The organism is Actinospineispora acaciae DSM 45401 (assembly GCF_000620785.1).
Classification (GTDB): domain Bacteria; phylum Actinomycetota; class Actinomycetes; order Mycobacteriales; family Pseudonocardiaceae; genus Pseudonocardia; species Pseudonocardia acaciae.
In genome coordinates, this window is record NZ_JIAI01000011.1 from 115,344 (window position 1) to 227,072 (window position 111,729).

The 111,729-nt window shown below is 70.6% G+C and carries 109 protein-coding genes (2 of these 109 running past the window's edge); 54 read left to right on the forward strand and 55 right to left on the reverse strand.

What is annotated here, in order from left to right:
• The 4 genes from N912_RS0135830 to N912_RS56740 form a co-directional block, all read right to left on the reverse strand.
• Nucleotides 1–2,410 carry the 5' portion of a DUF6603 domain-containing protein gene (locus tag N912_RS0135830; RefSeq protein ID WP_028926217.1) on the reverse strand. Its footprint begins 2,273 nt before the window's first position, so only the first 2,410 of its 4,683 coding nucleotides appear in the window; its start codon is at nt 2,408–2,410; its stop codon lies beyond the left edge, outside the window.
• Entirely contained in the window at nt 2,403–4,943 is a 2,541-nt protein-coding gene (locus N912_RS0135835; protein ID WP_028926218.1) for a M64 family metallopeptidase, read from the reverse strand. The genes N912_RS0135830 and N912_RS0135835 overlap by 8 nt, the downstream gene beginning before the upstream one ends.
• A 184-nt stretch (nt 4,944–5,127) precedes the next feature.
• A complete protein-coding gene (locus N912_RS0135840; RefSeq protein ID WP_028926219.1) occupies nt 5,128–5,958 on the reverse strand; it encodes an NmrA family NAD(P)-binding protein in 831 nt (276 codons plus the stop codon).
• A 9-nt stretch (nt 5,959–5,967) separates the two neighbouring features.
• A complete protein-coding gene (locus N912_RS56740) occupies nt 5,968–7,176 on the reverse strand; it encodes a S1C family serine protease (RefSeq protein WP_169748015.1) in 1,209 nt (402 codons plus the stop codon).
• A 147-nt stretch (nt 7,177–7,323) separates the two neighbouring features.
• Between N912_RS56740 and N912_RS0135850 the strand changes: the two genes are divergently transcribed.
• Nucleotides 7,324–7,638, forward strand: a complete 315-nt coding sequence (locus N912_RS0135850) for an antibiotic biosynthesis monooxygenase family protein (RefSeq protein ID WP_028926220.1) — start codon at nt 7,324–7,326, stop codon at nt 7,636–7,638.
• Nucleotides 7,639–7,739: 101 nt separating this feature from the next.
• Here the strand turns inward: N912_RS0135850 and N912_RS0135855 are convergent, their stop codons facing one another.
• Nucleotides 7,740–8,246: a CGNR zinc finger domain-containing protein gene (locus N912_RS0135855; RefSeq protein WP_028926221.1), complete on the reverse strand. Its 507-nt coding sequence runs from the start codon at nt 8,244–8,246 to the stop codon at nt 7,740–7,742.
• A 96-nt stretch (nt 8,247–8,342) separates the two neighbouring features.
• Here N912_RS0135855 and N912_RS0135860 point away from each other — a divergent pair, with 96 nt between their 5' ends.
• On the forward strand, nt 8,343–9,227 hold the full coding sequence (locus N912_RS0135860; RefSeq protein ID WP_028926222.1) for an alpha/beta fold hydrolase: 885 nt from the start codon (nt 8,343–8,345) through the stop codon (nt 9,225–9,227).
• On the opposite strand, the gene N912_RS0135865 is transcribed toward N912_RS0135860, so the two are convergent.
• Nucleotides 9,208–9,678: a nuclear transport factor 2 family protein gene (locus N912_RS0135865; RefSeq protein ID WP_028926223.1), complete on the reverse strand. Its 471-nt coding sequence runs from the start codon at nt 9,676–9,678 to the stop codon at nt 9,208–9,210. The two genes, N912_RS0135860 and N912_RS0135865, sit on opposite strands and share 20 nt — an antisense overlap.
• Nucleotides 9,679–9,769: 91 nt before the next feature.
• On the opposite strand from N912_RS0135865, the gene N912_RS0135870 reads away from it, so the two are divergent.
• Complete coding sequence (locus N912_RS0135870; RefSeq protein ID WP_028926224.1) at nt 9,770–10,318, forward strand: TetR/AcrR family transcriptional regulator; 549 nt, start codon at nt 9,770–9,772, stop codon at nt 10,316–10,318.
• 3 nt (nt 10,319–10,321) lie between these two features.
• On the opposite strand, the gene N912_RS56745 is transcribed toward N912_RS0135870, so the two are convergent.
• Both N912_RS56745 and N912_RS0135880 read right to left on the reverse strand, forming a co-directional pair.
• The gene (locus tag N912_RS56745; RefSeq protein ID WP_037068359.1) at nt 10,322–11,017 is read right to left on the reverse strand and encodes an IclR family transcriptional regulator; all 696 of its coding nucleotides are present in this window, start codon (nt 11,015–11,017) and stop codon (nt 10,322–10,324) included.
• 2 nt (nt 11,018–11,019) lie between these two features.
• Nucleotides 11,020–11,379, reverse strand: a complete 360-nt coding sequence (locus N912_RS0135880; RefSeq protein ID WP_156994249.1) for a hypothetical protein — start codon at nt 11,377–11,379, stop codon at nt 11,020–11,022.
• 184 nt (nt 11,380–11,563) lie between these two features.
• Between N912_RS0135880 and N912_RS61025 the strand changes: the two genes are divergently transcribed.
• On the forward strand, nt 11,564–12,598 hold the full coding sequence (locus N912_RS61025; RefSeq protein WP_051581275.1) for a helix-turn-helix transcriptional regulator: 1,035 nt from the start codon (nt 11,564–11,566) through the stop codon (nt 12,596–12,598).
• On the opposite strand, the gene N912_RS0135890 is transcribed toward N912_RS61025, so the two are convergent.
• Genes N912_RS0135890 through N912_RS56755 form a run of 3 tightly spaced genes read right to left on the reverse strand, consistent with a single transcriptional unit; the run spans nt 12,595 to nt 16,283 of the window.
• Nucleotides 12,595–13,548 (reverse strand): MBL fold metallo-hydrolase, encoded by a 954-nt coding sequence (locus N912_RS0135890; RefSeq protein ID WP_028926226.1) that lies wholly within the window; start codon nt 13,546–13,548, stop codon nt 12,595–12,597. The two genes, N912_RS61025 and N912_RS0135890, sit on opposite strands and share 4 nt — an antisense overlap.
• A gap of 23 nt (nt 13,549–13,571) precedes the next feature.
• On the reverse strand, nt 13,572–14,651 hold the full coding sequence (locus N912_RS0135895) for a mandelate racemase/muconate lactonizing enzyme family protein (protein ID WP_051581276.1): 1,080 nt from the start codon (nt 14,649–14,651) through the stop codon (nt 13,572–13,574).
• Nucleotides 14,652–14,660: 9 nt separating this feature from the next.
• The gene (locus N912_RS56755) at nt 14,661–16,283 is read right to left on the reverse strand and encodes an FAD-dependent monooxygenase (RefSeq protein WP_037068363.1); all 1,623 of its coding nucleotides are present in this window, start codon (nt 16,281–16,283) and stop codon (nt 14,661–14,663) included.
• 271 nt (nt 16,284–16,554) lie between these two features.
• Between N912_RS56755 and N912_RS0135905 the strand changes: the two genes are divergently transcribed.
• The 6 genes from N912_RS0135905 to N912_RS0135930 all read left to right on the forward strand — a co-directional run bounded on the left by N912_RS0135905 (nt 16,555) and on the right by N912_RS0135930 (nt 23,083).
• On the forward strand, nt 16,555–17,733 hold the full coding sequence (locus tag N912_RS0135905) for a homogentisate 1,2-dioxygenase (RefSeq protein ID WP_028926228.1): 1,179 nt from the start codon (nt 16,555–16,557) through the stop codon (nt 17,731–17,733).
• A complete protein-coding gene (locus tag N912_RS0135910; protein WP_037068365.1) occupies nt 17,733–18,386 on the forward strand; it encodes a peroxiredoxin-like family protein in 654 nt (217 codons plus the stop codon). The genes N912_RS0135905 and N912_RS0135910 overlap by 1 nt, the downstream gene beginning before the upstream one ends.
• Nucleotides 18,379–19,521 carry an alpha/beta hydrolase gene (locus N912_RS0135915; RefSeq protein WP_028926230.1) on the forward strand — a complete coding sequence of 381 codons (1,143 nt, stop codon included), beginning with the start codon at nt 18,379–18,381 and terminating at the stop codon, nt 19,519–19,521. Before N912_RS0135910 ends, N912_RS0135915 begins: the two co-directional genes overlap by 8 nt.
• Nucleotides 19,521–21,158: a thiamine pyrophosphate-dependent enzyme gene (locus N912_RS56760; RefSeq protein ID WP_037068368.1), complete on the forward strand. Its 1,638-nt coding sequence runs from the start codon at nt 19,521–19,523 to the stop codon at nt 21,156–21,158. The genes N912_RS0135915 and N912_RS56760 overlap by 1 nt, the downstream gene beginning before the upstream one ends.
• 118 nt (nt 21,159–21,276) lie before the next feature.
• On the forward strand, nt 21,277–22,665 hold the full coding sequence (locus N912_RS0135925) for a DEAD/DEAH box helicase (RefSeq protein WP_028926231.1): 1,389 nt from the start codon (nt 21,277–21,279) through the stop codon (nt 22,663–22,665).
• Nucleotides 22,666–22,879: 214 nt separating this feature from the next.
• The gene (locus N912_RS0135930; RefSeq protein ID WP_028926232.1) at nt 22,880–23,083 is read left to right on the forward strand and encodes a cold-shock protein; all 204 of its coding nucleotides are present in this window, start codon (nt 22,880–22,882) and stop codon (nt 23,081–23,083) included.
• A 60-nt stretch (nt 23,084–23,143) separates the two neighbouring features.
• Here the strand turns inward: N912_RS0135930 and N912_RS64020 are convergent, their stop codons facing one another.
• From N912_RS64020 to N912_RS0135945, 3 genes are all read right to left on the reverse strand, one after another.
• Entirely contained in the window at nt 23,144–23,479 is a 336-nt protein-coding gene (locus N912_RS64020) for an RGCVC family protein (RefSeq protein WP_037068371.1), read from the reverse strand.
• Between the two features lie 50 nt (nt 23,480–23,529).
• On the reverse strand, nt 23,530–24,531 hold the full coding sequence (locus N912_RS56770) for a TerC/Alx family metal homeostasis membrane protein (protein WP_051581277.1): 1,002 nt from the start codon (nt 24,529–24,531) through the stop codon (nt 23,530–23,532).
• Nucleotides 24,532–24,661: 130 nt separating this feature from the next.
• Entirely contained in the window at nt 24,662–24,919 is a 258-nt protein-coding gene (locus tag N912_RS0135945) for a hypothetical protein (RefSeq protein ID WP_028926233.1), read from the reverse strand.
• 673 nt (nt 24,920–25,592) lie between these two features.
• Between N912_RS0135945 and N912_RS0135950 the strand changes: the two genes are divergently transcribed.
• Entirely contained in the window at nt 25,593–25,997 is a 405-nt protein-coding gene (locus N912_RS0135950) for a DUF5994 family protein (RefSeq protein WP_156994251.1), read from the forward strand.
• 195 nt (nt 25,998–26,192) lie between these two features.
• The gene (locus tag N912_RS0135955) at nt 26,193–27,131 is read left to right on the forward strand and encodes an acyl-CoA desaturase (RefSeq protein WP_028926235.1); all 939 of its coding nucleotides are present in this window, start codon (nt 26,193–26,195) and stop codon (nt 27,129–27,131) included.
• Here the strand turns inward: N912_RS0135955 and N912_RS0135960 are convergent, their stop codons facing one another.
• The 4 genes from N912_RS0135960 to N912_RS56775 form a co-directional block, all read right to left on the reverse strand.
• On the reverse strand, nt 27,132–27,929 hold the full coding sequence (locus N912_RS0135960; protein ID WP_028926236.1) for an SAM-dependent methyltransferase: 798 nt from the start codon (nt 27,927–27,929) through the stop codon (nt 27,132–27,134).
• Between the two features lie 38 nt (nt 27,930–27,967).
• Nucleotides 27,968–28,570, reverse strand: coding sequence for a maleylpyruvate isomerase family mycothiol-dependent enzyme (locus N912_RS0135965; RefSeq protein ID WP_028926237.1), 603 nt, complete (start codon nt 28,568–28,570; stop codon nt 27,968–27,970).
• A 206-nt stretch (nt 28,571–28,776) separates the two neighbouring features.
• Nucleotides 28,777–29,790, reverse strand: a complete 1,014-nt coding sequence (locus N912_RS0135970) for a DODA-type extradiol aromatic ring-opening family dioxygenase (RefSeq protein WP_028926238.1) — start codon at nt 29,788–29,790, stop codon at nt 28,777–28,779.
• Nucleotides 29,791–29,890: 100 nt separating this feature from the next.
• The gene (locus tag N912_RS56775) at nt 29,891–30,691 is read right to left on the reverse strand and encodes a matrixin family metalloprotease (protein ID WP_051581278.1); all 801 of its coding nucleotides are present in this window, start codon (nt 30,689–30,691) and stop codon (nt 29,891–29,893) included.
• A gap of 85 nt (nt 30,692–30,776) precedes the next feature.
• On the opposite strand from N912_RS56775, the gene N912_RS0135980 reads away from it, so the two are divergent.
• Nucleotides 30,777–31,628: a phosphotransferase gene (locus N912_RS0135980; RefSeq protein WP_028926239.1), complete on the forward strand. Its 852-nt coding sequence runs from the start codon at nt 30,777–30,779 to the stop codon at nt 31,626–31,628.
• Here the strand turns inward: N912_RS0135980 and N912_RS0135985 are convergent.
• Nucleotides 31,625–31,954, reverse strand: a complete 330-nt coding sequence (locus tag N912_RS0135985) for a cupin domain-containing protein (protein WP_028926240.1) — start codon at nt 31,952–31,954, stop codon at nt 31,625–31,627. The two genes, N912_RS0135980 and N912_RS0135985, sit on opposite strands and share 4 nt — an antisense overlap.
• Before the next feature lie 80 nt (nt 31,955–32,034).
• On the opposite strand from N912_RS0135985, the gene N912_RS56780 reads away from it, so the two are divergent.
• A complete protein-coding gene (locus tag N912_RS56780) occupies nt 32,035–33,042 on the forward strand; it encodes a helix-turn-helix domain-containing protein (protein ID WP_051581280.1) in 1,008 nt (335 codons plus the stop codon).
• On the opposite strand, the gene N912_RS56785 is transcribed toward N912_RS56780, so the two are convergent.
• Nucleotides 32,964–34,517 carry a 4-hydroxyphenylacetate 3-hydroxylase family protein gene (locus N912_RS56785; protein ID WP_037068387.1) on the reverse strand — a complete coding sequence of 518 codons (1,554 nt, stop codon included), beginning with the start codon at nt 34,515–34,517 and terminating at the stop codon, nt 32,964–32,966. The two genes, N912_RS56780 and N912_RS56785, sit on opposite strands and share 79 nt — an antisense overlap.
• Before the next feature lie 248 nt (nt 34,518–34,765).
• On the opposite strand from N912_RS56785, the gene add (N912_RS0136005) reads away from it, so the two are divergent.
• Nucleotides 34,766–35,794 carry an adenosine deaminase gene (gene add / locus N912_RS0136005; RefSeq protein ID WP_028926241.1) on the forward strand — a complete coding sequence of 343 codons (1,029 nt, stop codon included), beginning with the start codon at nt 34,766–34,768 and terminating at the stop codon, nt 35,792–35,794.
• Between the two features lie 57 nt (nt 35,795–35,851).
• Here add (N912_RS0136005) and N912_RS0136010 read toward each other — a convergent pair whose 3' ends face one another.
• The 3 genes from N912_RS0136010 to N912_RS0136020 all read right to left on the reverse strand — a co-directional run bounded on the left by N912_RS0136010 (nt 35,852) and on the right by N912_RS0136020 (nt 38,156).
• A complete protein-coding gene (locus tag N912_RS0136010) occupies nt 35,852–36,604 on the reverse strand; it encodes an SGNH/GDSL hydrolase family protein (protein WP_028926242.1) in 753 nt (250 codons plus the stop codon).
• Complete coding sequence (locus tag N912_RS0136015) at nt 36,601–37,386, reverse strand: HlyD family secretion protein (protein WP_084211511.1); 786 nt, start codon at nt 37,384–37,386, stop codon at nt 36,601–36,603. The genes N912_RS0136010 and N912_RS0136015 overlap by 4 nt, the downstream gene beginning before the upstream one ends.
• A 116-nt stretch (nt 37,387–37,502) precedes the next feature.
• The gene (locus tag N912_RS0136020; RefSeq protein WP_028926244.1) at nt 37,503–38,156 is read right to left on the reverse strand and encodes a TetR/AcrR family transcriptional regulator; all 654 of its coding nucleotides are present in this window, start codon (nt 38,154–38,156) and stop codon (nt 37,503–37,505) included.
• Nucleotides 38,157–38,286: 130 nt separating this feature from the next.
• Here N912_RS0136020 and N912_RS56790 point away from each other — a divergent pair, with 130 nt between their 5' ends.
• From N912_RS56790 to N912_RS0136035, 3 genes are all read left to right on the forward strand, one after another.
• Complete coding sequence (locus N912_RS56790; RefSeq protein ID WP_084211512.1) at nt 38,287–39,861, forward strand: DHA2 family efflux MFS transporter permease subunit; 1,575 nt, start codon at nt 38,287–38,289, stop codon at nt 39,859–39,861.
• Between the two features lie 97 nt (nt 39,862–39,958).
• Nucleotides 39,959–40,204 carry a hypothetical protein gene (locus N912_RS0136030; protein WP_028926245.1) on the forward strand — a complete coding sequence of 82 codons (246 nt, stop codon included), beginning with the start codon at nt 39,959–39,961 and terminating at the stop codon, nt 40,202–40,204.
• Between the two features lie 76 nt (nt 40,205–40,280).
• On the forward strand, nt 40,281–40,787 hold the full coding sequence (locus N912_RS0136035) for a GNAT family N-acetyltransferase (protein WP_037068529.1): 507 nt from the start codon (nt 40,281–40,283) through the stop codon (nt 40,785–40,787).
• A gap of 4 nt (nt 40,788–40,791) precedes the next feature.
• Here N912_RS0136035 and N912_RS61030 read toward each other — a convergent pair whose 3' ends face one another.
• Nucleotides 40,792–41,682 (reverse strand): DNA-processing protein DprA, encoded by an 891-nt coding sequence (locus N912_RS61030; RefSeq protein ID WP_051581282.1) that lies wholly within the window; start codon nt 41,680–41,682, stop codon nt 40,792–40,794.
• 83 nt (nt 41,683–41,765) lie between these two features.
• Nucleotides 41,766–42,335 carry a neutral zinc metallopeptidase gene (locus N912_RS61035; protein ID WP_028926247.1) on the reverse strand — a complete coding sequence of 190 codons (570 nt, stop codon included), beginning with the start codon at nt 42,333–42,335 and terminating at the stop codon, nt 41,766–41,768.
• 453 nt (nt 42,336–42,788) lie between these two features.
• Here N912_RS61035 and N912_RS0136050 point away from each other — a divergent pair, with 453 nt between their 5' ends.
• Nucleotides 42,789–43,379: a phosphoribosyltransferase gene (locus N912_RS0136050; protein ID WP_156994254.1), complete on the forward strand. Its 591-nt coding sequence runs from the start codon at nt 42,789–42,791 to the stop codon at nt 43,377–43,379.
• Here the strand turns inward: N912_RS0136050 and N912_RS0136055 are convergent.
• Both N912_RS0136055 and N912_RS61040 read right to left on the reverse strand, forming a co-directional pair.
• Complete coding sequence (locus tag N912_RS0136055) at nt 43,366–43,683, reverse strand: hypothetical protein (protein WP_037068390.1); 318 nt, start codon at nt 43,681–43,683, stop codon at nt 43,366–43,368. The two genes, N912_RS0136050 and N912_RS0136055, sit on opposite strands and share 14 nt — an antisense overlap.
• Nucleotides 43,684–43,766: 83 nt before the next feature.
• Nucleotides 43,767–44,411 (reverse strand): TetR/AcrR family transcriptional regulator, encoded by a 645-nt coding sequence (locus tag N912_RS61040; RefSeq protein ID WP_084211514.1) that lies wholly within the window; start codon nt 44,409–44,411, stop codon nt 43,767–43,769.
• Nucleotides 44,412–44,545: 134 nt separating this feature from the next.
• Between N912_RS61040 and N912_RS0136065 the strand changes: the two genes are divergently transcribed.
• From N912_RS0136065 to N912_RS0136075, 3 genes are read left to right on the forward strand one after another with little or no spacing between them, the layout of a single operon-like run.
• The gene (locus N912_RS0136065) at nt 44,546–46,309 is read left to right on the forward strand and encodes an ABC transporter ATP-binding protein (protein ID WP_051581284.1); all 1,764 of its coding nucleotides are present in this window, start codon (nt 44,546–44,548) and stop codon (nt 46,307–46,309) included.
• A gap of 5 nt (nt 46,310–46,314) precedes the next feature.
• A complete protein-coding gene (locus N912_RS56810) occupies nt 46,315–48,063 on the forward strand; it encodes an ABC transporter ATP-binding protein (protein WP_051581285.1) in 1,749 nt (582 codons plus the stop codon).
• A 9-nt stretch (nt 48,064–48,072) separates the two neighbouring features.
• Entirely contained in the window at nt 48,073–49,266 is a 1,194-nt protein-coding gene (locus N912_RS0136075; protein WP_028926251.1) for an MFS transporter, read from the forward strand.
• On the opposite strand, the gene N912_RS56815 is transcribed toward N912_RS0136075, so the two are convergent.
• The 5 genes from N912_RS56815 to N912_RS0136100 are packed head-to-tail and all read right to left on the reverse strand — an operon-like array spanning nt 49,250 to nt 52,530.
• Entirely contained in the window at nt 49,250–50,170 is a 921-nt protein-coding gene (locus tag N912_RS56815; RefSeq protein WP_064745489.1) for an NmrA family NAD(P)-binding protein, read from the reverse strand. The two genes, N912_RS0136075 and N912_RS56815, sit on opposite strands and share 17 nt — an antisense overlap.
• Before the next feature lie 58 nt (nt 50,171–50,228).
• Complete coding sequence (locus N912_RS0136085; protein ID WP_037068393.1) at nt 50,229–50,831, reverse strand: cation efflux transmembrane domain-containing protein; 603 nt, start codon at nt 50,829–50,831, stop codon at nt 50,229–50,231.
• On the reverse strand, nt 50,828–51,193 hold the full coding sequence (locus N912_RS0136090) for an ArsR/SmtB family transcription factor (RefSeq protein WP_028926253.1): 366 nt from the start codon (nt 51,191–51,193) through the stop codon (nt 50,828–50,830). Before N912_RS0136090 ends, N912_RS0136085 begins: the two co-directional genes overlap by 4 nt.
• Before the next feature lie 32 nt (nt 51,194–51,225).
• Nucleotides 51,226–51,849 carry a hypothetical protein gene (locus N912_RS0136095; protein WP_028926254.1) on the reverse strand — a complete coding sequence of 208 codons (624 nt, stop codon included), beginning with the start codon at nt 51,847–51,849 and terminating at the stop codon, nt 51,226–51,228.
• A gap of 57 nt (nt 51,850–51,906) precedes the next feature.
• A complete protein-coding gene (locus N912_RS0136100) occupies nt 51,907–52,530 on the reverse strand; it encodes a hypothetical protein (RefSeq protein ID WP_028926255.1) in 624 nt (207 codons plus the stop codon).
• Between the two features lie 1,086 nt (nt 52,531–53,616).
• Here N912_RS0136100 and N912_RS56820 point away from each other — a divergent pair.
• From N912_RS56820 to N912_RS64025, 5 genes are all read left to right on the forward strand, one after another.
• On the forward strand, nt 53,617–54,225 hold the full coding sequence (locus tag N912_RS56820; protein WP_156994255.1) for a L,D-transpeptidase: 609 nt from the start codon (nt 53,617–53,619) through the stop codon (nt 54,223–54,225).
• A gap of 581 nt (nt 54,226–54,806) precedes the next feature.
• Nucleotides 54,807–58,220, forward strand: a complete 3,414-nt coding sequence (locus N912_RS0136110; protein WP_028926256.1) for a helicase-related protein — start codon at nt 54,807–54,809, stop codon at nt 58,218–58,220.
• A 123-nt stretch (nt 58,221–58,343) separates the two neighbouring features.
• Nucleotides 58,344–61,112: a DUF1156 domain-containing protein gene (locus N912_RS62690; RefSeq protein WP_084211515.1), complete on the forward strand. Its 2,769-nt coding sequence runs from the start codon at nt 58,344–58,346 to the stop codon at nt 61,110–61,112.
• Nucleotides 61,113–61,146: 34 nt separating this feature from the next.
• Entirely contained in the window at nt 61,147–64,449 is a 3,303-nt protein-coding gene (locus N912_RS0136125) for a DUF499 domain-containing protein (RefSeq protein WP_211261518.1), read from the forward strand.
• Nucleotides 64,450–64,492: 43 nt separating this feature from the next.
• Entirely contained in the window at nt 64,493–65,176 is a 684-nt protein-coding gene (locus N912_RS64025; RefSeq protein ID WP_156994256.1) for a hypothetical protein, read from the forward strand.
• A 621-nt stretch (nt 65,177–65,797) separates the two neighbouring features.
• Here N912_RS64025 and N912_RS0136130 read toward each other — a convergent pair.
• From N912_RS0136130 to N912_RS0136140, 3 genes are all read right to left on the reverse strand, one after another.
• Nucleotides 65,798–66,001, reverse strand: coding sequence for a DUF397 domain-containing protein (locus tag N912_RS0136130; RefSeq protein ID WP_028926260.1), 204 nt, complete (start codon nt 65,999–66,001; stop codon nt 65,798–65,800).
• 6 nt (nt 66,002–66,007) lie between these two features.
• Nucleotides 66,008–66,919, reverse strand: a complete 912-nt coding sequence (locus N912_RS0136135) for a helix-turn-helix domain-containing protein (protein WP_245645669.1) — start codon at nt 66,917–66,919, stop codon at nt 66,008–66,010.
• Between the two features lie 651 nt (nt 66,920–67,570).
• Nucleotides 67,571–68,134: a TetR/AcrR family transcriptional regulator gene (locus N912_RS0136140; protein WP_028926262.1), complete on the reverse strand. Its 564-nt coding sequence runs from the start codon at nt 68,132–68,134 to the stop codon at nt 67,571–67,573.
• A 191-nt stretch (nt 68,135–68,325) separates the two neighbouring features.
• Here N912_RS0136140 and N912_RS0136145 point away from each other — a divergent pair, with 191 nt between their 5' ends.
• The 3 genes from N912_RS0136145 to N912_RS0136155 are packed head-to-tail and all read left to right on the forward strand — an operon-like array spanning nt 68,326 to nt 71,904.
• A complete protein-coding gene (locus N912_RS0136145; RefSeq protein ID WP_028926263.1) occupies nt 68,326–68,778 on the forward strand; it encodes a (2Fe-2S)-binding protein in 453 nt (150 codons plus the stop codon).
• A complete protein-coding gene (locus N912_RS0136150; protein WP_028926264.1) occupies nt 68,765–69,727 on the forward strand; it encodes an FAD binding domain-containing protein in 963 nt (320 codons plus the stop codon). The genes N912_RS0136145 and N912_RS0136150 overlap by 14 nt, the downstream gene beginning before the upstream one ends.
• A complete protein-coding gene (locus N912_RS0136155) occupies nt 69,727–71,904 on the forward strand; it encodes a xanthine dehydrogenase family protein molybdopterin-binding subunit (protein ID WP_028926265.1) in 2,178 nt (725 codons plus the stop codon). Before N912_RS0136150 ends, N912_RS0136155 begins: the two co-directional genes overlap by 1 nt.
• Here the strand turns inward: N912_RS0136155 and N912_RS65340 are convergent.
• Complete coding sequence (locus N912_RS65340; protein WP_211261519.1) at nt 71,876–72,442, reverse strand: GNAT family N-acetyltransferase; 567 nt, start codon at nt 72,440–72,442, stop codon at nt 71,876–71,878. The two genes, N912_RS0136155 and N912_RS65340, sit on opposite strands and share 29 nt — an antisense overlap.
• Before the next feature lie 235 nt (nt 72,443–72,677).
• On the opposite strand from N912_RS65340, the gene N912_RS0136165 reads away from it, so the two are divergent.
• From N912_RS0136165 to N912_RS0136175, 3 genes are read left to right on the forward strand one after another with little or no spacing between them, the layout of a single operon-like run.
• Nucleotides 72,678–73,703, forward strand: a complete 1,026-nt coding sequence (locus N912_RS0136165; protein WP_028926266.1) for a restriction endonuclease — start codon at nt 72,678–72,680, stop codon at nt 73,701–73,703.
• A gap of 15 nt (nt 73,704–73,718) precedes the next feature.
• Nucleotides 73,719–74,558, forward strand: a complete 840-nt coding sequence (locus N912_RS56830) for a hypothetical protein (protein ID WP_051581288.1) — start codon at nt 73,719–73,721, stop codon at nt 74,556–74,558.
• Nucleotides 74,559–74,575: 17 nt separating this feature from the next.
• Complete coding sequence (locus N912_RS0136175) at nt 74,576–77,848, forward strand: hypothetical protein (RefSeq protein ID WP_156994257.1); 3,273 nt, start codon at nt 74,576–74,578, stop codon at nt 77,846–77,848.
• Nucleotides 77,849–78,024: 176 nt separating this feature from the next.
• Here the strand turns inward: N912_RS0136175 and N912_RS0136180 are convergent, their stop codons facing one another.
• Both N912_RS0136180 and N912_RS0136185 read right to left on the reverse strand, forming a co-directional pair.
• Nucleotides 78,025–78,846 (reverse strand): TIGR03620 family F420-dependent LLM class oxidoreductase, encoded by an 822-nt coding sequence (locus N912_RS0136180; RefSeq protein WP_028926268.1) that lies wholly within the window; start codon nt 78,844–78,846, stop codon nt 78,025–78,027.
• A 34-nt stretch (nt 78,847–78,880) separates the two neighbouring features.
• The gene (locus tag N912_RS0136185) at nt 78,881–79,183 is read right to left on the reverse strand and encodes a cupin domain-containing protein (RefSeq protein WP_028926269.1); all 303 of its coding nucleotides are present in this window, start codon (nt 79,181–79,183) and stop codon (nt 78,881–78,883) included.
• Nucleotide 79,184: 1 nt separating this feature from the next.
• Between N912_RS0136185 and N912_RS66585 the strand changes: the two genes are divergently transcribed.
• From N912_RS66585 to pqqE, 9 genes are all read left to right on the forward strand, one after another.
• Nucleotides 79,185–79,307 carry a hypothetical protein gene (locus N912_RS66585; RefSeq protein ID WP_281176335.1) on the forward strand — a complete coding sequence of 41 codons (123 nt, stop codon included), beginning with the start codon at nt 79,185–79,187 and terminating at the stop codon, nt 79,305–79,307.
• A gap of 46 nt (nt 79,308–79,353) precedes the next feature.
• Complete coding sequence (locus tag N912_RS0136195; protein WP_028926270.1) at nt 79,354–80,751, forward strand: DNA-binding protein; 1,398 nt, start codon at nt 79,354–79,356, stop codon at nt 80,749–80,751.
• A gap of 3 nt (nt 80,752–80,754) precedes the next feature.
• Nucleotides 80,755–82,899, forward strand: a complete 2,145-nt coding sequence (gene katG, locus N912_RS56835) for a catalase/peroxidase HPI (protein ID WP_051581289.1) — start codon at nt 80,755–80,757, stop codon at nt 82,897–82,899.
• A 214-nt stretch (nt 82,900–83,113) separates the two neighbouring features.
• Nucleotides 83,114–83,578 carry an MSMEG_3727 family PQQ-associated protein gene (locus tag N912_RS0136205; protein ID WP_028926271.1) on the forward strand — a complete coding sequence of 155 codons (465 nt, stop codon included), beginning with the start codon at nt 83,114–83,116 and terminating at the stop codon, nt 83,576–83,578.
• 13 nt (nt 83,579–83,591) lie between these two features.
• The gene (locus tag N912_RS0136210; protein ID WP_028926272.1) at nt 83,592–85,280 is read left to right on the forward strand and encodes a PQQ-dependent dehydrogenase, methanol/ethanol family; all 1,689 of its coding nucleotides are present in this window, start codon (nt 83,592–83,594) and stop codon (nt 85,278–85,280) included.
• A 27-nt stretch (nt 85,281–85,307) separates the two neighbouring features.
• On the forward strand, nt 85,308–85,394 hold the full coding sequence (gene pqqA, locus N912_RS56840) for a pyrroloquinoline quinone precursor peptide PqqA (RefSeq protein ID WP_037068397.1): 87 nt from the start codon (nt 85,308–85,310) through the stop codon (nt 85,392–85,394).
• Nucleotides 85,395–85,572: 178 nt separating this feature from the next.
• A complete protein-coding gene (pqqC, locus tag N912_RS0136220) occupies nt 85,573–86,259 on the forward strand; it encodes a pyrroloquinoline-quinone synthase PqqC (RefSeq protein ID WP_028926273.1) in 687 nt (228 codons plus the stop codon).
• Entirely contained in the window at nt 86,243–86,515 is a 273-nt protein-coding gene (gene pqqD, locus N912_RS0136225) for a pyrroloquinoline quinone biosynthesis peptide chaperone PqqD (RefSeq protein ID WP_342670890.1), read from the forward strand. Before pqqC ends, pqqD begins: the two co-directional genes overlap by 17 nt.
• On the forward strand, nt 86,508–87,608 hold the full coding sequence (pqqE, locus tag N912_RS56845) for a pyrroloquinoline quinone biosynthesis protein PqqE (RefSeq protein WP_037068399.1): 1,101 nt from the start codon (nt 86,508–86,510) through the stop codon (nt 87,606–87,608). Before pqqD ends, pqqE begins: the two co-directional genes overlap by 8 nt.
• Here pqqE and N912_RS0136235 read toward each other — a convergent pair.
• The 4 genes from N912_RS0136235 to N912_RS56850 are packed head-to-tail and all read right to left on the reverse strand — an operon-like array spanning nt 87,568 to nt 89,497.
• The gene (locus N912_RS0136235) at nt 87,568–88,104 is read right to left on the reverse strand and encodes a manganese efflux pump MntP (RefSeq protein WP_028926275.1); all 537 of its coding nucleotides are present in this window, start codon (nt 88,102–88,104) and stop codon (nt 87,568–87,570) included. The two genes, pqqE and N912_RS0136235, sit on opposite strands and share 41 nt — an antisense overlap.
• A 48-nt stretch (nt 88,105–88,152) precedes the next feature.
• Entirely contained in the window at nt 88,153–88,425 is a 273-nt protein-coding gene (locus N912_RS0136240) for a DUF3817 domain-containing protein (protein ID WP_028926276.1), read from the reverse strand.
• 2 nt (nt 88,426–88,427) lie between these two features.
• The gene (locus N912_RS0136245) at nt 88,428–88,853 is read right to left on the reverse strand and encodes a hypothetical protein (protein ID WP_028926277.1); all 426 of its coding nucleotides are present in this window, start codon (nt 88,851–88,853) and stop codon (nt 88,428–88,430) included.
• Entirely contained in the window at nt 88,850–89,497 is a 648-nt protein-coding gene (locus N912_RS56850; RefSeq protein ID WP_037068402.1) for a DJ-1/PfpI family protein, read from the reverse strand. The genes N912_RS0136245 and N912_RS56850 overlap by 4 nt, the downstream gene beginning before the upstream one ends.
• A 172-nt stretch (nt 89,498–89,669) precedes the next feature.
• Here N912_RS56850 and N912_RS0136255 point away from each other — a divergent pair, with 172 nt between their 5' ends.
• Nucleotides 89,670–90,623 (forward strand): GlxA family transcriptional regulator, encoded by a 954-nt coding sequence (locus N912_RS0136255; protein ID WP_028926278.1) that lies wholly within the window; start codon nt 89,670–89,672, stop codon nt 90,621–90,623.
• 7 nt (nt 90,624–90,630) lie between these two features.
• On the opposite strand, the gene N912_RS0136260 is transcribed toward N912_RS0136255, so the two are convergent.
• Both N912_RS0136260 and N912_RS0136265 read right to left on the reverse strand, forming a co-directional pair.
• Nucleotides 90,631–91,086, reverse strand: a complete 456-nt coding sequence (locus N912_RS0136260) for a GNAT family N-acetyltransferase (protein ID WP_028926279.1) — start codon at nt 91,084–91,086, stop codon at nt 90,631–90,633.
• A 185-nt stretch (nt 91,087–91,271) separates the two neighbouring features.
• Nucleotides 91,272–92,006, reverse strand: a complete 735-nt coding sequence (locus tag N912_RS0136265) for an SDR family NAD(P)-dependent oxidoreductase (RefSeq protein ID WP_028926280.1) — start codon at nt 92,004–92,006, stop codon at nt 91,272–91,274.
• Between the two features lie 64 nt (nt 92,007–92,070).
• Between N912_RS0136265 and N912_RS61045 the strand changes: the two genes are divergently transcribed.
• Nucleotides 92,071–92,727, forward strand: coding sequence for a TetR/AcrR family transcriptional regulator (locus tag N912_RS61045; RefSeq protein WP_051581290.1), 657 nt, complete (start codon nt 92,071–92,073; stop codon nt 92,725–92,727).
• Nucleotides 92,714–93,217, forward strand: a complete 504-nt coding sequence (locus tag N912_RS0136275) for a mycothiol transferase (protein ID WP_028926281.1) — start codon at nt 92,714–92,716, stop codon at nt 93,215–93,217. Before N912_RS61045 ends, N912_RS0136275 begins: the two co-directional genes overlap by 14 nt.
• Here the strand turns inward: N912_RS0136275 and N912_RS61640 are convergent.
• Nucleotides 93,214–94,683, reverse strand: coding sequence for an ABC transporter permease (locus N912_RS61640; protein ID WP_064745490.1), 1,470 nt, complete (start codon nt 94,681–94,683; stop codon nt 93,214–93,216). The two genes, N912_RS0136275 and N912_RS61640, sit on opposite strands and share 4 nt — an antisense overlap.
• On the reverse strand, nt 94,680–95,426 hold the full coding sequence (locus N912_RS0136285; RefSeq protein ID WP_028926282.1) for an ABC transporter ATP-binding protein: 747 nt from the start codon (nt 95,424–95,426) through the stop codon (nt 94,680–94,682). The genes N912_RS61640 and N912_RS0136285 overlap by 4 nt, the downstream gene beginning before the upstream one ends.
• 177 nt (nt 95,427–95,603) lie before the next feature.
• Here N912_RS0136285 and N912_RS0136290 point away from each other — a divergent pair, with 177 nt between their 5' ends.
• From N912_RS0136290 to N912_RS0136310, 5 genes are all read left to right on the forward strand, one after another.
• Entirely contained in the window at nt 95,604–96,344 is a 741-nt protein-coding gene (locus tag N912_RS0136290; RefSeq protein WP_028926283.1) for an SDR family NAD(P)-dependent oxidoreductase, read from the forward strand.
• Nucleotides 96,345–96,428: 84 nt separating this feature from the next.
• Nucleotides 96,429–96,806: a hypothetical protein gene (locus N912_RS0136295; RefSeq protein ID WP_051581329.1), complete on the forward strand. Its 378-nt coding sequence runs from the start codon at nt 96,429–96,431 to the stop codon at nt 96,804–96,806.
• The gene (locus N912_RS65345) at nt 96,803–97,552 is read left to right on the forward strand and encodes a hypothetical protein (RefSeq protein ID WP_064745491.1); all 750 of its coding nucleotides are present in this window, start codon (nt 96,803–96,805) and stop codon (nt 97,550–97,552) included. Before N912_RS0136295 ends, N912_RS65345 begins: the two co-directional genes overlap by 4 nt.
• Complete coding sequence (locus tag N912_RS0136305) at nt 97,549–98,673, forward strand: sensor histidine kinase (RefSeq protein WP_028926285.1); 1,125 nt, start codon at nt 97,549–97,551, stop codon at nt 98,671–98,673. Before N912_RS65345 ends, N912_RS0136305 begins: the two co-directional genes overlap by 4 nt.
• On the forward strand, nt 98,673–99,329 hold the full coding sequence (locus N912_RS0136310; protein WP_028926286.1) for a response regulator: 657 nt from the start codon (nt 98,673–98,675) through the stop codon (nt 99,327–99,329). The genes N912_RS0136305 and N912_RS0136310 overlap by 1 nt, the downstream gene beginning before the upstream one ends.
• 57 nt (nt 99,330–99,386) lie before the next feature.
• Here N912_RS0136310 and add (N912_RS0136315) read toward each other — a convergent pair whose 3' ends face one another.
• From add (N912_RS0136315) to N912_RS0136330, 4 genes are all read right to left on the reverse strand, one after another.
• Complete coding sequence (add, locus tag N912_RS0136315) at nt 99,387–100,394, reverse strand: adenosine deaminase (RefSeq protein ID WP_028926287.1); 1,008 nt, start codon at nt 100,392–100,394, stop codon at nt 99,387–99,389.
• Between the two features lie 18 nt (nt 100,395–100,412).
• Nucleotides 100,413–102,167, reverse strand: a complete 1,755-nt coding sequence (locus tag N912_RS0136320; protein WP_028926288.1) for an adenine deaminase C-terminal domain-containing protein — start codon at nt 102,165–102,167, stop codon at nt 100,413–100,415.
• On the reverse strand, nt 102,164–103,537 hold the full coding sequence (locus N912_RS0136325; protein ID WP_028926289.1) for a purine-cytosine permease family protein: 1,374 nt from the start codon (nt 103,535–103,537) through the stop codon (nt 102,164–102,166). The genes N912_RS0136320 and N912_RS0136325 overlap by 4 nt, the downstream gene beginning before the upstream one ends.
• Before the next feature lie 79 nt (nt 103,538–103,616).
• On the reverse strand, nt 103,617–104,219 hold the full coding sequence (locus N912_RS0136330) for a TetR/AcrR family transcriptional regulator (RefSeq protein WP_051581291.1): 603 nt from the start codon (nt 104,217–104,219) through the stop codon (nt 103,617–103,619).
• Nucleotides 104,220–104,257: 38 nt separating this feature from the next.
• Between N912_RS0136330 and N912_RS0136335 the strand changes: the two genes are divergently transcribed.
• The 4 genes from N912_RS0136335 to N912_RS56875 are packed head-to-tail and all read left to right on the forward strand — an operon-like array spanning nt 104,258 to nt 107,590.
• The gene (locus N912_RS0136335; protein WP_064745492.1) at nt 104,258–105,400 is read left to right on the forward strand and encodes an alpha/beta hydrolase family protein; all 1,143 of its coding nucleotides are present in this window, start codon (nt 104,258–104,260) and stop codon (nt 105,398–105,400) included.
• Nucleotides 105,397–106,167 carry a class I SAM-dependent methyltransferase gene (locus tag N912_RS0136340; RefSeq protein WP_028926292.1) on the forward strand — a complete coding sequence of 257 codons (771 nt, stop codon included), beginning with the start codon at nt 105,397–105,399 and terminating at the stop codon, nt 106,165–106,167. The genes N912_RS0136335 and N912_RS0136340 overlap by 4 nt, the downstream gene beginning before the upstream one ends.
• A gap of 7 nt (nt 106,168–106,174) precedes the next feature.
• Entirely contained in the window at nt 106,175–107,194 is a 1,020-nt protein-coding gene (locus N912_RS56870) for a LacI family DNA-binding transcriptional regulator (RefSeq protein WP_051581293.1), read from the forward strand.
• Between the two features lie 18 nt (nt 107,195–107,212).
• On the forward strand, nt 107,213–107,590 hold the full coding sequence (locus N912_RS56875; protein ID WP_245645671.1) for a hypothetical protein: 378 nt from the start codon (nt 107,213–107,215) through the stop codon (nt 107,588–107,590).
• An 8-nt stretch (nt 107,591–107,598) separates the two neighbouring features.
• Here the strand turns inward: N912_RS56875 and N912_RS0136355 are convergent, their stop codons facing one another.
• From N912_RS0136355 to N912_RS0136380, 5 genes are all read right to left on the reverse strand, one after another.
• Nucleotides 107,599–108,384 carry a response regulator transcription factor gene (locus N912_RS0136355; protein WP_169748017.1) on the reverse strand — a complete coding sequence of 262 codons (786 nt, stop codon included), beginning with the start codon at nt 108,382–108,384 and terminating at the stop codon, nt 107,599–107,601.
• Between the two features lie 72 nt (nt 108,385–108,456).
• Nucleotides 108,457–109,446, reverse strand: coding sequence for a phosphotriesterase family protein (locus tag N912_RS61050; RefSeq protein WP_051581295.1), 990 nt, complete (start codon nt 109,444–109,446; stop codon nt 108,457–108,459).
• Nucleotides 109,443–110,336, reverse strand: a complete 894-nt coding sequence (locus tag N912_RS56885) for an SRPBCC family protein (RefSeq protein ID WP_051581296.1) — start codon at nt 110,334–110,336, stop codon at nt 109,443–109,445. The genes N912_RS61050 and N912_RS56885 overlap by 4 nt, the downstream gene beginning before the upstream one ends.
• Nucleotides 110,333–110,917, reverse strand: coding sequence for an ArsR/SmtB family transcription factor (locus tag N912_RS0136370; protein WP_028926295.1), 585 nt, complete (start codon nt 110,915–110,917; stop codon nt 110,333–110,335). The genes N912_RS56885 and N912_RS0136370 overlap by 4 nt, the downstream gene beginning before the upstream one ends.
• Nucleotides 110,918–111,451: 534 nt before the next feature.
• On the reverse strand, nt 111,452–111,729 hold the end of the coding sequence (locus N912_RS0136380) for a BTAD domain-containing putative transcriptional regulator (RefSeq protein ID WP_028926296.1). It continues 640 nt past the right edge of the window; the window shows 278 of its 918 coding nt (coding positions 641–918); its start codon lies beyond the right edge, outside the window — the gene reads right to left on this strand; its stop codon occupies nt 111,452–111,454.

A 111,729-nucleotide genomic window follows, 5' to 3' on the forward strand; every position in this document is an offset into this window, starting at 1 on the left:
GCCGGCCCGGCTGGTTCAGGATGTCGATCGACAGCCGGGGCGGCACCGGGAACGGCAGCGGCGGTGGCTTGAACGACGGGTGGAAGCCGCCCACCGTCAGCACCAGCTCCGGGTTGTCGCCCCAGGCCACCAGCAGCCCCATGCCGCCGCCGATGGTCATCATCAGGATGCGCGAGTCGAACAGCTCGGCGTAGAACCACAGCCGCTGCTTGGTCGGCTCCAGCGCGCCGACGAACGCGACCTGGATGACCAGCAGCGGCAGGTCCGAGCTGGGCAGGACGCAGCGCAGCACGCCGAGCACGGCGATGTTGCCCGGCGGGATCTCCACGATCACCCCGAGCGAGATGCTGACCAGCGTCGGCGTGCCCCAGCCGATCTTCGCCATCGGCCCGATCAGGAACGTGCCCTCCTCGGGCGGGAAGAACCGGCGCAGGTCGCTCAGGATCCTCGGCGCGTTCGCCACCACGTCCCTGGGGAACATCACCGAGTCGATCGAGCCGGCCCGCACGCCGCGCACCAGCTCCTCCAGGTTCATCCCCCGGTTCAGCCCGATCAGCCCGCCGACGGCGAGCAGGGTGAACCCGAACCCGAGCTGGATGCCACCGCCGCCGAACTCGGCGGTGATCACGATCAGCAGCGAGAACCCCTTGGACCCGTCCGGCATCCGGGTGCTGATCAGCCCGATCGCCTTCAGCTCGACGAGCCCGGCGAACTCCAGCTCCAGCACCCCGGCGTACTCGCCTCGGTCCGGGTCGAAGTAGAGGTACCCGCCGCCCGCGACCAGCCCGGCGTCCACCGACAGCCCGATGCCCTTCGGCGGCCTGAACCCGAGCGACAGGTCGACAGGACCCAGGTTGCCGTCGTTCCCGGACTTGAACGCGAGGTTCGCGGTCATGCCGATCTGTTCGACCACCGCCTTGATCGGCCCGAGCTCGGCCTTGAACGTCGCGCCCAGCCCGATCGGCAGCCCGTCGCCGGACGGCGTGACCGAGATCGTCAGCGCCTCCACCTCGACCGGCCCGAGCTTCGCGTGCACCGGAACCTGCAGCTCCAGGTTGGCGGCGCCCCGGAAGTAGAACCCGTTGCGGTGTGACACCCCCACCGCGAGGTCCGCGCCCATCGTGACCCCGCCGCCCGGGATGATCGACCCGATGAAGCCGTCCGCTCCGGACGGTTCGAACACGAACTCCAGGCCGATCAGCTCGACCTCGGCGAACGGGTCGGCGGCATCGCCCGCGACGCGGACCCCGGCCAGCCCGGCGATCGCGCGGTACTGCAGCCGGGTCCTGCCCGGCGAGCCGAGGATCACCGTCGGCTCGCCGCCGGGTTGGGTGCGTTCCACCCGCGCCTCGATCGACCCCTTGGCGTGCACGGGCGCGCTCCCGGACTCGAACCCGAGGACCATGTCGACCGGTTGCCCCGGCCGCACCCGCAGCGCCACCCCGCCCTGCAGGTCGACATCGCTGCTGATCGTCACGGCGATGTCGGGGCGGACCTGGAAGGTGATCGCCAGCGCGCCCTGGAACGCCGGCAGCACGGCCAGGCCGGGCGGACCGGTGCCGTCGCCTGGCACCCCCATCAGCCGGAGCACGGCCGCCAGCCGGGTCGTGTCCGGCCCGGTCCGCTGCACCCGCTCGAAGACGGTCCCCTCCACCGCGGTCGCCGGCGCGCCGCCCGGTGGGGGCGGTGTGCCCCGGACCGCCGTGGCCGTCGAGTCCGTGACCTCGACGATGTGGATGCCGACGCCGAAGCTCATGAGCAGGTTGTCGACCTGGGAGGCCAGCGCGTCGAAGTCGAAGTCCGGCTCACCCCACCGGTAGGCGTTCTTCAGCACCTGCGACGGACCGCCCAGCAGCCGGGGCAGCTCGTCGAGGTCGAGCGCGAGGTGCATGTAGGCGGGCCGGTTTCCGGCCGGCGGCGCGTAGCTCGACTTGATGATTCCGAGCGTGCGCAGCCCGAACCCGAGCGACGGATGGAACCGTTCCAGGTACGCGACGACCAGGTAGTCGACGAGCTGACCGGGGAAGATCTCCCGGAACCTGTCCACCCGCAGCGACTCCGGGATCGCCGAGTCGGGCGCACCGGCGATCCCTCTGATACCGCCGATGAGCCGTTGGACCGCGCCGAGCGCCCTTGCCACGTCGTCGGCGGAGAACTCGACGGACACGCCCCCACCCGGCCCGCCGCCCACGTTCAGCCCGCCGTCGCCGAGCAACCTGCGCAGGCTGTCGTACAAGGCCTCGACACCAGCCCCGAGATCGAGCAGCGGCCGAGGAATGTCGTCCGCGAGCCACCCCAGCTTCCGCAGCAGCCCGGAGAACGCATCCGCCGAACCGATCGCCTCGCGCAGCGGCAGAAACGCCTGTCCCACCTCGGCGAGCAGCGTCTCGAACGTGCCTGGCCTAGTCATTTTCCTGCCCCGGGTAGAACCTTCGGTTCAGCTCGGCGTGGAACGTCGGGTCGATGCGATTGACGATCAACCACATGCAGACGTAGCAGAACTGCCCTTCCGAGGGCGGGCGGTTCGAGCGCATCTTGCAGTCACCCGCTGGGCGGTAGTAGCCACCGGCGAAGGTCGCGGCTCCTTCGAAGATTCCGACCAGATTTCGCGGAAGGCAGGGAGAGAACAGGCCGCCGATGGGCTCGGGGTAATCGGCGTCCGGGTTGGCCTCGGTCGTGTCGGGCTCCAGGTTCAGCGGTTTGTGGGTCGTCGCGAGGTGAGCCAGTACCTCCCTCTGCACCACCGTCTCCACGCTGCCCGAGCCGCCATCCACCGGGATGAACAGCGCGGATCCCTTCGTGAACACCGGATACGGTCGTGCCGGGAGTCCCGGACCCGCCAGGACCAGCGTGCCCCGTGTCGCGTCGATCTGACCTATCCTCAGGTTCTTGAGATAGGGCGTCAGGGAGGCCGCCGGGAGCAGTTGCGCGCCGAGCGGGCCTGGCTTGAAGTTCCGGAGGTGGACCTGGACCTCGGCCGAGTCGGCCTTGGCCTTCGCCCAGTTCCCTATCTCTTGTGTGCCCACGCTCACCTGAATGCCGGTGGCCGGGGCCGCGTCCTTCGACGGTTCGAGCAGCCGCGCCGACAATCGCATGCGCGGCAGGGCGAACCATTTGACCTTGGCCGGATCAATGGCTCGGCCGGGGGCCGCCCCGAATCGGATGAACCCGAGCGCCGCCGCATTGTCGGTGGTGAGGTCGGCCGTCGACAGTTTGGCTCCCGGGTCGTCTCCCCGGGACACCTCGTACTCGTCGTCCAGGTTGAAGCTGTGGGCGAGCTCGTGGGTGAGGGTATCCGTGGCGGCGCCGACGTCGGCGGCGATCACGGCCGGCGGATCCCGCCACATCTTGCGGTTCCCCTCGCCATAGGCGAAGGCCACCGTTCGCTTGCGGTTGACCGCCGACATTGCCGTGATCGTTTCGTTCGTGCCACCGCCGAAGTCGTCGTTGGCGAGAACGACTATCAGCCCTCGGCTCGGCTTGTACTGCTTGTCGTCGGGGATCCATACCTTCCCGATCGGGAGAAACTCGCTCTTCCGGAGATACTTCAGGCCGCCGACATAACGCAGGATCGAGTCGGTCGGGCCGAGAAAGCCGGCGTACAGCTCGGGAGGGTGCCGGCGTGGGTCCGGGGCCAGGGACCGGCTCGGTGCGACGGTGTAGAACTCGTACAGGCGCGCGATGAACTTCGTCCTGTTGGCGGTCCCGGGGTTGTCGTTGGCGGGCCTGTCCACGGGGGAGACACCCGAACGCCGGTCGGCCAGTCGGCCGCCGCGAATTATGCCGAAGTAAGTGTCTCGGGCGTGAAGAATCCCGTCGGCCTGGTGGGCCTTCCACGCGTCGATGAGCTCGTCATCCACCCTGGACATCTCGAGGTCCGTGAGGTCCTGCCGGCTCCACAGATCCTTGAGGACCTGGTTCGACCTGTTCTCGCCCCTCCTGGGCAGCCCGACCCGAGAGACCAGCTCGCTCATCCGGTAGATGCCTTTCGTGGAATTGTTGACCTTTCCGTTGTAGGGGATGGGCGCCCCCGGATCTTTCAGCTCGTGCGTCCCGACGCCGTGGTCTGCGACGCGGAAGCCACAGGTGATCGCGTGCTGTTGGGAGTCCGCGTAGGACAGGAAGACGTTGAACCTCGACCTCAGCATTCCGAAGGGCTGATGTCGCGGCTTGTCGAACATCTCCTGCGTTATTCGGGTGGTCAGGTCCAGCAGCCTGGCCCGGTCCTCCGGGCGGAACCCCTCCGGGAGGACGACTATGTTGTGCATCTCGTCGACGTTCGTCACGTCGGAGATCTGGATCGGGTAGAGGTTGACGCGCTCCACGTCGTAGTCGACGACCCTGACGGGCAGCCGTTTGATGTCGTTGAGGAACGTGCCCTCGACGAGGACGGGGTTGTCGGTTGCGACCACGCCTCGGAGGCGGTCCCGGGAGCTGACGGTCACCTTCGAGATGTCGGTGGACGTCAGGGTGACGTACCCGTGGTTGGTGATGTCCCCGACGAGATCCGTACCTGCCGCCACGTCTCTCGGACTCTGACTGAACCTGGCGTATATCGACGGCTGCGCGTGGGCGATGAGCGGGTCTTTGGCCGTCGTGATGGAGTCGTTTCCAAACCACCATTCCTTGACTTCTTCGTGCACCTGGAGGCGGCCGACCAGGTACTTGGTGCCGACTCGCAGCTGGAACAGGTAGACGCCGGGTTCCGTCGCGCTGACGAAACCGCTACTGATCTTCGGCAGCGGTTCGTCGAGCCGGTGGCCCGGATCCCTGTTCGGGGCGAAGAAGTCGAACGCGTACCCGGTGGAAGGGACTTCGGTCAGAACGTAAGGACCGGGATTCGGTGGGTCGGTACGCTCGAAAACGCGGAGTTGGAGAGGCGGGGTGCCGGAGAGCGCCATGTGCAGGTCGCAGTGTGGGAAGAGCAGAAGGTCGGAGACCATGTGCGTCCCATCCTCGCGGAACCATCGGTTCGGTATGTCCTAGCTGCGCAACCCGAACCTCGTGTGCGCCGACCCCCGGCTGCGACAACCGTCTGCTTCGCGAGGCGAAGCCAAGAGAAGAGGGTGCCCGTGGCGGCTTGCGGTGAGCTTTCAGCCGGCTTTCAGCCGAGGGCGGGGCCGTCGTTCAGTCCCAGGCGCCGGCGGCGGCCGCCGCGTGGACGAAGGATTTGAACGAACGTGGTTCGCGGCCGAGAATTCGGGCGGCGTCGTCGAATGGTGTCGCGTAGAAGCCGTTTCGGACGCCGTCGGCCGCTTCCAGGGACCATTCCACGGCCTCGGGAGGGACGCCGGCGGCCAGGGCGTCGGCGGCCCATTGCGTCGGCTCTACCTCGACGACCTCGATGTCGCGGCCGGTGACCGAGGCGATCGTTGCCGCCGCCTCGGCGTAGGAGAGTGCGCGGGGGCCGGAGAGCTCGTAGGTCTTTCCGAGGTGGCCGTCGGTGGTCAGGGCGGTCGCGGCCACCTCGGCGACGTCGGCCACGTCGATGAAGTCGATCTTGGCGGCGCCGGTGGACACCTGGCGGATGACGCCGGAGCGGACGGAGTCGCGCAGGTTGCCCTCGCTGAAGTTCTGGTCGAAGACGCTGGGGCGCAGGATCGTCCAGTCAGCGTCGGAGTCGCGTACCGCCCGTTCCAGGGTGAGCATGCGCTTGCTGCCGGCGGTGGCGCTGCGGCCGGACAGCAGCACCACGCGGCGCACGCCGGCGTCCACGGCCGCCGAGACGAACGCGGTCGCCTGGGCGGCGGCCAGGTCGGGCACCGTCGGCGTGGCCAGGTACGCCGCGCCGACTCCCCGCAACACCACAGGCCAGGTATGAGGGTCGTCCCAGTCGAACGGGATCGCCGACGTCCGCGAGACCCCGCGCACCGGTACCCCGCGCCGTTCCAGTTCCGCGGCGACGCGGCCACCCGTCTTGCCGGTGACCCCAACCACGAGCACGGGTTGTCCAGTCACCTCACGAGACTAGGCGGGCGGGCCGGGCACGAGCGTGGCGGTGTCGTCGTGCTGTTCGCCGAGGCGGTCGACCCAGCGGATCGGGATCCGGTCGCCGGGGTGGTGGCGGCCGACGAGGGCGACGAGGTCGGTCGCCGAGCGGACGTCCCTGCCGTCCACCGAGACGATCACGTCGCCACGGGCCAGCCCGAGCTCGGCGGCGGGCGAGCCGGACGCGACGCCGGCCACCGTCGCGCCGGAGCCGGTGGCGCGCTCGTCCAGGTCGCGGCGGTACGGCGAGGAGCGGTCGACGGCGGACACGACGGTGACGCCGAGCATGCCGGTGGGGCCGACGTGGACGGTGTCGGATGCGGTGCCCGCGCTGATCTGGCGCGCGATGGCGGCGGCGGCGTTGATCGGGATCGCGTAGCCGGTGCCGCCCGGCGTCTGATAGCGGAAGTTGACGCTGGCGGCGGTGGTCACGCCCACGACCTGGCCGTTTGAGTTGATCAGTGGCCCGCCCGACTCGCCGGCCTCGACCTTGGCGGCGACCTCGATCAGGCCGGAGAGCCGCTCGGAGCTCCCGCTCAGCTCGTCGGTGGTGGTGATCGACCGGTTCAGCGCCGACACCGTGCCGGACGCGACGGTCGGTTGGCCGCTGCCGCCCGCGTTGCCGATCGCGGCGATCTGGTCGCCGATGGCCACCGAGTCGGAGTCGCCGAGCGTCGCCGGGCGCAGGTCGGGCGCGCCCTGGATGCGGAGCACGGCGATGTCGTGGGTGCGGTCGTAGCCGACCACGGTGGCCGGATAGCTCCCGCCGGTGGCGAGCGAGCGCACCTGGATCTGGGTCGCGCCGTTGATGACGTGGTTGTTGGTCAGGACATCGCCGGAGGAGTTGAGCACGATCCCGGTGCCCGCGCCCTCCGCCCCCTGGAAGCCCAGCCGGGTGTTGACGTTCACCAGGCTCCGCACGACCTCGCGGGAGACGTCCTCCAGCCGTGGCCCGCGCAGCGGCTGGCCGGCGCCCGGAGTGAGCAGGCCCGTCGACTCCCCGGCGGCGCTCGCCGCCGACCCGGCGAGCGACTGGATCGCGGCGATGCCCCGGCTCAGGCCACCGGTTGCCACGAAGGCGAGCGCGAACAGCACCACGAGCGCCAGCAACCAGCCGGACGACCGGCGCCGGCGCGGTGGCCGGGGAGGTTCGCTCGGATATCCGAATGGCGGACCGACGTGGGTCACCGGCCTCATCCTCCCTCACCCGATGCTCCCACGAGTACCGCGCGCGGATCTGAGATGCGCCTGAGACCTTCCCCGGATACGACTGTGAGTCTTCGCGCGAGCACAAATCTTCAAGCCGGCCGCCGCGCCACCGGAAAGACTCACGACATGATCTGCCGAATCTGGAGTGGCCGAGCCGGCTCTCACAACGCCGCCGATGCGTACGAACAGGTCTTCCGCGACGAGATGCTGTCCGAGCTGGGCGGTCTCCCCGGTTTCCGAGGCGGCTACCTGCTCCGCCGCGACACCGACCACCGCACCGAGTTCGTCACGCTGACCCTGTTCGACTCGCTCGACGACGTACGCGGGTTCGCCGGCCCCGACCACGAGCGCGCGAACGTCTCCACCGCCGGCCGCGCCGCGCTCGACGACATCGACGAAACCGCCCGTCACTACACCGTCGTTACGGCTCCTCACATCTGAACATCTGAGCTACCACTGGACGGTCTTGCTGGCCTGGTAGAGCTCGAAGCCGGGCTCGGTGTACCTAGATTAGACGAGACGTTGCGTCTAGAGTACAGCGTTCAGCGGGCGCGGGACCGGCGGTAGTGGCGCCTGGCCTTCATTCGGTTTCCGCAGGTGGCCATCGAGCACCAGCGGGCCCGGTTGGCGTTGCTGAGGTCGAGCAGGAACAGTCGGCACTCGTCGTTGCCGCACGGGCGTAGTCGTCCGGGCAGGTGCTCCTGGATGTGCGCCCAGGCGAGCACCAGCCGTGCCGCGAGCCGGGAGTCCGGGGGCGCGGACTGCTGCCAGGTCACGCCGTTCTCGTCCAGCTCGGGTACGCGGCTGACGCCGTCCAGCGCCTGCGCGAGCGACGCGGGTTCGGCGGCGCCGCGCACCACGTCCTGTAGTCGATCCCGGGTCAGGCGCAGCAGCTCGGCCTCTGGTGCGGACCCGCTGCCGCCGTGCGCGCGTGACCACTCGCGCAGCTCGCCGTCGTCGGCGAACCGGTCCCGTTCCACCCCGTCGAACACCGGGCGGCTGTTGAGCAGCTCCAACAGCAGCTCCTCGTCGGGTCCGGGCGCCTGCACGTCCTAACCATATCAAGGAGCTTGACAGGTTAACTACCGGCGTGCTTCGCTGTCGCCCGGTACTAACCAGACGAGCTGATTTGAAGGGTTAGAGACATGGTCGACGTCCATCACCGCACCGCGAAGATCGGCGAGCATTCGGTGTTCTACCGGGAGGCCGGGCCGGTCGGCGCGCCCGTCGTGCTGCTCCTGCACGGCTTTCCGACCAGCTCACACATGTTCCGCGAGCTGATCCCGAGGCTGGCGGACCGGTACCACGTGATCGCCCCGGACCACCTGGGGTTCGGCTACAGCGACGCGCCGCCGGTCGGTGAGTTCGACTACAGCTTCGACGCGCTGGCCGACGTCACCGAGGGCCTGCTGGAGCGGCTCGGGGTCGAGCGGTTCGCGATCTACGTGCAGGACTACGGCGCGCCCATCGGCTGGCGGCTGGCGCTGCGGCGGCCGGGCGCGATCACCGCGATCGTGACCCAGAACGGCAACGGCTACGCCGAAGGGCTGGTCGAGGAGTTCTGGGCGCCGCTGCGCGCGAACTGGGCCGCGCCAGGGCCGGCCACCGAGGAGCCGCTGCGCGCGGCCCTGACCCTGGACGCGATCCGGTGGCAGCACGTGCACGGCGTCCCCGACCCCAGCCTGGTCAGCCCGGACACCTGGACGCACGACCACGGGCGGGTCTCCCGCGAGGGCAACGACAGGGTCCAGCTCGCGCTGTTCCACGACTACGGCGGCAACCTGGAGCTGTACCCGAAGCTGCACGAGTACTTCCGGGCGTCGGGGGTGCCGCTGCTCGCGGTGTGGGGCGCCAACGACGAGATCTTCGCCGCGGCGGGTGCCACCGCGTTCGCCCGCGACCTGCCCGACGCCGAGGTGCACCTGATCGACGGCGGCCACTTCCTGCTGGAGAGCCACCTGGACACCGTGGCCGGCTACCTGCGCGGGTTCCTCGGCCGGGTGCTCGAGGTCAGCGCGGCGGTGCGCTGACGCGGTCGGCGCCGCGCAGGTGGCGGCTCACGTCGCCGATGAGGTCGGCGTGGATCCGCCGCCGCGCGAACCGCCACCGCCCGTCGTGGCGTTCGAAGCGGTCGTGGTACGTCCCGCTCACGATGGGCTGCAGGGGCAGCTCGGGCAGCGCCTGCAGCACGGTGAAGTACGAGCGCGCGACCGCCGTGCCGGCCGCGTCGTCGACATCGATGGCGAAGTTGGTCGTGAGGTGCCTGGTGCGGGGCGTGCCGTCGGCATGCACGATCAGGGAGTCGCGGAGCATTCGCTCGATGGCGTCCGGGCCGCTGGCCGATGTGGCGTCGCTGGTCACGGTGGCGTCCGCGAGCAGGGCGCCGACGGCCGCGAAGTCGCCGTCGTCCACCAGCGCCGCGTAGGTTGCGATCAGGTTCTCGATGGCTCGGTGTGCGGGGGCGGGGGTGGGCATGATCATGGCCTCCAAGCGTGGGGCGACGAATCGGAGCTTGCCTCCGTTTGACTATACGGAGGGATCCTCCGAATTGGTACCGGAAGGCGGCAGGGCGATGCGGGCGGACGCGCGGCGCAACTACGGCCGGTTGGTCGAATGCGCCAAGGCGGCCTTCCTCGAACGGGGCACCGGAGCCTCGTTGGAGGACATCGCCCGGCACGCCGGCGTCGGCATCGGCACCCTCTACCGCCACTTCCCATCCCGGGTCGCGCTCATCGACGCGGTCTTCCGGGAGGAGGCGAACACGCTGCTCGGGTTGGCCGACGGGCTCGTCGACGCGCCAGAACCGGTCGACGCGCTGCTGACCTGGTTGCGGGCCGTCATCGCCTACCACCGCGCGTACCACGGCCTGGCCGCCGTGCTCATGGCGTCCGGGTCGGACTCCGGCGCGCTGACCTCGTCCATCGGCCCGATACGGCGGGCCGGCGGCGCGCTGCTGGGGCGTGCGCAGCGGGCCGGGGCGATCCGCGCGGACGCCGACATCATGGACGTGCTGCGGCTGGCCAACGGCATCGGCCTGGCCGCCGAGAAGGCCCCGGACGACCCTGACCTCGCCGACCGCCTGTTGCGGCTGGCCATGGACGGGCTGCGGGTGCGTTCCTGAGCGTCAGCGCAGCGAGGCGTTGATCCGGCCGGCCAGGGCGACGACCTCGCGGGACAGCATGGCGTCGTCGTGCTCGTGCTCGGCGGGGACGATCAGGCCGATGCTCGCCTCGGCGCGGCCGTTGACGAACACGGGGGCCTCCACGCCGGTGAAGTTGGGCACCAGTTCGCCGGTGGTCACCACGTAGCCCCGGGCGCGGCCGGCGGTGACCTCGGGCCGCTCGCCAGGGACGGGTTCGCGCCCGGAGAGGATGGCCAGGCCGGAGGCGGCGACCCGCAGCGGGTGGCGGGTGCCCGGGCGGACGCCGAGGCGGAAGGTGGCGTTGCGCGGCTCGATGGAGGCCACCGCGACCGCCTCGTCCTGGTCGGCCACGTGCAGCACGACGGTCAGGCCGAGGCGTTCGGCGGCCTCGGACATCAGCGGCGTGGCCACCTGCAGCAGGTCACCGGCGACCTGGCGGGCCAGCGTGAGCAGCGCGGTGCCCAGCGCGTAGCGGCCGTCCCGGTCCCGGCTGACGTACGACCTGTTGACCAGGGTGGCCAGCAGCCGGGCCGCGATCGAGCGGTGGATGCCGAGCGCCTCGGCCACGTCCGTGGTGGTCATGCCGGTGCCGGCCTCGGCCAGCGCCTCCAGCACCCGCAGGCCGCGGTCGAGGGTCTGCGCGATCTCCCCGGGCTTCGTGTTGGTGCCCGCCGCCATGCTCACCTGTGCCGCCTTCGCTCGCCTGCCGATCGGTCACCGATTATCGCGCGCGACGCGCCACCATGCGGTCGCGGGGATGTGTGCGTGGTCCAGCCGTTCGCCGCGATCCTCCGGTCGTCGCTCAGGTGGGGAACCTGCTGGCGCATGCCGTGGACGAACAGGGCGACGGGCTTGCGTTCGCCTGGCGAGTTCAGCACGAACCGGGTCACGGCGCCGGCGATGACACCGGGATCGGTGGACAACGCCTGGGCGTACGACTCGGCGTCGCCGGCGGCTGTCCAGATGACCTCGGTGGCGCGGATCTCGCGGGGGCGGACGGTGTGCACGGCGTAGACGTGCATCGATACGCACTTGATCATGGGTGGGGCGTGGACCTGTTCGGCGCCGAGCGGGTTGGGGTTGCAGGGCATACGTATGGACGTGGAACGGCGCATAGGTCGGGAGATCAACCCAGGCGGTGAGACGGAGGTCACGTAGGCTGAGGTGGGAGTGCCTCGGGCGCCGTTGGCGCGATCGGGGCATGGCCGAGCGGTTGGAGTTGACGTGTCCGACGGTGCTCCGGAGTCGTTCGGCGAGACGCTGCGCCGCCTGCGGGAAGAAGCCGAGCTGTCTCAGCCGCGACTCGCCGAGAAGGTGCCGATCTCGCAGGCCAGCCTGAGCCGTTACGAGAACGGGAAGCAAATACCGGCCCGATCGGTGGCGGCAGGGCTCGATGAGCTGTTGGGGGCCGACGGGCACCTGTTGGCGGCCTTCGACGCCACACCGAGGGTGCGCCTGCCGGAGGGTCCTGACGGTGGGCGGCTCGGCTATGTCGCGTCGCGACCTGGTGCTGTCGACCGCACCTGTCTCGACACGCTCGCCGGGACGCTCGCGCACTGGCGGCGCCTCGACGACAGCCTTGGCGCGGAAGCCGTCCTGCCGTCCGTCATGACCACTTTGGCGCTGGTGGAGCACATAGTGCGTGACGCGCGCGGCGGGATTCGGCCGGCGGTGCTCGATGTCGGGGCGCAGTGGCTCCAGTTCGCGGGTTGGCTGAGTACCACCACGAAACGGCACGACAAGGCCCGCGCCGTCCAGGACCGGATGCTCGAATGGGCGATGGAGCTGGGCAGCCCCGACCTGGTGGCCTCCGCGCTCAGCACCAAGGGCCACCATGCGTGGACGCTCGGCGCCTACGGGCCGATGGTCGGCCTCTCCGAGGCAGCGCGCCGCGATCGACGAGCGTCCCCCGCGATCCTCGCGACCGCGGCGCAACAGCAGGCCCGAGGGCACAGCCTGCTCGGCCAGGCGGACGCCGCCGAGCGGCTGCTCGACCGGGCCGACGACCTGGCGGTCGCCGCCGCTCAGCGGCCAGACCTGTTGCCGCCGTGGCTGTACTTCCACAGCACGGACCTGCTCGTGCTGCAGCGCGGGCTGGCCTACAAGTATCTTGCGGAGAACGGCGTCCCAGGCTATCGGCGGAAGGCGGTCGAGACCCTCAACGCCGGCCTCAACGGGCTTGACCGGCGAACCAGGGCGTCGGAGTGGATCTCCTGGTACGTCCGCCAGCGCGACGAGACGGCACACGTGGCGAACTAGGTGAGCTGGTTCCAGATCTCGCGGTCGCGTTCGGCGGTCCAGATGGCCGGGGGTTCGCCGGCCAGTTCTTCCCAGACGCGCTGGGTGTCGAACACCACCGCGTGCTCGAACACGGGCATGCCGCCGTAGCCGGGCAGCAGCGCCTCGCGGGCCGCCCGGTAGGCCTCGCGGACGGTGCCGCCGGCGCGCCGGACCTTGTCCACGGACGTAACGAGCAGGTCCAGGAACTCCCTGGTCAGCTCGACGGCGCGGGCGCTGTCCGGTGCGGTGCGGGCGATCTCGCCCCGGCCGCCGACCAGGATCTCGGCGTTCAGGGACTTGATGTTGTCCAGGGTGGTGGTGCGCCAGTCCTGGTGGTAGGCGTCGCCGGTGTAGACGGCGGAGCCGTTCTCCACCAGGTCGCCGGCGAACAGGATCCGGGGGCGGGGCAGCCAGGCGTAGATGTCGCCGGAGGTGTGGCCGCGCCCGGCCCAGGCCAGTTCGAGCGTGCCCCGGTCGCCGCCGAGCTCGATGCTCATGCTGTCGGCGAAGGTGATCGTCGGCCAGGTCAGGCCGGGCACGGTGTCGTGGCCGGTGAACAGGCGGGGCATCCGGCCGAACTCGGAGTCCCAGTCCTGCTGGCCGCGCTCGGCGATCAGGCGCTTGGTCTCGGCGTGGGTGATGATCGCCTCGGCGCCGAACGCGCTGGCGCCGAGCACCCGCACGGCGTGGTAGTGCGAGAGCACCAGGTAGCGCACCGGCTTGTCGGTGTGCTCGCGCAGCCGGTCCAGCCAGCGGCGGGCCATCACCGGCGTGGCGCGCGCCTCGAAGCAGATCAGGAAGTCCTCGGCCTCGATGGCGCCCACGTTCGGGTCGCCGCCGGTGACCAGGGCGTACACCCCGTCGGCGAGGACCTCCAGGTCCTCCGGCTTCTCCTCGGTGTCGGCGCTGGACGCGAACGGTTTGGTCATTGCGAAGTTCTCCTCGTCGAGGGTCAGCGGATGCGGAGGCGGTCGAGCGCGGCGTCGTCCCAGCGGATGCCGTGGCCGGGGCGGTCCGGCGGGGCGGCGGTGCCGTCGGTGATCGTCAACGTCTCGGCGAGCACGTCGTCGATCAGCGGGAAGTGCTCGATGTACGGGCAGTTGGGGACCGAGGCGGCGAGGTGGACGTGCAGCTCGGGCAGGAAGTGCGGGGCGAGCACGGCGCCGAAGACCTCGGCCGCCGCGCTGATCCGGGTCCATTCGGTGACCCCGCCGCACAACGGGACGTCGGGCTGGAGCACCGACGCGGCGCCGGCGCGCAGGTAGGCGGCGAACTCGAACCGCCCGTGCAGGTGCTCGCCCACCGCGATCGGGACGCCGGCGCGCTCGGCGAGCTGGCGGTGGCCGTCCACGTCGTCGGAGACCAGCGGCTCCTCCATCCAGTACACGCCCAGGTCGGCCAGCCGCGGTCCGAGCCACAGCGCGGTGGGGAGGTCGAGCCGCTCGTTGCAGTCGACCATGATCCGTACGCCGTCGCCGACCGCGCGGCGGACTTCGGTGACCCGCTCGACGTCCTCCTCCGGCGGGCGCGCCCCGACTCGGAGCTTCACCGCGCGGTAGCCCTCGGCCAGGTAGTCGAGCTGGCCGGCGACCAGCTCGTCGGTGCTCATCTGGTGCGTGGAGCGGCCGCTGCCGTAGACCGGGACGCGGTCGCGGTGCGCACCTAGATGGCGGTACAGGGGTTGGTTGGCGCGGCGGGCTCGCAGGTCGTGCACGGCGATGTCCACGGCGGACAGCACCGGCACCGCGACGCCTCGGCCCAGGCGGTGGGTGCGCTGCCAGACGGTGGTGAAGGTGCGCGGCCATTCGTCGAGCTCGGAGCCGGTGACCAGGTCGCGGACCAGGCCGTCGCAGAGCGCGTGCAGGGCCTCGGCGCCGCCGGTCAGGGCGTAGGTGAAGCCGGTGCCGGTCGCGCCGTCGTCGGTGGTCACCGTGACCCGGACCAGGTCGACCTCGGTGGCGCCGGAGCCGCCCCGGCCGGCGCCCAGCGGGATGCGCGCCCAGAGCGTGTCGAGTTGGGAGATCTTCGTCATGTCCTTCTTTCAGGCGGGGGTGGTGAGCTGGGTGAGCAGGGGGGCGAGCGCGCGCGACACGGCGGCGTCCAGGGCGGGCTGGTCGGGTACGGGGGCGCGCGCCGCGAGGTAGCAGTCCGGGCGGAGCACGAACAGGCGGTCGGTGTCGCCGGCGTAGGCGTCGGCGAGCGTCGTCCCGGTGTCCCGGAGGACTGTCACGCCGGGGATGTCGTCGCCGAACTCGGGGCCGGCCAAGAGGTAGCGGTGGACGGGGGCCGGCGTCGCGGCCAGCCGGCGGGCGAGCGCGTGGCCGTCAGCGCCGCGCGCCGGGACCGCGAGCAGCCCGAGCCGTCCGCCGACGGCCTTGCGCAGCGTGGTCGGCACCGTCTCGCCGGGCAGTAGACACCGCCCGTCCGGGGCCGGCCTGCCGAGATCGTCGGGCTCATCGTCGAAAACGCAGGTGAGCGGCGAGGCGGTGTACGGGTAGGGCTCGTACAGCTTTCCGCTGTCGATGGCCGACGCGGCGGCCGGGTCGTCGTCGGAGGAGACGGCGCGCAGCACGGCGTCGCGGTGGGCGATGCCCTCCTCGGTGGCCGGGGTCATGAACCGCATGGTGTTGCCGGTGACCTCCAGGTGGTGGTCGGCGGCGGGTTCGCGCTCGGCGGCGTAGCTGTCCAGCAGCGCGGGGCCGGCGCGGCCGGTGAGTACGAACGCGAGCTTCCAGGCGAGGTTCTCCGCGTCCTCCAGTCCGCTGTTCATCCCGCGCGCGCCGAACGGCGAGACCACGTGCGCGGCGTCGCCGGCCAGCAGCACCCGCCCGTCCCGGAACCGTCCCGCGCGCCGCTGCTGGAACGTGTACGTGTTCGCCCGCAGCACGGTGAACGGCCGGTCACCGATCACCGCGCGCACCCGCTCCGCCATCCGGTCCGGGTCCAGGTCGACGATCTCGCCCGGGTCGACCTGCCAGTCGATGCGCCACTTGCCGGCGCCCATGCAGTGCAGCAGCACGATGCCGCTGGGGTAGAACGGCGGGCGGAACCACAGCCGGCGCTCCACCGCGAACGGCAGGTCCACCTCGAAGTCCGCGACCAGGAACCGGCCCTCGGTCTGCCAGCCCTCGTACGGAATGCCCAGCTCGGTCCGCACGGTGCTGCCGATGCCGTCCGCGCCGACCAGGTAGTCGGCCGTGTGCGCCTCGCCGTCCGTGCTCACGCTCACCGAGGTGGCGTCCTGGCGCACTCCGAGCACCGTCCGCCCGTGCCGGAACTCGACCATCCCGGTGGCCTCGGCGGCCGCGTGGAGCAGCTCCTCGGTGCGGAACTGCGGGAAGTTCACGAACGCCGGGTAGAGCTCCTCGCCCCGGACCGGCCACCGGAGCCGAAGGATCTCCCGGTCGCCGTGGTACGTGCGCCCCAGCGACCAGCTCGCGCCGTCGCGCAGCATCTCCTCGACGATGCCCAACCTGTCGAACAGCGCCAGGTTGTGGCGTTGCACGGTGATCGCCCGGGACTGTCCGCAGCTCGGGGTGGTCCGGCGCTCCAGTATTCGGGAGCGGACCCCGTGATGGGCGAGCAGCAGCGCGGTGGTCAGCCCGACCGGCCCGCCGCCGGCGATGAGCACCGGGACCTCGGTGCCGCCTCCGGAACCCGACATGTGTGCCTCCGTCTCACGGACTCATCATTGTCCGAATATCGGTGACGAAGTTCTTTTATTGGTCACATCGTGCCGCGCTCGCGGCGGATGTCAACCCCTTGTGGGGTCGGTCGGGGGTGTGGCGGTGTGCTGAAACGCGCGACTCGGTGTGCTGGGAGGCCCGACTCGCGGGCGGGCTTGGGGCGGGTTGGGGTGCGGGCGTTGACACTCCGGGCCTGTGGGCGGACGATACCGGTATACGGGTTTGGTGACCGATTATCGGTGGGTGGTCATGGTTTTTTATCGGCGGGTTGGTGAGGTTCCGGGGAAGCGGCATACACAGTTCCGGGACGCGGATGGCCGGCTTTATCACGAGGAGATGCAGGGGGAGGAGGGGTTCAGCTGGAACCAGTCGTTCCTCTACCACCGGCATCCGCCGACCATGATCACGGCGGCGGAGACGGTGCCTGACGGCGGCGGCGAGCTGCGGGGGAACGATCCGTTGCTGCCTCGGCATCTGCGTACGCACGAGCTGAAGCTGGGCGGGGACGTGGTGACCGGGCGGAAGCTGCTGTTGGGCAACGCGGACGTGTCGATCTCCTATGTGGCGGCGGACGCGGACAGCCCGATCTACCGCAACGGCGTGGGCGACGAGCTGTACTACGTCGAGGCGGGCGAGGCGGTGCTGGAGTCCGTGCACGGCGCACTGGCGGTGGGCGAGGGCGACTACGTGGTGGTGCCGGCGGCGACCACGCACCGGTGGGCGCTGCGGGGGCCGGAGCTGCGGGTGCTGGTGGTGGTCGCGGAGGGCGCGGGACATGTGCGGCCGCCGGGGCGGTTCCTGTCGCCGTTGGGGCAGTTCCTGGATGGCTCGCCGTACAACGAGCGCGATATTCGCGGGCCGGAGCGGTTGCTGGCCGTCGAGGACCGGGAGACGGAGGTGCTGGTCCGGCACCGGGGCGGCCTGGTGCGGTACGTCTACGCGCACCATCCGTTCGACGTGGTGGGGTGGGACGGCTACAACTATCCGTACGCGCTGTCCATCCGCGACTACCAGCCGTCCACCGGCAGCCTGCACCTGCCGCCGCCGACGTACATCACGTTCGAGGGGCCGGGGTTCGTGGTGTGCTCGTTCGTCCCGAGGCTGTTCGACTACCACCCGGACGCGGTGCCGGTGCCGTACAACCACTCGAACGTCGACTCCGACGAGGTGCTGTTCTACTGCGGCGGCGACTTCATGAGCCGCGCCGGCACCGGGATCGGCATGGGGTCGATCTCGCTGCACCCGGCCGGGTTCATCCACGGGCCGCAGCCGGGCAGCGCGGAGAAGGCGATCGGCGCGCGCAGGACCGAGGAGTACGCGGTCATGATCGATACGTTCCAGCCGCTGCGGTTGGGTGAGGCCGTCGCGGACGCCGAGGACCCGGACTACGCCTGGAGCTGGGCGCGGGCGGAACGGGGTGCGGGCTGATGCCCGGGTCGCTCGGGGACGAGCTGGCGGAGAAGGCGCGCAGCGTGCGCCGGCCGCGCGAGGCGGTGGAGGGCATCAACAACGCGTTCGCCGAGATCGCGGACTCCGGCGCGGTGCCTGGCCTCCAGGTCGGCGACATCGCGCCCGGGTTCACGCTGCCGGATGCGGCCGGGCGCGAGGTGGAGCTGGCCGCGCGGCTGGCCGACGGCCCGGTGGTGCTCAGCTTCTACCGGGGCTCCTGGTGCCCGTACTGCAACCTGGAGCTGCGCGCGTACCAGCGGGCGCTGCCGGAGCTGCGCCGGCTGGGCGCGCGGTTGATCGCGATCAGCCCGCAGGCCCCGGATGACGCTCTGACCGTCATACAAAAATACGAGCTGGAGTACGACGTGCTCAGCGACCTGTCGCAACGGGTGATCGCCGCGTACAAGATCCGGTTCGAGATGCCGGACGCGGCCAGGCCGCACCTGCTCGACGCCACCGTCGCGGCGCTGGCCAAGCAGCAGCCCGACGGCCGTTGGAGCCTGCCGGTGCCGGCCACGTTCGTGCTCGACACCGACGGCGTGGTCCGCGCGCGGCACGTGTCGATGAACTACCGCACCAGGATGGAGCCGGCGGACGCGCTGCGTGCCGTCGAGGAGATCGTCAATGGCTGAGCGCGAGCTGCTGGCCGTCCCGATGCGGTCGGGCGCGGCGGCCACCGAGGTGTACTCCGGGGTGGCGCGGATGGCCGGCGTGCTGTGGTGCACCCGGGTGCGGGCTCACGGCGACCGGCTGGCCGACACGGCGGTGGTCGTGGTCCACCCGTCGTCGAACTTCCTCGGGCACTACGCGCTGCACGCCTGGGCCGCGCGCGGCGTGGACGCGATCGGCATGACCACCCGCTACATCGGCAGCGACTCGGTGTTGCTGCTGGAGAACTGCGTGCTGGACATCGGGTTCGTGGTCGGTCACCTGCGCGCGGCCGGTTACGAGCGCGTGGTGCTGGTCGGGAACTCCGGGGGCGGCGGGCTGGTCGCGCTCTACCAGGAGCAGGCGCGGACGCCGACCATCACCGGCGCTCCCGGCGGCGGCGGGCCGGACCTGACCGCGGCTGAGCTGCCGCCGGTGGACGCGCTGGTCATGCTGATGGCGCACCCCGGCCGGGCGAACCTGCTGGTCGAATGGCTCGACCCGGCGGTGCGCGACGAGCACGACCCGTTCGACCGCGACCCCGAGCTGGACATGTTCGCGCCGGAGAACGGCCCTCCGTACGACGCCGAGTGGCTGCGGAGGTACCGGTCCGCGCAGCGTGACCGCAACGAGCGGATCACCGACGCCGTGATCGCCCGGCTGGCCGATCTGGAGAAACAGACCGACGGTCGGTCTAACGACCTGCCGCTGCTCGTCCACGCAACCTGCGCCGACCCGCGCGCGCTGGACCTCTCGATCGACGCCTCCGACCGCGCCGCCGGCACGCTGTGGGGCGAGCCCTACGCGGCCAACCTGCAGCCGACCACGCTCGGCCACCTCACCAGCCTGCGGTCCTGGCTGTCCCAGTGGTCGATCCGAACCTCGCACGGCGACGGCCCCGCGCGGTTGCGCGGCGTCGACGTCCCGGTGCACGTCATCTACGGCACCGCCGACCAGGCCTGCTTCCCGTCGCATGCGCGCCAGCTCCACGACGCCGTGCCGCACGACCGCAAGCGCCTCACCCCGGTGGAAGGCGGGAAGCACTACCTGAACGGCCAGCCCGAGCTGACCGAGGTGATGGCCGACGCGTTGGTCGGCTGGGTGCGCGAGGTGCTGTGATGACGGTCATGACCGGCGGCGAGGCGCTGGCGCGCCAGCTCGTCGCGGAGGGTGTCACGGACGTCTTCGGGGTGCCCGGCGTGCAGCTGGACGCGGCCATCGACGGCATCGCGGGCCTGGGCGGCGAGCCGCGCTACATCGTCACTCGGCACGAGCAGGCCGCCGCGTACATGGCCGATGGCTACGCGCGGGCCACCGGGCGCATCGGGGTGTGCATGGTGGTCCCCGGCCCCGGGGTGCTGAACACCCTGGCCGCGCTGTCCACCGCGTACGCCTGCTCGTCGCCGGTGCTGCTGATCGCCGGGCAGATCCCGTCGCCCGCGCAGGGCCGCAACCTGGGCCTGCTGCACGAGATCCCGGACCAGGCCGGCATGCTTGCCTCGCTGACCAAGCGCACGCTGACGGCTCGTAGTCCGGAGCAGATCCCGGGCCTGGTCCGGGAGGCGGTTCGGGAGCTGCGCACCGGTCGCCCCCGGCCGGTCGCGCTGCAGGTGCCGCCGGACGTGCTGGCCGCCACCGCCGACATGTCGCCGCGCCCGTCGAGCCCGCCGGACGATCACGCCCCGCTCGCGCCGGACCCGGACACCGTGCGCGCCGCCGCCGAGCTGCTCCGCGCGGCCCGCCGTCCGGCCGTCTACGCCGGCTGGGGCGTGCAGGCCGCCGACGCCACCGCCGAGCTGCGCGCGCTCGCCGAGTTGCTCACCGCCCCGGTCGTGACCAGCCTGACCGGCCCCGGCGCCATCCCGGGTGACCATCCGCTCGCGTTCGCGCAACTCGCCGGCCGCACGATCCTGCGCGACGCCGACCTCGTGCTCGCCGTCGGCTCCCGGTTCCTCGACGGCCGGGGCCGCCCCGAGGCGGACATCCCGCTGATCTTGCTCAACGCCGACGCCGCCGACCTCGGTCCGCCGCGCACGCCCTCGGTGGCGGTGCACGCCGACGCCCGCCTCGGCCTGGCCGCCCTGACCCGCGAGCTCGCCGGCGCGGCGCCCGAGGGCTGGCCGGAGCACGAGCTGGCGGCCGCGCGGCGCCGGTACGAACACGAGCTGTCCTGGTGCGCGCCGCAGCTGGAGTGGCTGGCGGCGCTGCGCGAGGCGATCCCCCCGGACGGCGTGCTGGTCAGCGAGCTGACGCAGGTGGGCTACGTCTCCGCGCTGGCCTACCCGGTGCTGGCGCCGAGGACGTACCTCACGCCCGGCTACCAGGGCACCCTCGGCTACGGCTTCGCCACCGCGCTCGGCGCCAAGGTCGGGCGACCCGACCGGGCGGTGGTGTCCATCACCGGCGACGGCGGCTTCGGCTGGACGATGCAGGAGCTGGCCACCGCCCGCCAGCACGGCATCGGGCTGGTCACCGTGGTGTTCGACAACGGCGGGTTCGGCAACGTCAAGCTGATCCAGGCCGAGCAGTACGGCGGGCGGCACGTCGGCGTGGACCTGACCAACCCGGACTTCCCGGCGCTGGCGGCGGCGTTCGGCGTCACCGGCCGCCGCGCGGACACCCCCGACGGGCTGCGCGCGGCGGTCGCCGACGCGCTGGCCGCCGGCGAGCCCGCGCTCATCCACGTCCCGATCGGCCCGATGCCCAGCCCGTGGCACCTGATCCACGAGTGGTGGCCCGTTCAACCGGCCAGGTAGGGTGGGGTGTGTCGGTCCGCCCCGTTCTGCCTCGGACCGCGTCTCGAAGTCGACCACCACGTGTCGCGGCCGCACGGTCCGCGCCGGGCAGGACGACCCTTCCACGTTCGGAGAATTGATGGCGGACCGCCGCCGACCACTTGCAACCACCCAGAGCTTTGCCGACCTCGGCCTGCCGGCCCCGCTCATCGAGGCGCTCGCCGCACGCGGTGTTGCGACGCCGTTCCCCATCCAGGCCGCGACCTTGCCGCACTCGCTCGCCGGGCGCGACGTCCTCGGCCGGGGCCGCACCGGGTCGGGCAAGACCTACGCGTTCGTCCTGCCGGTGCTGGCCCGCCTCGCCGCCAGCCGCCGGTCGCGCCGGCCGGGCCGCCCCCGGGCGCTGATCCTGGCCCCCACCCGGGAGCTGGCCACCCAGATCCATGCGGCCGCCGCGCCACTGGCCGCCGCGCTGTCGCTGCGGACCACCACCGTGTTCGGCGGGGTGCGCCCCGGCCCGCAGGTGTCCGCGCTGGCGGCGGGCGTCGACCTGCTGGTGGCCTGCCCCGGCCGGCTGTCCGACCACCTGACCAGCGGACACGTCCACCTGGACGCCGTGGAGGTCACCGTGCTCGACGAGGCCGACCACATGGCCGACCTCGGCTTCCTGCCGGTGGTGCGGCGGCTGCTGGCGAAGACCCCTGGCGCCGGGCAGCGGCTGTTGTTCTCCGCGACGCTCGACGGCGGCGTCGACGTGCTGGCGCGGCGGTTCCTCACCGATCCGGTCACCCACGCCGTCGACGAGGCGGCCTCACCGGTGCCCGCGATGACCCACCATGTGCTGCACATCCGCTCCGGTGACCGGCTGGGGGTCGTCGCGGACCTGGCGGCGGCGCCGGGGCGGACCCTCGTTTTCACCCGCACCAAGCGCGGCGCCACCAGGCTGGCGCGCCAGCTCGTCGCGTCCGGCGTGCCCGCGGTGGAGCTGCACGGCAACCTGGCCCAGAACGCCCGCACCAGGAACCTGCGCGCGTTCTCCGAGGGCACGGCGACCACGCTGGTGGCCACCGACATCGCCGCGCGCGGCATCCACGTCGACGATGTCGCGCTGGTCATCCACGCCGACCCGCCGGTCGAGCACAAGGCGTACGTGCACCGCTCGGGGCGTACCGCGCGGGCCGGGGCCGAGGGCACGGTGGTCACCTTGATGACGGACGAGCAGGTGAGCGACGTGCGAGCGCTGATCCGCCGCGCGGGCGTCGCCTCGACGACCACCGAGGTCGGGCCGGGACACGCCCTGCTCGCGCGGCTCGCGCCCGGCCAGCGCTCGTTCGTGGCCCCGCCGGCCGCCCCTGCCACTCCCGCCGCCGCGCCGGCCGGCGCGCCGAGGGCCGGTCGTCGGCGGCGGTCGGGGAAGGCCCGTTCGGCATCGCAGCCGGCGCCCACCTCGGCGCGTTCCGGCCCGCGATCCAGCGCGGCCGAGCTGTCCGCCCGCACCCGGATCGGATCCCGCCGGGGCCGCCGGTAACCGTGGCGCAGGTCACAGTGGACGCCCAGGGGGAACCGGTGTGTTGCCATGGACGTTGTACTCGTCGGGTCGTTCGGTTTCGGTGTTTGTGCTCCGCACGCGCGCGGGAACAGTCTGGGTCTCGCGCGGCATCATGCGATCGCTGGCAGTGTCTCCAGGCTCGGCCGGGGCCTCACACGGCGTGAGCCCCATCGACCTGCGAGGAGCAGATCACATGACACAGGGAACCGTGAAGTGGTTCAACGGGGAGAAGGGCTTCGGCTTCATCTCCCAGGACGGCGGCGGCGCCGACGTCTTCGTGCACTATTCCGAGATCGACGGCAGCGGCTTCAAGAGCCTCGACGAGGGGCAGCGCGTGGAGTTCACCGTCGGCCAGGGCGCCAAGGGCCCGCAGGCCACCGGCGTGCGCGCCATCTGATCCACCGAGCGCCTGAGCCCGCCTTCCTTCCGGGGACGGCGGGCTCTTGTGCGCCGGGGGTCACCTGCCGCTGAACCTGCCTCGGCCGTACATCGGTGCTCCGGAGGGCTCGGCGGGTGCGGAGGCTTCCGGGGTCTTGGCGCCGTCGCGGCAGATGCACCCCCGGTCCAGGCCACGCTCGTGGCTGACCCGGCAGAACCGCTGCGCCGTCGCGTCGTGTGACGACACGTCGTGTCCGCATGCCTCGCAGGCACCCTCGGACCCGGACGGATCGTCATGGGATGTGGTCGTCATATCACCGACCTGACTTCGCCGGGCGTGGCCGGCGAGAACGTAGAGCTCCTGGCGCGGCATTTCGACGAAACGCCCCGCGACCGGGACGCCCCGAGCGTACATGGACCCCCCCGGTCATCCGTGCCCTTGTTGATCAGCGGGTTCGCCGGTCGTCAGCGCCGGACCGGAACGGGACGCGGTGGCGTCGGGGCGGGAACGCGCCGCGCCGCGAGCAGGCTGGCCAGCGTGGTGAGCGCCAGCACGCCGACGATGACCCCCAGGGACACGGCCGTGCCGACCTCGGGGACCGGCACCGGGCGGCCGCCGTTCAGGAACGGCAGCTCGTTCTCGTGCAGGGCGTCCAGCACCAGCTTGACGCCGATGAAGGCGAGGATCACGGCCAGCCCGTAGGACAGGTACACCAGCCGGCGCAGCAGCCCGCCGAGCAGGAAGTACAGCTGGCGCAGGCCCATCAGGGCGAACGCGTTGGCGGTGAAGACCAGGTACGGCTCCTTGGTCAAGCCGAAGATCGCGGGGATGGAGTCCAGCGCGAACAGCAGGTCGGTGGTGCCGATGGCGGCCATCACGACCAGCAGCGGGGTGACCCAGCGCCTGCCGTCGATCTTCACGGTGGTGCGCGCGCCGTGGTACTCGCCGGTGACCGGCAGCAGCTTGCGCAGCAGCCGCAGCGCCGCGTTCTCGCGGTACTCCTGATCGGGGTCGTCGTCGTTGCGCAGCAGCCGGTACGCCGTCACCAGCAGCACGGCGGCGAACAGGTAGAACACCCAGCTGAAGTGCGCGATCGCGGCCGCGCCGACGGCGATGAACGCACCCCGCATGAACAGCGCTATCACGATGCCGACCAGTAGCACCCGATGCTGGTGCTCGGCGGGCACCCTGAACGCGGTCATAATGATCATGAAGATGAACAGGTTGTCCACCGACAGGGAGTACTCGGTGAGGTAGCCGGCGAAGAACTCGCCCGCCGGTCCACCGCCGGCGAACACCCAGACGCCGACGCCGAACGCGATCGCCAGCCCCAGGTAGAACAGCACCCACCGGGTCGCCTGACCGAGGGTCACCGCGTGCGGTTTGTGATCCACCACGAACAGGTCGACCACGATCACCGCGCCCAACGCCGCGATCGTGGCCAGCCACAGCCAGGCCGATGTCACGTCGGCCCCCCGTCCTCGGACAGCCCCGCCGTCCCGATCGTGTACTCGCCGGGAACGACGCGGACGTGAATGCCCGGTGCGGGAGCTCCAGACGCCCCCGACCGTACGCCGCGGTCGTCGAGGCCGGTGGTCACGCCGCGTCGTGGACGCCGGGCAGGAACCTGGGCCGGTTCTGCTCGGCGGTCTCCTCCCGCCGTCGCCGCTGGGCTTCCTGACGGCGTTCGGCTTCCCGCTCGACGTGTTCGGCGGCCGGGCCGATCAGCGCTTCGGCCTCGGCGAGGTCGTCGCGGACGGCCGCGAGATGTTCCGGAGCGGCCCGCCGAAGCCCGGCGAGCTGGTAGGCGATGAGATCGAGGAGTTGGTGCGGGGTCATGGCATGGTCGGACATCGACGAAGTGCTCTCTGTAGGTTTCGCGGCGCCCGGCATCCGGGAGGACGAGAAAGCCGTCTAGGCATGGTCCGAGGCGCGGCGAGGAACGGGGGTGGATCCACCCCTGCAACCTCCAGGGTACCGGTGCCGCCGCCGGGTGGCCGACGGCGGCGTGGAAAGGCCGAGGCCATGGCCTTGTGGGGACCACGGATGCGGCGTATACAGGGGAGTACGGAACCTCGATGGGCCAAGGCCGATTCGGTGGAGAAGGCTCGTCCTCCCTGTTGAAGCTCCCAGCATGAGTTCACTGGGTACCCACGCCCGCGCGTAACCGCGAGAAGGTTCGCCCATCGTGGGCCTGCGTCGACACACGTGATGTGTTCACGCTGAGGTCATTTGGCACGGTGTGCATGGCGCACGCCTGGTAACCCGACACTCATACTCGCGGACGGCCACCGACAACGGCGGGGGCCGTCCGCTTCCTTGTCATGTCCGTCGGAGCGGGGCGGAACGGGTGTACTGTCGGCGCTACCAGGGGCATCTCGCGTGCCGGCGGTCGAGCCGGCTCCGTCTCGGGGTTACGCCCACTGCGGTTGTCTTGCAACCGAGGACGGGAGCGCCGGCCATGATGTCGGCACCGCGTGTTGTCACGATTCTTGCGCCGGACAGGCCGCCCCGTCCGCTCCGGCTGATGCTCAAGCCGGACACCAGCCCGACCGTCGCGTCGACCGGCCAGGTCGACGGTGCGTGGTGGCCACGTTCGCGGAACCTGACCGCCGAGATCCCGGTGCTGGCGAAGGCGTTGGCGGCCTGGTTGGGGCGGGTGGAACGGGTGAGCTACAACCTGGCCGTCTGGGGGGACACGGTCCGCCGGATCCGGGTGGACGGGGCTCCGGTGCGGCTGGCCGGTTACCGACTGCAGGACGCCGACACCGTGGACGTGCTCGGCCACACGCATCGGATCACGCTGCTGGTGGTGCCGCCGGAGGCGACCGAGGTGGCCGGGCAGCGGGCGATGGCGCTGGCCGCGGACCCGGACAACACCGACGGCCCGGCCGAGTTGCTCATCGCATCGGGCGTCCGCGAGCGCGGCTGACCCAAGAGTTCACCGGTTCCCGCCGGGACTTTTCAGGATGTTCATCACGATCGCACCCTGGGCACACCCCCGCCGGTACGCTCGCGGGCGTAGGGGCCATATCGGACGAGGCCTCGGCGAGCGGCTCGTCAGCCGTCGCGCCACCGCCCTCGACCTTGGCGGTACACCACCCGGCGTTACCGACCGAGGAGCCTCATGCCCCCTGTTTCCGCCACGACCACGACGGCCGAACGCACGCCGATGCTCGCCGGGCGCCGAGGGATCGGCGAGTCCATTCTGGTCAAGCTGTTCGTCGTCCTCCCGCTGCTCGCCCTGGTCGTCGCGGTGCCGTTCGCCTGGGGCTGGGGGCTCGGCTGGCTCGACGTCGGGCTTACGGTGTTCTTCTACTACGCCACCGGGCTGGGCGTCACGGTGGGGTTCCACCGCTACTTCACCCATCGCGCGTTCACCGCCAACCGGGGCCTGCGGGTGGGCCTGGCGATCGCCGGCAGCATGTCCTTCCAGGGGCCGGTGATCACCTGGGTGGCCGACCACCGGCGCCACCACGCCTATGCCGACAAGGAGGGCGACCCGCACTCGCCGTGGTTGTACGGCACGTCGGTGGCCGCGGTGGCGAAGGGGTTCGCGCACGCGCACGTGGGCTGGCTGTTCGAGCGCGACCAGACCAACGCCGCCCGGTTCGCGCCCGACCTGCTCGCCGATGACGACCTGCGCCGCGTCGACCGGCTGTTCATGCTCTGGTCGACGGTCAGCCTGCTCGCCCCGGCGGTGATCGGCGGGCTCGTGACCTGGTCGTGGTGGGGCGCGCTGACGGCGCTGTTCTGGGCCGGGTTCGTGCGGATCGGCCTGTTGCACCACGTCACGTGGTCGATCAACTCGATCTGCCACATGATCGGCGAGCGACCGTTCGCGGCCAGGGACCGCTCGACCAACTTCTGGCCGCTGGCGGTGGCGTCGATGGGCGAGTCATGGCACAACCTGCACCACGCCGACCCGACGTGCGCCCGCCACGGTGTGCTGCCCGGGCAGATCGACATGTCCGCCCGGCTGATCTGGATCTTCGAGAAGCTGGGCTGGGCGAGCCGCGTTCGGTGGCCCACCCCGCGCCGGCTGGACCAGCTGTCCCGCCGGTGACTATCGCACCGGCACGCGCGCCAGAGCGCCGTACGCGTCCACCGTCTCGACGTTGCCCACCTCGACGGGGTCGGGACGCCACCGGGTGATGGACACCAGGCCCGGGTCGACGAGCTCCAGCCCCTCGAAGAACCGGGCCAGCCGCTCCGGGCTGCGCTGGTAGTACGGGAAGCCCATCTCGGCCTGTTTCGCGGCGGCCTGGCGGGCGGCCTCGCTGGTGTCGGTGCCGTCCCAGAGCAGCAGGTAGCTGCCGGGCGGCACGGCGCCCACCACCCGCGCGACGATGGAGCGCACCTCGTCGAAGCTCTCGGTGTGGCCGAGCACGCCCATGAACATCACCGCGATCGGCTTGGTGAAGTTGAGCACGTTGCGCGCGTCGGCGACGATCGCGTCCGCGTCGCGGTAGTCGGCCTCGACGTAGGTGGTGACGCCCTCGGGGGTGGTGTTGGTCAGCAGCGCGCGGGCGTGTGCCAGGACCATCGGGTCGTTGTCCACGTAGACGACGCGCGACTCCGGCGCCACGGACTGCGCCACCTCGTGGGTGTTCTGCATGGTGGGCAGCCCGGTGCCGATGTCGAGGAACTGGCGGATGCCGGCCTCGGCGGCGAGGTGGCGCACGGTGCGGATGAGGAACTGGCGCGACTGCTTGGCGATCGTGATGAAGTCCGGGCAGAGCGCGGCGGTGGCGTCACCGACCTCGCGGTCGATCGGGTAGTTGTCGCTGCCACCCATCCAGTAGTTCCACACCCGCGCGGGCTGCGGTACGTCGAACCTGATCCGGGACGGTTGGTCGACCACGCGGGCCTCTCGTTGACGACTGGTGTTCGCCCGCGACCCTAACGGCGCCCGCGCAGCACCGCGACTCCGTCGCCCGCCAGCTCGTCCAGCACCGCCTCCCGGCCGGCGACGGCGAGCGCTATCGCCTCCCCGGTGCCGCGCACCTCCGGCCCGTCGCCCCTGGTCCACGGCACGTCGGTGGCGACGAACCGCAGGCCGCGCGCCCGGGGGCCGGGTCGCGCGAACGGGTCGGGGCGGTCCAGCACGGCGAGCATCCGCTCCGGCGGGATCGTCCGTTCGCGGCCGAGGGGGCGGCGGATGTCCTGGTGGTGCACGAGCGCGTCGGCCAGCGCGATCGAGGGCGCCACCGCGGCGAACAGCCCTTTGCCCACCGACGACTCGAGCCGGTCCACGAGCGTCGACGGCGGCAGCGACCTGGCCCGGTCCACCCAGTGCTCGTTGATCCGGTCCGCCGCGCGGCAACGGGCCGCGACCAGCAGGTACGACGACACCGGCACGGCGTCGTAGAGCAGGTGGGCGACCACGTCCCGCACCCGCCAGCCGGCGCACAGCGACGGCGCCTCCCAGTCGTCGTCGGACAGCGTGCGCAGGAAGGCGACGAGGTCGGTCCGCTCGTCAGCCACCAGTCGCCGAACCGCCATGGCGGTGACCCTAGCGCCGCGTAAACGAGGTCGTCTCACCCGTCTTCGGCGCCCAGGCGGCGCCCCGCCGCGTTGTCGTCGGGGCCGATACAACCCCGGTATCGGCCCTCTCCTCCGCCTTGCGGTGCATCCACCTGGATCACCGAATCCGGGCAAGGAACCTCGTTTACACGACGCTAGCCTGTGATTACCACCACAACGAGCGGTTACGAAGACGTCCAGGCGAAGAACCCCATGGCGTTGCCGGTGCCCGCCTCGGTGCGGTAGCAGGGCTGATAGCCGACCAGCTCCGGCCGCAGCCCGCGCCCCTCCAGCGCCCCGCTCACCGTGATCCAGCTGCGCAGCTCGGAGGTGCCCGACCGCAGCCGGGCGGCGTCCATCGAACGCAGGTAGTCCGCGTCCTGGTCGGCGAGCGCGTGCAGGAACCGCCGGTCCAGGTCCTCCTCGATGACGAAGTGCGACAGCCCGCCGGAGGCCACGATGCCCACCCGCAGCCCGCCGGCCGCGCCCTGGACCGCCCGCCCGAGCGCCCGGCCCAGGTCGTGGCAGCGGCGCGCGCTCGGCGGGTTCGGCTCGAAGAACGTGTTGACGAAGATCGGCACGAACGGCGTGGCGTCCCGTTCGCCGAGTATCCGCTGGTAGATGTAGCCCCAGCCGTGCGGGATGCCGTGGTTGCGGTAACGCCCCGGCGGCAGGTGCCGGGCGGCCGCCACGTCGAACCCCTCGCCGGCCAGCGACTCGATCAGGTGCAGCGCCAGCTCGGGGTGGCACGGCCTGGTGATCGGCTCGGCCGGCACGTCGTGGACCGCCGACTCGGCCAGCCCCGGCGCCATCGCGGCCAGGTCAGCCTCGGTGAACGGCAGGTGCTCGACGCTCTCGCCCCAGTAGACGGCGAACGGCGCCAGCAGCTCGTCGCCGTAGACCTCCTTGTGGTCGCTGCTGACGATCAACAGCACGTCCGGGCTGGCCGCCGCGACCAGCTCGCCGAGCCGGTCCAGCGCGCGCTGGCACGCCCGGTACGCCGTGTCGCGGGCCCGCGCGCCGTTCTGGCCGGCGAAGCTCGGCCGGACCCTGGCGAGTGCGTCGAAGTCGTACTCCGCGCCCCGGTACACCAGCGTCCGGGACGCCCTGTCGAACCGCCCGCGCTGGTCCCACCGGTCCGGCGTGACCTTCAGCTGCGGCCCGTGCGAGGTGCCGATGCCGATCACGAACTCAGCCACCGCGTCGCCTCCTCCGCCCGGACACTAGCTGCGCGAGCCGCGCGGATCCTCGGTCACGCTGTCGCAATCCCGGCCGGCGGCTTCGGACGAACCGTCGGGTTCAGTCGTCCGGCCAGCAGGGGCCCGCGCGCAGCCGGGCCATCCCCTCCCGGTCGCCAGGACCGAACCCGACCAGCCCGGTGAACTCCGGGGCCATCAGCTCGCCGGGGTCGTTCACGTGGTCGAGACCCACCACGTGGCCCAGCTCGTGCATCGCGATCGCCCGCGCCACCAGGCGACCGTCCTCGCCGCCGCCGAGGGTCTGGGCGAAGCCCTCCCGGTTCAGCACGATCTGGCCGGTGACGTAGCGGGCCGACTCCGGCCCCTTCGTCCGGATCGAGGTGCTGCCGCCGGTGCCCTGGATGTCCCCGCCGACGTCCGGGTACTCGGCATGGTTGGCCCACGCGATCAACACCGGCGCCCACCGCTGGTGGTACCGGCCCGGCTGCATGGGCGGCCGCCGGGTGTTCGGCTTCTCCTGCGTGAAGCCGTCGTCGACGAACCGGAACCCGGACGCCGCCTCCACCTCCCGGACCGCGTCGTGGATCACCGCCATGCCGTCCGGAGGCTCCCCGGCCCGGTTGACCACGAAGTGGATCGGCCGGCACGGGTCGTAGCCGACCGGGCGCCCCTGGGGCGTGACGGCCAGGAACGCGTGCGGCCCGTTCGTCGCCTCGCTGGGCTCGCGCAGCCGGCCCTCGCCCTCGGGGCCGCCGACCAGGCCGGGAGCGAACAACCGCAGCCCGACGAACAGGGCCACCGTGACGGCCGCCGAGACGACAGGTATCGGATCGAGCCCGCCGAACAGGCGCCGCCGACCGCGCCCGCCCTGGTCCGCCGCCTCGGGATGATCGACGTCCACGACAACCACTCAACCCCACCGGCCCGGGGAAGGGGCCCGAACCGTCCCCCCGATGCATCGTCCGGCCGCGGCTACCCTCGAGCAAATGGATCATTTGGGTACCTGGCTCACCGAGCGGACCGCGAGCGCGGTGGCCGCCGCGTGGCGCATCCCGGTCGACCTGGCCGGCGCCCGGCGGCTGTACGGCGGTCAGGAGTCGCTGGCCTACCGGCTCGGCGACCACGTCGTGCGGGTCGGCCCGCGCTGGCGCACCGACGCCGACCTGGGCTGGTCCGGCTCGGTCGCGGCCGCCGCGGCGCGCGAGGTCCCCGAGGCCGTGGCCCCGGTCCCGACCGTCGACGCCCGCTTCGTGATCCGCGTCGACGGGCGGCCGGTCACGCTGTGGCCGTTCGTGCCCGGCAACCGGGGCGATGACGCCGACCCCCGGCAACGGGAGCAGGCCGCCGGGTTGCTGGCCAGGCTGCACCGCGCGCTGGCCACCGCCGACCTGGGCCCGACCCCGGCGCGCACCGTGCCCGCCGCCCCCGTCCCCGACCTCGCCGACGACGAGCTCGACGCGTGGCTCGCATCGTTCTCCCGCCCGCGCCAGCTCGTGCACGGCGACTTCTACGCCGCCAACGTCCTGGTCCGGGACGGTCGCATCGCCGCGCTGCTCGACTGGGACGAGGCCCGCGTCGACGCCCCCGAGTGGGAGCTGGCCGGCGCCGCCTGGGAGTGGGGCGCCGGGCTGGACACCCTGGACCTCACCGAGGCCGGCCGCTTCGTCGAGCGGTACCTCGCCGGGGGCGGCACCGCCACCGGCATCGACGACACCGCGCTGCGCCAGCTGATCAGGGCCAGGATCCGCGCCGAGGTGGCCTACGACCGCGCCACCCTCGACGACGATGACGACTACCAGGATCGTCAGCTCGCGGCCTTCCGCGCGCTGCGTCCCTAACCCTCGGGGTAGAACAGGAACAGGGTGCAGCCGGTCGTGGTCTGGGGCACGTGCCAGGAGCCGGCCGGCGCGTGGATGAACGAACCCGCCGGGTAGTCGCGGGCGCCGTCGTTGAACACGCCGGAGAGCACGAACACCTCCTCAGGGCCGGGCTCGTGCACGTCCTTCTTGGGCCAGCCGGTGTCGGGGTCCATCTCCAGTACGTACGCCTTCGCGCCGTTCGCTCCCGTCCATAGTGGACGCAGTCTGATCCCGGGGAACACGTCCCTGCTGGGCGCCTCGTCCACCAGCGCCCAGGCGTAGCCCTCGCTGTTCGGGCCGTCCATGTCTGTCATGCGGTCCACCCTGCCGTCCGACCAGCTCGCCACCCAGTGTCTGAAACGACGTTATGAGGTACTTTCTTGCCATGGGGACCCGGCGCCATCGCGTGGTCGCGCTGGTCCGTGCGCCGCAGTCGCCGTTCGAGCTCGGCTGCGCGGCGGACGTGTTCGGCACCGCCCGCCCCGGGGTGGCCGGCCGCTACGACTTCACCGTGTGCACCGAGCACCCCGGCCCGGTGCCGACCACCGCCGGGTACGACATGGTCGTGCCTCACGGCCTGTCCGCGCTGGCGAGAGCGGACACCGTCGTCATCCCCGGCTGGCTGCCGGTGGAGACGCCGCTCTCGCCCGCCCTGACCACCGCGCTGCGCACGGCGCACCGGCGCGGCGCCCGGCTGGTCAGCATCTGTACGGGCGCGTTCGCGCTGGCCCAGACCGGGCTGTTGGACGGGCGCCGGGCCACCACGCACTGGGCCGGCGCCGATCGGTTGCGCGAACTGTTCCCGCGCGTGCTGGTCGACCCGGACGTGCTCTACATCGACCACGGCGACGTGGCGACCAGCGCGGGAGCCGGCGCCGGCATCGACCTGTGCCTGCACCTGGTCCGCGCCGACCACGGAGCCGCCCATGCCGCCGCGCTGGCCAGGTCCATGGTCATGCCGCCGCACCGCGAGGGCGGCCAGGCCCAGTTCGTGACCCCACCGTCCGCGCCCCGCCCGGAGGGCTCCCTGGCCGAGCTGCTGGACTGGTGCTCCGCCCGCCTCCACACGCCGATCGGCATCGACGACATGGCCGCCCACCTGCGCATCTCACCCCGAACCCTGGCCCGCAGGTTCGCCGAACAACTCGGCACCAGCCCCGGCCGCTGGCTGCTCACCCAACGGATCAACGCCACCCGGGCGCTGCTGGAGGACACCGACCTCTCGGTGGACGCCATCGCCGTGCGCGTCGGCCTCGGCTCGGCCACCAACCTGCGCCGGCGCTTCCACGGTGCCCTGCGCACCACCCCCGCCGGCTACCGCCGCGCCTTCCGGAACACCGAGACGTCCCCGTTGTCGATCAGATCGGGCGCCGTCCACCCGTCCAGGTCGTAGTCCGCCATGCACTGCTCCGCGAACCCCTTCATCGCGTCCGCCGCGCCGGACCGCTCGGCCGCGAGCAGCAGCTCGGCGCGCACCGCCTCATGGTTGCCCGAGTAGTTGCGCTCGTACAGCTCGTGCCGGCCGCCGAACTCCGAGCCCACCGAGTCCCAGATCAACTTCATCAGCTTGACCCGCTCGACGGCATCCATGCCGCCCGAGCCGCGCACGAACCGGTCCAGGTACGGCCGCAGCTCGGGGGAGGAGAAGTCCCTGGCGTGCGAGGGCAGGTAGATCAGCGCGCTGCCCAGATCCTGCAGGATGATCTCCCGCACCCGGGGGTAGCCGACGGTCATGAACCAGCGGTAGGCCAGCCCATAGTCCAGGTGCGGCAGCACCGCGCCGTCGATCCACGGGTCCGGGCGCGCGGCCATCGCGTCGGACAGCGCCCAGAACATGTTGCGCCAGCCGATCACCTCGCCGACCCGGCTCTGCACGCCCCGGAAGTCCTTGGTGCCGGTCGCCGCCACGCCCTTCATCAACAGCCCGGCGATGAAGTCCAGCTTGACCGCCAGCCGGGTCACGCCGTGGAAGGTGAACCGGTGCAGGAACCCCGAGCCGGGGAAGAACGTGCTGGCCTTCTCCGGGTCGCCGTAGATGAACACGTTCTCCCACGGGATCGTCACCCGATCCAACACGAAGATCGTGTCGTTCTCGTCGAACCGCGACGACAGCGGGTGGTCGAACGGGCTGGACATGGCGTCCGCCGCCTGGGCGTACGAGGTCCGGCAGATCAGCTTCATCCCCGGCGCGCCCATCGGCACCGTGCAGACCAGCGCGAACTCCCGCTTCTTCACCGGCAGCCCGTAGTGGGCGATGAAGTTGTAGTGGGTGATCGCCGAGCCGGTGGCCACCACCTTCGCGCCGGACACGACCAGCCCGTCGTCGCGCTCCTGCTCGACGTGCATGAACACGTCGTCCACCTCGTCCGGAGGGCGGTCCCGGTCCACCGGCGGGTTGATGATCGCGTGGTTCCAGTACAGGACCTTCTCCTGCGACTCGGCGTACCAGCGCCGGGCGTTGTCCGCGAACGGCGCGTAGAACTCCGAGTTCGCGCCGAGCGTCCCCAGGAACGCCGCCTTGTAGTCCGGGCTGCGCCCCAGCCAGCCGTAGCTCATCCGGGCCCAGGCCGCGATCGCGTCCCGGTCGGCGAGCAGGTCGGCGCCCGAGCGCGGGGTGCGGAAGAACGGGTGGGTGAACCCGTCGGTGCCGGTGTCGGTCGGCGCGGTCAGCACGTCGCGCCGGTCGGGGTCGTGCAGCGCGTCGTACAGCCGCGCCGTGCTGCGCACCGAGTTGCGGAACGCCGGGTGCGTGGTGACGTCCGCGACCCGGTCGCCATAGATGAACACCTCACGCCCGTCGCGGAGGCTCTCGATGTACTCCGCGCCGGTCAGCGGCCGGGTGGTTCGTGATTCCTGCTGGACTGCCACGTCGAGTCTCCTCGCGAATGAGGGGTGACGAGCTGACGCGACCTGCCTAACCCGCCCGCTGGACGGACTCAAGGGCCGTTATTGGATCGCGGCCGGGCGGGGGATGTGCCATGGTCACCGGTGATGCTGTACCGCGCCGCGCTGCTGCCCCGCCCGCTCTACGGCGAGTGCTACGACCGGATGGACGCCGACTGGTAGTTGTGGCCCCGCGCCCCTACCCCGGAACCCCGTTCGGAAAGGCCCTTGTCATGCCCGGCACCGACTTCGCCGCGTTCGCGGCCGCCCTGCCCAAGGTCGAGCTCCACCTGCACCTGGTCGGCTCCGCCTCGATCGACACCACCCTCGCGCTGGCCCGCCGCCACCCCGACGGCGGCGTCCCGACCGACCGCGAGGAACTGCGCCGGTTCTACACGTTCACCGACTTCCCGCACTTCCTGGACATCTACCACCTGGTGAACCACCTGGTCACCACCGGCGCGGACGTGGTCACCCTGCTCGATGGCCTGGCCGCCGAGCTGGCCGCGCGCACCGTGCGCTACGCCGAGGTCCAGGTCACCGCGGTGCGCAACCGGATGGCCGGGATCGGCTACGACGACCTGGCGCAGGCGCTGGTGGACGGGCGCGCGCTGGCCCGCGAGCGGCACGGCGTGGTGCTGAACTGGATCTTCGACGCGGACTCCGTGCTCGGCCCCGCCGGCGCGGAGGAGACCGTCGACTTCGCCATCAAGTACCGCCCGGAGGGCACCGTCGGCCTCGGGCTGGGCGGCCCCGAGGTCGGGGTCAGCAGGGCCGACTTCGCGCCCGCGTTCCGCCGCGCCCGCGACGCCGGCCTGCACTGCCTGCCGCATGCCGGCGAGACCGTCGGCCCGGCCGAGGTCTGGGCCGCGGTCCGCGAGCTGGGCGCGGAACGGATCGGCCACGGCATCGGCTCGGCCACCGACCCCAAGCTGCTCGAACACCTCGCCTCCCGGGACATCGCCCTGGAGGTCTGCCCGAGCTCGAACGTGGCCACCGGCGCCGTCGCGTCGCTGGCCGAGCACCCGCTGCCCACGCTGCTCGCCGCCGGCGTCCCGGTGACGCTGGCCACCGACGACCCCGGCATGTTCCACAACGACATGACCACCGAGTACCAGCTCTGCCACGACGTGTTCGGCCTGGGCGTGGAGGAGCTCGCCGCCATCGCCAGGACCGGCGCGCGGGTGGCGTTCTGCTCGACGGAGCTGCGCGGCCGGATCCTCGCGGAGATCGACGAGGTGGTCGCGTCGGTCCGAGGGTAGGGGTGTGCCGAAAACCCCGACTCACTGTGATGAAATCCCCGACTCGCGGGGGGGGGTTTAGCGGACGGGGGTGAGGGCGGGGCGTTTCGGGGTGCGGCCGTCGCCGGAGGAGCGGCCGCGCGCGCGGCGGTAGAGCCACGGGCCGACGAAGGTGGCCAGCCAGCGCAGTTCGGTGGCGACGACGCGCCATGTCGCCGGTGGGGGGAGCGGCGGTAACGGCTGGTCGGCGGTGGTCGGGAGGCCGAGCTTGCGGGCGATCTCGGCGGCGGCCATGGTGTGCCCGAGCGAGCTCAGGTGCAGCCGGTCGGCGCACCACAGGCGCGGGTCGGTGGCGAACGCGGCGGGGGCCTCGACCACTGTGACGCCGTGCCGGGCGGCCGCGTCGTGGATCCGGGTGTTGAAGTCGTGGACCCGGGGGCTCAGCCGGCGGACCAGGGGCGCGATCGCGGTGACGTCCGGGTAGGTCACGGTCACCACCTGCGCCCCGGCGGAGGTCAGCGCGGCGAACATGTCCTCCAGGGTGGCGGCGATGCGCGCGGCGTCGAACCCCGGCCGGATCAGGTCGTTGAGCCCGGCCACCACCGAGGCCAGGTCCGGCTGCAGGCGCAGCGCGGGCTCGAGCTGCTCGGCGCGGACCTGGCCGGCCAGCCGGCCGCGCACCGCGAGGTTGGCATAGCGAAGCTCGGGGTTCACCGCCGCGAGGTGCTCGGCGAGGCGATCGGCCCAGCCGCGGTGGCCGCTGGTGTCGTCGCCGTCGCCGATGCCCTCGGTCTGGCTGTCCCCGAGCGCGACGTAACGGGAGTAGGTCACGTACCAGGCTTGTGGATCTTGACCGTGACGTTCATGCCGGGCACCAGGGTCAGCCCGTTGCTGTTGGTGATCAGGATCTTGACCGGGATGACCTGGGTGACCTTCTGGAAGTTGCCCGAGCTGTTGGACTCGGGGAACAGCGAGAACACGCCGGCCGCCGCGCCCTGCACCTCGCTCACGATGCCCGTCACCGGGGTGCTGCCGAACGCGTCGACGCTGACGTCGACCATCGCGCCGGGGCGCACGTCGCGCACGTCGGTCTCGTCCACCCGGGCGGTGATGAAGATGTTGTTCAGGTCGTAGGCGGTGGCCAGCTGGGTACCGGCGGTCACCCAGGTGCCCTCCACGCCGTTGTCCACCGCGATGGTGCCGTTGCCGGGGGCCTTGATGATCCGCTGCGGCTGGGCGAAGCCCATCTGCTGCTTGACCCGCCCGACCACCTGGTCCTTCTTCACCTGCGTGCCCTGGCCGCCGCGCCAGTCCACCAGCGTCCCGGTGACCGGGGCCACGATCTGGACCTTGTCGCCGTCGACCTGGGCGTTGTCGGTGCTCACGAACTGGCGCGAGTACATGAAGTACGCTCCGCCGAAGCCGAGCGCGGCCAGCAGCACCAGGACCCCGATGATGCTCACGGCGATCTTGGTGGATCGCTTCATGGACTTCTTCGCTGGCGGGGCGGGTGCCGTCCCGTTCGCCGAGCCGTTCGTGGACGCGGGTGCCGCGCCGTTCGTCTCCGGCTTGTCCTCGGTGGCTGTGCCCGGTCCGGGCGCGGGGCCTTCCATGATGCCCTCCCCTTGGTTACTCACGCTTAGAGTACCCACCGTATCCTATTAAGGGTCGTTCAGTAAGGTCGAGTGTCGCGCGCAACAGTAATTCCGTTATGGCCCGGATCGGGTGATCATGGACGGGGGTGGGCGGCGCCGCCCCTTGCGCTGATCAGCGGCATGACCACCTCGTCCACGATCTCCACCAGCACGGCGTCCTCGACCGGGGGACCGTGCAGCAACACGTGCTGGCGCAGCAGGTCGTGCCCGACCGTGGCGACCCTCGGCGTCAGCGCGGTGGGGCGGACCTCACCCCTGACCACTCCCCGTCGCAACACCTCGAGCATGAACTCTGTTCCCGGTTCGATGAACCGGTTTCGGATCACGGCCATCAGCTCGGGGTGTTTGAGCACCGCCGTCATCAGGCCCCGGATCGCCTCGCCGGAGGTGCCGTTGAGCGCCACGGCGAACCGGCGCAGGAACCCGAGGATGTCCTCCCGCACGCTCCCGGTGTCGGGCAGCTCCATCACCGGCAGCGGTCCCTGCTCGTAGATCGCGTCCACCACCAGCTCGGCGAGGTTGGGCCAGCGGCGGTACAGCGAGCCCTTGCTGGCCCGTGCGCGGTGCGCGATGCCCTTCATGGTCAGGTCCGCGTAGCCGACCTCGGCGAGCTCGGCGAGGGTCGCGGCGTAGATCGCCGTGTTCAAGGTGTCGCCCCGCCGCCGGGACCGGGTGCGGTGGTCGCAGTCCTGGTCCGTCGTCTCGGGGTCGGGTCGCATGGTGGTCATGTCGTTTCCGCCCGCCGCCGTCGTCGGGGTGACACCCTATGACAGCGATCTTAGGTGTGGTGGGTACCTACGTCAGATACATCGGAGTCCCTACTAGAGAACCCTAAGGCCTCTATGTCAGGATAGCCACATGGCCGGCTCAGAGTCGTCGCCCGGGCGGTGGGGTCTCTCACTCGCGGTGCTCATCGTCGGGATGTTCATGTCCGTGCTGGACGTGACGATCGTGAACGTGGCCATCCCGGCGATCCAGAAGGACCTGGGCACCACCCTGGAGGACGTGCTCTGGGTGGCCACCGCGTACACCCTGACGCTGGGCGTGGTGGTGCCGCTGAGCAGCTGGGCCGGCGACCGGTTCGGGCTGACCCGGGTCTACCAGGCATCCCTGCTCGGCTTCGCGGCCGGCTCGGCGCTGTGCGGGCTGGCCTGGAACCTGGACAGCCTGATCGCGTTCCGGGTGCTGCAGGCCGTCCCCGGCGGCATCCTGCCGGTGATCACGCTGACCCTGGTGTACCGGATCGTGCCGAAGGAGAAGATCGGCGCGGCGATGGGCATGTACGGGCTGGGGATCGTGTTCGCCCCGGCGGCCGGCCCGGTGCTCGGCGGCTACCTGGTCGAGCACACCGACTGGCGGTTGATCTTCTACATCAACGTCCCGGTCGGGATCCTCGGCATGGTGGCCGCGTACGGGGTGCTGCCCCGGTTCCCGAAGGGGCCGCGCCGGCGGTTCGACGTGCTCGGCTTCCTGGCGGTGGGGTCCGGCCTGTTCGCCATCCTGCTGGCGTTCTCCAAGGCCGAGGACTGGGGCTGGAGCTCCTACCGGGTGCTGATCCTGATCACCGCCGGGCTGCTCCTGCTGGCGCTGTTCGTGATCATCGAGCTGGAGGTGGAGCACCCGCTGCTGGACGTGCGCGTGTTCCGGTACTGGCCGTTCACGAACTCGCTGCTGCTGTTGGCGATCCTGCAGGTCGGCCTGATGGGCGTGCTGTTCTACGTGCCGGTGTTCCTGCAGCAGGGCCAGGGGCTGACGGCGTTCGAGGCCGGGCTGCGGATCCTGCCGCAGGCGCTGGTGGTCGGCGTGCTGATGCCGGTCGCGGGCAAGCTCTACGACAAGATCGGCCCGCGCTGGCTGGCCGTGGTCGGGATGGCCCTCTCGGCCTACGGGACGTACCTGCTCTGCGGCGTCACGCCGGCCATGACCGAAGGCGCGGTGGTCTTCTGGACCTGCGTGCGGGCGGTCGGCATGGGCCTGGCCATGATGCCGATCATGACGGCCGGCATCGCCGGCCTGCCGCCCGAGAAGGTCAACCAGGGCAGCGCGCTGAACAACGTGGCGCGGCAGGTGTCCGGGGCGCTCGGGCTGGCCGTGCTCGCCTCGATCGCCAGCATGCGACAGGCCCAGCTCAGTGCGGACCGGGGGGCGCTGTTCGGCCAGGCGCGCGTCGCCGAGGTGCCCGTGCTCGGCCCGCCCGACGGGCGGAACCTGACGGGAATGTACGCGCTGTACCGGGAGTTCCAGCTGCACGTGCTGGCCGGCTCGTACAGCGACATCTTCCTGGTGACCGCCGCGTTCACGCTGGTCGGAGCCGTGCTCGCGCTGTGGATGCGCTCCGGTCCGCCGTCGTCCGCGCCCCCGCCCGCCGCCGCGCGCCCGCCGGCGCCGCGTGAGGGCTCCGCCCGTACCGATGGCCTGGTCGGCGCCCATTGAGGCCATGACGAAACCGGGGGCAACCGAATCGTGGTCGTGGCGGTCATCGGTATCGGGGAGCTGATGACGTTGGTACGTGAAAGTCGAGGTCGTTGGGGTGACGTTGTTCGGTCGGGTGCGCGGGGTCGGTGCGAGGCCGTCGGGGGAGGCCCGGGCCGCCGAGACCCGGGCCGCCGAGACCCGGTGCGCCGAGGCCCGGTCGTCGGGTTCGCCCGGGCGGAGCCGCTGGATGGGCGCCGTCGAGCTGGAGCTGCTGGGCCTGAGCTGTTGGGCCGGGGCCGTCGGGATGGAGCCGCCGAACTGGTGCCGCTGGGTGCGAGCCGCCGCCCCCGAGCCCGACTGAAACCTTGTTGTCGCGCGTTCGGCGAGGCGCGCAGGATGCGGGGGTGATCAAGGTATGTACCGCGCACACCGCCGACATGGACGTCGACACGCTGGCCACCGCCAGGGCGTTGCTCCATGACGTGTTCGAGGGGGACCTCTCGGAGCAGGACTGGGAGCACTCGCTGGGCGGGGTCAACGCCATGGTCTGGGACGGCGCCGAGCTGATCGGGTACGGCTCGGTGGTCCAGCGGCGGATCATGCACGGCGGCCGGGCGCTGCGCACCGGGTATGTGGAGGCGGTCGGGGTGCGTGCCGACCGGCGCGGGCAGGGGCACGGCGCGGCGGTGATGAACGCCCTGGAGCGGGTGGTGCACGGCGCGTACGAGCTGGGCGCGCTGTGCGCCGCCGACGAGGCCGGGGAGTTCTACGCGGCGCGCGGCTGGCAACTGTGGCGCGGGCCGAGCTCCGCGCTGACCCCGACCGGCGTCGTCCGCACCGAGGAGGAGGACGGCGCCCTGTACGTGCTTCCGGTGACGCGGACCGTCCCGCTGGACCTGGACGGCGAGCTCACCTGCGACTGGCGCGAGGGCGACGTCTGGTAGCCGGTCAAGGCGCCGAGGTGGATACCTCGAGATCGAACAGGCCCTTGTTCGGCGCCGGCCCGGGCTCGTCGTCGGTGTGGCGCAGGCCGGCCATGCGGGCGGTCAGATCCGCGCGGGTGTCGACCGGGACCGCGCCCCGCTCGACCAGGACCCGCGTGCCGGTCGCCGTTCCGCCGGGTTGCATGGCCCACACGTCGCGGCCGGTCTCCAGGGCTCGTGATCCGGCCGCCAGGGTGCCGCCCTTATCGCCGGCTTCCACCGCGACAAGCGCCATGCTCAACCCGATGATCACGGAGTTCCGCGCCATCGCGCCGCCGACCGTCCACGGCTGTGCCGGCGCGAACTGAGAGACGACCAGCGTGCGCCGCTCGTCCCACACCTCGCCGATCCCCTCCTTCCGCACCCGGAAGTGATCAATACCTTCCGGGATCGCGATGACCGTCTCCCCGCCCGCCCGCAGGCTGGCGATGTGCGCGGCCATATCCACGCCTCGGGCGTACCCGGACACCGACACCACGCCGTGAACGGCGGCGATCTCACCGCACGCGGCGGCGGCACGGAGCCCCTGGTCGCTGACGTTCCGCGCCCCACATACCCCGACCGCCGGTCGTTCCAACAGGTCGAGCGGTCCCCGATAGAACAGCGCGACCGGCCCGTCCGGGTGGCAGGCCAGCCGTCGCGGGTACCCGCCGACGCCGTACACCAGGGCGCCGACGCCCCGCTGGCCGAGCTCGTCGGCCCGGCGTCGGATGTCCTGTTGTTCCTCGTGATCGAGGCCGTCGAAGACGGCGCCGAGGGCCGCCGGGCCATCACGGTGGACCCGTTTGGTCAACCCGCGCCCGACGCCCGGCCGGGTCGCGGCCAGCGCCAGCCGCAGCCTCGTCACCTCATCCATGCCGGGTTACGCTCCTCCATACCGGACTGCGAACGCATGTTCGATATGCTCCTCCGGGTCTCGCCGGATGGCAACCACCGCCGTCAGCCCCAGGTCAGCTGGCCAACATCGCAGGTCGCCGGGTTCCCCGACCGCAGGCCCTTGTCGAGCGACACGAGCCGTTGGTCCGGGCCGCCGTGGGTGGCCGTCTCGTCCGGGTAGGTCGAGAGTCGGTCCATCTCGGCATTCGTCGCCGCCCGGAACCGCTCGATGTCCAGCCCGCCGGCCTCCGCCTCTTTGCGTGCCCACACCCCGGCGTAGCAGTCGGCCTGTGCCTCTCGCTCGTTCACCGTCGCGCCGGTCCGAGGATGCAGGAGGAACTGGACATGGTGGCCGCTCTCGTGGGCCATCGTGAAGGTCAGGACCACCTGGGCGACGGGGCCGTGGGCGTTGTGCACCGCATCGAGGTACCGGGTCGGGAGGTGGACGCCGCTGCGCGGACGGTAGAAGGCGCGGTCGGGTCCGCCGTCCTCGGTGCGCTCCTCGCCCACGGTGAGCCGCGCCTCGGTGTATCGGCCCCCGGTGGCACGGAACTCTCGGTCCCAGATCTGGTTGAGCTCGGTGTTCAGGCAGGCGGCGAACGTCCCGTCGTCGGGCTGCGACAGGCACGGCACCGGAGGCTTCGGTGTGGTCGCCGTTCGCGGCGGGGGGCGTGCGCACCCGGCGAGTACCAACACCATCAGCAGGAGGATCGCGGCCGCCGCTCGCACCCCCGTAGCGTCGCAGGCGGGGAGTGAGGTGCGCGCACGGTTTCGGCCGGTTTTGACAATCTCCATCCGGACATGAGCGAGCCGTGACACGATGTAGCTTCACCGCATCCGATGGAAGTCACGATGCATCGTGCTCAGCCATTTCGGCGGGATCGCCGAGGTAACCGGCTGGAAGGCTGGTGCAAGACGGATCGTATCGACGGTCACGATCTCTGGCTTCGCGGTACGAACGAAATGATCGAGCAGGTCACGCGGGTGGCACCCGAATATCGGGCTGGGCGGGTTCCCGCTCGATCCGAGGCGGAATGGACACATGTGCTCCACTCGCCATCGCCAGTACGCGAGGACGCCACCGAGTTGTTGGAGCTTCTCTCCGAGGTGATCACGCTTCCCGCCACGGCCCACGTGCACGCCGCGATCGTCCTGGACTGGTACAAGCGGCCGACGGACGACCCCGACCCGACAACATGGCCCAATACCGAGGTCGGTGAGCTGGTCAGCCGAGGCAAGTACAACTACCGGACCCGGTCGCACCTGCAGGGAATGGTTGGGCGGGAGATCGTCGGTCGTATGTGCCGCGCCATCGGGCGCCACCCCGGGATTCGGGCGACCGATGTGGTCCTGGATGTCCCGGGACACGACGCCGATCAGGTGTCGTTCGCGGGGCGGATGGCGGCGACGGTCGCCAGGGACGTGGAGAAACCCTTCATCAGGGTCATGGCGGGGAATTCGTTCAGACCGCCGGCCAAGTCGGCGGACCCCGAGGTGCGCGCCCAGGCGATTCGAGGCCGGTTCTCGGTAGGGGATTCGTTGAGCGGGATGACCGCACTGATAGTTGATGACGTATTTCGGTCGGGCGAGAGCATGCGGGAGACGGCCAGGGCCGCGGTCGTCGCCGGCGCGAGCCTGGTGTACGGGATATGCGCGGTGCGGACTATGCGGAGGTAGCCCGGGGAAAGGACCAGTCGTCGTCCTCGGGCCTCGGCAGGCCTTGCGGCCAGGTCACCTTGATCAACTCTGACACGTCCTGGGCCACTCGGTCGACCAGTGCTCGGTCGGCGCGCATGTCATCGGCCAGCAGCGTCCGCAGCCGCCGGGCGAGGTCGCGGCCGTCGGGCTCGTTGTCCAGCCGCTCGGCCGCCGACGTCAGGACGGCGGCCCACCCCGGCTCCACGACACCGAATCGACGGAACGTCTCCACCACATCGCGCACCTCGCGGACCGCGGCGGCGACCGGCATCGGATCGTTCACGCGAGCCTCCTCGTCGGATCTGTCCGGGTCGGTGCATCTCGTCCAACGAGCCGTACCGTCCGCGGGTGTGTCACCGGACGGGCTCAGGCGTCGGGCAGGCCGAGGGCGCGGCGGAACAGCTGGCGGGTCGCGGCGGTCATCCGGTCGGGCGCGAGCGTGTCGTCGCGGTGCCAGATGCGGTCGAACATCCTGTGCAGCGCGCTGCACAGGAGCATCGCGGTGAGCTCGGCGTCGGCGGTGTCGAACACGCCGTCGGCGATCCCGCCCCGGATCAGCGCGGTGAGGCTGTCCGCCAGGTCCGGGGCGCCGCCGCCCGGTGCGCGCTCGGCGGCCGCCGCGCCGTGGTCGGCGAGCAGCGGGTGGTGGAACAGGACGTCGTGCAGTGCCCGCTCGGTGGGGTAGTCGGTCATCGCGGCGACCATCCAGGCGTCCAGGCGGTTGGACCAGTCGCCGCCGGCGTTGGCCACGGCGGTCTCGATCCGGGCGACCAGCTTGGCTTCCCAGTCGCGCTGGAGCGCGGCGAGCAGGTGTTCCTTGGACTCGAAGTGCAGGTAGAACGTGCCCTTGGCGACGCCGGCGCGGCGGGTGATCTGGTCCAGGGTGGCGGCGGGGACGCCTCGGTCCAGGAACACGGCGAGGCCGGCGTCGAGGAGGTCGCGGCGGCGCTCATCGGCGGGTTTGGTGCGGGGCGCGGGTGGTGAGGCCGCGCGCGAGCCAGCTCGGGGCATGCCGGCAGGGTAACTCAGGTCACCGCTGACCGACGAGCAGTCACTTGCTACGACTGACTGTCAGTCATTAAGTTAGGGTCGGTTTACACGAGGACGGACCTGGGAGCGGCGATGGGTGAGCGGGCGGTGCCGCGGTGAGCGGGCGGGGGAACCCGGTGCTGGCGTTGGCGTCGGGGGTGTGGCCGTTCATCGCGGCCGGCACGGTGTTGCGGCTGGGCGTGTTGGCCAGCTACCTCGCGCAGGGGTTCCTGCTGGCGGGCGTGTTGGGCGGGCTGCTCGCGGGGCGGGGACTCGGCGAGCAGGTCGGGCCGCTGGTGTGGCTGGCGGCGCTGATCGTCGGGCGGATGGTGCTGCTGTGGGCGGTCGCGGTGGTCGCGCAGCTCACCGGCGCGGCCACCACGGAGCGGCTGCGGGCGCGGGCGTTCGGCAAGCTCGCCGAGCTGGGGCCGGCGCACACGGCGGGCGCGCGCACCGGGGCGATCAGGGAGGCGCTGGTCGACGGCGTGGAGGCGCTGGAGGGCTACTACGGCTCGTACCTGCCGTCGCTGATCGCCGGCATCGCCGCGCCGGTCACGGTGGTCGTCCTGCTGGGAGTTCGGGACGGCTGGCTGGCGGTGCTGGTGGCGGCGTTCGCGGTGGGCGCGCTGGTGCTGCCGCCGCTGTGGAGCCGTCCGCTCAAGGCCAGGGGCAAGGAGCGGATGGACGCCTACCTCGGGCTGGGCGCGGAGTTCCTGGACACGCTGCAGGGCATGGTCACGCTCAAGGCGTTCGGCGCGGCCGGGCAGCGGCGCCGCGAGCTGGCCACCACCTCGGACCGGCTGATCAAGCAGTGGAACCGGGAGATGGCCGTCGCGCTGGTCACCGGGGGGATCTACGCTCTGGCCATCACCGGTGGCCTGGCCGCCGTGGCCACCACGGCCGCCGTCCGGGTGGCCGAGGGCGGGCTCGCGGTGGGCACCATGTTCCTGGCGCTGTTCCTGGGCAGGGAGGCGCTGCGGCCGATCGGCGTGCTGGCCGGGGCGTTCCACGCGACCTACGCCGCCAACGACGCCGCGCGCCGCATCCGCGAGCTGCTGGCGACCGAACCGCCCGCTCCGCCGGTGCCCGGGGGCGGTCCGGTTTCGGTTCCGAGGGCGTCGGTGTCGTTCCAGGGCGTCAGCTTCGGCTACCCGAGCGCGGACGGCGGCGCCCGGATCCCGGTCCTGGAGGACTTCGACCTGGAGATCGAGCCCGGGGCCACGGTGGCCGTCGTCGGTGCGTCCGGCGCCGGCAAGACGACGGTGGCCTCGCTGCTGCTGCGGTTCATCGACCCGGACAGCGGCGCGGTGCGCATCGGCGGGCGCGACCTGCGGGAGATCCCGTCCGACCGGCTGCGCCAGCTGGTGGCGCTGGTCGCCCAGGACACCTACCTGTTCGGCACCACCGTGCGGGAGAACCTGCTGATGGCGCGGCCGGGCGCGAGCACAGAAGAGATCGAGGCGGCGGCCGCCGCGGCGAACATCCACGAGTCCATCGTGAAGCTGCCCGACGGCTACGACACCGTGCTCGGCGAGCGCGGGCTGGGGCTGTCCGGCGGGCAGCGGCAGCGGCTGGCCATCGCGCGGGCGCTGCTCGCGGACACCCCGATCCTGGTGCTGGACGAGGCCACCGCGAGCGTGGACGCGGCCACCGAGGCGAGCATCACCGCCGCGCTGGACCGGGTCACCGCGCAGCGCACCACCCTGGTCATCGCGCACCGGCTGTCCACTGTCCGCCACGCCGACCAGATAGTCGTGCTGGACGGCGGCCGGATCGTCGAGGCCGGCACACACGAGGAGCTGATGGCCCTCGGCGGCGCGTACGCCCGCCTGGTCGCGGCACAGGACGTCCACGACACCGCGGAGGTACCCGTCCGATGACTCCGATGACCGAGTCCAAGCGCCCGCTGCTCACCGTGCTCGGGCAGCTGCGCGCCGGCCGGCCCGCGCTGGTCGCCGCGCTGCTCGGGGCGTTGGCCGAGAACGGCGGCGCGATAGTGGCCGGCGCCGCCACCGGCTGGCTGGCCGGCGCCGCCGCGGTGGGGCGCCCGGTCGGCGAGCTGTATCCGGCCGTGGCCGTCGTCATCGTGGCCGTGCTGGTGTCCGCGATCGGCAACTGGGCGCTCGGCCAGTTCGGGCACGCGTTCGCGTTCCGCTCGCAGGCCGAGCTGCGGCTGAAGCTGTTCGACGCGCTGCACCGGGCGGCGCCCCGGGAGATGCACGGCCGGCGCACCGGCGACATGGCCTCGGTGGTGATGGGCGACGTGGACGCGCTGGAGGGGTTCTTCGCCCACCTCGGCATCGGCGCCTCGGTGGCCGCACTGACCGGGGCCGCCAGCGTGGGCGCGCTGGCCGCCATCGACCCGGTGCTGGTGCCGATCGCGGTGGTCGGGATGCTCGCGGCGGCGGTGGCGCCGACCTGGCTGGCCCGGCTGGGCAAGCGGCGCGCGCGGCGGCTGCGCGAGGAGGTCGGCGCGGTCAACGCGGACGTGGTGGACGGCGTGCAGGGGCTGCGCGAGCTGCTGGTGTTCGGCCACACCGGGCCGTGGTACCGGCGGATCGCGTCCGGCACCGAGCGGCTGCGGCGCTACCGGCTCGCGCACGCGCACGCCACCGGCCTGCAGGACGCGGTGACCGAGGCGCTGGTCGCGGTGACCACGGTGGCGGTGCTGGTCGCCGTGCTCGGGCTGGTCTCCGCCGGGCGGCTGGACCTGCCCGCCGGCGCGCTCGCGCTCACCCTGGTGATCGCCGCCCTGACCCCGGTGACCGCCGCCGTCGGCATGGCCGGCACGCTCGCCCCGCTGCGCGCCTCCGCCCGCCGGGTGCTGGAGCTGCTCTCGCTCGTGGACGGCTCGCACGGTGATGGCGGTGTCCCGGGAGTGGCGCGGCCGCGAGGTGGCGCGGTCAGGTTCGAGGGCGTGAGCTTCGGGTATCCGGGCCGGGATGACGTGCTGCGGGGCGTCGACTTCGAGATCCCGGCCGGTCAGACGGTCGCGCTGGTCGGAAGCTCGGGCGCCGGCAAGACCACGTGCGTGAACCTGCTGCTGCGGTTCTGGGACCCGGACAGCGGGCGGATCACCGTGGACGGCACGGACCTGCGCGAGCTGCCGGCCGACCAGGTGCACAAGGTGGTCACCGTGGTGCCGCAGGAGGTGTACCTGTTCGCCGGCACCGTCGCGTCCAACCTGCGGCTCGCGCGGCCGGACGCCACCGACGCCGAGCTGGAGCGGGCCGCCGTGGCCGCCGCCGCGCACGGGTTCATCAGCGAGCTGCCGGGTGGCTACGACACGCCGGTCGGCGAGCGCGGCGCGCTGCTCTCCGGCGGGCAGCGCCAGCGGCTGACCATCGCCCGTGCGCTGCTCGCGGACACCCCGATCCTGGTGCTGGACGAGGCCGCCTCCAACCTGGACGCGGAGAACGAGCGGGTGGTGCAGCGCGCGCTGCGGGCCGCCCGCCAGGGCCGCACCACGCTGATCGTGGCGCACCGGTTGTCCACCATCCGCGCGGCCGACCGGATCGTGGTGCTGGACGGCGGCCGCGTGGTGGAGACCGGAACGCATGACGAGCTGCTCACGCGCGGCGGCGACTACGCGGAGCTGATCACCCATCAGACCGACGAGGCGGCGCGTGTCTAGTCTCGGGCGGTGCGGAAGAGCTGGATCGCGTTGTTGGTGGCGTTGGGTATCGACAACTTCGGTTCGGGGCTGTTCCTGCCGTTGACGCTGGTGTTCGTCACGCGGGTGGTGGGGTTGCCGCTGGCGGTGGCGGGTACGGCGGTCACCGTGGGCACGGTGGCCGGGCTCGCGGCGCCACCGCTGGCCGGGCGGCTGGTGGACCGGCTGGGCGCGCGGGCGGTCGTGGTCATCGCGCAGTTGTTGCAGGCGGGCGGGGCGGCGGCGTACCTGGCGGCGGACGGGGTGGCGCTGGTGGTGACGGCGGCGGTGCTGTTCGCGTCCGGCCAGCAGGCGTTCTACAGCGCGCTGTTCGCGCTGATCGCGGACGTGGCGGGGGACGGGCCGAAGGACCGGGCGTTCACCGTGGCGAACATGGTGCGCGGCGCGACCTTCGGGTTCGGGGCGCTGGTGGTGGCCGGACTGCTGACCGGCGCCGGCCCGGTCGGCTACCGGGTGGCCATCGGTGTCGACGCGGTGAGCTTCCTGGTCGCCGCCGCGCTGCTGGCGTTCTGGCTGCGGGTGCCGCCGCCTGTGCCGCCACGGCCCTCGGCGGCCGCCCCGGTGCGTGGCGTGCTGCGTGACCGTCCGTACCTCGGCCTGATCGCGATCACCACGATGTTCGCCCTGGCGTCCGACTTCTTCCTGGTCGGCGTGCCGGTGTACGCCCTGGAGATCCTGCACGCGCCGCCGTGGCTGCCCGGCGCGATCCTGGCCCTGCTCACGGTGATCACCAGCACCGCCGGCACCGTGGTACTGCGGGCGACCGGCCGGCTGTCCCGCCCCGCCGCCATCGGCCTGGCCGCCGCGATCGTGGCCGTCTGGTGCGCCGCGAGCGCCGCCGCGTTGCTGCTCCCGGCCGGCGTCAGGCCGCCGTACCTGGTGGCCTGCACGCTGATCGTGGCCGCCGCGACCCTGGTCTCCAGCGGCCGGGCCAACGCCCTCGCGGAGGCCGCCGCGCCCCGGGAGGCGCGCGGGCGCTACCTCGCGGCGTTCCAGTACGCGTTCACGGTGGCCGGCGTGATCGCCCCCGGGGTGGTCGCGCTGTTCTCCGTGGCCGCCTGGCTGCCGTGGCTGCTGGTCGCGGCGGCCGCCCTGCTCAGCGCCGGCCTGCTGCGCTGGGTGGCGCCCCGGCTGCCCGCGCACGCGGTCATGACGCCGGCGTGAACACGTCCCGCTGCTCGGCCAGGAACTCGCGCAGCGAGGTGGGCGGCGCGCCGGTGATCCGCTCGATGCTCTCGGACACCCGGAACTCCGCCCGTTCCTCCGTCGGCGTTTCGCGCAGCCGCCGCCAGAGGTGGCTGAGGTGCTCCGCCGCCGTCGGGTTCATCCCGCCGGCGGACACCGCGCTCACCCACTGCTCGTCGGTGATCTCCCGGTAGCGCACCGGCCGGCCCAGCGCGTCGCGGTACGCCTCGGCGATCTCGCCGACCGTCACCACCGTTCCGATCAACGGCAGCACCGTGCCGTTCGGCTGCGCCGGCCCGGTGAGCAGCCCGGCCGCCACCCTGGCCACGTCCACCGCGCCGATCATCGCGACGGTCGTCGTCTCCGGACCCCACGGCAGCCGGATCTCCCCGGCGCTGGCCACGCTGGTCCGGGTCAGCGCCCGGAGGTTCTCGTAGAACACGGTGGCGTCCAGATGCACCGCCCCGACCCCCGCCCAGTCGAACACCTGCTCGGACAGCCAGTGCCGGCGCTGGTGCGGGGTCCGGTGCTCGCCGGTGCGCCTGATCAGCTGGGACAGGTTCACCACCAGCTCGCTGCCGGCCTCGCGGGCCGCCGAGGCGAACGTGGCCGTGGCGCCCATCAGCCCGTCCTGCACCGGGAACGTGAAGTACGACCGCCGCACCCCGTCCATGGCCTCGGCGACCGACACCGGGTCCAACAGGTCGCCTTTCACGACCTCGGCGCCGAGCGCGCGCAGCCGGTCCGACCGCTCATCCAGGGTGTGCACCAGCGCGCGTACCGCGTGCCCGCGCTCGCGCAGCAGCCGCGTCACGTGGTATCCCGTCGAGCCCTGCCGTCCGCCCGCCGCCCCGGTGACCAGGATCGTCTCATTAAGTTTCATCACAAAACGGACTCTGCCAGAGTGAGTCGCGTGACGCAACTAACTCTCGGGGGCGAGATCAGCAGCAGCCGTCGCCGCGCCAGGCCCGGCGGCCCTCGTTGACGGCCACGCCGGCGATCACCAGTGCGACGACCGGGTCGGCCCAGCTCAGCCCGAACAGCTCGTTGAGCGCGAGGCCGACCAGCAGCACGGCCGAGAGGTAGGTGCACAACATCGTCTGCTTGGAGTCCGCGACCGCGCTGGCCGACCCGAGCTCGCGCCCCGCCCGCCGCTGCGCCGTGGACAGCACCGGCATGACCAGCAACGACACCGCCGCTAGCACGATCCCGACGGTGGACGGCCGCGCCTCGGTGGCCCCCAGCAGCGCCCGCGCCGACTCCACCGCCAGGTAGCCGGCGAGCGCGAAGAAGGACACCGCGATCACCCGCAGCGCGGTGCGTTCGCGCGCCTCGGGGTCCGTACCGGAGAACTGCCAGGCCACCGCCGCCGCCGAGGTGACCTCGATCGCGGAGTCCAACCCGAAGCCGACCAGTGCCGTCGAGGAGGCCGCCGCCCCGGCGCTGACCGCCACGACCGCCTCGGCCACGTTGTAGCCGATCGTGCCGGCGACCAGCCACCTGATCCGCCTTGTCAGTTGGGTTTGGCGCGCGTCCGTGGTCATGCGTCCGCGCACCCGTACCGGGGGCACAGCGCGACGGCGTTCCCGGTGGCGGCGAGCAGCTTCTCCGCCGCCGCGAGCACCTCCACGACCGCCGGCTGCGCCAGCGCGAACACCGAGGCCCGCCCGGCCGGCGTCGACGACACCAGCCCGCAGTCGCGCAGGCAGGCCAGGTGTTGCGACACGGTGGACTGGGCGAGCCCGAGCGCGCCGACCAGGTCGACCACCCGGGCCGGCCCGTCCGAGGCGAGCCGGCGCAGGATGGCCAGCCGGGCCGGGTCGGCGAGCGAACGGAACAGCGACGCGGCCGGCGCAAGCTCGACCCTCTCCAAGCCGCACGCGACCGTCGCTTTCGGCATCGTCATACACCGATGTTATCGCCCACCGGCGCGCCGTGTCAGGCGTTCGACTCGGCCCGCAGCCGGGAGTAGCGCTCCTTGAGGGCGGTGTCCTTGTTGATCTCGTCGTGGGTCTGGTCCGGCTCGACGTTGCCGGCGATCCCGCAGGCGTTCAGCACGGCGAACATGTCGATCAGGTGCGCAAGCCTGGCGTCGTCGGGGCCGCCGTCGGGGGTGCGCTCGTTCGCGGCCAGCTCGAACAGCCGGTCCAGCCAGGGCAGCTCTTCCTCCAGCCCGGCCTGGCGCAGCGCGTCACCGAGCCGGCGCCGCAGCTCGTCAGGCTCCATGCCGCCCAGCTCGGCGATGGCGTTCTCGTCCAGCGGAAACAGCTTGTCCCGGTCGCGCAGGTAGATCAGCTCCAGCGCGGTGGCGTGCCCGAGCGTGCAGTACCGGCAGCCGTTGCGCAGCGAGATCGCGGTGGCCAGCACGTGGGTGCGCAGCGGGCCGAACGCCTTGAGGGTGCGCTGGTAGCGCGGCATGTTGGACATGAACCAGGCGCTGGAGCGGGCCGGGCCGAGCCGCTCGGCAAGCACGGGCATCAGCCTCGGCGAGAACCCCCACATGCGGCGCGGCGCGGCGTCCAGCACCGCCAACGCCAACCTGTTCAGCCAGGTGACAGCCATCGGAGAACCCCCCTTGCAAGTTGTCGGGCACGCCGGCGCTGGCGCGCCCGCCGAGCGTCAGGCTCCAGAGGCGGCTCGCAGCCTCGCGTAGCGCGTCTTCAGGGCGGCGTCCTTGTTGAGCGGGCTGTGCGCCTGGTCCGGCTCGGTGGCGTCCGCGATGCCCACCGAGTTCAGTACGCCGAACATCCGCACCAGGTGGGAGATGCGCACGTCGTCCTCGTCGGTCGGGCGGCGGTCCTCGGCGACGGTCAGCTCGATCGCGCGCTCCAGCCACCGCACCTCGGTGTGCAGCCCGGCGCGCTGCATGGCGTGGACCATGTGGTGGCGGATGACGCCGGGCGGCAGCCCGCGCAACCCACCGATGGTCTCCTCGCTGAGCGGGAACAGCCTGCGGTACTCGCGCAGGTAGGCGTACTCCAGCGCGAGCCCGTGCCCGTACGTGCAGTACCGGCACCCGTTGACCAGCGAGATCGCCGTGCAGATCAGGTGGGTACGGACCGGCCCGAACGCCCGCAGGGTGCGCTCATACCGTGGCATGTTCCACACGAACCAGCCCGCCGCGCGCAGCGGCCCGAGCTGGATGACGATGGGCGCCATCAGGTTGGGCGGGAAGCCCCAGAGGTGCATGCCGAGACCCTCCAGCATGACGGTAACGCCGCGCTTCAACGCGCTGGACGCCATGACGAATCTCCTGAGCGAGGAAGTTCGATCATAGCGCAGACAACCTCCACTTGAAACGACGGCATCTGATCTTTACGTTCACCAGGCCCGAACCGTTACGTGACGCGTCAACGATTCGTGACACGACGTGAGGATGTGCATCCGCACGTTCATCTGAGCATTCCCCGAGCCCCCTTATCGCCACCCGTTGCCAACAGCTCACGGGCATTGCAAGTGACACTTGTTTCGCCTGAGCAACCGCCCGTGCCGGCACCGTCCGCGCGCCGCCGTGGCGCTGTGCCCCCTGGGCGCTCACTTGATCACACTGCTGGCCAGGCCGTTCGCGGTGGTCTCCGACCCCGGTTTGCGTTGAGGGGGCCTATGGCGTCGCTCCGGCCCGGATTGCCTCGCGGCGCCCGTGGACGCAATTCCGTGCGGCTCTCGAGAAGCATCGAAATATGTCAGCCGAATACATATCGTCGTCCGTGGCCAGCCGTTTCTCGCGGCGTTGGCTGAATTCCTTTCGTCGCCGCCTCGCGGCCGGCTCGGGCACGGTCAGGATTGGGCGTTTCCCCAGCGCTCCCGGCATGTCGTCCGGACCGGAAGTTTCCGGTTCTTTCGCTCGTTTTCCCGGCATTCGCGGCGCGTGGACCGCCTGAGTTTCAACTTTCAACCACCTCGGACGCGGCCGCCCCAGCCCAACAGTGATAGGTGTCCACACGCCCGTCCGTCCGCAGCCATGCGAGAGTTGGTGCGCGATTGAATTAGTGGTACGAGTGGCCACGGCGAGCGATGTGGCCCTCCTCACTCCGAGCGCACCGGACGAGCGGTCGCCGGCACTTTTCGCCCCGTCAGAAATGACACTCGGTCCGTGTTCGGTGACATTCGGTTGACACTGCGGCGGCTCGCGCCGCGTGGATGATCACTATCTGTAGTTGATGTCCAATGCAGACACTGACGTGGGTGACACCCACTGGTGAACAGGCGATACGGCGGGTAGTAACCGAGGGGTCGCTCTGCGTCACAGCGATCAGCCTGGGTATGGTCTCACCGTTTTGAGGGGTCGGGGTTCTGCCGGAAGGACGAGCGCATGAAGGGGATGAGCACATGACGGAGCTCCGCGCTGCCCGCCGCATTCTCCGACCAAGCTGGCTGGGGGCCTGCCTCACGGTGGCCGCCGCACTGGCCGTGGTCCCTGTCGTGACCGCGCCGCGCGCCGAGGCCGCCACCCTGGTGCCCGGCACGCCGTGCGCGGTAGGCACCACCGCCTGCGTCTCCCTGGGCCAAGCCGGCTTCAACGCCCGCGCCTGGCTGATCCGCAACGGCAAGGTCGTCAAGGGCCCTGTCGAAGGCACCTCCGGCGGCCCCGGCAAGGACACCCCGCCCGGCACCTACAAGGTGACGTCCAAAGACCGCGACCACCTGAGCACCGAAACCCGCAACGCCGCCGGCCGCCCGTCCGAGATGCCCTACTCGGTCTTCTTCGGCAACTCCGGCTACGCCTTCCACGGCGGCGGCGACCCCAACATGCGCACCGCCGGCTGCGTCCGCCTAGCCAACACCGACGCCTCCTACTTCTTCAACAACCTCGCCATAGGCGACACCGTCCAAGTAACCACCAGCCGCATAGGCGCCAACTCCAGCCCCGCCGACCCCGACGACGAGGGCGAAGACGACGACGGCGACAGCGGTGGCGGCCTCCTCGGCGGCCTCTGATCGCCTAGCTCGTGTGATCGCCCGTGGCCGGAAACCCGGCTGCGGGCGATCGGTGCATCGCGGCTGACCACAAGCGCGGTACTTGGTCGGTCGGCGAGCAGGCCTTAGATGGCGTGCTCCTCCTCGACGGCAATGTGCGTCTCACATGCGGCGGCGCCGAGCCGGTAGTCCCAGCTCGCGGTCGCCGGGTGCCGGTCAGCGGTTGTCGGCAGTTCGCCCCGGCTCAGTAGCCGGTGGTGCCGCCACGGCGTCGCCGGACCCGGTCAGTGGCCGAGACGACCACCGGGTTCTCACAAATGAACACCTCCGGCGGGACAGCAGGGGCCGGTCGTGTGGTTCCACCGGGCGGCGGTCCCTCGCACAGACCGCACCTCGGTGCCCAGCCGAGCTGCGGGTGACTCCGTTGCGCCGCGATGCCCTTCCTCGACGGCCTCGTCCGCGTACGCTGGTAGGGAATCGGATTCGGCGAACGTCCTCAATCATGGTCACCTGACTCGTATCCTGACGGTGCTGGTGAGGCGTAACGCGATCGCCAGATATTTCGACCAAGCGCTTGCGGACTGTCGCTGGGGAGGTCACGCGTGCTGCTTGAGGAGATCAAGCAAGGGTTGCGGCTCAACGGGGTGGTCCCTGCCGAGGTCATCACCGTCATTGCTGTGCAGTGGCATGGGGCCGACGCATTGGAGTTGACCTATAAGACCACAACCGGTGGGCTCGGGCAGCGGGTAGTGTTCCGCGAGGACGAGGGCAAGCTCTCGGTCGCTCCGTCTGAGAGTCGTGCCTTTGACGCTCCGGCGAGCGACTTCAAGCTTGCCGCCGAGGCGCAGCGGATCAGGCTTGCCGGTCTGTTCGACCCCATGCTCGCGGTTGCGACGAGCGATGTCCGGCCGCTGCCGCACCAGATCCGCGCTGTTTACGGTGAGCTCCTTCCGCGCACGCCGCTGCGGTTCCTCCTGGCGGACGACCCGGGCGCCGGTAAGACGATCATGGCCGGGCTCTACATCAAGGAGCTGATCCTGCGCGATGACGTGCGGCGATGCCTCGTCGTCGCGCCGGGAGGCCTGGTCGAGCAGTGGCAGGACGAGTTGTTCTTCAAGTTCGGGCTGCGGTTCGAGCTGCTCACCAACCAGCTCATCGACGCAAACGTCAACCTCGACGTCTTCGAGGCGAACCCGATGTTGATCGCGCGGATGGATCAGCTTGCTCGCAATGACGAGCTGCAGGCGAGGCTGACAGAGACCGAGTGGGACCTGATCGTTGTCGACGAGGCGCACCGGATGGGAGCACACTACTTCGGCGGCAAGCTGGAGAAGACGAAGCGCTTCCAGCTCGGCGAGCGTCTTGGCGAGATCACCCGCCATTTGTTGCTGATGACTGCCACTCCACATTCGGGCAAGGAGGACGATTTCCAACTCTTCCTCACCCTGTTGGACCGTGACCGGTACGAAGGCAGGCACAAGGCCACCGCCGACACTGACGGCATCATGCGCCGGATGGTCAAGGAGGACCTGCTCACCTTCGAGGGCAAGAAGCTGTTTCCCGAGCGGATCGCGGAGACCGTGCCCTACGAGCTCACCTCCATTGAGCACCACCTGTACGAGCAGGTCACCGAGTACGTCCGAACCGGGATGAATCGTGCGGAGAAGCTTGACGGCAAGCGCAGGAACACGGTCGGCTTCGCGCTCACGGTGTTGCAGCGCCGTCTCGCCTCTAGCCCCGAGGCGATCTACCAGAGCCTGGTGCGCCGTTCGCAGCGCCTGGAGCGCAAGAAGCGGGAGATCCTGGACGGCACGTACCGAGAGGCTGACCCCGCCGTCGACCTCGACGACCTCGACGCGGATGAGTACAACGCCGAAGAGATCGAGGCGCTCGAGGACGAGCTCCTCGACGCCGCCACCGCCGCCCGCACCGTCAGTGAGCTCGATGCCGAGCTCGTCGACCTGGCCGAGCTGACCACGCTGGCCAGACAGGTCCGCGACCTGGGCACGGACCGCAAGTGGACCGAGCTCTCGACGATCCTGCAGGACAACGCGCTCACCACCGACAAGGACGGCAGACCACGGAAGCTCATCATCTTCACCGAGCACCGCGACACCCTCGGCTACCTCCAGCGCCGAATCGGCTCGCTGCTCGGTCGCCCGGACGCCGTCCGAGCCATCCACGGCGGTGTACGCCGGGGCGAGCGCCGGCAGATCACCGAGGAGTTCACCAAGAACCGCGACTGTCAGATCCTGGTCGCCACCGACGCCGCGGGCGAGGGGCTCAACCTGCAGGCCGCCCACTTGATGGTCAACTACGACCTCCCCTGGAACCCGAACCGCATCGAGCAGCGCTTCGGCCGCATCCACCGCATCGGCCAGGAGGAGGTCTGCCGGCTCTGGAACCTGGTCGCCTCCAACACACGCGAGGGGGCGGTCTTCACGCGCTTGCTGCTGAAGATCGAGGAGATGCGCAAGGCGTACGGAGGCAAGGTATTCGACGTTCTGGGCGAGGCGTTCACCGAAACCCCGCTCCGTGACCTCCTGATAGACGCGATCCAGTACGGCGAGCGCCCCGACATCCGGGCGAAGATGCACCAGGTCATCGACGCCAGCATCGGTGACGGCGTCAAGGAACTGCTCGAGGAGCGGGCGCTCGCCGCCGACCACCTGGCCGAGGCCGACCTTGCGGCGCTCCGGGCGGCGATGGACGAAGCCCGTGCCAGACGCCTTCAGCCGCACTACATCGAGCTGGCCTTCAAGACCGCGTTTGTCCGGCTCGGCGGGCGGATCGCGAAGCGGGAACACGGGCGCTACGAGATCGCCAACGTGCCCGCACACCTCCGAGACGGCAAGCACGGCCCCATCGCGACTCGCTACGACCGGGTCACCTTCGACCTGGCCTACGTCGCCCCGGACGAGGGTCAGGTACGTGCCGACCTGATCGCCCCTGGTCACCCGCTGCACGACGCGGTTATGGACCACGCCGTGACGCGGTTCGGCCATACTCTCAGCGCCGGCACCGTGCTGGTGTCGCCGACGCTTGATGAGCCGCAGGTGCTCGTGGGCGTCATCGAGGAGGTTGTGGATGCCACCGCCGCCAGCGTGTCCCGCCGCTTTGGCTATGCGCTCGTCGACGGCGTCGGCACCGTGACGCCGGCCGGACCGGCGCCATATCTCGACTGTGTCGCCGCTCCGGAAACGCCTGCGGTCGCAGCGGCTCGTGCACTGCCGTGGCTCGCCGACGCGGAGGACAAGGCGATGAGTTGGATCATCGTCAACCAGTTGCCTCGGCACCTCGCCGAGGTTCAGCCCCGGCGCCTGGCCGAGCTGACCAAGACGCGGGATCTAGTCATGACGCGGCTTTCGTTCGAGAGCGAGCGCCTGCTTCTCGATGCAGCGGTCGCACTGGAACGTGAGGAGAAGGGCGAGAAGCCAAAGGAGTCCTCCGAAAGCCTCAACCGCAAGGCCGTGGAGCTCGACGTGCGACTTCGCCGCCGCCTCGAACTGCTCGACCGGCAGGCCCTCATGTCGACGAAGCCGCCCCGTATCCTCACTGCGGCCCTCGTCTTGCCCATCGGCATGCTGGAAAGCGACCTGCCGGACCGCGTTCCCATCCATGCCAAGGAGACCAAGGTGGTCGAACGCCGTGGTATCGATCTGGTGATGGCCCGCGAGCGGAGCCTCGGGCGGCGGCCGGTCGAGCAGGCCATCAACAACAAGGGTTTCGACATCCTGTCCACCGCGCCGAACGGCGAGACCTACCGGATCGAGGTCAAGGCCCGTATCGACGGTGCCAAAGACTTCTTTGTCACCCACAACGAGGTGATGACCGGTAAGAACGCCGTGCCCCGGTACCGCCTCGCGCTCGTCCGGGTCGACCCGCGTGGCCCTCGGCACGACGAGGTCCGCTACCTCGACGACCCGTTCGCCACCACTGACCTCGGCAACTTCGAAGCCACCGGCATTCGCGGTGACTGGGCCAGGACGTGGGCAAGGGCAACGGTGCCCTTCTGATGTACGCTGACCGGCTGCCCTGAGCCGCCCTCGAGGGCGTCACCGGGTTGTTGAGGAAGATGGCGGTGCGTCGGCGCCGCCGGGTCAAGCCCGCGAGGCGGGCTGTGAAGGGTCGAGGAACTGGTGCACAAGCGGAAACTGATCGAAGTGGCGTTGCCCCTGGAGGCGATCAACCGCGAGTCGGCGCGGGAGAAGTCGATCCGCCACGGCCATCCCTCGACGCTTCACCTGTGGTGGGCTCGCCGCCCGCTCGCAGCGGCGCGGGCGGTCCTGTTCGCGCAGCTCGTCGACGACCCCTCGTCGCGACCCGACGAGTTCCCGACCGAGGAGTTGCAGCGGAAAGAACGTGAGCGGCTGCACAACCTGATCGAACGGCTCGTTGTGTGGGAGAACATCCGCGACAAGCAGTTGCTCGCCGAAGCTCACGCCGAAATCCTGAAGTCCACCAACGGCAACCCACCACCGATCCTCGACCCGTTCGCCGGCGGTGGCACCATCCCGCTCGAGGCGCAACGACTCGGCCTGGAAGCGCAAGCCTCCGACCTCAACCCGGTCGCGGTTCTCATCAACAAGGCGCTCATCGAGATCCCCCCGAAGTTTCGCGACCAGCCGCCGGTCTTCCCCGGCCTGGCGGAATCCCAGATCCGCGACTGGAAAGGCGCGGAAGGCCTTGCCGCCGACGTCCGCGCCTACGGTGCCTGGATGCGCGACGAGGCCGAGAAGCGCATCGGCCATCTTTATCCGAATGCCACCCTCCCTGACGGTTCCAAAGCGACCGTCATTGCCTGCATCTGGGCCCGCACCGTCACCTGCCCTAACCCTGCCTGCGGCATCGCGATGCCGCTCGTCCGTTCGTGGTGGCTGGGAAAGAGGAAGGGCAAGGAGGCGTACGTCGTCCCATCCGTTGTTCCCGATCCCACTCACCCTTCGGGCCAACGAGTGAAGTTTGAGATTGGCCACAAGACAGCCGGTGCGCCGACAGTTGCTACGGACGGCACTGTCTCGACGACCGGCGCGCGGTGCCTCGCCTGCGAGGCCGCTACGGACTTCAAGTACATACGATCGGAAGGGCGCGCCGGCAGACTTGGTTCTCAGTTGATGGCTGTCGTTGTCGAAGGGAATCGTCGGCGCATTTATCTGGCGCCCACCGAGGAACACGAAGCCGCTGCGGCGGTGGATCGGCCCGCCGATCTACCGGAGTCGGCACTGCCAGAGGAAGCGCTCGGCTTCCGCGTGCAGGCCTACGGCATGACGAAATGGGTACACCTCTTCACTAACCGCCAACTCGTCGCCTTGGCGACTTTCGGCGACCTCGTTGTCGACGTACGCACTCGTGTCCTTGCTGATGGCAGTACCCGTTCGTACGCCGACGCTGTTGCTACGTATCTCGGCATAGCCGGGAGTGTCGTCTCCGACGACTTGTCCACAATCGTTACCTGGCGTTCGTCGCACGGGACAGGGGCATCTCGCAGCACCTTTGCCCGGCAGGCACTGCCGATGACATGGGATTTCACGGAGCTCAATCCGTTCGCAAACTCGGCTGGTGACCTCGCAACAACCGTTCCGGGCATGGCTGGCGTGCTTGAGCGGCTACCTGCCGCGATTGGTGCGGCGGTCGGTCAGGTGGATGCGATCGAGGCTGTAAAATCAGGTGCTTTGATCAGCACCGATCCGCCATATTATGACAATATTGGCTACTCTGATCTCTCGGATTTCTTCTACGTCTGGCTGCGCCGATCGCTTCGATCAGTCCACGCTGACCTACTTGCGACCATGCTGGTGCCAAAGACGGAAGAGCTCGTCGCGAACCCGTACCGCCATGACGGTAAGGACGGTGCCCGAGAGTTCTTCGAGGAAGGATTTCGAGCCGTATTTGCGCACGCTCGCGAGGTGGCACTCTACGACTTTCCGATCACTGTCTGGTATGCATTCAAACAGAGTGAATCTGACGACTCGGGTGAGGCATCGACCGGTTGGGAAACATTACTTGAAGGCATGATTCGATCGGGATGGGAAATTACGTCTACCTGGCCAAGTCGTAGTGAGCGGACCGGACGTATGATTAGTGTCGGCACTAATGCACTTGCGTCTGCTATTGTCCTTTCTCTTCGGCCGCGCCCAGGGGGCGCGCCGACCACAGATCGTCGCGGGTATATTGCGGCCCTGGATGCCGAGCTTCCCGACGCGCTGCGGAAACTACAGCAGGGACGGATCGCTCCTGTGGACCTGCCGCAGGCGGCGATCGGGCCGGGGATGGCCGTTTTCAGTCGGTATAGCGGCGTGATCGAGAACGACGGGGCGAAGATGTCCGTCCGTTCTGCATTGGCGCGGATCAACGAGATCCTCGATCGGGTCTTGGCAGAGCAGGAGGGGGACTTCGACGCGACGACGCGGTTCGCGATCGCGTGGTATCGGCAGCATGGTTATGTCGCTGGGAAATTCGGCGATGCGGATAATCTCGCTCGGGCTCGAAACACCAGCGTGGAGTCGATGGATCGGGAAGCGATCTTGACAAGTAGGGCGGGTAGTGTTCAGCTTGTCAATCCGGCGGAGCTCCCGTCGGATTACGATGTTATCGAAGATGGCTACACCAGCAACTGGGAGGCCTTGCACCACTTGATCAGGATTCTGGAGTTTGAGGGCGTCGCGAGGGCCGGTGAATTTTTGCGAGCTGCGTTGAGCCGCCCCGACGGAGCGGTTGACGCTGATCTTGTCAAGGAACTCGCTCACTTGTTGTTCCGGATCGCCGAGGGCAATGGATGGGCCAAGGACGCATTGAGCTTCAACAATCTTGTTACGAGTTGGCCCGAAATTCTTGAAGCCGCGCGGGCGGCCGTGAAGGGCGTGGTTCGCGAGCAGGCGGCGTTCGATTTTGCCGAGGGGGACGACTGATATGGCGATAAGCAACCGTGACCGCATTGGTCAGATGTTCGATTTGGTGGCGCCCAAGCTGGACGCCTTCCTGTCCCAGATCCTCGACCGGCAGCTCGAAGCCGGGCGCACTTGGGTCGACATCGTCACCGAGGTCGACAAGAGCGATTCCAGGCTGGTTCACAGGGGCGACCCGTCGGTCCAGCTCAAGCTGATCACCCAGGACTACACGCACCGGTACCGGCGCAACTGGCGTCCGCTGAACACCTATCTGAATCGTACGCACCACGCCTATGCCGCCGAACTGCTGCAGGTGCGGCACACCTGGGCACACATGAGGTCGTTCACCGACGACGATGCGTACCGAGCGCTCGACACAGCCCAGCGGTTTGCCTCCGCGATCAACGCGACCGACACCGCCGACGAGATCGCGCGGATCCGGCTCAACCTGCGCCGGGTCACCGCCGACAAGGACGACAAGAAGACTCTCAAGTCTGCGGTGGACAACCCCGAGGCGTCGGGTCTCAGGCCATGGCGTGAGGTGCTGCCGCCGCGCCACGATGTGGCGACCGGCAACTTCCATGCGTCCTACTTCGCTGCCGACCTGCACAAGGTCGCGACGGGTGGTGAGGCGGATTCGGACTATGCCGACCCGGTGGAGTTCTTCAAGCGCACCTACCTCACCGAGGGCTTGCGCGATCTCATTGGGCGGGCGGTCAGCCGGTTGTCCGGTGACGACAATGCCTCGCCGGTGATCAACTTGCAGACCAATTTTGGCGGCGGCAAGACGCACTCGATGTTGGCACTGTGGCACATCGCCGCCGGACTTCCGGCGGGCAAATTCCCGCAGGAGACCCAGGAACTTCTGAACGCCAATGGGTACACGGACACGAAGGTCAACCGAGTCGCGATAGTGGGCAATCACTTCAGTCCGGCCGGAGTGAAGAAGGACGACGGTACCCAGGTCAACACCATCTGGGGCGAGCTGGCGTGGCAGCTCGGTGGTGCCGAGGGTTATGCGATCGTCGCGACCGCCGACCGCAAGCGGACGCACCCCGGCAAGGCCCTTCACGAGTTGCTAGCGAAGTATGCCCCGGCAGTGATCTTGATCGACGAATGGGTAGCCTACGCCCGCTCGCTCGTCGGCCGAGATGACCTCGCCGGCGGCACCTTCGACGACCAGTTCACCTTCGCGCAGTCCCTCACCGAGACGGTCAAGGGCACCTCGGGCGTTCTGCTTGCGATCTCCATCCCAGCATCCGAGAGCGGCGATGATTCACAGATTGTCCCGGGCAACGCTGAAGAGGTGGGCGGTGCCAATGGTCTCGAGGCGCTGAAAAGGCTGCAGAACGTCGTGCGCCGAGTGGCCGACCAGTGGCGGCCGGCGTCCTCGGACGAGGCTTACCGTATTGTAAAGCAGCGGCTGTTCATAGAGGAGGACGCCGCTGCACTCGCCGCGATCGGTGCGACCTGTCGGTCCTATGTTGAGATGTACCGCAAGTACACCGACGACTTTCCACGCGAGGCTCGAGACTCGACATACGAGGACCGGATCAAGCGGACCTATCCGATCCACCCTGAGCTGTTCGACACTCTCTATGAAGAATGGTCGTCGTTGGAGCGATTCCAGCGCACCCGTGGCGTCCTCCGGTTGATGAGCACCGTGATCCACGCGCTCTGGATCGGCGAAGACGCCGCACCGCTGATCATGCCTGCTTCGATTCCGCTGGCCACATCTAACGTTAACTCCGAGTTGACGCAGTACCTGCAGGACTCTTGGAAGGTGGTCATCGACGCGGACGTCGACGGCCTCAACTCGGAGCCGGTCCGGATCGACAAGGACAAGCCGCTCTACGGCCAACGAGCACTGACCAAGCGCCTCGCACGCGCGGTGTTCTTCGGCGCCGCGCCGACCATCGCACCAGGTTCGACGCACAAGGGCATCGCGGTTCAGCGGGTCTTTCTCGGCACCGCCGTTCCTGGCGACGTTCCCGGAAACTTTCACTCCGCACTCACCCAGCTCGGTGACCGGGCGACGTACTTCTACTCCGGTTCTGGCAAGTACTGGTACGACCTGCAGCCCAACATCACTCGCACCGCGAAGCACCAGGCCGAGCTCCTGCACAAGGAGGAGGTCTGGGTCGAGATCGTCCGCCGGCTCCAAGGACAGGCCCGTACCCGGGGCGACTTTGCGGGGGTGCACGTGTGCCCCGAGAACAACGCCGACATCCCGGACACCGACGAAGCCCGGCTAGTCCTCCTCCACCCGAAGGTCGCGCACAAGCGTGGTACCGAGTCGGCAGCGAAGGAGTTCGCCAAGAAGTCCACCGAACAACGCGGCAGCTCCAACCGGAACCACCGAAACATGCTCGTCTATCTCGCCGCCGACGAGGCCCGGCTGGAAGAGCTGGACACCGCGATCCGCGACTATCTCGGTTGGAGCCACGTGCTCAAGAACCAGGTAGACCTCGACCTGACCCAGAACCAGATTAACCAAGCCACGCAACGCCGTACGCAGGCCGACCAAACGGTGACCGCGCGGTTGCTGCAAACGTTCACCTGGGCGCTTGTACCCGTACAGCCTGATCCGGCTGCCCCATTCCATATTCGGGAGACAAAGGTCGAAGGGCAATCCGATGCGCTGGCCGATCGGGTCTCGCGGCGCCTCGGCAACGACGGTGACCTCGCCATCCGGCAGGCCGCCGTGAAGATCCGACTGGCCATCAATAAGGCGCCGCGGATCTGGATCGACGGCCACGTCTCGCTGGGCACCCTGTGGGGACTCTACAGCCAGTATCCGTACATGCCCCGCCTGCGCGATCGTCGTGTCCTCGATGAGGGCATCACGGATATGCCGATGATCTGGCAGACCGACGCGTTCGCCCTTGCCACCGGCTACGATGACGAGGCTGATCGCTACGTCGGCCTCTGGACCCCGACGGACAAACAAACCCCACCCGCCGCCACCGACTCGTTGCTGCTCGTCCGCCCGGACATCGCTGCCGCCCAGCGCGACGCTGAGTCCTCAACCGGGCCTGCGGCCCCTGCCGAAGGCGTCGGAGTCCCCGCCAGCAGCCAGTTCGAGCCGGTCGTCAACCAGCCCGGCGTCTACCAACGGAAGCTTAAGACTCGCTTCTACGGCGTGAAGACACTCAACGCCGAGAAGATCGCGATGGACTTCAAAAACATCGCCGAGGAGGTTATCTCGCATCTCCGCGCCGATGCGACCACCAACCTGACCGTTCGAATCGAGATCGAAGCCATCGATGCATCCGGCTTCGACGAGAACAAGGTCCGGACCGTCTCCGAGAATTCCCAAACCCTCAAGTTCGACCAGGCCGGCTTCGAGGAGCGCTAAAGAATTAGGCGGAGTTCAAGGTGATGGGGCTATGCTTTGTCGTGTGGTCTGCATCATCGATAGTGGCGACATCTCCGGACTGCTAGGTCGCCGGTCTTTTTCTGACAAATCAGATACGTACAGTGTTGCCTGGCGCCAGGACCAATGGCCGGTCGTGAAGTCGCAACTGGCGTTGCTCGTCACTGACGGCCGGATCGATTGGGTTGGCAGGGCGCGAGGGCGCAAAAGGGTCTCCGACCGAGATCGACGGATTGAAATAACTGATATCGAGGAGTTTCTGAGCCTGTCGATCAATGATCTCCGCAGCTGGCTGCCTGAGAAGCATGACGGCGATGTTCTCCTCAGCGTGCTGTCCAATGACCTGGCCACTATCGTAATCCGCGAGTTGCCGGACAGGTTTCTTGATTGGGCGAGTAAATTAGAGTGGCTGAACCGACCTAAAGAGTTTGACCTGCCCTCTGGTGATCGCGGTCGAATCCTCAACGAGGGGCGCGACGGTCTTGGGCTTGTCCTAGAGATGAGCGGAGTTGGTAAGGATACTCTCCGGGAGTGGTCGCCTACCGTGGCCCAGCAACCGACATTCCTTTCCGGGATAGGCCGGCGGTCAGTATCGGAGGAGCAACTCATCAATTACGACATCGGACGGATTCCTGGCCTCTTTAGTCGAGAGAGTCTCGACATCGACTGGCGAGTGTTCAGCAGGGGTCGACGTCGGGTGTTGTCATGAATGCTAATATGCACAACCTATAGGGCAGACGCTTGGCGTGGACGTTGTCTACTATAACGAGACTTTCAGATCCTTTGTTCTCGTACAGTACAAGAGAATGATCAGGGAAGGAGAGGGAGTTGCGTCGCGCCGGCCCTGGTACCGTCCAGACTCCAACCTTAATAGTGAGCTTGAGAGAATGCGAGTAGTGGATGAACAGTACGGGACGGCGGATGGAGATTTTCGCCTATTCGGAAAGGCCTGCTGGGTCAAGTTCTGTGAGTCGGACTCGCGCGCTGGATGTCCAGAAGATCTGATCAGGGGGATGTACCTCGCTCGCGACTACTTCGTTGAGCTCCTTGATGTGTGCAAGGGGCCAAAAGGTGCCACGCGTATCGGCTACGACAATGTCCCTCGGCATATCAATAACACTACATTCATCGAACTCGTCAAGGACGGTTGGATCGGTACGCACGGAATTGGATCCGATGAGCTTGAAGCGGTTGTCGCGTCGGTCTTGAACAGTCGGCGTGCGCTCGTTCTTGGTGCACCGCTATAAATGTCGTCGCATAAAGAGGCATCGCTACCGACGGCCCCTCGCGGCTGGGCGTTGTAGACCGCAGGGGCCGAGGGTACGGGTGGTCAGGTGGTGCGGATGGTGGCTATGAAGGCGGCGAAGGCGGGCTCGGACACTTCCAGGGTGGGGCTGTGCGGTGTGAGCTTTGAGTCTCGGATGGCCACCCTGCCTTCGGCGGTGGCGATCTCCACGCACTCTCCGCCGTCACTCTTGCTGTAGGACGACTTGGTGAACGGGACCTCCGTCCAGTCGATGCTGGACTTGGGCATGCGGGGTCAGTCCTTCCGTGCGGTGCTCCCAGCGAACTGGCGCGCCAGTTCAAGGATGAAGCTACGCGACTCGACCGGACCCTGCGCGATGCCGTAGAGCCTGTGGAGCAGATCGATGTAGCGGTGCACGGTCTCGGGTGGTTTGTCCAGGTAGAGAGCATCGCCGTAGATCTCGATGTAGACGATGTCGGTGCTGGTGTCCTGGTCGAAGCGGAAGATCACGAAGTCGCAGCCGACGTCGGCGTAGGACTGGGCGTTGAACGGGATGACCTGGATCGAGATGTTGGGGAGCAGGGCCAGCTCGGCGAGGTGGGTGAGCTGCGCGGCCATGACATCGGTGCCGCCGATCTGGCGGCGGAGTGCGGACTCGCTGAGTACGAACGAGAACTCAGGCGGGTTCTCCCTGGTCAGGAGGGCTTGACGTTCCTGACGGATGCGGATGTGCTGCTCGACCTCCTTGGCGTTCGGGTCGCCGCCGCGGCCGGCGAAGATGCCTCGGGTGTACGCCTCGGTTTGGAGGTATCCGGGTAGGACTTCGGAACCGGTGACCATGATCTCGGTGGCGCTTTGCTCGAAGTCGCGGAAGGCGCGGAACCACTTCGGGCCTCGGTAGAGCGAGGTCTCGTCGCGTGGGCGGCCTCGGCGGCGGCGGGCGCCTTTGGCGAGCTCGCGGCACCAGACTTTGTCCTTCTCGGAGGCTCGGTAGAGGGTCAGGAGGGTCTCCAGTTCGAGGGTGGAGATGCTGACCTTGCCGTTCTCTACGCGGCTGATCTTGTTGTGGGCTCTGCCCAGGTGGTCGGCGGCTTCTTCTTGGGTGAGGCCGGCGGCGTCGCGGAGTTTGCGCAGCTCATTGCCTAGTTGGCGCTGTTGCATGGTGATGGTTGCGCTTGGGGTCGACATCGTCGTCCTTCCCGTCACCCGGAAGGGTGTCTATACAAGATGTACTTACAGATTTACTGTCTAGCTCGGTCGATGAGAGGTGCGTGAGGAAGTACAGGGGGTACGCGCAGGCTAGCGGCGTGGGTGGCTGGTGGTTTGTGCGGGCCGCATCGGTGGGTGGGTCGCCGGAGTTCGGGGCGGCTCTTTGGGGCCTGGGTGCGTGGCGGATATGGGCGGCCGGTTGGAGTGATCGCGGATCTGGCGCGGTCTGGGCCGCTTGGCGCGCGCCCCTGCCGGGGTCCCGCACGGCTCGGTATCTCCCAGCATCGGGTCGTGCGGGGCCTCTCCGGACTTGAGCGGAGGCGGTCGCTGTGGCCCGTCGGGGCCGGCCGAGTCAGATTGACGTGCAGCTTCGGGACGGGCTCGAGGGGTTTGACGGGGTGCAGGTTGTGTTGCCGATGACCTGCGTGAATGACCGACTCGAGCACGGGGTGACCGAGTTTGAGTTCGGGCGGTCGGGTGGGTGCGGGCGGTATCGGGCCTTGTGCGGGGCGGTGGTGGTGCCGGGGTCGATGTTCGAGGCGCCGGGGCCTGGGTGCGGGCGGTGTCTTGGGGTTTTGTATCCGGGGCCGGCAGTGGTGCTGGTGGTGCCAGGGCGGGTGCGGGCTCTTGGGGGCTGGGTGCGCGGACTTATGGGTGCATGCCTCGCCAGAGGAGGTCGGTGAGAGCGGCGGTGTGGGCGCGCCAGTCGGCTTGGGGGTCGAGGTAGAGGAGGCCGCCTAGGCCGCGGAGGACGGTTTCGGGGTCCAGGTCGGGGCGGACGGTGCCGGCTTTGATGTTGGCGTCCAGCAGGACGGTGACGGCGCCGATCAGGGATTGGTGGGCGGTGGCGGGTGGGGCGCCGGCGGAGGGGGTTGCGCGTAGGGCGTTGACCAGGCCGCGTTTGGTCATCATGTAGCGGGCCAGGTGGTCGGCGGTCCAGATGCGGAATGCCTGGTCGGGGGGGTGGGTTTGGAGGAGGGTGGGGACGACGTCTACCAGGTGGCGGACTTCTCGGTCGTAGACGGCCAGGATCAGGGCTTCTGGGGTGGGGAAGTGGCGGTAGACGGTGCCTACGCCTACGCCGGCCTTTTTGGCGATGGCGTTGAAGGAGAGCTCGGCGCAGCAGGCCAGGGACTCGGCCGCGGTGGCGAGGATGCGCTCGTGGTTGCGGCGGGTGTCGGCGCGGCGGGGGCTGACGGCTCCCGTCGTCATCGTTCCTCCTGGTGTTGGCCTGCCGCTACGGGAACGTAACACACGGGCGTTGCGTAGCGGATATTCATCCGCTAGCCTCGGGTCGAGCTGAAGCGGATGAATATCCGATCCGGGCTCGGCGGCGGGTCACTTGGGTCTCGTCTCTCTGTGGGCGTGCGCCGTCGGGCTTCCTATCTGTGGAAAGAGACTCGGTGGACATCTCACTTGAAGTCAATGGTGCGAGCGAGCGGTTGAGTGTCGGGCCTGGCGTGACGTTGCTGGATGCGTTGCGGGAGCGGCTGGGGATCACGGGGCCGAAGAAGGGGTGCGATCGGGGGCAGTGCGGCGCCTGCACGGTGCATGTGGGTGGGCGGCCGGTGTTGGCCTGTTTGACCTTGGCGGCGACGGTGAGGCAGCCGGTTACGACGGTGGAGGGGCTGGCCGAGGGCGACGAGTTGCATCCGGTGCAGCGGGCGTTCGTGGAGCGGGACGCGCTGCAGTGCGGGTTCTGTACGCCGGGGCAGGTGATGTCGGCGGTTGCGGCCGTTGAGCAGGGGGTTGCGGACGTGCGGGAGTTCATGTCGGGGAACCTCTGTCGGTGTTCGGCGTATCCGAACATTGTGGCGGCGGTCGAGCAGGTGAGGCGGGCCGATGCGTCAGTTTGAGTTGAGTGCGCCGGCGAGCGTTGAGGCCGCGGTTGCGGGGGACGGGGCGTTTCTGGCGGGTGGGACCACGTTGGTGGACCTGATGAAGCTGGACGTGCTGACGCCGGCGCGGGTGTTGGACATCAATGGGCTGTCGTTGCATGGCATTGACGTCGGTGATGGGCTACGGGTCGGTGCGTTGGAGCGGATGAGCGATGTGGCCGCGCACCCGGGGGTGTATCCGGTGATCTCGCGGGCGTTGCTGCTCAGTGCGTCGCAGCAGCTGCGGAACATGGCGAGCATCGGCGGGAACCTGTTGCAGCGGACGCGGTGTACGTACTTCCGGGATGTGGCCATGCCGTGTAACCGGCGGGAGCCGGGGAGCGGGTGTCCGGCGGTCGCGGGGGCGAACCGGATGCATGCGGTGTTGGGTACGAGCGAGCACTGTGTGGCGACGCATGCCAGTGATCTGGCGGTTGCGCTGGTCGCTTTGGATGCGGAGGTTCGGCTGGTCAGCGCCGCAGGTGGGCGGACGGTCGCGCTCACGGACTTCTACCGGCAGCCGGGGGAGTCGCCCGAGGTGGAGAACGTGTTGCGGGACGGTGAGCTGATCACTGAGGTCAGGGTTCCGGGGCTGGACTGGGCGGCGGAGCGGTCCACCTACGTCAAGGTGCGTGATCGGCAGTCGTACGAGTTCGCGCTGTGCTCGGCGGCGGTGGCGTTGGACGTCGAGGGTGGCCGGGTCGTGGATGCACGGGTGGCCGCCGGCGGGGTGGCGACGGTGCCGTGGCGGTTGGGCGCGGTCGAGGAGGCGTTACGGGGGGCGCCGGCGACGGTGGAGTCGTTCGAGCGGGCGGCGTCGGTGGCGGCGGACGGGGCGCGGCCGTTGGCCGGGAACGGGTTCAAGGTGTCGTTGTTGAAGCGGACGGTGGTCCGCGCGCTGCTCGAGGTGACAGAGGGGAGCCGTTGATGACCAGCAGGCTGGATGGCCCGCTCAAAGTCACCGGAGAGGCCCGGTACGGGGTGGACCACAACCTTCCCGGGATGGCGTACGGGTATCTCGTGCTGAGCACGATCGCGCACGGCGAGATCGCGACGATGGACACCTCGGCGGCTCGGAGCGCGCCGGGGGTGCTCGGGGTGTACTCGCCGTTCGAGCCGCTGGAGCTGTGGACGCCTAGCTCGCCGCTCATGGGCGAGACGTGGGTTCCGTTGCAGGACAAGGAGGTTGCCTACTACGGGCAGCCGATCGGGTTCGTGGTGGCGGAGACGTTCGAGCAGGCTCGGGACGCGGCGGCGCTCGTTGAGGTCAGGTATCACGAGCGGGCGGCGCTGACCTCGCTGGAGGATGGGCTCGACACGGCCGAGGACGCGCCGCCGCCGCATCGGGAGGAGCCGCCGTCGATCAGCGTCCTCGCGGACGGTGTGGAGTCCATCGAGGACGCTCTGGCGGCGAGCCCGGTGGTGGTCGAGGCGACGTATCGGACGGCGACGCAGAACCATGCCGCGATGGAGCCGCATTCGGCGGTCGCGGTGTGGGGCTCGGAGGGGCTGACCGTCTACAGCGGGAACCAGGGGTCCAACCTGATGGCGGCGGAGCTGGCCGGGGCGTTGGACGTTGATCCGTCGTCGGTGCGCGTGATCAATCCGTTCGTGGGCGGGGCGTTCGGGGGGAAGGCGCGGACGTCGGCTCCGGCGTTCCTGGCCGCGGCCACGGCCAGGGTTCTGAGGCGGCCGGTCAAGGCGTCGCTCACCCGGGAGCAGGTGTTCACCGCTACGGCGGGGCGCGCGGCGACGGTGCAGAAGATCTCGCTCGGGGCGGAGCGTGACGGGACGCTGGTCGCGGTGCGGCACGACTCGTGGTGCAGCACCGCGATGGATCGGTCGTTCGTGGAGCCGACGTCGCATGGTACTTCGCGGGAGTGGTATGCAACTCCGAACCTGGCGATCAGCCAGAAGATGGTGCCGTTGAACATCCCGCCGACGACGTTCATGCGTGCGCCGGGCGAGGCGCCAGGGTCGTTCGCGTTGGAGAGCGCGATCGACGAGTTGGCGGTCAAGCTGGACATGGACCCGATCGAGCTGCGGATGCGGAACAACTCGACCGCGCCGCCCGGCAAGGACCTGCAGTGGTCGAGCAAGCATCTCGACGAGTGCTTCCGGATCGGCGCGGCGCGGTTCGGCTGGGCCAACCGGTCGGCATGCGGGCGCATGGACGGGGATTGGCTGGTCGGTCTGGGGACGGCCACGGCGATGTTCCCGGCCATCCGGTTCCCGGCCACGGTCGAGGTCACCTTGGAGGCGGACGACACGGCGGTGGTCGCGACCAGCGGGGCGGACCCGGGGACCGGGCTGCTGACGGTGCTCTCCCTGGTGGGGGCCGAGTCGCTGGACATCTCGCCGGAGAGGGTCACGCCGCTGCTGGGTGACTCGGTGCTGCCGCCGGGGGGTATGTCGGGCGGCTCGACGGCGACGGCGAGCGCGGGCACCGCGATCATGATCGCGGCGGCCAAAGTGATCGACGAGCTGTTGGCGCTGGCGTCCGGGCCGGACGGGCCGTTCCAGGGTATGGACGTCTCCTATGCGGACGGCCAGGTGCTGGACGGCAACGGTCGGGCGATGACGTTCGGCGAGGTGCTGCGGTCGGTGGGCCGGCCGGCGGTGTTCGCGACGGGGTCGTCGGCGCCGGGCGAGGAGTTGACCAAGCACTCGTTCAGCTCGTTCGGCGCGCAGTTCTGCGAGGTCCGGGTGCACAGGTGGACGCGCGAGGCGCGGGTGTCGCGGATGCTCGGGGTGTTCGACTCCGGGCGGATCATCAACCAGCAGACGGCGCGCAGCCAGATCATGGGCGGCATGATCTGGGGGGTGTCGGCGGCGCTGCACGAGGGGTTGGAGATCGAGGGGAACGGGCGGCTGGCCAACGGTGACCTTGCCGGCTACCTGGTTCCGGTGAACGCGGACATCCCGGATGTGGACGTCCAGTTCGTGGAGTATCCGGACACGCTGCACAACGCGGTCGGGGCGAAGGGGCTGGGCGAGATCGGGATGGTGGGCATGGCGGCGGCCATCGCCAACGCCATCTACAACGCCACGGGCGTCCGGGTTCGGCACATTCCGATCATGATCGAGGACCTGCTGGACGAGTGAGGCTGAGCTGGAAGCGGGTGTAGGTGTCCAGGTCGGCGACCGGGCGGAAACCTAATCGTTCCAGGACGGCGACGCTCTTGGCGTTGCCGTGGGTGACGCCGGCGAAGATGTCGGTGGCGTCCAGGGCGGTGCGGGCGTAGTCGATCAGGGCGGCGCAGGCGGCGGTGGTGTAGCCGCGGCCGGTGTGTTCTTCGTCCAGCCAGTAGCCGATGGAGTAGCGCGGTGGGTCCACCGGGTTGAGGTCGGCGCGGCCTATGAGCCGGTCGTTCAGCCAGATGCCGTAGCGGATGTTCTGGTCGGGCGGGGCTTCGAAGTAGTCGGAGACGCTGTCCGGGGTGGCGCGGCGTTCGTCCTGGTGATCGCCGTGGCGGCTGATGTGGGCGCGGTTGCGGTCCAGGATCGCGTAGTAGTCGTGGGCGTGCTGTTCGGTCAGTTCGCGCAGGACCAGGCCGGGGTGCGAGGTGGACAGGTCGGGGTGGCTCGGGCCGGCGGGCGGATCCTGGTCGCCCGGGTCGGTCGGCGTTCCGATGTCGATCACCTCGGTCGGGGTCGGGTCGGTGGGGCGGTCATGATCACATCGGACGGGTCGGGGGGCGAGCTTCGACACCCGGTTTGGTGAGTCGGGGCTAGTCGGGCGGTAGCCGATACACCGACCAGACGGTCGGGGTCCGCATGTCTCATGATCGGCGCCGTCTGGTATCTGTTCGTGCTCGGAACGAGTTCGTGTCGCGGCGACCGCGGTCGATTGGCGCGCCGATGTCGGAGGGGGACCTATGGCTGTATGGATGGTTCGCTGCGGCAAGCGCGGTGAGGGCGGGGAGACCCTGGCGCTCGAGAAGGGCGTTGTCGGCATCGGCTGGGGAGAGCTGGGCGATCTGACCGGCCTCGCGTCCCTCGATGAGGTGCGAGAACGTGTGGCCGCTTCGTATCCCAACGAGAAGCCGGGGACTCTGGAGAACTGGTCGCGTCAGGTCAACACGTTCCTGAACTGGATCAAGCCTGAGGAGATCGTCGCCCTGCCCCTCAAGGAGAGTCCGTCCGTCGCCTTCGGCCGTGTGACCGGTGAGTACCGGTACGACGCCACGGCTCCGCCGCCGTTGATGCATCAGCGCTCGGTCGAGTGGGTTCGGGAAGACGTTCCACGGCACAACATCCAACAGGACCTTCTCTATTCTCTTGGCGCATTCCTCACGGTATGTCGGATATCTCGAAATAATTCCGAACAGCGAGTCTTGGAAATTCTGCGGAGCGGCCTGGACTCGGGTCCGGGAAACGGTCACGTTGAGGACGTCGTCGAGGATTCCAAGTCTGGTTTTTCTGACATCGGCCAGTTGGGTCGAGACCAGATAGAGATTTTGATTGGGAATAGGTTCAAAGGTCACGATCTCGCCCGTCTGGTGGGTGAGATTCTGAAATGTGATGGGTTCGTCGTTGACGTCTCCCCCGCGGGGCCTGACGGCGGGGTCGATATTCTCGCCGGCGAGGGGAGGATGGGTCTTGAAGGGACGCGGCTCGCGGTCCAGGTCAAGTCTGGTGCGACGGTCTGTGATGCGCCGACCCTCCGACAACTTCAAGGCGTGATGAGCAATTTTGGTGCAACCCATGGGCTCCTGGTTAGCTGGGGCGGGTTCACGAAGGCGGCGAAGGTGGAGTCCCGCCGCCTTTTCTTTCAGGTCCGACTGTGGGATTCTGGCGATGTAATCGATCGGGTTCAGTCGCTGTATGAAAGTTTCCCTCCGGAGTTGAGAGCGGAGATTCCGATCAGGCGGATTTGGACGGTGGCTGTCGAGTCCGACTAGCTTGAGGAGTGTCGGGTGAGCGTCGAGGAGATCCGGGTCAGGGATGAACCCGTCGGTGACGGGCAGCACCTGCTGATTTCTACGCACGCCTGGTGGAGCGGGTCGTACAGCTTCCTGTCCGAGGGGCGGGAGGGTGTTCCTCGGTTGCGCTACATGTGCTTGGTCGAGCACCGCCGTGACCTCTGGATTCCGGCGGACCCTGCCGATGACTGGCTGCTCGACCGTCGACGCACCGGCCGGCGGATCTGGTTACTCGGCTCCGAAAAGCAGGCCCGAGCCGACGGCATCGACCTCGACAACAGCCACAATGCCTACCTGACCGACGGGCGGCGTCGGGCCGCATACGGGGACTTCTACCCCCGCGCCGGCAGCCCGCCACAGCCGCGGCAGGGGCGGTGGACACAACCCGACCGAGACTTTCTCGCCGCCTTGCCGCGCGACGCCGGCGAGATGCTGCGACGGCTGGAACGAGACAGCCGCAACAGATCACCGTCCGCGCCGTTCCGGTATGCCGTTGACCTTCTGCGCAGCGGCCTGGCCCCGGCCGAGATCCGCGCCGTCGTCTATCGGGCGCTGCGAGGACTCGACGGGATCGAGCCCCTCCGCCGGACAACCGACGTCGACGGAAGAACCTGCCTCGCCCTGCCGCACCAGACCGCCAGGGAACGCCACGAGCTGCTCATCGACCCGAACACCGGTCTCTACGCGGGCGAACGAACGACAGTCATCGACGACTCGGGGTCGGTTCCCGCGGGTACGGTCACCTCAACCACCAGCGCTCTTATCGGCGTCGTCGACCGCCTTGGCGACATCCCCGAAGAGATGAACGCGCAACGCCGCGACGGCACACCATGAGCCGAGGGCGGGAGTTGGTGCGCGAGCTTGATCCGTTGGCGTTTCCGGAGCGGGAGCGGCGGCTGGCGGCCGTTGCGCGCGAGCTTGATCCGGTGGGGCTGCGGGCGTTGGTGTCGGAGCTTGCGGACGGTGGGGGGTACGGGCGGGCGCTCGGGTTGCGGCTGGCCGTCATCGGTGGCGACGGCGGGTACGTCGAACAGTGCCTGACCTCGGCGGATACCGGGTTGCGGCGGCGGGCGTTGGTCGCGGCGGTGCGGATGGGGGTGGCGGCCGAGGCGGTCGTCGAGCTGGTCGACGAGCTGCCGGCGGCGTTGCGGCGGGCGCTGTACCAGGCGGTTCGGGCGCATGGGCGGACGGAGTTGGCGGAGTCGCTGCTGGCCAGGGTGCGCGGGCGGTTCGGCGACGCGGAGGCCGCGGCCGTGCTGCCTGGCTGCTCGGGGCGGACGGTGGCGGCGGTCCTGCCGGAGCTGAGCCACGCGGTGGGGAGCTGGCGCGCGCTCGCGCGGCGGCATACCGGCGTGCTGCTCGACCACCTGGAGGACGAGCTGGGTCGGACGCCCCGGGTGCACTGGTCGGCGCTGTGGGCCCGGGTCGGTGGGGCGGTGCTGGTCGAGGCCGCCGCGACCGAGCCGGAGCGGGTGTTCGGGCTGCTGGAGCGCACGGCGGGCGAGGTCGCCATCCCGGCTCGGCTGCGGCGCACGATCGGCGGCCTGGCCAGGCACGACCCGGCGCGGCTGTTGCGGCTGCTGGTCGATCCGCGCCGGGTGGGGCCGGTCCCGGGCGGTCGACGGCTGTGGCGGGCGTTGGCTGGCGCGGGCGATGAGGACCTGGTCGCGCTGGCGCGGGTGTTGGGCGGTCGGCAGCTCGTAGCGTTTCTGCACTGGTTGCCGCCGTCGCGGCGGGCGGCGGTGTATGCGGGCGCGGTCGGCGAGCGGGATCTGGTGGCCTACGGGGTGCCGCTGGGTGCGTTGGACGAGCTGCCGTGGTGGGCTCGGGACGCCGAGGCGCGGCGTCTGCTCGCGTTGCGCGTTGTCGCGGACGATCCGGACGTGCGGCTCGCGGTCACGGCGCGGACCCGGTGGGAGTCGGCGGCGCCGGTGCTGGCCGAGGCGATCCGGCGGCCGCTGGCGGAGGAGCGCGCCCGGGCGTACAGGCTGGACATCGCGGCGGCCGCGGCCACCCGGGACCCGGAGCTGTTCGGCGGGCACCTGGCCACGCTGACCCGGCTGCGCAACGAGCAGGACCCGGTGCGGGCGGCCGCCCTGGAGGCCCTCGCCGCCGTCCCGCCGTGGCTGTTCCGCACCGGAGACGTGCCGGTGCTGGCCGGGCTGATCACCGATGCCTCGCAGGCGCGGGACTGCTCCTGGCAGACCAGGTCGGCGGTGAACCGGCTGGCCACCCGGCTCATCCGGGAGGGCGCGGCGACCCGGCGCCCGGCGCTGGCCGACCGCGGGCTGGACGCGCTGGGACGCTTCGGTGGCCAGGTGAGCGTGCCCGGGCTGGCCGGGCTGGACCGGGAGCTGCCGCGCGGCGCCGAGCACGAGGTGTTCGCCGCGCTGCGGCCCAGGATCGAGGCCGACGCGCGGCGCGGGTTCTTCGGCGTGGCGCTCGCGCTGGCCGCCGGGCTGGGGCGGCGGGCGTGGCGGATGCCGGAGCTGCAGGAGTACGTCGACCGGGCGCGGCGGGCGCCGAACGACAGCACGGTGCGCGAGGCGGTCCGGCTGTGGCTCGCGCCGCCGGCGAGCCGGGCCGAGCGGGTCGAGCGGGTGCTGCGCGACGACCGCTCGACGATCACGATTGACGCGGTGCGGGACGCCGTGGGTTGGCTGCGGACGGATCTGCTCGACCAGGTGCTCACAGCGGACGCGCGCGGGCGGTTCCTGGCGCGCGGGGTGCGGTACGTGCCCATGTTCCGCCGGTGCTTCCACGCCTGGCTGCCCCGCCAGTGCGCGCGGTATCGGGAGCTGCTCGCCGAGCTGGCCGGTGACGAGCAGGTGCCCCAGCACGAGCGGGTGCGGGCGATCGGCTCGATGCGGGCGCTGCCGGGGTCGACGGCGACGCTGCGCCGGCTGGCCGGGGCGAAAGAGGTCGCCGATGCGGAGGCCGCGCTGGCGGCGTTGGCCTGGACCGAGGAGCCCTCGGACGTGCTGGCCGAGCTGCTGGCACTGGCCGACACCGACCGGGCACGGGTGGCGGTGTACGCGGCGACCCGGTGCGCGCGGTTCGTGGCGCCCGGACCGCTCGGCGGGATACTCGCGCCGGTGCTGTCCGCGCCCAAGGTGACCGCCCGCAAGGAAGCCGTGCGGCTCTGCGCCGAGCTTCGGGTGCCGGGCGCGCCCGCGCTGGTCGGGCGGGTGTACCGGGCGCCGGGCCAGCACCGGGACGTGCGGCGCGCGGTGATCTCGGCGTGCCGGCTGCTGCTGGACGAGCCGGCCGCGTGGGAGGTCCTGACCGATGCCTCGACCGCCGAGCCCGCGATCTCGACGGCCCTGCTGGAGACCGCGCCGGACGGTGTGCCCGAGCGCCACCGGGGCCGCTACACCGAGCTGGTGCGTGCGGTCGCGGCCTCGGCGGACCCGGACACCGCGCGGCGCGGGCTGGGGGTGCTGCCGAGCTGGAGCCGCTGGGACGCCGCCGGGCCCGGGTTCCTGGTACCGCTGGTCACCGACCTGGCGTCGACGGCGACCTGGCGTCACGCCCTCACCGCGCTGACCACCGTCGCCGCCACGACCGGCGATCCGGCCCCGGTGCTGGCGGCCGCGAGCGGCCTACTCGCCGGGGGCGACGCCGACGGGCATGGCCCGGACCGTGACCGTGACCTGCCCGCCCGGCAGCGGCTCCAGGCACTGGCCGGGGAGGTCGCGGCGGCCGCCGCCCACGACACCGGCCGCCCGCTGGCCACCGCGCTGTCCGCGCTGCTCGCCGACGAGCCGCACCGCGCCACCGCCGTCGAGCTGGCGCTGGCCGCCGTGCCCTGGGAGGCGGCCGACCCGGCGCCGTTGCTCGCCGCGCACGAGTTGGCCGCGAGCGCGGTACTTCGGGCGCGGGCCACCGGTGCGCTGCGGTCCGGGCTGGGTTCGGTGGTGTCCCGGTTGCCGTCGGACCGGCTGTTGGCGATGGCGCGCGGGCTTGCCGAGGATGCCCCGATCTTCGCGGTCGCCGTGGTCGGGGTGGCGGGCGCCGAGGCGGGCTGGCAGCGGCCGTGGCGGGACCTGTTGGATCGGCTGCGTGATCACCCCGACCCGGACGTCCGCCGGGACGCGCTGGACACGTTCACCGGTCGCGAGTAGGCCACTTCGCACCAGTGGGTGACGGTGACATCGTCGCCGACGGCGAGCGTGCCGGCCGGGGGGCGGGACGACGAACCTTGGCACCGAAGGACACCCCCGCCGGTGGTGGCGCGGCGGTTGTGACGGTGTGCTGAAACCCGCGACTCGGTGTGTTCACACGCCCGACTCGCGGGGGGTTAGGGCGTGAGCTGGCGTGCCACGGCGAGGGGGCCGGGTTGGTCGTGCTGGTGTAGGACGCTGAGGACTACCTGGTCGGCGCCGGCGCGGAGGTGTTCGTTCACGCGGGCTTTGATCGTGTCGGTGTTGCCCCAGGCCACGAGGGCGTCGACGAGGGGGTCGCTGAGGGTGGAGATGTCGTCGTCGGTGAAGCCCATTCGGCGGGCGTTCTCGGGGTAGCCGCCGACGCCGCCGAGCAGGAACCGGAGGGGGCCTCGGGCGGTTTCTCGGGCGGATTCCGGGTTGGTGTCCAGGACCACCATCTGGTCGATGACGAGTGTGGAGTCGGGGCCGAGGAGGTGGCGGGCGTGCGCGGTGTAGGCGGGCGTGACCAGTAGTGGGACGGCGCCGGCGGATCGGTCGCGGGCGAGCGCGAGCTTGCGCGGGCCTAGGGCGGCCAGGATTCTGCGGTGCGCGGGGACCGGGGGGTCGGAGGCGTCGAGGCGGTCAAGGAACTCGTTGAGCGCGCGCAGCGGTCGCGGTGCCTGCGGGCCGCCGAGGCCGACCAGGAGCCGGCCGGGGTGGGTGGCTTCGAGGCCGGCGTAGAGGTCGATCACGTCGTCGGGAGTGTAGGAGCCGAGCTGGATGATCGCGGGCGCGACCGGGATGGCCATGGTGGCGCGGACGAGCTTCGCCAGCGGGTCGAGGGTGGTGAGCTGGCCGCCCGCCACCCAGATCGCGGAGTAGCCGAGCTTCTCGATCTCGATCGCGGCGTCCAGGTAGGAGTCGTCCTCGGACACCTCCAGCGCCACGCCGATCGGTCCCATGTCGAGTGTCGTCATTGGTCCGAGGCTAAGACCTGAACATAACTTCAGGTCAAGGCGTCGGGGAGGTGTCCTTGAGCTCGATCTCGACGAACGCCAGGAAGGCGTCGCCGGTGTTGACCACGTCGTGTTCGGCGCCGGCGGCGCGGGCGTAGGACTGGCCGGCGCGCAGTTGGGAGACGGTCACCGAGCCGTCCGAGGCGTGCGCGCTGATCTGGCCGTCGACGACCGGGACGACCACGTAGTCGTGCTCGTGGCGGTGGTGGCCGGTGCGGGTGCCGGGCTCGAAGTCCCAGCGGGTCACCCGCACCTGGTGGTCGTCGTGCTGGACTGTGGCGCGCGCGGTGGTCGTCATCGTGGTCAAGGATAGGTCTTGCGCGTGCGGTCAGGCCCGGGACGTCTTCCTCCACGACGAGAACGAAGGAGAGGAGCGCACCCGGCGGCTGCTGGGGATCGTGCTCGACGGGCTGCGCGCCTAGAGTGGGCTGCGTCATAGCCCACACGGGTGAGAATCGGTTCTCCATCATGAAGGATGCACTTCGACTAGAGCCCACGCCGGCGAGCCCGGGCCCTGCCGGCGGCGTTCTCGCGGCGTGGGAACGGTTCGTACAGGGCGATGATCAGGTTCGGGGCGTCCGGCCCGAGGTGGTGCTGTCCTGGCAGCGGTGCCGCGAGCGGTACCAGGTCGATCCGCACCTGGCCGAGGTGCCGGTGGCGGCCGGGCGGGTCGAGCACACGCTCGAGCACGACATGGTGTTCACCGAGCTGGGCGGCCGCGCGGTGTCGGTGACGCCGGAGGTGGACAGCCTGGGCGGCATCGTCACGGTGACCGACGCCAGCGGCCGGATCCTGGCCGCCTGGGGCCACCCCGGCACGCTCGCCAGGGCGCACGACTCCAACCTGGCGCCGTGGTTCTGCTGGTCGGAGTGCACGGCGGGCACGAACGGCATGGGCACCGCCCTGGAGGCGCACGGCCCGGTCGTGATCAGGCGCGCGGAGCACTGGTGCCAGGCGTTCCACAACTGGGTGTGCGCGGGCATCGCGGTGCGCGACGTGGTGACCAGGGAGCCGATCGCGGTGCTGAACATCTCCTGCTGGCGCACCCAGCTCCCGCCGGCCGCGGTCGGCTGGCTGGCCAACGCGGTCAGCCGGACGCAGTGGACGTTGCGCAAGCGCGCCAGGGACAGCGGCCTGGAGCTGGTCACCGCGTTCACCAGGGCCAAGGCGCGCTCGGGCGCCGCGCTGGCCGCCGTGGACACCGCCGGCAAGGTGGTGATCGCCGACGAGGCGGCCAGCGCGCTGCTGGGCGTCCCCGGCTCCACCCCGGCGGTCGACCCCACGCTGCGCTGGAACCCGGGGCTGCCCGACCTGGCCGGCGTGGCCAGGTACGCCAGCAAGCACGCCGCGCACGACCCCGACTGGGTCGGCGCCACGCAGGTCCTCACCCGCCCGGCCGCCGAGCCGACCTCGCTGGGCATCCGGCCGGTGTTCGCGTCCGGTTGCCTGGTTGGGAGCCTGATCTCGTTCGGCGTCGCCGACGGGGAGCGGTTGCCGCAGGCCCAGGGCTCGGCGAACCCAGGCGCGCAGCCGCGCCGGGTGGTGGCGATGCAGGACAACCGCATGGTGCTGCTGCGCCCGCGCGAGGTCAGGTTCGCCGAGTCGGACGGCAACGACGTGTGGCTGTCCACCGACGAGGGCCGGTTGCGCGCGGCCTGCCACGGCCTTGACCGGCTCGGCGGCGAGCTGGCCGACGCCGGGTTCCTGCGCGCGCACCGCCGCTACCTGGTCAACCTCGGCCGCGTGCGGGAGGTCGAGCGCGGGTACAAGGGCGAGCTGTTCCTGGTCATGGACGGCCGGGCGAACGAGAAGGTGCCGGTCTCGCGCCGCAACGCGCCGACCGTGCGCCGGGCACTGGGGATCTGAGCCGTGTCCGGGACCTACGACACGGTCGTCGGAGTCACGAACCGGGGCGCCGTACCGCACCCGACCCGGGGCGACCCGAACCGTTTCTGGTGGCCGCACCGGCTCAACCTGAGCATCCTCGCCAAGAACCAGGCCGACCCCATGGGGCCGGGCTTCGACTACGCCGAGGAGTTCGCCGCCCTCGACCTGGCCGCCGTGCGCCGCGACATCGAGACGACGCTGACCACCTCGCGGGACTGGTGGCCGGCCGACTTCGGCCACTACGGCCCGCTGGTGATCCGGATGGCGTGGCACGCGGCGGGCACCTACCGCATCCAGGACGGGCGGGGCGGCGCCGGCGCCGGCATGCAGCGGTTCGCGCCGCTGAACAGCTGGCCCGACAACCGGGGCCTGGACAAGGCGCGGCGGCTGCTCTGGCCGGTGAAGAGGAGGTACGGGCGCGCGCTGTCCTGGGCGGACTTGATGATCTTCGCGGGGACCGTCGCGCTGGACATGATGGGCCTGAGGACCGTCGGGTTCGCGGGCGGGCGGGTGGACGTCTGGGAGTCCGACGAGGACGCCTACTGGGGTCCGGAGGGCACCTGGCTCGGCGACGAGCGCTACACCGGCATCCGGGAGCTGGCCAGCCCGCTGGCGGCCGCCCAGATGGGCCTGATCTACGTCAACCCGGAGGGTCCGAGCTCGGTGCCGGACCCGGTCACGGCCGGCCGGGACATCCGGGAGACGTTCCGGCGGATGGGGTTCGACGACGAGGAGACGGTCGCGCTGATCGCGGGCGGTCACACGTTCGGCAAGACCCACGGCGCGGCCCCGGAGAGCCACCTCGGCCCGGAGCCGGAGGGCGCGCCGCTCCACGAGCAGGGCCTGGGCTGGCGCAGCGGCTTCGGTACGGGCACGGGCGCGGACGCGATCTCCAGCGGCCTGGAGGGCACCTGGACGCCCACCCCGACGAGGTGGGACAACTCGTACCTGGAGACCCTGTTCGGGTACGAGTGGGACGTGGCACTGAGCCCGGCCGGCCGGTGGCAGTGGGTGCCCAGGGACGGCGCCGGGGCGGGCACCGTTCCGGACGCCCACGACCCGTCGAGGTCGCACGTCCCGACGTTCCTGACGACCGACCTTGCGCTGCGGTTCGACCCGGTCTACGAGCCGATCGCCCGGAGGTTCCTGGCCGACCCGGACCTGCTCGCGGGCGCGTTCGCGCGGGCCTGGTTCAAGCTCACCCACCGCGACCTGGGGCCGGTCACGCGCTACCTCGGGCCGTTGGTGCCGAGCGAGACGCTGGCCTGGCAGGACCCGATCCCGGCGGTGGACCACGAGCTGGTCTCGGCGGCGGACATCGCCGAGCTGAAGGGCCGGATCCTCACCTCCGGGCTGTCGGTGTCCGAGCTGGTCCGCGTCGCGTGGGCGTCGGCGTCCACGTTCCGGGGCAGCGACCGGCGCGGCGGGGCGAACGGGGCGCGGATCCGGCTCGACCCGCAGCGCGGCTGGGAGGTCAACGAACCCGACATGCTGGCGCGGGTGCTGCGCACGTTGGAGGGGATCCGGGAGGCTTTCGAGAAGAGGATCTCGCTGGCCGACCTGATCGTGCTGGGTGGCTGCGCGGCGGTGGAGAAGGCGGCGGGCATCGAGGTGCCGTTCGACCCCGGGCGGATGGACGCCTCGCCCGAGCTGACCGACGCGGAGTCGTTTGCCGCGCTGGCACCGGCCGCCGACGGGTTCCGGAACTACCGGGGCAAGGGCGCCCGGCTGCCGTCGGAGTACCTGCTCCTGGACAGGGCCAACCTGCTGACCCTGACCGCGCCCGAGATGACGGTCCTGGTGGGCGGCCTGCGGGTGCTGGGCGCGAACTACCAGGGGTCCGCGCTGGGCGTGCTCACCGACAGGCCAGGGGCGCTGACCAACGACTTCTTCGTCAACCTGCTCGACGCCGGCACCCGGTGGGAGCCGATCTCCGAGGACGCCTTCGAGGGACACCGCGGCCGGGTCGGGTGGAAAGCCAGCCGGGTCGACCTCGTCTTCGGCGCGAACGCCGAGCTGCGGGCGCTCGCCGAGGCCTACGCCTGCGACGACGCGGGCGAGAAGTTCGCCCGTGACTTCGTGGCCGCCTGGCACAAGGTCATGAACCTGGACCGGTTCGACCTTTGAACGGTGCCGAATCGCGTACGAACGGTAGCTGTCGGCGAACGAACGGTACGGGCGGGCGCCCGCCCTTGCCGGTGTGATTCGCCCAGCGTACGGTATTTGAGACGGAATTTGGCGGCCAAACGGAAGTCGCCGTTTTTTGGTGCCGCCGTCAACTCTCTGAATGAGTCTCATCAACAAATGTGACAAAGAGTCGGGGATCAGGAGGCGAAGCTCGATGACGAGCATCGCGCACGAGCGGTCCGACCTGCTGAGCAAGCTCGGTCTGGACGCTCAGAACAAGGCAACGCTGGGACGGGTGCTGGCGACCGGAAACGTCGCGCAGGCCACCGAGAGGGCCGATGGGCGCATGCAGGCCCAACTCCGAATTCGACCCGATGAGCTCACCTGGGATCCCTCGATCCTGGTCATGCCGCACGGGGGTGACATCGATATCGAGCTCATCAACGACGACCTGAACACGCACTGCGCACTGCTGCCGAGCAATGGCGACCGGCAGTTCATCTGGTTGGTGAACCATTCGCGCGGCAGGGCCACCCTCAACCTGGACGGGCCGGGCTGCTACTGGTTCAGCTCCCCCACCGGCAATGACGAAGGCCGGGGGCTGACCGGGGCCATCGTCGTGTTGGGCGACGTTCCGCCGGAGGCCCGCCTGGACCGTCCCGACCAGCCGCGGCCGTAGGAGGCGCTCAACGATGACAGTCGAATATGTGGACGCGGGACAGGCGATCAACCAGTCGGCACTCAGCGGCGTCGGCGGCAGGGCGCCCCGGGTGGCCCGGGACGTCACCTATGAACGCATTCTCGACGCGCGTTCGGAGCCTCAGAACTGGCTCACCTACTACGGCGCCTACAACGGGCAGCGCTACAGCCCGCTGGACCAGATCACCACCGAGAACGTCGGGCGCATGGTGCCCGCGTGGATCTTCCAGGCCGGCGCGACCGGGATCCAGGCGGGCGCGTCCACCTATGCCTTCGAGGCCGCCCCGATCGTCGTCGACGGGGTCATGTTCCTCGCCGGCTGGGACGGCTGGGTTTGGGCGCTGGACGCCAAGGTCGGCACCGAGCTGTGGCGCTACAAGCACGAGACCCCGTTCGACGTGTCGCTGTGCTGCGGCAACGTGAACCGAGGGGTGGCGGTGGCGAAGGGGAAGGTCTTCGTCGTCACCCCGAACGCGCACGTGCTCGCGCTGGACGCGGAGACCGGCAAATGCGTCTGGGACCGGACCTACGGCGACGTGCGGGCCGGGGAGAGCGGCACGGTGGCGCCGCTGATCGTGAAGAACATGGTCATCGTGGGCAGCTCCGGCGGTGAGTTCGGGGTGCGCGGCCACCTCGACGCGTTCGACGTGGACAGCGGCGAGCACGTGTGGCGCTGCTACATGGTCCCGAAGCCCGGCGAGCCCGGCTCGGAGACCTGGCCCGCCGACGGCCAGGCGTGGGCCCGCGGCGGCGCGAACTGCTGGATCACCGGCACCTTCGACCCGGAGACGAACCTGCTGTACGTGGGCACCGGCAACCCGGCGCCGGACTTCGACGGCGGCGTCCGCGAGGGCGACAACCTCTACACCGACAGCATCGTCGCGGTGGACGTCGACGCCGGCCAGATCCGCTGGCACTACCAGTGCACCCCGCACGACCTGTGGGACTACGACAGCACGATGGAGTGCATCCTGTTCGAGCAGGACGGGCGCCGGCTGCTCGGGCACTTCGACAAGAACGGCTACTTCTTCGTCGTGGACCGCACGGACGGATCGTTGGTGCAGGTCACGCCGTTCGTGGACCGGATCGACTGGGGTGCGATCACCAGGGACGGCCGGGTGACGGCCGCGAAGTACCCGGACAAGGAGGGCGAGCCGGTCCACTTCTGGCCGGGGCCGGCGGGTGCGAAGGAGTGGACGCACGCGTCGTACAGCCCGAGGACCGGGTTGTTCTACGTGCCGGTGCAGGACGTGGGTGCCACGGCCACGCGGCGGCGGCGGGAGTTCAAGGAGAGCATCCCGTACTGGGGGGCTGGGGTTCAGGTCGACGCGGACAACATGGCCGGGTCGGTGAGCGCGTTCGACGCCAACGGCGAGGAGCGGTGGCGCTGGCGCAACGAGATCCCGATGTGCGCCTCGACGCTCGCCACCGGGGGCGACCTGGTGTTCGCCGGCGAGCCGTCCGGGGAGTTCAACGCGCTGGATGCGCGGTCCGGCGAGCTGTTGTGGCAGTTCCAGTGCGGCAGCGGCCACCACAGCAGCCCGACGACGTACATGGTCGACGGCCGGCAGTACGTGGCCGTGCCGGTCGGCTGGGGCGGCTGGGTCGAAGGGTTCCTGCCCGGAATGCTCGGCGCCGGCCACGGCAGCGCGCTGATCGTCTTTGCGCTTCCGGAGTCGTGATCTACAAGAGCAGGAGGTGAGAGCCGCATGGAGTCCGCGTGGGAGACCCCGGAGTTCGAAGAGATCGCCGTCGCACCCGAGGTGACCATGTACGTCGCTCAGCTGGACGACTAGCCGGAGGAGTCGGGCGGCGCCGGACGCTGTGGTTCGGCGCCGCCCGGACACGGAAACTTTAGTCAGAGGGTTATTCACGAATCGCCTCCGGCGATCAAACCGCCTGATCCAGCCACTCGGACGAGCCTCCGGCCCGCCCTCGCGTCAGGAGCGTGAACAACCCTCCGGAGGGAGCCTGATGACAGCCGTGATGGCCGGCGTTTTCGTCGAGGAGCTGCGCTCGCAGTCCGCGCGCTACCACGATCGGCATCCGTTCCACGTCAGGATGAACGCCGGCCGGTTGAGCCGGAGCCAGATCCGCGGCTGGGTGGCAAACCGCTTCTACTACCAGGAGAACATCCCCCGCAAGGACGCCGCGATCCTGTCCAACTGCCCCGACCCGGCGGTGCGGCGACGGTGGGTCCGGCGAATCCTCGATCATGACGGCACGGCCGGCGGCGAGGGCGGCATCGGGGCCTGGCTGCGCCTCGGCGAGGCGGTCGGACTGGACCGCGAGGAGCTGCTGGACGGGCGGCACCTGGTTCCGGGGGTTCGGTTCGCCGTGGACGCGTACGTGAACTTCGCTCGCACGCGGCCGTGGGTGGAGGCGGTGGCCTCGTCGTTGACCGAGCTGTTCGCGCCGGACCTGATGGCCGAGCGGCTGGCGGCGTTCGAGCGCCACCACCGGTGGATCGACCGAGGCGGGCTTGCCTACTTCCGGAATCGGCTGGAGCAGGCGCCGCGCGACAGCGAACACGCGCTGGAGGTGGTGACCGAGCGCTGCCGGACGGCCGAGGAGCGGGCCCGGGCGGTGGCCGCGCTGTCGTTCAAGTGTGACGTCCTCTGGAGCGTGATGGATGCGATCGACGGTGCGTACCCGGACTGAGCCGCCGCGACTGGCGCCGCACGTCCGGCTGGTGTTCGACCGGGCGCGGGGGCGGCACGTGCTGCTGGGGCCGGAGTCGGTGGTGGTGCTCAACCGGACGGGCGCGGACATCGTCGGCCTGTGCGACGGGCGGCGGACGGTGGCGGAGATCGCGGCCGGACTGCGCGGGCGCTACGACGACGCCGTGGAGGACGAGGTGTACGAGTTCCTCGACCGGCTGGTGGCCCGGCGCTGGGTGGTGGTGGACGATGGATAGGCCGTTCGGGCTGCTGGCCGAGCTGACCTACCGCTGCCCGCTGGCCTGCGCGTACTGCTCGAACCCGGTCAACTACGGCGACTACCGCGACGAGCTGACCACGCGCGCGTGGAGGCGGGTGCTGGGCGAGGCCGCCGATCTGGGTGTGCTGCAGCTGCACCTGTCCGGCGGCGAGCCGCTGCTGCGCCGCGACCTGGTCGAGCTGGTACGGACGGCCACCGGGCTGGGCCTGTACACGAACCTCGTGACCAGCGCGCTGGGCCTGTCGCGGCGGCGCGCGCACGAGCTCAGGGCGGCCGGGCTGGACCACGTGCAGATCAGCGTCCAGGCCGACGAGCCGGTGCTGTCCGACCGGATCGCCGGCATCTCCTCGTTCCGGCGCAAGGTGGCGGCGGCGCGGCTGGTGAAGGAGCTGGGCTGGCCGCTGACCGTGAACGTGGTCCTGCACCGGCAGAACATCGACAGGATCGCGGCCGTGCTCGACCGGGCCGAGGAGCTGGCGGCCGACCGCGTCGAGCTGGCCAACACCCAGTACTACGGCTGGGCCCGGCTCAACCGCGGCGCGCTGCTGCCGAGCCGCGCGCAGCTCGAACGGGCCGAGGCGGTGGTGCGCGCCGCGCGCGAGCGCCTGGCCGGGCGGATGGAGGTCGTCTACGTCCTGCCCGACTACTACGGCAGGTACCCCAAGCCGTGCATGGGCGGGTGGGGGCGGCGCCAGCTCACCGTGGCGCCCAACGGCGACGTGCTGCCCTGTCCGGCCGCCCACTCGCTGCCGCTGCCGCGCGCGAGCGTGCGCTCGCGGCCGCTGGACTGGATCTGGGCTCACGCGCCGGTGTTCGAGGCGTATCGGGGCACCGACTGGATGCCCTCGCCGTGCCGGGGTTGCTCGCGTCGGGAGATCGACTTCGGCGGGTGCCGCTGCCAGGCGTTCCAGCTCACCGGCGACGCCGCGCGCACCGACCCGGCCTGTCACCTCTCGCCCGACCACGGGATCGTCGAGCGAGCGGTGGCGGCCGCCAACGACGGGACGCGGCCGGCCGGGGAGGCGCTCGTCAACCGAACACTATCGGCAGCGCAATCGCCGCGGCGATGAGCGCGATGCCGCTCAACAGATCGGAGCGAATATGAATGAGGCGGGCGGCGGCCCGTCCCAGTTGTAACCCAACCAATGACATCACCGCCGTGGTGACACCGAAAGCGGTGGCCGAGATCCACGGGGGAAATCCGAGCAGGCCCAGGCTGGCGCCGGCGAGCAGGTTGTCCAAACTCAGCGAGAACGGAATGCCGAACAACGCCCACGGGTGGTCCAGGTCGTCGGGTTCTGGATTCCGCAGCGCGTTGATGAGCAGGTACAGGCCGTACCCGCCCAGCGCTATCGAGCCCACATACTCGGCGACCGGGCCGACGGTATCGCCGACATAGCCCCCGACCAGCAGGCCTACCAGCGGCATCACCCCGTCCCAGAGCCCGAACATCAGCGCCACCTGCACCGCCCGGCGGAATCCGAACGGCACGGTGCCGAGCGCTATGGACGCCCGGAAATTGTCCAGGCTGAGCACGAATCCGAGGACGACGAGTTCGACGATCATGGCCACCGTCCGGTGTTCCGATACGTTCGAAACACCGATGTTAGTTCGTCATCGCTCGGTATTCAATGTGCTTTGTCTGTTTCGGTGGAGCAGTCGCAGGGCGAGCAGTCCGCCTATTCCCGGGATGACCGCGGACCATTTGGCGCCCGTCGATGCGGCCGGCACCATCAGGGCGGCGGCGATGACGACCAGATAGGCGGTGCCGTGCAGCGGGCCGAACAGCGCCGAGACCGCCCGGGTGTGGACGGTGGCCAGGTTGACCAGCAGGACGGCGAGTGTGACGGCCTCGGCGGCGGCCGCGATCCGCAGCGCGCGCTCCATCCTCACACCCCCGTGGTCGAGCCGGGGCGGATGATCATGAGGACGACGACCACCGCCCAGATGATGTTGAAAAGGCCGGTGAGCATGGCCAGCCGGCCCGGGTCCGGCGTCGATGCCGCGAGCATGCGCCGTTGTGCGGGCAGGATGGCCAGCGCGAGGATCGCCGCCGCGAGGGCGGTCAGGATCACGGACGCGACCAGCCACGGGTCGGTGAGCACCCGCAGTTGTGCGCCCGTCGCGATGCCGAACACCGGCACCGCCACGCCGGCCACCGCGTAGCCCCGGCAGATCCGGTGCAGCAGCGCGGCGACACCGGAGCCGGGCTCGGGCTGGCGCGCGAACCGGGGGAACAGCGATGCGGCGACCGCGATCGGCCCGACCACCAGGATCACCGCGAGGACGTGGACGGACAGCAGGAACTTGGTCACCGGGCCACCGGTTGCGGGTAGAGCCGGGCCATCTCGGCCATGGCGAGGTCGCGGACCGGCTGGGAGGCCTTGCTCATGTGGCCGGAGTCGAACGGCGGCCGGGGGTCGTACTCGATCATCAGTTGGACGGCCTCGGCCCATTCCCGGCCCTGGACCTCGCCGGCCAGCCAGAGCGCGAGGTCGATCCCGGCGGACACACCGGCCGAGGTGACGATCTTGCCGGAGTGCACGATGCGCTCGTCGGGGCGCGGCTCGGCGCCGTAGTTCGCCAGCAGGGGCAGCGCGATCCAGTGCGAGGTCGCCGGCCGGCCGGCGAGGATCCCGGCCATGGCGAGGAACACCGAGCCGCCGCACACCGACGTGGTCCAGCTCGTCCCCGGGTGCACCCGGCGCAGCCAGTCGACCAGCTCTTCGGTGATCGACGTCTGGAGTGGCATGCCAGGGACCAGCACCAGGTCCGGCGACGGGGTGTCGGCGAAGGTGTGGGTGGCGCCCAGCGTCAGCACGCCGCTGTCGGTGAGCACCGGGCCCGTCTCGTTGCTGACGAACCTCACGTCCACGCCGGGCATGATCCTGAGCACCTCGTAGGGGCCGACCACGTCCAGCGCGGTGAAACCTGGCCCGAGGACCATGGCGATCCGCATCGTTCCTCCGCTGTCGTTGGTGGCGACGACGCTAGCCAGCGGTGGCGGGCGCGAGAAGTAGCTGGATTGCCACCTTCCAACAGATTCTAGCCAGCTCTCCTGAGCTGCGACGATAGGTGAAAGACCTGTTCAGAAAGTTGGCAAGGGCAGGTCATGTACGTAGATTGTGGCCATGCACACGGTGGCCATCCTGGTCCTGGACGGGGTCCTCGCGTTCGACATGTCCACGCCGATCGAGGTGTTCACCCGCACCCGGCTGCCCGACGGCCGCGCCGCGTACCGGGTCCGGGTCTGCGCCGCCACCGAGAGCGTCGAGACTCAGACGTTCACCCTCCGGCCGCACTGGGGGCTGGAGGCGCTCGCGGACGCCGACACGATCATCCTGCCCGGCCGCGACGAGTCCACGGCGTCCACGCCGGTGCCGGCCGAGGTCCTCGACGCGCTGCGCGACGCCGCCGCCAACGGCACCCGGATCGCGTCCATCTGCGTCGGCGCGCTCGTCTTCGCCGCCACCGGGCTGCTGGACGGGCGGCGCGCGACCACGCACTGGCTGGCCGCCGCGACGCTCGCCGAACGCCACCCCGCGATCGACGTCGACCCCGACGTGCTCTACGTGGACAACGGCCAGTTCCTCACGTCCGCCGGCGGCGCGGCCGGGCTCGACCTGTGCCTGCACATGATCCGCCGCGACCACGGATCCGCCGTGGCCGCCGACGCCGCCCGGATCGCCGTCATGCCGCTGGAACGCGAGGGCGGCCAGGCCCAGTACATCGTCCACGACCAGCCGCCGACCCCGCGCGGCTCGGACCTGGAGCCGCTGCTGAACTGGATGGAGGACAACGCCGCGCGCGAGCTGACCCTGCCCGAGGTCGCCGCGCACGCCGGCATGAGCATCCGCACCCTGAACCGCCGCTTCCGCGAGCAGACCGGCACCACGCCGCTGCAATGGCTGCACCGCGCCCGCGTCCGCCAGGCCCAGTACCTGCTCGAAGCCACCACGCACCCGATCGACCGGATCGCCAGCCAGGTCGGCTTCGGCTCGCTGACCGCCTTCCGGGACAGGTTCAAGCGCGTGGTCGGCACCAGCCCGCAGACCTACCGGGCGGCCTTCCAGTCCGGGGGCTGAGCCAGGCTCAGAGCGGCAGCTTGTAGCCCAGGTGGCTGGCGGTAAAGCCGAGGCGCTCGTAGAAGCGGTGGGCGTCGGTGCGTGTCTTGTGTGTGGAGAGCTGGACGAGCACGCAGTCGCGGGCGCGCGCCTGGTCGATGACCCATCGCATCATCGCCTCGCCCACCCCGCGGCTGCGCACGGAAGCGGCCACCCGGACGGACTCGACCTGGGCTCGTAGCGCTCCCCGGTGGGACAGGCCGGGCAGCCAGGAGACCTGCAGGGAGCCGACGACGGCGCCGTCGAGGGTGGCGACCGCCAGCAGCTCCGAGGGATCGGCCTCGATGTCCGCGAACGCCTTCTCGTACGGCGCCAGGTCGTCGGGGGACTCGCGGGCGGCGCCGAGCACGTCGTCGGCGAGCATCGCGACGATCGCGGGGAGGTCGGCCGCCGTTGCGGGTCGCATGATCACGGTGTCTGTCACTCGCACACCTGGATCCTCCATCACCGCCCGCGCCGTCGCCGAGGTGACCGCGCCGTCGCCGAGGTGACCGCGCCGTCGCCGAGGTGACCGCGCCCTCGCCGAGGTGGCCGTGGCGTCGCCGAGGTGACCGCGGAGCCGTCCGTCACCCACAAGCGCCTCACTAGACCGACGGTCGGTCTAGTCCGCTACCACGGCAACATGCCGCGCTCGTTGAAGAAGCCGCCGGTGGGGCCGTCCACCTGGGTCGCGAGGTCGACGATCACGGCGGCGCCTTCGGTGACTGTGCGGGTGCCTCGGTGGGCGGTCATGTCGGTGGCGGTGTAGCCGGGGGTCACGGAGTTGATCCGCACGTGCGCCAGCGCGGGGTCGCCGGCGAACGCGCGCGCGTACTGGAGGGTGAGCATGTTCAGCGCGGACTTGGAGCTGGTGTAGATCATCCGGCGGTCGGCGTCGCCGCCGAAGTCAGTGCCCTGGCCGGTCAGGCTCAGCGACGCCGTCGTGCTGGAGACGTTGACGATCCGTGGGGCGGCGGACGCGCGCAGCAGCGGCAGCAGCGTGCCGATCGCGGTGACCACGCCGAACACGTTGACCTCGTAGACCTGCCGCATCCCCTCGGCGGTGACCTCCGTGGCGGGGGCCTCGAGCGCGGCGCCCGCGTTGTTGACCAGCACGTCGAGCCGCCCGTACTCGCGGCGGATCCGCGAGGCGACGGCCGCGACGGTGGCCGGATCGGTGACGTCCAGCGGCACCGGGGTCACGATGACCCCGTCCTCGGCGAGCTCGTGCGCCATCCGCTCGCCCCGGCCCGCGTCGCGGCTGCCGGCGAGCACCTCCATGCCCCGCCCGGCGAGCTGGCGCGCTGTCTCCCTGCCCAGGCCCTTGTTAGCGCCGGTCACCAGCGCGACCTGCGTGTCGGTCATGGTCCTCCTTCGTCCGCCCTTGTCGCCACCGTACAACTCACGATACAAGCTGTATCGTGAAATCATGGACGAGCCGAAGCGAGGGCTGCGCGCGGCCGGGGTGCTGCGCAACCGGGCCAGCATCCTCGCCTCGGCCCGCCGGCACCTGGTGGAGACGGGGTTCCACCGGCTGGGGCTCGAACAGGTCGCCGCCGACGCCGGCGTCACCAGGGCCACCATCTACCGGCAGTTCACCAACAAGCTCGGCCTGCTCGACGCGCTCGCCGAGGACCTGGCGGCCCGCTCCGGCCTGGTGCCGAGGATGGCCGCCGCGCTCGCCACGCCCGACCCGGCGGCCGCGCTGGTCGCGATGGCCGCCGAGCTGTGCCGCTTCTGGGGCACCGACCCGGACGTGTTCCGCCGGCTGATCGGCCTGGCCGCCGTCGACCCGGAGGCCCACCGCGTCCTCTCCGGCCGTGAGCAGTGGCGCTACCGGCAGGTCGCCACGCTCGTGACCAGGCTCGACGCCGCCGGCCGGCTGCGCCCGGAGATCAACCAGGAGCACGCCGTGGCCGCCATCGGCGCGGTCACCGGCTTCCCCGCCTGCGACGAGCTGGCCGCCCGCGCCGGCCTGGATCACGACCGGATCGACCGGCTGGTGCTCGCGCTGCTCGGCGGGATTGTCAGGGTCGGGTGCGAGGATGGCGGTGGTCTCGAAGGAGGGGTTGATGAACACCGCTGAGCTGTTGGCCGACGGGTTCGGCAGGGTGCGGGAGGAGGTGCACGCCGCCGTCCGCGGGCTGAGCGGCGAGCAGCTGGCGCTGCGGCTGGACGGGCGCGCGAACTCGATCGGCTGGCTGGTCTGGCACCTGACGCGGGTGCAGGACGACCACGTCGCCGACGTCGCAGGCGCCGAGCAGGCCTGGACGGCCGGGGGGTGGTACGAGCGGTTCGGGCTCGCGCTGCCGGCGGCGTCGACGGGGTACGGGCATACCTCGGCCGAGGTCGACCAGGTGCGCGTCGACTCGCCCGAGCTGCTGACCGGCTACTACGACGCCGTGCACGAGCACACCATGCGGTTCGTCTCGGCGGTGCGCGACGCCGACCTGGACCGGATCGTCGACGAGCGGTGGAACCCGCCGGTCACGCTCGGGGTGCGGCTGGTCAGCGTGCTCTCCGACGACTTCGAGCACGTGGGCCAGGCGGCGTTCGTCCGAGGCCTGGTCGCCTAGTCCTTGTGGACCTTCACGGTGACGTTCATGCCGGGCACCAGCGGTAGGTTCTTCGCGTCGGCTATCGCGATCTTCACCGGGATCACCTGGGTGCGCTTCTGGAAGCTGCCGGTGGTGTTCCGCTGGGGGGTCGTGGCGAACTCCGAGTCGGTGCCGCTCTGGATCTCGCGGACGAACCCGGTGAACGTGACGCCGGGGTAGCTGTCCACCTCGATGTCGACCTCCTGGCCGAGGCGGACGGCGCCGATGTCGGTCTCGTCGATCCGGGCCGTCACGTCGACCTTGGACAGGTCGTAGGCGACGGCAAGCTCGGTGCCGGCGGTGACGTGGGTGCCCTCGACCACGCCGGCGCGCGCGACGGTGCCGTCCGCCGGCGCCCGGATCACCCGCTGCAGCTGCGCGAACCCGCCGGTCATCTGGATCCGGCCGATGATCTGGTCCTTGCGCAGCACGGTGCCCAGCTCGGCGTGCCAGCCGACCAGGGTGCCCTCGACCGGGGCGGTGACCGAGATCTTGTCGCCGTCCACCTGGGCGTTGTCGGTGGTCACGAACCTGGCCGCGTCCACGATCAGGACCACCGCCACCGTCACCGCGGCGACCAGCAAGGTGGCGGGCACGGCCCGCAGCGCCAGCCGGGCCCGGGGGGACAGCGCGCCGGTGCGCCGCCGCAGGGTGGACGCGGCCAGCGTGAGCGCGAACATCGCGGCGCCGACCACCACGGCGAGGTCGCCGAGCAGCTCGTCGGTCACCAGGGAGGTCTTGCCCACCTCGTGCAGCGCCTCGATGGCGTAGGTCAGCGGCAGGCCGTCGCTGATCCGCTCCAGCCAGTCGGCCATCTGCTCGCGCGGCACGAACAGCCCGCCCAGCAGCACCTGCGGCATCACCACCGCCGGCATGAACTGCACGGCCTGGAACTCGCTGGTGGCGAACGCGCTGCAGAGCAGGCCGATCGCCATCCCGAGCACCGCGCTGGCGACCGCGATGACGACCACCAGCAGGGGGCTGCCCGGGGTGTACAGGTCGAGCAGCACGTAGGCGGTCGTGCAGGTGACCACGGCCTGCGCGGTCGCGGCGACGGCGAACGCGATGCCGTAGCCGAGCAGCAGGTCGAGCTTGGACATCGGCGTGGTGAGCAGCCGCTCCAGCGTCCCGCTGGTCCGTTCCCGCAGCATGGCCACGCTGGTGATCAGGAACATCACGGTGAACGGGAAGATTCCGAGCAGCAGCAGCCCGACCTTGTCGAAGTCGGGCTTGGAGTCGAACATCCGGTTGATCAAGATCAGCAGCACGCTCGGGACGACCAGCAGCATGGCCACCGTGCGGCGGTCGGCGTGCAGTTGGGCCAGCACTCGCCGGGCGGTGGCGGCGGTGATCCGGGGCGACAGCGGCGGCTCGGCCGAGCGCAGCTGGCGGATCACCCGACGGGCGCCGGCGGTCCGGAACTCCGAGGGGAGCAGGGCTGTCACAACGCCACCTCCTCGGTGGGCATGGGGTGCGCGGGCTCGACGCGCTGGATGAGACGCAGGAAGGCCTCCTCCAGGTCGTCCGTGCCCGTCTCGGTGCGCAGCGCGCGGGGGGTGTCGTCGGCGATCAGCCGGCCGTCGCGCATCAGCAGCAGCCGGTTGCAGCGGCCGGCCTCGTCCATGACGTGGCTGGACACGAACAGCGTGGTGCCGCCGGCGGCCAGGTTGTGGAAGTGCGCCCACAGGTCGTGGCGCAGCACCGGGTCGAGGCCGACGGTCGGTTCGTCCAGCACGAGCACGTCGGGCGCGGAGAGCAGCGCGCAGGCCAGCGACGCCCGCGCCCGCTGGCCGCCGGACAGGGTGGCCACCTTCTGGGTGGCCCGGTCGGACAGGCCGACGTCGGCGAGCGCGCGGTCGGCGGCGCGGCGAGAGGTGCCGTGCACGGCGGCGAAGTAGTGCACGTTCTCCCGTATCGACAGGTCGGAGTAGATCGACGGCGCCTGCGTCACGTACCCGACGCGGTGGCGCAGCCGCGCCGACCCGGCCGGCTCGCCGAGCACCTGGACCTCGCCCGCGCTGATCACCTGCACCCCGACCACGCAGCGCAACAGCGTGGTCTTGCCGCATCCGCTCGGCCCGAGCAGCCCGGTCACCTGGCCGGCGGGCACCGCGAACGTCAGCCCGTGCAGGATCCCCCGCCCGGCGATGTCGACCGCGAGCCCGTTGACCTCGATCGCGTGGGCCATGACGCCCTCCACCGTCGCAGGAATTCAACAAGCGAGGAATTTACTCCTTCGGGAGCCATCAGTCCATCCCGCCCCGCCGTTCGGATTGCGACCGGATCCGTGTCCTATGCCGTCGGGGTCGCACCGACATGCGGGATCGGTACTGCGTCCGTCCCGTCGTCTGGGGAGGGTGGGCCTATGAGCACGATCGCGATCGTGGGTGCGGGTCCGGGGCTGGGGATGGCGATCGCACGGCGGTTCGCCGCCGAGGGGTTCGACGTGGCCCTCATCGCGCGCGACCGGACGGCGCTGCGCACCATGGTCCGTGAGCTGTCCGAGTCGGGGGCGCGGGCCGCCGCCGTTCCCGCCGATGTCACCGACCGCCCCGCCCTGAGCGCCGCGCTGGCCGCCGTGACGCGGCACTTCGGGACGATCGACGTGTTGGAGTACTCGCCGGCGCCCACCGCGACCGACCTGGTCGACCGGCCGATCGTGGGGGCGGCGGAGCTCACCGTCGAGTCCCTGGTCCCTGAGCTGGAGATGTACGTCTTCGGCGGGGTGACGGCGGTGCGGGCGGTCCTGCCCGACATGCTCGCGCGCGGGTCCGGAACCATCCTCGCGACCACCGGCGCGGGGTCCGGTCCGATGATCATCCCGGAGGTGGCGAACGCGCAGGTGGCGGCGGCGGGCCTGCGCAACTGGCTGCTCAACCTGCATGCCGCCGTCGCGGACCGGGGCGTCTACGTCGCCCATGTCGCGCTGGCCGCCGCCATCGGCCAGGGCCGCCCGGACTCCGAGCCCGACGTGATCGCCGAGGCCTACTGGCGGCTGCACCGGGAGCGAAGGGAACCCGAGCTGTTCTACCGGGACCTGCCCGAGGACTACGTGTTCGAGGGGCTGTCGGACAAGTTCATCGCCGACGTCCCCGAGCGGGGATGAGACGCCGCGTACGCGAGATTGCGTAGCCGGACTGCCTCCCTGGGACGGATGTCGGGGCGGCCGGGCGCGGACAGCATCGTCGGCATGACGAGTTTCCGTTCGCGGTGGGGTACGGCGGTGCTGGTCGGCCTCGGCATCGCCGTCGTCGGCCTGCTCATCCAGTTCGCCGGCGAGCCGGCGAAGTTCGGGGTCTTCCCGCCCGGGATCGTGTTCATCGCGGTGGCGGGGCTGATCGTCTGGTTGACCCGGCGGTGGCGGGTGGGTCCGCTGGCCGGCGTGCTGGTAGGGGCGTGGATCACCTTCGGCGGGGTCAGGGGCGGGCAGTTGGCGGCCAACCTCGCCTCGTCCAACGCGTTGACGGTGGCGGGGAACGTCGTGATGGAGGTCGGGCTGCTGGGTGCGGTGGTCACCGGGGTCATCGGGATGGTCGCCCCGGGCGCGGGCCGGGTGAGGGAGCCGTGAGCCGGTCCGTCGTGGTCGTCCTGGGTGGCTTGGCGGTCGGCATTCTCGGCCTGTTGGTGCAGTGGATGGCCCGGCCCGAGGTGTTCGGCGGGTTCGGGTTCCCGCCGGGGATCGTGTACATCGCGGGCGCCGGGCTGATCGTCTGGGCGGATCGGCGGTCACGGTGGTCTCCGGCGGCGGCGATCGCGCTGGCGCTGTGGATCGTCGTGGGTGGGCTGGCCGGCGGGGACCTCGTGGACAACCTGAGGTCCGGCGGTGTGGGCCTGGTCGCCGGCAACCTGGTGATGGTGGCCGGGCTGCTGGTCGCGGCGGCCGCCGGGGTGGTCGCGATCGCGCGAGCCCGGCCGGGGCGGCAGTCGCGGCCGTTGGGCGCGGAGAACCCGCGCCGGCCGGCCGTGATCGTGACGGTGGTGAGCCTGGTGGCGGTCGCGGTCGGCGACGCGGCCCCGGAGGGGTTGGACTGGGACGGGCCGGGGCCGGCGCTGTTCGTGATCCTGGCGATCGTGGTGGCGTTGGTGCCGGGGCGGGCCATGATCCTGCTCAGCTGCATCATGTGCGTCGCGTTCCTGGGCGGTGCCGCCGGGAGCCCGGACTCGAGGGCGCGCTTCGCGGATCCGTCCCGGCTGTTGGAGTTCGGTTCCGCCGTCCTGCAGACGCTCGGGCTGGTGGTGGGGCTGGTGGCCGGGATCGCGGCGGCCTGGCCGGTGCGGGCCGCGGTGACGAGCTCGGTGGCGAGCCGCTCGTGACCGGGCCGGGGCGGCTCGACCTGGCGGTGGCCGGCGCGCTCGCGGCGGCGGTCGTCGGTGGCACGGTGGCGGCCGGGACGGGGCAGGGCGGCGCGCCGAGGCCGCTGGACCTGGTCGGCTGCCTGGTGATCGTGGTCGCGGCCGGCGGGTGGAGCGGGTGGCGCGTCGCGCCGGTGTGGTCGCTGGCGGTGGTGACGGCGGCGACGGCCGGGTACGTCATCGCCGGCTATCCGTACGGACCGATCCAGCTTCTCGTGGTGATGGCCAGCTACGCGGTGGCCAGGCACCGCACGGCGGCCACCGCGCTCGCGGCCGGCGCCGGGGCGGGCGTCGTGCTGGCCGCCGCGCTGTGGACCCGGCTGGACAACCCGGCCCATCCGGTGGTGACGGCCGTCGTGCTGGTGGCCTGGCCGAGCGTGTTCGTGGTGATCCCCGCGCTGCTGGGGGCGCTGGTGCGGGCGCGGGCCGCCGCGACCGCGCGGGAGCGCGCCGAGCTGGTGGCCAGGGGAGCGTTCGAGGAGCGGCTGCGGGTGGCGCGCGAGGTGCACGACACGGCGGGGCACGGGTTTGCGGTGGTCTCCATGCACGCCGGCGTGGCGCTGACCCTGTTCGAGGAGCGGCCCGAGCAGGCGCGGGCGTCGTTGGATGCCATCCGCGCCACCAGTGACCAGGCACTGCGGGAGTTGCATGCCACTCTGGACACGTTCACCGACACCGAAGGCACCCGGGCGGACGACGTGGCGGGACTGGTCGAGCGGGTGCGGGCGGGCGGGCTCGCCGTCGAGCTGGCGGTGGACGGGGCGGCCGGCGGCGTGGACTCGCCGGTCGCGATGGCCGTCTACCGGGTGGTGCAGGAGTCGTTGACGAACGTGGTGCGCCACGCCGGCACCGTGGCCGCCAAGGTCGCCGTGCGCTACCGCCCGAACGAGGTGACGGTGCGGGTCACCGACGACGGCCGGGGGGCTGGGCGAGCGGCGGGACGGCAGCGAGGGCAGGGAGGGCGCGGGCTCGCCGGGATCCGTGAGCGGGTGGAGCGGCTCGGCGGCGCGTTCGCCGCGTCGGACCGGGCCGGCGGCGGCTTCGAGGTCAACGCGCGGATACCGGTACGGGGCCGGCCGTGATGATCAGCGTGGCGCTCGCCGACGATCACGAGCTGGTGCGGCTGGGGCTGCGGGTGCTCATCGAGCGCGAGGCGGACCTGAGCCTGGTCGGGGAGGCCGGTGACGGGGCCGGCGCGCTGGAGCTGGTGCGCTCCGCCCGCCCCGACGTGCTGTTGTTGGACCTGCGGATGCCCGGGATGGACGGCCTGGCGGTGCTGCGGGCGATCGCGGCCGAGCCGGAGCTGCCGACCCGGGTGATCGTGGTGACGACGTTCGAGATCGACCAGTACGTGGTCGAGGCCCTGCAGGCCGGGGCGAGCGGGTTCCTGCTCAAGAACAACGTGCCCGACGAGCTGGTGCGCGCGGTGCGCGTGGTGGCGGACGGGCAGGCGCTGCTGTCGCCGTCCGTGACCCGCCGGGTGGTCGGGCTGTTCGGACGCCGGCTCGCCGGCCCGGTGCCGTCCGAGCAGGCCTGGGGCTCGCTCACCGACCGGGAGCGCGAGATGGTCGCCTGGGTGGCGACCGGCCGCTCGAACGACGAGATCGCGCGCGAGCTCGTGATCAGCCCGGACACCGTGCGCACCCACGTCAGCCGGGCCATGGTCAAACTGGCCGCCCGTGACCGCGCCCAGCTCGTCGTCTTCGCCACCCGCGCCGGCCTGACCGTGCCGGCCTAGCCTCCGCCCGCACACCCACTTCGCACCCCGCACACCCGCTGCAGTGCGTGTGCGGCGTCAAGACGCGTTGTGCGAGCCGCCCAGCGCGTCCAGGCGCGCGAGGAAGTCGGACTTGACGGCGGGGGGTGCCCAGGAGATGTCTATGGCGTTGCGTTGGAGGGTGATCAGCTCCTGCGCGGTGAGGCCGGCGTCGCGCATGACGGCTAGGTTCTCGGCTACGTAGCCGCCGAAGTAGGCGGGGTCGTCGGAGTTGATGGTGACCTTGACGCCCCGGTCCAGGAGTTCCTTGATCTGCGCGGCCTTGGTGCCGTCGCTGACCCAGCGGTTGGAGATCGGGCAGCAGGTCAGGCCGATGTTCCTGTCGGTCAGCTCGGCGACCAGCTCCGGGCTCTCTAGCACGTTCGTGCCGTGGTCGATGCGGGCCACGCCGATGTCCCGCAGGCACTGGCGGATGTGCTCGACGGAGTTCTCCTGGTCGACGTCGCAGTGCGCGGTGAGCAGGTAGCCCTCGTCGCGGGCGCGGGCGTACACCTCGGCGAACTTGTTCGGCGGGTTGCCGCGCTCGTCGGAGTCCAGGCCGATGCCGATGATCCACTCCCGGTAGGGCAGCGACTCCAGCAGCGTGGCCATCGCGTACTCGGCCTGGTAGTCGCGCAGGAAGCACATGATCAGTCCGGTGCGCAGTCCCAGCCGGGCCTCGGCGTCGAGTTGGGCGTGCCGCAGGCCCCTGATCACCACGTCGAACGGGACGCCACGGCCGGTGTGCGCCTGCGGGTCGAAGAAGATCTCGGCGTAGCGCACGCCCTGCGCGGCCGCCTTCTCGAAGTATGCCCAGGCCAGGTCGTAGAAGTCGGGCGAGGTCCGCAGCACGCGCATGCCCTCGTAGTAGCCGACCAGGAACGAGGTCAGGTCGTTGAAGTTGTACGCCGCGCGCATCTCCTCGACGGTGCCGAACGGGAGGTCGATCTTGTTGCGCTCGGCCAGGGCGAACTTCAGCTCCGGTTCGAGGGTGCCCTCGATGTGCAGGTGCAGCTCGCACTTGGGCAGCCGGTCGATGATGTCCATTCGTGCTTCCCTCCGGGGCTAGAGAACGGGGTCGACCGGTTCGAGCTTGACGCAGTCGATCAGCCCGAGGTCGGTGATCGCATAATCCGGGATGGCCGTGATCGACAGGAACATCAGGTAGCCGAACGGCGAGGGCAGCGGGCTGCCCAGCTCGCGGGCGCAGCTGTCCAGGGCCTGTTCGCGGGCGGCCATGGTCTCGGGCTTCAGGTCGGCGACGACGCCGCCGATGGGCAGTTCCAGCAGCTCCAGCACCCGCCCGTCGCGGACGACGACCTGGCCACCGCCCGCGCCGGCGACCTCGTTGATGGCCATCGCCATGTCGTCCAGGTTCGCGCCCACGCACACGATGTTGTTGTCGTCCGGCGCGGCCGAGGTGGCGATCGCGCCGCCGGTCAGGCCGAAGCCGTGCACGAACGCGACCGGGATGTTGGACGTCTTCCCGTAGCGTTCGGCCACCGTGACGTACAGGACGTCCTGGTCGACGTCGGCGAGGATCGTCCCGTCCCGGACCGGGAGCACGGCGTCCTTGCGGGTACGGACGAAGGCCACGTCCGGGCTCAGCGACATCGCCAACACCCGGGCGTCGCTGGTGCCGGGCGGGGCAGCAGGGGCGAGGTCCGCGCCGGTGATCGTCCGGAGCTTCATCGTGTCCAGCACCAGCGCGGACCTGGCCGGCGGCTCGGCCCGTCCCAACGGCGAACCGTCCCGCGCGACGACGACACCGCCCGCGATGACGGTCTGGGCGCGGAAGTCGGCGAGGTCGTCCACCAGCAGGACGTCGGCGTACCGCCCGGGCGCGATCGCGCCGACCGCGTGGTCGATCCGGTACATGGTGGCGCAGTTGATCGTCGCCAGCTGGATCGCGGTGACCGGCTCGACGCCCGCGTCGATCGCCATCCGCACCAGGCGGTCCAGGTGCCCCCGGCCGAGCAGGTCGGTGGCCGAGACGTCGTCGGTGCAGAACGCGACCCGCCCCGGCGCCGCGCCGAACTCGGTGAGCACCCGGATGTTCTCGGCCAGGAACGGCGCGGCCGCCGACTCGCGGATGATCACGTTGATGCCGTTGCGCAGCTTGGTCAGGGTCTCGTCCGCGCTGTACGACTCGTGGTCCAGGTGCACGCCCGCGGCCGCCAGCCCGGCGATGCGCCGCGCGTCGGCCATCGGCGCGCAGCCGAACACCGGTAACCGGTTCGCGGCGGCCAGCTCCAGCGCGGTGAGCACCTCGTCGTCGCCGTGCTCGACGAACTCCTGCACGGTCTCCCACAGCCCGAAGCACTCCGGCCAGGCCTGCGCCACCCGGTGCTCGTCCGGCCCGAACCGGTGGCCGACCGTCGACTCCGGCACGGTGTACGGCGCCTTCGCCGGCGCGCCCCAGAAGATCCGCAGCGGGGTGTCGGCCGCCTCGGTGAGGAACTCGCGCACGCCGTCCAGGCCGGCGGTCACCAGTATCTGGTCCAGCCCGGACAGCGCGGCGGTCGTCCCGTACCGGGAGACCAGGTCGGCGAACATCGTGACGGACAGCTTGCTGCACTCGATGTGCACGTGGCCGTCGATGAGCCCCGGGGTGAGGTAGCGGCCGGCGGCGTCGATCACGGTGGTGTCCGGGCCGCGCCGGTCCGCCACGTCGCCGACCGCCGCGATCCGCGACCCGGCGATCGCCACGTCGGCCGGGTAGATCTCGCCGGTCAGCACGTTGACCAGCCGCCCGCCCAGGATCACGGCGTCGGCGGGGGCGCGCCCGTAGGCGACGTCGAGCAAGGCGTTGTCGATCAACGGGAACTCCTAGAAATCGCGGGTTCATGGCGGGCGAGCAGCCAGTACGTCACGGCCGCGACGGCCATTCCCGCCGGGATGCTGAGGTCGGCGCCGCCGGTCCAGCTCGCCAGCGGGCCGGTGTAGGTCGAGGAGTGCAGCCACAGCGCGGCGACGACCATGCCGAGCGCCTGCGCGACCAGCCCGGGCAGCCGGTACCCGGGCCGTCGCCCCCCGGACAGCGAGTCGAGGTCGTAGCGGCCCCGGCGCATCAGCCAGTCGGTCAGATAGATCGCCACCCACGGCGCCAGCCAGATGACCAGCAGCCCCAGGAACGCGTTGAGCATGTCGTAGAACGACTTGCCGACCACCGCGATGTACGTGATCACCGCGCACAGCACGGTGTCCACCACGATCATCCCGATGCGCGACACCCGGATCCCGGCGGTCTGCAGGTTCAGCCCGGACGAATACAGGTTCGTGCTGTTCTGCACCAACAGCGACACCATGGCCAGCACCAGGTACGGAACCACGAACCAGGCCGGCAGCACGCCCGGCAGCCCCGAGATCGGGTCGGACACGTCCAGCGTGATCGAGGCGGTCGCCGCGCCGAGGACCTGCAGCAGCACGTACGGCACGAACCCGCCGACGGCCGCGTACGCCGCCACCGCCCGCCGGGACGTCGCGCGCGGCAGGTACCGGGAGAAGTTCGAGCCCGCCGGCGCCCACGACAGCCCGCCCGACGCCATGACCAGCGCGACCGCGACGATCACCATGGACACCGGCGCACCCTCCGCGCCGGTGGCCGCCGCGAAGTCGACCTTGGGCAGCACCAGCACGGCCATCACCGCGAACGCCACCGTGAAGATCGCGGTGAAGTACTTCTGCGCGCGCATCATCACCGCGTGCCCGAACAGCGGCAGCAGCAACTGCACCCCCGCCAGCACCACCACCGCCGCGACCTGGACGCCCGGCGTGCCGGCCACCCCGGCCCGCTCCAGCAGGGTCAACGCGGCGAACACCACCAGGATCAGCCCGCCGGCCTCGAACCCGACCAGCGTCAGCCAGGCGAACACCCCGAGCACCCGCCCGCCCTCCGGCCCGTAGGACGCGCGCGAGATCGTCAACGTGGTGGTCCCGGTGGCCGGCCCCTGCACGCTGGCCAGCCCGAGCAGCGGGTAGGCGAGCAGGTTCCCCAGCACGATCGCGACCACCGCCTGCGGGAAGCTCAGCCCGAGCGCGATCACGAACGCGCCGTACACCACCGTGAACACCGTCATCGTGGTGCCGGCCCAGAGGAACATCAGGTCCCGTGGCCGGCCGTACCGCTCGTTCTCCGGGACCAGGTCGATGCCGCGTCGCTCGAACCGGCTGCCTGTCGACGTTCCCATGGCGCTCCTCGCTGCGACCGGACCCGCAGGCTAGATGCAGAAACGTTTCTTCACAACGGCGCGGGCGGCGTGGCGGACGCTAGGCGCGGATCCCGTCGAGCACCCGCCGGATGGTGCGCCGGCACAGCTCGCGGAACTCCGGCTCGGACAGGCCGACGCGCCCGCCGAGGTAGAACTGGACAAGGCCCACGGTGCCCGAGGTGAGGCCGAGCGTGACCTCCACCGGGTCGCCGTCCTTCAGCACGCCCTGCCGGATCGCCTCGGTGACCAGCGCGTGCACCGGGGCGAACGCCGGCGTGCCGCCGTCGCGGAAGTCGTGGGGGAAACGGCGGGCCTGCTCGCGGCGCTCGGTGATCAGGAACGAGTAGAGGTGCGGCTTGCCGAGCGCGAGGTCGAGGAAGTCGTCCTGCAGCCCGAGCAGCCGCCCCTCGAAGTCGTCGGACTCGCGGCGGCGGCCCCAGGTCCGGGACAGCTTGCGCAGCTCGTCGTCGACCACCGCGCGCAGCAGCGCCTCCCGGTTCGGGAAGTGCTTGTAGATCGCCATCGCGGACAGGCCTACCGCGTTGCCGACCGCGCGCATGGTGACCGCCGCCGCCCCCCGCTCGACGAGCAGCTCGCCGGCGGCGGCGGCGATCCGGTCGGCGGTGGGGTGACGCGCCTCGGGCTCTCGGTCGTGGACCATGGTTTACATCATAAACTCTCGGTGTACTATGTAAACCGATGAGGGCGAGCAGACGATGGATAGTGATCACGCTCGGTGCTGTGGCGGCGATCGTGCTGGCCGGCTGGGTGGGCGGCGCCTGGTACTTCAGCGACCAGATGGTGGCGTCGATGCACGGCGGCGACCCGGCGTACTCCGAGACGGTGCTCGGGGTCACCACGCCGCCGGGCGGTGACCCGGTGGTGTCGCTGGCGCCGAGCAAGGCCGCCGAGAAGCCGGGCCGCTGGGGCCTGGGCTGGGACGGCGGCAGCGCGATGCTCGGGCCGGTGACCGCCCGGACCGCCGACCGGGTGGACCGGCCGCTGCTCAGCGGCGTGGTGCCGACGGCGGGCACCCGGGCGGGCATCGGCTGGACCCACCGCTCCGATCCGAAGGTGGCGCTCGGGCTCGACTTCTCCGAGATCGCGGTGCCGTCCGAGCTGGGGCCGATGCCCGCGTGGTACATCCCGGCCAACAAGGGCAAGACCTGGGCGATCCTGGTGCACGGCAGCAACGCCGACCGCCAGACCATGCTGAAGACGGCCGACGCCGTGCACCGGGCGGGCCTGCCGATCCTGGACATCACGTACCGCAACGACGCCGGCGTGCCGGCCTCGCCGGACGGCGTGCTGCACATCGGCGAGACCGAATGGCGTGACCTGGAGGGCGCCGTGCGCACCGCGCTGGACCGGGGCGCGCGCGACGTGGTGCTCTTCGGCGGGTCGTACGGCGGCGCCATCGCCGACCGCTTCCTGGACCGCTCCCCGCTGGCCGGCCGGGTCTCCGGCCTGATCCTGGACGCCCCCGAGCTGAGCGTGCCCGCCACCCTGGAGTGGAACGCCGAGCAGCGGCACATCCCCGCCCCGGTCACCTGGCTGGCGGCGCGGCTCTGCGAGTGGCGGGCCGGCATCGATGTCGAGCGGATCGACGTCACGCGCTACCCGCCGAGGGTCCGGCCGCCGACGCTGATCCTGCAGGGCGGCGCCGACGAGGCCCACCCGGTCACCACCGCCCGGCAACTGGCCAAGGACGGCCCCCGGCTGGGCTGGCCGATCCGGTACGAGGAGTTCGCGGGCGCCGGGCACAGCGAGGCGTGGAACTACGAACCGAAGCGCTACGAGTCCCTGGTGGCCGAGTTCCTCGGTGAGACCATGAAGCGGTGACCACCCCACACGGCGCCAGGATCCGCGAGCAGTTCCGGCTGCAGGCCTCGACGTTCACCGATGACGGGTTCGCCGCGAGCGGGCTGGAGTGGATAGTCGAGCGGCTGGCGCCCCGGGCAGGTGAGCAGGTGCTCGACGTCGCGGCCGGCGCGGCGCACCTGGGGCGCGCGCTGGCTCCGCACGTCGGCCACGTGTGCGCGCTCGACCTCACCCCGGAGATGCTCGCTCAGGGCGACCGCCTGGCCCGCGAGTCCGGCCTGCGCAACATCGCCTTCATGACCGGCGACGCCATGGCACTGCCGTGGCTGGACGGCCAGTTCGACCTGGTGGTGTGCCGGCTGACCCTGCACCAGGTCGAGGATCCGGCCGCGGTGGTGCGCGAGATGGTGCGGGTGACCCGCCCGGGTGGGCGGATCGGCATCACCGACATGCTGCTGGAGCGTCCCGAGGTCGAGCGGGAGAACACCCGGCTGGAGCGGCTGCGCGACCCCAGCCACAACCGCACGCTCACCCGCTCGCAGGTTCATGCGCTGCTCGACGCCGCCGGGGCCGAGGTCACGTCCACGGTGACGAGGGACAACCCGCTCGACCTCGAGGACTGGATGCGCCGCAGCCAGACCCCCGAGGAGTTCCGGGTCGAGATCCGCCGGCGCCTGGACGAGGAGCTGGCCGGCGGCGAACCGACCGGGTTGCGCCCCGCCCTGCGGGACGGCGTCCGGACCTTCACCCACGTCTGGGGAACGATCACCGCCACCCCGCTGGGATGATGCCGCGATGTCCCGCCGCCGCTCCTCGTCGCCGAGGGTGTCGCCGGGCATCAGGGACGTCGCGGCGGCCGCCGGCGTCTCGGTGACCACCGTGTCCGACTCGCTGAGCGGCAAGGGCCGGATCAGCGAGGCCACCCGGTTGCGGGTGCGCGCGGTCGCGGACTCCCTCGGCTACCGCCCCAGCGCGCTCGCCCAGGGCCTGCGCGCCGGCCGCTCGCGGCTGCTGGGCCTGGTGGTGACCAAGTACGGCCCGACGCCGTGGACGTTCACCCGCGTTCCCTACTTCGCCTCGGTGGTCGACGCCGCCATCGCCGCCGCCCTGGACAACGGCTACGCCCTGGTGGTGCTGCCCACCGGCCGCCAGCTGGAGGACCTGCTGGCCTACCCCTTCGACGGCCTGTTCGTGGTCGACCCGCTGCGCGACGACCCGCTGGTCGCCGAGGCCCGCCGCCGCGGCCTGCACGTGATCGCCGACCGCGCGAACGCCACCACCCCCGACCACCTCTGGGTCGACTTCGACCACGACCGCGCGATCGCCCTGATGTGCGACCACCTGCGCGGTGACCGTCACCGGTCGCCGGTGCTGCTGGCCTCCGACGGCGAGGACAGCTACACCGACGCCTGCGCCGCCGCGTACGCCCGCTGGTGCGCCCGCACCGGGGCGACGCCGCGCATCGTCCGCGCCGGCCACACCGATGACGACGCCTGTTCGTGCGTCAGAGGCCTACTCCGCGCCCCCGACCGCCCCGACGCCATCTTCGGCATCGAGGACCTGCACCTGCCCGCCCTGCGCCGCGAGGCCCGCGACGCCCGCCTGCGCGTGCCCGAGGACATCGCGCTCGGCTGCTTCTCCGAGGAGTCCGTGGGCGGCTCTCCGGTCGCCCGCCTCACCGTCAACCCCGCCGCGCTCGCCGCCAACGCCGTCGCACTGCTCGTGGCCGCCATCGAGAACCGCCCGCCCGGCGCCGAGCCTCGGACCGTCGACTGCGAGCTGCTGACCCCCGTCATGCACAGCCCGTCGGGGTGATCTGAGATGATCATACGTATGACCGGGTGGTTGAGGCGCTGGCGCGGCAGGCATGTCGTCGACATGCAGTGGCGCGAGCTGCAGGCCCGCGTCGTCGCCCAACAGGAGACCCGGCGGCGCCAGCTCGCCGGCCAGTCCGCCCTGGTGGCGCGCCTCGAAGAGCTCCTGTACCGGCACGACCCGATCGGCCTCAACTTCGGCCACAACGCCGACGAGTACCGCCCCGAGGCGGAGACGATCACCCTGCGTATCCCCGAAGCCGCAACCGAGCACGACCTCCAACGCATCGTGCACGAGGAGTTCGTCCACTGGTTTGGCTCCGACACCGCCGGCCCCGAGGCCCGCTACGCCTCGATCACGCGCGAGTTCTGGGAGATCTACCGCGAAAGCGCCTAGGCCGCGGTTCAGCGTCGCGTTGTCGCCAACCGATAACCCACTCCTCGTATTGTCCGGATCAAACCCGGTCGCCCCAGCTTTGTTCGAAGAGTGGCGACGTGAACGTTGAGGGCGTTGTGCGCGCCGCTCCAGGGCCTACCCCATAACTCGGTGATGAGCATCTTTCTGGTGCACGCGCCGCCATCTTCCATCGCGAGCATCGCGAGGATCTGAAACTCTTTCCTCGCCAACTGGACCCTGGTGTCCGCGATCGTGACGACCTGCCTCTCCAGGTCGATGAGGATGTCGTCAATCTGGATCGTGCCAGGTGTGCTGAGGCAGGAGTACTGGCGGTGAACCTGACATATTCTTGCCAGCAGCTTGTTTATGTTGAGCGGCTTATCAACATAGTCGTCCGCGCCCGATCGAAGTCCGAGAACGCGTGCATGCGTGTTCGACCGGTTGGTGATGATAATCATTGGTACATCGCTGATCGCTCGGATCTGCCGACAGGCCTCTATACCGTTGATGTCTGGGAGGGCGAGGTCCAGCAGGATCAGCTCCGCACAACCAAGTTCCGCCAGGGCGCGATGCCCGGTGCTGGCGTGGAGTGTTCGAATCCGATGCTGGGCCAACCCGGCCGCGATTGCTCGCGCAAGTCGAGCGTCGGCCTCGACAAGCAGGACGTTCAATCCGGCCGACGGGGAAACCGGCCTCGGTGAGCGGTTCTTGATGAGGAAGGTCGCCGGGGTCACCGGCACCGCTGCTGTCTGGCCTGAGATGGAATCGTGATCCACAAGGCTTCGGGTCGCCATCCTGCTCATGATCCGGGGACCCGTTCTGAAGCGTTTCCCATCTTGTTCCGGGGGGAACGTGGCTCGCCTCGGTCATGGCGCCTGGTCGGCGAGAATGCCGGGATTGCCTGGGGCCAGGGTGAGCGCCCGCGCCGGATTCTCCACATAGAGCATGTGGAGGGTGCCGGCGTCCACCCCGGCGGCGATGAGCTGGTCGCGGAGGCCGGTGGCCAGCCAGGCCAGGCCCTTCGGGCGGGACGTGCCCCATGGCGCCCGATGTGAGCAGTCGACGCCGAGCACGATCCGGTGCGCGAGACCGTCCGCGAGCAGCGCGGTGACCAACCGGACCGTCTGGTTGTCCGGGTTGTCGGCGTGAAGCAGGGCCTGGTCATATTCCAAGGTGGCACCGCTGGCGGCGAGCTCGCGGTGATAGCCGGGGTCGGCCACCTTGTCCATGTGGCCGAGCAGCACCGACTCGGCGGGCACCCCGGCCTCGGTCAGCGCTTCGAGCCACTCGGATGCACCGCGGCCGCCTTCGCAGTGGGCGAGCACCGGCGCCCCGGTGGCCCGATGGGCCAATCCGACGGCCGCGATGATCGGTCGGTCTCGGGCGGTCAGCGTTTCGTCGCCGGTGGCTATCGTGATGAAGCCGGCTCTGTGTCCGGTCGAGCGCACCGCAGGCCCGGTGTAGTCGAACGCGTCGATACCGCGCAACACGTCGGCGGTGAACAGCCGGGCCAGTTCGACAGGTTCCAGTCGGCCGAGCCAGTGCGTTGCGCGGTTGTCACGTGAGCGACGCAGCCCGGTGGCGGCGACGAGGTGTACTCCGGTACGCCGGCTCGCCTCGACCAGGCGAATGATGTCCCGTCCGGACGCGGACGGAACCGGGTGGACCAACGCCGCCACACCCGCCTCGGCAAAGTAGCCGACCTTGGCCACGGGGGCGGCCGGGTCTGGCGGATGACTGGATGAGCATTCCGTCTTGACCAGCGGGTCGCCGGAGACAAGGTGCTCAATGACATAGGTCATGCCGAGCTCCCCGGCCGGCACATCGCCGAGCACGGTCCGCACCGTCCCGGTCATCGTCGATCCAGGGTGGCTTGATCATGGGCGGCGGCCCGACCGTCGGCCGATCGCTGCACGTTGTCTCCCGAGTTCAGCACCGCGCCGTGCGCTCCCACGCCGGCGGTGAGGTGGGTCAGCCACTCGCGCCAGCGCGGCCGTTCGCGCGCGGCCACCGCCACGGCATTCGGGCCGTACAGGCGCGCGGCCACGTTAACCGACAGCGAGACGCCATCCATGGACATGCTGGAGATCGCGAACAGGGCGGGGCACGGCCACTCGGCTCGCAACAGCACGAAGCTGCGCCCGAGGTGCTCGATCGTCCCGCTGGCGTGCGGCGCGTTTGCCGGCGTGCTGAACGCCTCGCCCTGGGCGAGGCCGTCCAGTCCCAGCCCCGAGGCGACGAGCGCGCCGACCTCGGCGCGCGCCGCCGGTGGTGCGCCCATGGGCACCATGAGGTCGAGCCCGCACGCGGGCAGGCCGGAGAAATGGGTGAGGTACGAGCGGAGCACGAGGAGCGTCAAGCGCCATCCGGTGCCGAGCTCGTCGGCGACGTCGTCCCAGCCCCGTCCGTCGGCGTGGAGGCTGCTGACCACGCGCACCACGCAGCTGCCGTGCTCACGTGCCTGTATGAGGAACTCGGTCGCGATCGTGGGGTCCGGGCCGGTCGCCCGCGCCCGATAGCCGAACCGGTGCGGCGGCTTCCAGGCGGTCACGTCCGCGGAGATGTCCGGGCCGAACGGTTCCCTGTACAGCCGCACGGCGCCGCCCACACCCGGCTCCACGTCGGCGCGAAACGACCAGGCCGCGCTACCGCGAGTGGTCGTGATCGCCTCCCATACCTCTTCGGGACTGGCGGTGATCTCCAGCTCGGAGCGGGTGACGTGCCGCACGTCGGGGTCGTCGGTCATTCGGCGTCCCTGGGCAACGGGTGGACGGCGACGATGAGCCGCTGCCATCGGCCGTCGGGCGCCGGCTCGTCGTGGTACTTCGCCGCGAGCTTGGACACCGCGGTGGCGAGCTCCTCGGTGAATGCGGCGTGGTCGCGCAGGCCGGCGAAGCGGATCTCGGTGTCCAGCGCGAACACCGGCAACCGCCGGTTCGCACGGGCGGCCCGCCGCGTGAGCCCCCCGACCTCACGCACCACCCTGGCGGCGAGCGCGATCAGGTAGGCGGCCGAGAGCCGGTTGCCGTCGCGGGCCAGAACCTTTTCCACGCCGAGCGACCTCGGCGCCACCACGTAGCCCGAGGCCGTGGCCACCAGCAACCGCTCGGTGAGCCCGCCCCAGACGCGGGTCTCGGCCACCTCCACCAGGCCGTGCGCCTCGAGCTGGCGCAGGTGGTAGTTCACCTTCTGGCGGGTGAGCCCCACGCGCGTCGCGAGCGCGGCGGCGGAGGCCGGCTCGCGCAGCTCGGCGAGCAGCCGCGCGCGTACCGGGTCCATCGCCACCATGGCCGCAACGGGCTCGGCGATCACCTCGATGTCCTGCATGACGCACAGCCAACCCTTGACAAATAGACTTGTCAATGGCTCGGTGCGAGCCTCGACGACGGCAGGCGTTGCATCATCTCCTCGATCAACCCGACGTCGATGACGGCCAAGTTGCGCAGCACGGTGCCGGCCGCGAAGACGATCGAGCATCCCGCAGCTTGCCTGCGTCACCTGTAACAGCTACACAGCTTCTCAACAACCTCGCACCGACAGCTATAGAAGTAATTCCACTTGTAACTCACGCTACAATGAGCTGTCGAGCAGACCCAACAGCCGCAATCGCAGGCGCCCGCGACCGTGTTCGGCACCAGCCCGTCCAACATCCGATCCCCGGCCTTGTGGCGAAGTTTGACCACCTTTGTCCCTCTGAATGATGAATATCTTCGCTAGTTTAACGCCCGCGACGGGAGGAAACCTGGACGATTACTACACGGAAGCAGCGCCCCCAGAGGTAGTACGCGGCCGAGTCCCTGACTTGGGTCTCTGGTGCGATTCGAGGTCACGCCCGAGGCGTCGGACGGCACCGACGCGGCATTATTCGCGGACGATACGCAAGTGTGCTTCCCGCAGTTCAGGGCACGGCTGGATCCCCAGCTCGCTGGCCAGCCGCGCCCGGGTCCGTTCGAACACGTGCAGCGCCGCGGCGCGCTGCCCGGCGGCGGCCAACGCCCGCATCAGCTTTGCGTTGAGCCGCTCGTGCAGCGGTTCCTCGTAGGCGACGGTCCGCAACCGCTCGACCGCGGCGCTATCGTGGCCGAGATCGTGCATCACGTCCGCGTAGTCCAGCGCGACGGCCAGTCGCAGACCCGCCA

Excerpts from the sequence above, each read along its gene's own strand:
- N912_RS0135835 (WP_028926218.1), bottom strand. The coding sequence starts at position 4,943 with ATGGTCTCCGACCTTCTGCTCTTCCCACACTGCGACCTGCACATGGCG.
- N912_RS0136100 (WP_028926255.1), bottom strand. The coding sequence starts at position 52,530 with ATGGCGTCCAGCGCGTTGAAGCGCGGCGTTACCGTCATGCTGGAGGGT.
- N912_RS61040 (WP_084211514.1), bottom strand. The coding sequence starts at position 44,411 with ATGCCCCGAGCTGGCTCGCGCGCGGCCTCACCACCCGCGCCCCGCACC.
- N912_RS0136355 (WP_169748017.1), bottom strand. The coding sequence starts at position 108,384 with ATGGCGACCCGAAGCCTTGTGGATCACGATTCCATCTCAGGCCAGACA.
- N912_RS56850 (WP_037068402.1), bottom strand. The coding sequence starts at position 89,497 with ATGCGGATCGCCATGGTCCTCGGGCCAGGTTTCACCGCGCTGGACGTG.
- N912_RS0136290 (WP_028926283.1), top strand. The coding sequence starts at position 95,604 with ATGAGCACGATCGCGATCGTGGGTGCGGGTCCGGGGCTGGGGATGGCG.
- N912_RS0135860 (WP_028926222.1), top strand. The coding sequence starts at position 8,343 with ATGGTCGACGTCCATCACCGCACCGCGAAGATCGGCGAGCATTCGGTG.
- N912_RS61050 (WP_051581295.1), bottom strand. The coding sequence starts at position 109,446 with ATGACCGGGACGGTGCGGACCGTGCTCGGCGATGTGCCGGCCGGGGAG.
- N912_RS56820 (WP_156994255.1), top strand. The coding sequence starts at position 53,617 with ATGACGGAGCTCCGCGCTGCCCGCCGCATTCTCCGACCAAGCTGGCTG.
- N912_RS0136240 (WP_028926276.1), bottom strand. The coding sequence starts at position 88,425 with ATGGAGCGCGCGCTGCGGATCGCGGCCGCCGCCGAGGCCGTCACACTC.
- N912_RS0136185 (WP_028926269.1), bottom strand. The coding sequence starts at position 79,183 with ATGACGACCACCGCGCGCGCCACAGTCCAGCACGACGACCACCAGGTG.
- N912_RS0136180 (WP_028926268.1), bottom strand. The coding sequence starts at position 78,846 with ATGACGACACTCGACATGGGACCGATCGGCGTGGCGCTGGAGGTGTCC.
- N912_RS0136235 (WP_028926275.1), bottom strand. The coding sequence starts at position 88,104 with ATGATCGTCGAACTCGTCGTCCTCGGATTCGTGCTCAGCCTGGACAAT.
- N912_RS0135905 (WP_028926228.1), top strand. The coding sequence starts at position 16,555 with ATGGTTTTTTATCGGCGGGTTGGTGAGGTTCCGGGGAAGCGGCATACA.
- N912_RS0136275 (WP_028926281.1), top strand. The coding sequence starts at position 92,714 with ATGAACACCGCTGAGCTGTTGGCCGACGGGTTCGGCAGGGTGCGGGAG.
- N912_RS0135850 (WP_028926220.1), top strand. The coding sequence starts at position 7,324 with ATGATCTGCCGAATCTGGAGTGGCCGAGCCGGCTCTCACAACGCCGCC.
- N912_RS0136155 (WP_028926265.1), top strand. The coding sequence starts at position 69,727 with ATGACCAGCAGGCTGGATGGCCCGCTCAAAGTCACCGGAGAGGCCCGG.
- N912_RS0136090 (WP_028926253.1), bottom strand. The coding sequence starts at position 51,193 with ATGACGATGCCGAAAGCGACGGTCGCGTGCGGCTTGGAGAGGGTCGAG.
- N912_RS56815 (WP_064745489.1), bottom strand. The coding sequence starts at position 50,170 with ATGAAACTTAATGAGACGATCCTGGTCACCGGGGCGGCGGGCGGACGG.
- N912_RS0135950 (WP_156994251.1), top strand. The coding sequence starts at position 25,593 with ATGCTCAAGCCGGACACCAGCCCGACCGTCGCGTCGACCGGCCAGGTC.
- N912_RS0136125 (WP_211261518.1), top strand. The coding sequence starts at position 61,147 with ATGTTCGATTTGGTGGCGCCCAAGCTGGACGCCTTCCTGTCCCAGATC.
- N912_RS56875 (WP_245645671.1), top strand. The coding sequence starts at position 107,213 with ATGACCGGGTGGTTGAGGCGCTGGCGCGGCAGGCATGTCGTCGACATG.
- pqqA (WP_037068397.1), top strand. The coding sequence starts at position 85,308 with ATGGAGTCCGCGTGGGAGACCCCGGAGTTCGAAGAGATCGCCGTCGCA.
- N912_RS0135895 (WP_051581276.1), bottom strand. The coding sequence starts at position 14,651 with ATGACGAAGATCTCCCAACTCGACACGCTCTGGGCGCGCATCCCGCTG.
- N912_RS0136095 (WP_028926254.1), bottom strand. The coding sequence starts at position 51,849 with ATGGCTGTCACCTGGCTGAACAGGTTGGCGTTGGCGGTGCTGGACGCC.
- N912_RS56780 (WP_051581280.1), top strand. The coding sequence starts at position 32,035 with ATGGGGACCCGGCGCCATCGCGTGGTCGCGCTGGTCCGTGCGCCGCAG.
- N912_RS0135865 (WP_028926223.1), bottom strand. The coding sequence starts at position 9,678 with ATGATCATGCCCACCCCCGCCCCCGCACACCGAGCCATCGAGAACCTG.
- pqqC (WP_028926273.1), top strand. The coding sequence starts at position 85,573 with ATGACAGCCGTGATGGCCGGCGTTTTCGTCGAGGAGCTGCGCTCGCAG.
- N912_RS0135925 (WP_028926231.1), top strand. The coding sequence starts at position 21,277 with ATGGCGGACCGCCGCCGACCACTTGCAACCACCCAGAGCTTTGCCGAC.
- N912_RS0136085 (WP_037068393.1), bottom strand. The coding sequence starts at position 50,831 with ATGACCACGGACGCGCGCCAAACCCAACTGACAAGGCGGATCAGGTGG.
- add (WP_028926287.1), bottom strand. The coding sequence starts at position 100,394 with ATGGACATCATCGACCGGCTGCCCAAGTGCGAGCTGCACCTGCACATC.
- N912_RS0136140 (WP_028926262.1), bottom strand. The coding sequence starts at position 68,134 with ATGACGACGGGAGCCGTCAGCCCCCGCCGCGCCGACACCCGCCGCAAC.
- N912_RS0135880 (WP_156994249.1), bottom strand. The coding sequence starts at position 11,379 with ATGATCAAGTGCGTATCGATGCACGTCTACGCCGTGCACACCGTCCGC.
- N912_RS0136295 (WP_051581329.1), top strand. The coding sequence starts at position 96,429 with ATGACGAGTTTCCGTTCGCGGTGGGGTACGGCGGTGCTGGTCGGCCTC.
- N912_RS0136255 (WP_028926278.1), top strand. The coding sequence starts at position 89,670 with ATGCACACGGTGGCCATCCTGGTCCTGGACGGGGTCCTCGCGTTCGAC.
- N912_RS0136020 (WP_028926244.1), bottom strand. The coding sequence starts at position 38,156 with ATGACCACCATGCGACCCGACCCCGAGACGACGGACCAGGACTGCGAC.
- N912_RS56745 (WP_037068359.1), bottom strand. The coding sequence starts at position 11,017 with ATGGCGGCGGGCACCAACACGAAGCCCGGGGAGATCGCGCAGACCCTC.
- N912_RS0135985 (WP_028926240.1), bottom strand. The coding sequence starts at position 31,954 with ATGGACGGCCCGAACAGCGAGGGCTACGCCTGGGCGCTGGTGGACGAG.
- N912_RS0135980 (WP_028926239.1), top strand. The coding sequence starts at position 30,777 with ATGGATCATTTGGGTACCTGGCTCACCGAGCGGACCGCGAGCGCGGTG.
- N912_RS0135930 (WP_028926232.1), top strand. The coding sequence starts at position 22,880 with ATGACACAGGGAACCGTGAAGTGGTTCAACGGGGAGAAGGGCTTCGGC.
- N912_RS0136210 (WP_028926272.1), top strand. The coding sequence starts at position 83,592 with ATGACAGTCGAATATGTGGACGCGGGACAGGCGATCAACCAGTCGGCA.
- N912_RS0136265 (WP_028926280.1), bottom strand. The coding sequence starts at position 92,006 with ATGACCGACACGCAGGTCGCGCTGGTGACCGGCGCTAACAAGGGCCTG.
- N912_RS0136015 (WP_084211511.1), bottom strand. The coding sequence starts at position 37,386 with ATGGAAGGCCCCGCGCCCGGACCGGGCACAGCCACCGAGGACAAGCCG.
- N912_RS0136310 (WP_028926286.1), top strand. The coding sequence starts at position 98,673 with ATGATCAGCGTGGCGCTCGCCGACGATCACGAGCTGGTGCGGCTGGGG.
- N912_RS56870 (WP_051581293.1), top strand. The coding sequence starts at position 106,175 with ATGTCCCGCCGCCGCTCCTCGTCGCCGAGGGTGTCGCCGGGCATCAGG.
- N912_RS0136205 (WP_028926271.1), top strand. The coding sequence starts at position 83,114 with ATGACGAGCATCGCGCACGAGCGGTCCGACCTGCTGAGCAAGCTCGGT.
- N912_RS0136165 (WP_028926266.1), top strand. The coding sequence starts at position 72,678 with ATGGCTGTATGGATGGTTCGCTGCGGCAAGCGCGGTGAGGGCGGGGAG.
- add (WP_028926241.1), top strand. The coding sequence starts at position 34,766 with ATGCCCGGCACCGACTTCGCCGCGTTCGCGGCCGCCCTGCCCAAGGTC.
- N912_RS0136330 (WP_051581291.1), bottom strand. The coding sequence starts at position 104,219 with ATGGTCCACGACCGAGAGCCCGAGGCGCGTCACCCCACCGCCGACCGG.
- N912_RS64020 (WP_037068371.1), bottom strand. The coding sequence starts at position 23,479 with ATGTACGCTCGGGGCGTCCCGGTCGCGGGGCGTTTCGTCGAAATGCCG.
- N912_RS0136370 (WP_028926295.1), bottom strand. The coding sequence starts at position 110,917 with ATGCAGGACATCGAGGTGATCGCCGAGCCCGTTGCGGCCATGGTGGCG.
- N912_RS56810 (WP_051581285.1), top strand. The coding sequence starts at position 46,315 with ATGACCGAGTCCAAGCGCCCGCTGCTCACCGTGCTCGGGCAGCTGCGC.
- N912_RS61030 (WP_051581282.1), bottom strand. The coding sequence starts at position 41,682 with ATGGATGAGGTGACGAGGCTGCGGCTGGCGCTGGCCGCGACCCGGCCG.
- N912_RS0135890 (WP_028926226.1), bottom strand. The coding sequence starts at position 13,548 with ATGACCAAACCGTTCGCGTCCAGCGCCGACACCGAGGAGAAGCCGGAG.
- N912_RS0136035 (WP_037068529.1), top strand. The coding sequence starts at position 40,281 with ATGGACGTCGACACGCTGGCCACCGCCAGGGCGTTGCTCCATGACGTG.
- N912_RS0136195 (WP_028926270.1), top strand. The coding sequence starts at position 79,354 with ATGAAGGATGCACTTCGACTAGAGCCCACGCCGGCGAGCCCGGGCCCT.
- N912_RS0136130 (WP_028926260.1), bottom strand. The coding sequence starts at position 66,001 with ATGCCCAAGTCCAGCATCGACTGGACGGAGGTCCCGTTCACCAAGTCG.
- N912_RS0135955 (WP_028926235.1), top strand. The coding sequence starts at position 26,193 with ATGCCCCCTGTTTCCGCCACGACCACGACGGCCGAACGCACGCCGATG.
- N912_RS0135870 (WP_028926224.1), top strand. The coding sequence starts at position 9,770 with ATGCGGGCGGACGCGCGGCGCAACTACGGCCGGTTGGTCGAATGCGCC.
- N912_RS56885 (WP_051581296.1), bottom strand. The coding sequence starts at position 110,336 with ATGACCGACGACCCCGACGTGCGGCACGTCACCCGCTCCGAGCTGGAG.
- N912_RS0136325 (WP_028926289.1), bottom strand. The coding sequence starts at position 103,537 with ATGGGAACGTCGACAGGCAGCCGGTTCGAGCGACGCGGCATCGACCTG.
- pqqE (WP_037068399.1), top strand. The coding sequence starts at position 86,508 with ATGGATAGGCCGTTCGGGCTGCTGGCCGAGCTGACCTACCGCTGCCCG.
- N912_RS56755 (WP_037068363.1), bottom strand. The coding sequence starts at position 16,283 with ATGTCGGGTTCCGGAGGCGGCACCGAGGTCCCGGTGCTCATCGCCGGC.
- N912_RS0135965 (WP_028926237.1), bottom strand. The coding sequence starts at position 28,570 with ATGGCGGTTCGGCGACTGGTGGCTGACGAGCGGACCGACCTCGTCGCC.
- N912_RS0136285 (WP_028926282.1), bottom strand. The coding sequence starts at position 95,426 with ATGGCCCACGCGATCGAGGTCAACGGGCTCGCGGTCGACATCGCCGGG.
- N912_RS56760 (WP_037068368.1), top strand. The coding sequence starts at position 19,521 with ATGACGGTCATGACCGGCGGCGAGGCGCTGGCGCGCCAGCTCGTCGCG.
- N912_RS61045 (WP_051581290.1), top strand. The coding sequence starts at position 92,071 with ATGGACGAGCCGAAGCGAGGGCTGCGCGCGGCCGGGGTGCTGCGCAAC.
- N912_RS0136335 (WP_064745492.1), top strand. The coding sequence starts at position 104,258 with ATGAGGGCGAGCAGACGATGGATAGTGATCACGCTCGGTGCTGTGGCG.
- N912_RS56790 (WP_084211512.1), top strand. The coding sequence starts at position 38,287 with ATGGCCGGCTCAGAGTCGTCGCCCGGGCGGTGGGGTCTCTCACTCGCG.
- N912_RS0135945 (WP_028926233.1), bottom strand. The coding sequence starts at position 24,919 with ATGTCCGACCATGCCATGACCCCGCACCAACTCCTCGATCTCATCGCC.
- N912_RS0135915 (WP_028926230.1), top strand. The coding sequence starts at position 18,379 with ATGGCTGAGCGCGAGCTGCTGGCCGTCCCGATGCGGTCGGGCGCGGCG.
- N912_RS0135910 (WP_037068365.1), top strand. The coding sequence starts at position 17,733 with ATGCCCGGGTCGCTCGGGGACGAGCTGGCGGAGAAGGCGCGCAGCGTG.
- N912_RS0136150 (WP_028926264.1), top strand. The coding sequence starts at position 68,765 with ATGCGTCAGTTTGAGTTGAGTGCGCCGGCGAGCGTTGAGGCCGCGGTT.